The organism is Undibacterium sp. Di24W (assembly GCF_049340325.1).
Classification (GTDB): domain Bacteria; phylum Pseudomonadota; class Gammaproteobacteria; order Burkholderiales; family Burkholderiaceae_D; genus Undibacterium.
The window spans coordinates 57,672-173,014 of sequence record NZ_JBMPOP010000008.1 but is presented as its reverse complement, the minus strand read 5'-3'; the positions used below and the strand labels follow the sequence as shown (position 1 = coordinate 173,014).

Genomic DNA, 115,343 nt, shown 5'->3' with positions numbered 1-115,343 from the left:
CATCAACAAGGCAAGGCCGCGCCATTAGAAGAGTATTCGATCACTCGCATGGCGTCCAAAGCGAATAAATTTATGCCGGCGAATCATGAAGTGCCGAATTCGCCTTTGAATCAAATTGCTCACGCCTATCATTTTGATGCCAGTCTGTATTCTAAATTTTTACGCAAATTTGCGGAGAAAATGGGCGTGCTTCGTACCGAAGGCAAAATTACTCAAGTTAAACAAAGAGAGGTTGATGGGTTCATCGAGTCTGTCGTACTAGAAAATGGCGAGACCGTTACTGGTGATTTGTTTATTGATTGTTCTGGCTTCCGTGGCTTGTTAATTGAACAGACTTTGAAAACTGGCTATGAAGATTGGACACATTATTTACCGTGTGACCGCGCTCTGGCCGTACCTTGCGAATCTGCACCGGTATTGACGCCGTACACACGTTCCACTGCCCATAAAGCTGGATGGCAATGGCGCATTCCACTGCAACATCGCATCGGCAATGGCCATGTATTTTGCAGCCAGTTCACCAGCGAAGATGAAGCTGCCGCGACCCTACTAGCGAATCTCGATGGGAAACCGCTGGCCGATCCGCGACTGCTCAAATTTAATACTGGCATGCGTAAAAAATGCTGGAATAAAAACGTGGTGGCGATAGGTTTGTCTAGTGGTTTTTTAGAGCCGCTCGAATCAACCAGTATCCATTTAATCCAAACCGCAATTGCCCGTTTGATCAGTTTCTTTCCCACTCAAGCATTTAGTGAAGTCGAGATCGACGAATACAATCGTCAAAGCAAATTCGAATATGAACGCATCCGTGATTTTGTGATTTTGCACTACAAGTTAAATCAACGTGAAGATTCCTTGTTCTGGAAAAACTGCGCGCAGATGGCTGTGCCAGAATCCTTGACGCATAAAATGGACATGTATCGCGCCAGTGGTCGTTTGTTGCGTGTCGCCGATGAATTGTTTGCTGAGATCGGTTGGTTGCAAGTCTTGGAGGGACAAAATATGCCCGTCGAAAGCTACCATTCCTTAGTTGATTTACAGACAGAAGCGGACACTTTGGAATACCTGGAAAGCGTACGGGAAGTGATCGCTAAGTGTGTCAATGTCATGCCGGATCACGCGGCCTATATCGCCAAGCATTGCGCAGCGCCAAAGATGTAGTTGGCGATAAAAAAACGCAGTAACAGAAACTAATAGTAAGAAATTTTGAGGGGACACTATGCAACAACTAGCAAAACCAAAGCTGTCATTCTGGCAGATCTGGCACATGAGCTTCGGCTTCTTTGGTATTCAATTTGGTTTTGCGCTGCAAAACACCAATACCAGTCGCATCTTTGCCACCTTGGGCGCGGATATCGACAATTTGTCGATACTCTGGTTGGCCGCACCGATTACGGGTTTGCTGGTACAGCCCATCATTGGCTATCTCAGCGATAACACTTGGCACCCAGTATGGGGGCGTCGTCGCCCGTTCTTCTTCATCGGTTCTGTGCTAGCTTCAATCGCTATGTTCCTGATGCCTAACTCCAGCATGTTGTGGATGGCGGTCTTTGTGTTGTGGTTGATGGATGCTTCCATCAATGTGTCTATGGAACCTTTCCGTGCTTTTGTCGGTGACAAACTTGATGCTAGTCAACAAACAGGTGGGTTTGCCATGCAGACTTTCTTTATAGGTTGTGGTGGTGTCATTGCCTCTTTGTTGCCAACGATTTTTACTGATTATCTTGGTGTCAGCAATGTACCTGTGAATGGCGCGATCCCGGATACGGTACGTTACTCATTTTATGTGGGCGGCAGCGTCTATTTTTTAGCGGTATTGTGGACGGTATTGTTGAGTAAAGAAGATGCCCCAGCCGATATGGAAAAATTTCTGGCAGAGCGTGCTGCGAATAAAGGCATGGTCAATGCGGTCAAAGAAATTCTGGGTGGTTTTTTGAAGATGCCAAAGACCATGGTTCAACTCGCCATCGTGCAATTCTTTACCTGGGTCGCCTTGTTCGCAATGTGGGTCTACACCACGCCATCGGTTGCAGAAGTCGTCTTTCATTCTACTGATGCGCAGTCCAGTGCTTATCAAGAAGCTGGCAATTGGGTTGGGATCATGTTTGCGATGTACGGCGGTGTGTCCGCTATCGCGGCATTCCTGTTGCCTATGCTGGCAAAAATTACCAGTCGAAAAATGGTGCATTTGATTTGCCTGGCAATTGGCGGCGTAAGTCTGATCAGTATCTTTGCGATTAGTAGTAAAGAAATGTTATTGCTGCCTATGGTCGGTGTTGGCATTGCCTGGGCTAGCGTATTGACCATGCCCTATGCAATTTTGGCGGGCGCATTACCAGCAAGTAAAATGGGTTACTACATGGGGCTGTTTAACTTCTTCGTTGTGATTCCTCAGATAGTCGCGGGTGTGGTGCTTGGCGCGATATTGAAACATTTTTTTGCAAATCAATCGGTCAAAGTATTGATGCTGGGCGGCGCCTGTATGGTATTTGCGGGCGTGTTGACTTTGTTTGTACGGGATGAGTTTGAAGCTAAGAAAGCGAAGTGATTTTATCTATTTGAGACTTGGGTGAAATCTGAAGATAGAGCCCAAATCTCAATTGTTTCTGCATTCCCGAATTTAGCTATTGGTATCAATTAAAGGAATCACCGATGTTACGTAAGACTCTGATTTGCCTGTCCTTATTGAGTTTGAGTCTTGGTATCAGCTCAAGTGCTATGAGCAGCACCTCCGCGCAAGAGAAATCGAGCGCAAAACCCTTCTTGTGGAATAACGCGACCGTTTATTTCTTACTCACAGATCGCTTCAATAATGCAGATAAGAAGAATGATTTGGCCTACGGCCGGAAGGCCGATGCCGCGCCATTACGTGGCTTTTTGGGGGGAGACCTGAAAGGGGTGACGGCCAAAATTAAAGACGGTTACTTCGATCGCCTAGGGGTGAATGCGCTATGGATTACGCCACCTGTAGAGCAGATCCATGCGGGTACAGATGAAGGAACGGGTAAGTCGTACGGCTTTCATGGATACTGGGCAAAAGACTTCACCAAAGTCGATGCTAATCTCGGTACTGAGCAAGACTTTAGAACGCTAGTGGATACCGCACATCAACATGGCATACGCATTTTGCTTGATGTGGTGATGAACCATACAGGTCCAGTGACTGAGGCTGATCCTGTATGGCCGGCCGATTGGGTACGGACTGGCCCACCTTGCGACTACAAGAATGCTGATGGTGCGATCAAATGTACTTTGGTTAAAAATCTGCCTGACTTCTTGACCGAGAGTGATAAGCCAGTAGCACTGCCAGCGCAGTTAGTGAGTAAGTGGAAGCAAGAAGGACGTTACGAAAAAGAAGTTAAAGAGCTCGATGAATATTTTGCGCGAACCGGATTTCCGCGTGCGCCTCGATACTATTTGATGAAGTGGCACACAGATTGGATTCGACAATATGGGATAGACGGTTTCCGTGTCGATACCGTTAAGCACGTGGAAGAATCAGTTTGGAAAGAACTCAAGCAAGAAGCCAGCATTGCATTCGACGCGTGGAAGCAAGCGCATCCTAAGAAAAAACTCAGTGACGATGCCTTTTTTATGACGGCCGAGGCTTACAACTATCCTATCAGTGATGGATTACTGTTTCATATGGATGGTGGTAGCCGGATCAATTATTATGCCAACGGTTTCGATAGCATGATTAATTTCGGTTTTAAATCAGACGCGCATCAAAATTACGAAACAATGTTTAGCCGTTACGCTAATTACCTAGCGCAAGATCTTAAGGGATTTTCCGTGTTGAACTACATTAGTTCGCATGATGATGGCAGTCCATTTGATCCGGCGCGTTTGCAACCCTTTGAAGCGGCAACTAAATTGATGCTAAGCCCAGGATCAGCCCAGATTTATTACGGTGATGAAATCGCTAGATTGCTAAATGTGGCAGACGCGCAAGGTGATGCCAAATTACGATCCATGATGGATTGGACGCTGCTGAAAAAAAATAAAACTATCCCATCGATTTCGACCGGACAGACTTATCAGGATTTACTCGAACACTGGCAGAAATTAGGTCAATTCCGTCAGGCGCATATCGCAGTTGGTGCTGGGGAGCATCAACAGCTATCGGCGCTGCCTTATGTGTTTAAGCGTAGCTATGCAAAAGACGGATTGAACGATGTCGTTGTCGTTGCGTTGGACTTGCCAGTCGAAGTGAAACATAGCATCGCTGTCGGCACTGTGTTTAAAGACGGTGAGACAGTAAAAGATTACTACTCAGGCCAGACCGTGGTAGTCAAGGCTGGCAAAGTTGAATTGCTGGGTAAGTACACGATAGTGTTATTGGCGAAGTGATTCTTTCAATGATCTAGATTAGGTAAGCTATGAATAAGTATTTTCCTTTGTCTGTGCTCGCAAATGCTGTTGCGACAGTTTTTTTATTTGCAGCCGGTGAGCAGGCGCAGGCGCAAAATGCTCAGCGTCATATTGAGCAAATCAAGCATACTAAAACTTATTTAGACATACGCACGAATGATGGCCGATATCGCATCACGCCCTATTCAACCGAGGTGTTCGAGACCACTTTTATTCCTAAGGGGGAAGTCCTTAGCGAATTGGTTCAAGGCTCGCATGCGCTAGTAGCGAAGCCCATTGCAGTAAAGCTTCGTTACAGCGAAACGGCGGATAAACTGGAATATGCCAGCGCAGGATTGACGGTGACGGTTCAAAAGTCGCCATTTCAAATTAGCTATAGTTATCAAGGTAAATTACTTATCTCAGAAAAACTTGGTTACGAAAAAATAGAAACAACAAGCGGCACTAACGCAGAAAAAAATAAAGAACGTATCAGCTTTAATCTGGATGGACAGGAAGCACTGTATGGTGCGGGTGCTCGTGCACTAGGTATGAATCGTCGCGGCCATCGCTTGCCTTTGTACAACAAAGCGCATTATGGCTACGAAGAAAATTCTTCACAGATGAATTTCGGCATCCCGCTTGTGTATTCATCTAAGATGTACGGCATTCATTTTGATAATGCCGCTATCGGTACACTCGATCTCGACAGCAAGAAAGATAACTCGCTGGCCTATGAAACCATCAGCGGTCGCAAGACCTATCAAATTGTTGCTGGAAAAGATTGGGCTAGTATCGTTGGTAATTACACTCAACTAACAGGGCGCCAGCCATTGCCACCACGTTGGGCATTTGGTAATTTTGCCAGCCGCTTTGGTTATCATTCCGAAGCCGAAGCGCGCAAAGTGATCGCCCAATATCGCGCTGAAAATATTCCCGTCGATGCGATTATTTTTGACCTGTACTGGTTTGGCAAGGAAGTCAAAGGCACGATGGGTAATCTGGCGTTTGACAAAGATAATTTCGTCAATCCTAAGCAAATGATCGCCGATTTCAATCAACAAGGCGTTAAGACTGTGTTGATCACGGAGCCTTTTATTTTGACAACGTCGAACCGGTGGCAAGAAGCCGTGCGTGAAAATATTTTGGCGACTGATAAAGCAGGTAAGCCCTTCACGTATGATTTTTACTTTGGTAATACAGGTCTGATCGATTTGTTTCAACCAAAAGCACGTGACTGGTTTTGGACTATCTATAAAGACCTGGCAGATATGGGTGTGGCTGGGGTCTGGGGCGATTTGGGCGAGCCAGAAGTTCATCCATCCGATTTATTGCACGCAAAAGGCAAACTTGGTGCAGATCAGGTTCACAATATTTATGGACATGAGTGGGCAAAAATGGTGGCGCAAGGCTATCAGAAAGATTTTCCGAATCAACGTCCCTTTATTTTGATGCGTGCAGGCTACTCTGGCTCGCAACGCTTTGGTCTGATTCCGTGGTCTGGCGATGTTAACCGCACTTGGGGTGGTCTGCGTTCACAACCAGAAATCGCGTTGCAAATGGGCATGCAAGGTTTGGCTTATATGCACTCGGATTTAGGCGGTTTTGCGGGTGCGAATCTGGATGACGAGTTATACGCACGCTGGCTGCAATATGGCGTGTTTCAACCTATATTCCGGCCTCATGCGCAAGAAGACGTCCCCTCTGAAGCGATCTTTCGCGCCGAGAAAGCCAAGCAATTAGCCAGGGCGGCGATTGAATTACGCTATAGTCTGCTGCCTTATAACTACACTTTGGCGTTTGACAATCAACAGCAAGGTTTGCCTTTGATGCGACCTTTGTTTTTTGCCGATGCTAATAATACTAAATTGGCCGCGCATTCCGCTTCGTATTTATGGGGTAATGACTTTTTAGTACAACCGATTATGAACGCCGGCCAACAACAGGCAGATGTCATGTTCCCACATGGCGCTTGGTTTGATTTTTATACGGGCGAGGTCTATCAAGGTGGCACTAGTCACACTGTCAAAGTGAGCGAGCAACATATTCCTGTGTACGTCCGCGCTGGGGCATTTATTCCCATGGCTGCGGCTATGCAAAGCACGCAGTCTTATCAAGATCATCTGCTCGATCTGCACTACTACCACGACGCCAGCGTGCAAAAGGGCAGTGGCAAGATGTATGAAGATGACGGATTAACACGGGATGCGTATGCTAAAGCCGCTTATCGCTTGACACAATTTACGAGCGGCTATGATGCGAACAATGCGCAATTGCAGATCCAGATCACGCAGCTTCATGGTAAAAAAATGAAAGCACAGGACAAGCAAATTAGGTTGTTCATACACAATGTGATTAAAGCTCCGCAGCAAGTCAACCTACTAACCACAACCGGTAAAAATAGTGCGCCATTGAAATTTGAATGGGATGCAAGCAGTAAAGTATTGAAAACAGAGATGACTAATAAAGCAAATTCGTCGAACTTTATTCGAGTGAATTGGTAATCGATACCCTGTAATTTGGCACGTTGTTTTGGCTTTGGTTGAGCTTAGTTTAAACCTAAGGTGTAAGTCTGAAAACACTTGTACAGTCAGCAGCATAGCATTACACTTCATTTCTTTTTGGAATGGCATATCGCTACTTATGGCTAATAGCGACGCAAACTTGATCGGCACCATGAACCTTAAAAAACTGGCACAGAATCTCGGGATTTCAGAAACGACGGTCAGTCGTGCCCTAAACGGTTATCCTGAAGTGAGTGAACGCACGCGTCAACGCGTGTTGGCTGCGGCTGAGCAATTTGGTTATCGTCCTAATCCCATGGCGCGTAGCTTAGCGTCGGGGCGTACTAATGTAGTCGGCATTATTCATCCCTTGGTGGCGAATGATTTGGCCGATCCTATGTTCATGCAAATCATCGGTGGTATGGTGGAAGCGCTGGAAGAGCGCCAAATGGATCTGGTGATGGCGCCGGTGTCTCCCGCGAATGAATTGCGCTCTTACGAGCATATGGTCAAAGAGCGTCGCGTCGATGGCTTGATCGTTGGACGTACAAAACTCTACGACGAGCGTGTCGCTTATCTCGCCAAACAAGGCTTGCCGTTTGTCGCGCATGGACGTACTCGGGTTAATGAGCCACATGCCTGGTTTGATTACGACAATGAAAGCGGTATGCGGGTTGCGGTAGAACATCTGCTGGCGCATGGACATCAACGTATCGCATTGATGAGTGCACCATTGGAAATGAATTTCGCGCGTCAGCGTTATGATAGTTTTCAAAATGTGATGCACGCCGCTGGCCTTAGCCCCAATCCCGATTACCTCAAAGATAATTCCAATGACAGACGCGGTGGCTACGCCGCGATGCAACAACTACTTGCCAGCACTACACCACCTAGCGCGGTCATCGTTGATAACCACATGGCAGGCGTGGGTGCGATGCGTGCTTTGCTCGATGCTGGTGTCACTATTGGTAAGCAAATGTCGATTATCGTGTGGGGTAAAATGGAAGACTCGTTGGCTGGCTATCACGTCACAACCATAGAGCAGCCCAATCCTGATTTAGCGGGTAAGAAAATGGTTGAGATGCTGTTAGCCTTGCAAAACGGTGCAGCACCATCTGATTTGCAAGTTTTATGGCAACCAGTGTTGATGGCGGGTGAGACGGTTAGTTAATTGCTGCATAGGGATTGATTCGCTTTAACTTTGCAAAAATCTTGTTAAGTCCAAATTGATCTAGTGTTCAGATTCACTCGAAATCTGTAAGATTGATCTATTCAATAGAGCGATTAATCTATCTGATTGTTCGATTGGATAACTCGGCCTGATAATGTATCTTTTCGCATCCCTTAATGCAAAATAAAACTGGTATTCCACTGCACTATGGACAATACAATTTCATCCGGTATGACCGGATTCTACAAAAAAAATCCCTCTTATTTGGTTTGCCTTTTTGGCGATGATGGTCGTTATGAATCTTGCCGATGATGATTGGGATATCAAAATTTCACACCTACTTGGACTTATGATTGTGGCATGTTTTGGATTTTTTATGATGAGGTTGATGTATTGGGATCTGATGGATGAAGTGTCTGATTGTGGTAGTTATTTGTTGATAAAAAAGGGAGCGATTGAGGAAAAAGTATTTTTTTCTGATGTGATCAATGTACGCCCATCAACATTTTTTTCAAACCCACCTAGAATTACCCTAGAACTGAAAAAAGCGGGGAAACTAGGTTCTGAAATACCATTTTACCCTATGGGCACCTCTGTTTATGATTCCGTTAGTAAGAGCGACATCTTTAAAAAACTGGTTCAGCAAGTAGCTACATCTAGCAATTAAATGCTGCCATAAAATCAAACCAAGCCGTTCACCATAAACCACCTCCATGCGCGCATCTTTAAAACAAAAAATTATCACAGTTTGTGACAGCAAAATCGCTCAGAAAGGTAATGCAGTTGGACTATCGTTTTACGCATTTTTTGCGAATAAAAACGATGACCCTGAGCTCCTTATGGAAGCCGCGACTTGGTGGATCATGACGCATCGCTTAGATCATTTTGAGAAAGCATTAAAAATCAGACACTTGGTGGCAGCAGAAATGATATGAACTCGCAATGCGATACCCTGAACAAATCCCGGCTGGCAGCCCATGCCGTTCAGTTCAAATTGCAGAGCTCAATCGAACCCCAAGCTAACAGCGAAAAAACAAGCGAAACGTGGTTTGATTTTTTGTGTATTCAGATTATTATCCCGTCTACACTAGATCAGTCATTTTCGTCATGCTATGCAAAATTCCTCAAATATCTATTTAATCGTGGGTGCAGTATTCTCGACGATCGCCGCTCTATTGCATTTTGCTTGTATCTTGTTTGGCGCGCCTCTATATCGCTTATTAGGTGCAGGTGAAGTGATGGCTAGAATGGCGGAACACGGGCATCCTTATCCTCATGTGATGGCATTGATCGTCGGTACTGCATTATTAGTCTGTGCCGCCTATGCTTTGTCGGCAGCTGGTGTGATTATGCGCCTGCCTTTGTTGCCTTGGATTTTGTGCGGGATCATCGCGGTATTTGCTTTGCGTGGCGTTGCATTTCCATTGTTGATGCCATATTTCCCTGGTAATAGCACCGTATTTTGGATCATCAGCTCAGGTGTATGTTTGCTGATTGGTACTTTGCATTTTCTGGGCTTGCGTCAAGTATGGAGTCAACTGGTATGAAAAACGATCGTGTAGCCGCGTTATTGCAAGATTTGAGTTTGGTCAATGAAAATAGCCACGCGCTAGTGCAAGCCGTGCGTCATTTAGTTTTGAGTTTGGGGAAAGACGTGACCGAAGAAGTGAAGTATGGCGGAATACTTTTTTCCAGGTCGCAGGCATTTTGCGGCGTGTTTGCTTACACTAATCACATCTCTGTAGAATTCGGCGATGGCGCGAATTTGCCCGATGTTTACGATCTTTTGGAAGGAAAAGGTAAGCAACGCCGTCACATCAAGCTCACCAGCTTAGATGAAATAAAAGACCGGCAAATCTCACATTATGTGCAATTGGCTTATGCCGCAGTGGTTTAGCGAGTGATGCGTTGACTTAGCGCGGTTCACGGTTTTGTTTGTGTCAGCGCTTGTATCGCCACGAAAAATAGTTTGTACAATACGACCTAATTCATTACAGTCAAAATATGAATTGTAAAACGAGCGGACATATAGCAATTCCCGGGAAAAAAGAATGGGGAAACCCAGACGAAGGAGACCTCGAAGCACGCTATGCACATAGTAATTTTTTTGGAAAATCTTTATTAGAAGCTGTGCAAATGTTTCAAGAAAATGCGTTGCATTTTCAAGAGGATCTGGGCTCAATGCCTGCGATACCATTTAATTTTTATGTGATGGCTTTCGTTACTTATATCACTTCTGATCTCGCAGAAGGGGACGCAGATGGCGCGTTCGCCTTTTTACGAATGACCCATTGGCAGATAAGGCATCGCTCGGATTTAATCGATATGGAAGTTTTATCTGCAATGCAGTTAGCATGTGCTTCGGTAGCGCAGCGTCAAAAATTTTACGCTGCAGAAGACCCCGATAGTTATGGCGACTTTTCCGAACATTACAAAGCGATAATCTCGATGTCTTGAGAGGAGCTGCACATTAGTTAATTCTGACTACTAGATCACTTCAGGATTGGTTTAGAAAAATCAACAATATATGACCTAGCATAGTCAACACTCATTGCCGTCGAAAACTAAAGTATCGGCCGCAATGGCAGTAACTGCATCAACCATACTTTAAAACGTTTGCCACGTCCAACGAATTGATCAGGATCTTCGCTTAGCGCATTCCAGCTATTGCCCGCTTTCATATCATCACGAATTGCTTTTGCCAGTTGCGTGGCGAGTTGCTCGTTATGAATAACAACGCCAACTTCGGTATTCAAGTTCTCGGAGCGAGGGTCAAAGTTAAATGTGCCAATGTAAGCGATTTTGCCGTCGACCACCATAGATTTTGCGTGTAGGCCGAATACGGCTGGTTTGAACTTGTCTATCACAGGTGAAGTCAGCAGCTTGCCGCGAGTTTCGGCATCGGGGCGAAATTCAAAAATTTGTAAGCCCATCTTGAGTAGTTCTTCGCGCTGATTACGATAGCCACTGAAGGCTTGTAAATTATCTGTCGATGCCATGGAATTGGTATTGACGATAATTTTGACGCCGCGTTTGATGGTCTCTTGTAGTAAGGCTTTCGCTTTGTCGGATAAAATCAGATATGGCGATTGAATAATGATTTCTTTTTGAGCACCACGTACCAACTCGGCTAAGGCACGCGAGCTCTCACCGCTTCCATGCAGGCCTTCTTGACTATTTTTTCCCGGAATGTCGTGAATGAAATCGACTTTAGTCCACACCATTTCTTGTGCAATGCGTTCGAAAGATTGAGGAATATTGCGTATGGCTTGTTTTAACTGCGGATCAAAATTCTCATCTTGATTCGCGTAGACATGTAGTTGTTGGTAAATCGTTTGCACTTCTTGATCGCTGATATCGACCGTACTTTGCATGAAGCGATGATTGGCGAAAATGGTTTCGACGGGAACACTCAAATCATGTTTCCAAAAATTTTCAAAATTGTGACTTACCTTTTTCACCGCTGCGCCAAGGATTAGCGCATCGCGATCACGAAAATTGGATTCATGATGAAAGTTAAAATATTCACTCGCCATATTTCTACCACCCGTGATCGCAACCACACCGTCGACCACAAATACCTTGTCATGCATACGTTGATTGGCTGATTTGAAATCAGAGATGATGTTCCAAACGCGCTGTCCTATATGGCTACCCACTCTGTGCTTAGGGTTGTAAATCCGGATTTCAACGTTGGGATGTTTGGCCAGTGCCAGCAAAGTTTTGTCCGCCGCATCTATCAATAAATCATCGACAATGACGCGCACTTTTACCCCACGATTAGCAGCGCGGATTAAAGCTTCTGAGGCTAGCGTGCCGATATTGTCCGTGCTCCAAATGAAGTATTGCACTTCGATGCTAGTCGTCGCGTGGTCTGCTAACCAGGCACGCGCCAACAGCGCCTCTATACCATTTTCTAAAATATAGGCACCGGTTTGTTCTGGATGCGGTGCCGTGATGCCATGTAGGTAAGAGGGGAGTGACCAGCTTTTAGAATTTTCCGCTGAGGTTACAGGTAAATTGAATTCAGCACTCGCACCTGGTTGGTTGAGTAGTTTGACGCTCTCATAAATGGCTTTCGCTTCGGGTGTCGGTCTGTCTAAATACCAAAAAAGTCCTAGCAGGCTGAAAATGACGAGATTGAGTTTGAGTTTGTTGGTGGGCGTCATGGCAGCAATCAGTGTTGAGGGTATTGGTAGATTTTAATTATCCATTTTATATTAAATTGAACGTTTGGCGTAGCACTGTCTAGCTGCAGCATGATCGTACTTGAGTATCGCTTATAGATACTTTTAGGGGTATTTTTCGTCACTTTTAATGCGGAGGTTATATTTTGTAAGCACTGACCTTATGCTCAGTTCAGTTTTTGCGATAGAAGGCAGTTGGTCTTGGTGCCAACGCTATGTGTCAATCCGAAAACATCAACGAATTGATCAAACAAGGATGGGTGAACTTATGCAAACAGAGACTGTGCTTCAGAATTCAAGCTTAGCGACAGATTTTGTATTACAAGCGCCGGAGACGATTCGCGTCGTGGGTGAAGACGTCGCCAGAACAGCGCTTCCTTTGAGTGCTGATATGCAGAATGCGGTGGAAGAGCAGGTTGATCGTTTTATGCAAGGTTTATTGGGTGATGATGTGCAAAGCGATGCGTTTCGTCAACGCCTGGACAGCGCATTTGCCTTAGGCCGTGAGGAGATCTCGATCGCCTCTAGCTTGATGCAAGGGCGTTTGTTACAAGCCAATTTTATGGATATGGAAGACAGCTCAGCATTCAAGGCAATACAAGAAATGCGCGGCCATCTTGATGCACTTAATCCTGGTAAAGAAGGCGATTTGTTTCAGATGCAAAAATTCCTAGGATTCATCCCGTACGGGAATAAATTGCAAGCCTACTTTCGTAAGTATCAAGGTGCAGCGGGTCAGTTACAAAAAAGTATGCAGCAGTTATATACGGCGCGTGATGATATGCAGCGTGATGTGATCGATATTGAAGCGACACGTGTCAAGCTCTGGGATGCCATGCAAAAACTAAAGGCAGCAATTCATTTTGCTGAGAATCTGGATAGCCGTTTGCAACAGCGAGTCATTGCTTTAAAGAGTACGGATGCGCAACGCGCTAAAGCTTTGGAGCAAGAAGTACTTTTTTACGTGCGGCAAAATCTGCAAGATATGCTGACCCAACAATCCGTTTGTACTAATGGTTATCTGGCGTTGGATGTTTTGAAAAAGACTGGAAGAGAAATGATGAACGGTTGCAGTCGTGTTGCGACCACAGGTATGAGTGCCTTAGCGGTCGCGCAGACGGTAGCGCGAGCGACTGGCAATCAAATTAAAGTGATGGATGCTTTGACCGGTATTAATGGCACGATAGAAAATCTGATGACGGAAACGGGGCGGCAGTTGAATCAGCATACCGACAGAGTTGGGCAATTTGCGCAAAATCCAATGATAGGGATTGATAAATTGAAAGACATGTTTGATCAGACATTTAAGGCGATGGATGCGATGGATAGTTTTCGCAGCAAGGCGATTGAAGTAATGGGACAGAACAATCAAATCATTCAGCAGCAATGCGTGAAAGCTGAGCTCTATTTAGATCGGTATCGTCAACAGCAGGCGCGTGAAGCAAGTAGCTTGAATACTAGCGGTCCGGTACATTTGTGACGTTATAGTGAGAAGGTAATTTGTAATTGATAGCAATGACATTGATTGAATAATAGATTTATTCTTGGAGAAATTGAGATGGCAACAAAATACATTATGCAACGAGATACCAATGGATGGCGCTTACAAGTGTGGTTGTCGTTTGGACTGGCGATTGTTGCCTGTGGCGCGGGGGTGGTCCAATTGCCGGGGCAGGAGTTAGATCGCGCATTTTTAGCACTGGGCTTATTTTTTAGTTTGTTCGCCAGCTTTGCGGTGGCAAAAACAGTTCGCGATAACCGCGATGGTCAGATAGATACCGCGTCATGGGTGATGACCGTGTGGATCGCCTTTTGTGCGGCAGTACTATTAACTGCTTGGGGTCTGTGGCGCATGAATATTCCAGCTTGGGAAAAAAATTATATGTTGGTTAGTTGGCTGTTTCTGATCAGCGCCAGTTTTACACTAGCAAAAACTTTGCGTGATGCGCATGAGGTGGCATTGATGGAACGATCTAGTGTGCAGGTCCAAGAGCAAGAATTCAAAGTACAATAAACGTGCATGAATTTGTCTTCGTTCACACTATTTAGCCCTGATTTTTTCTTCTAAAAAACGCTGTTGTTGCACCAGTTGCTCAGCAGCGTTTTTTGTTAATTGTACTTCACGATTGCTCAACTCTGTTTGTAATAGCGAGAGCTGCTGCTTTAATAGGTCGCTGGCAGTGTGATCTGCTGTGACGCGTTGACTAGAGCGCATACCAGCAGGAACGCGCAAATAACTTTGTAAGCTATCGGGTAAGTAGCGACGCAGACTTTCCCTCAAATAGTGGCGGTCATCCATGCTACAATGCTCATCTATATTCAACTTGCTTGCGATCACTCCGATGTTGATAACCTGGCGTTTGAGTTGCAGCAGTTGTTGATAGATATCTTCGTCTACCTCCTCGTCTAGGCTCTCTAGTGCCAGATCGAAAGCCGAGAGGCTGGCATCATCAAACAAGGCTGTCGTCGATATACTTGCGCCTGACTTCCATTTTGCTTTTCTATTTGTATGCCACAATAGGCCCGCTCCACAAGCGAGTCCAATCCCTGCGACGCCAGCCATCAGCGATGATTTTTGTATCGCGGCCAGTAATCCGGTCAGCGTGGATAGGGTAAAAATGACGCCGATGAAGATGCTTACAAGCGTGAATTTTTTAGTGTCTTTGCCGTTTTGCGATAAGCGTATTTGTTCGGTTAAAGGAATGCCGAAGCGATGCTTGGTGCGCAATGCAGCCAGACGCTCTTCTACCACGGCGGGGACAGGCGTTTGCTCTTCTTGTAACTTTGCACTATTACGGCGATTGACTGGCCGGTCCGCAATAACATATTTGGGATCAAGTGAGGTCATGAGCTAAATGCCTGTGAAGTAATGGTCGTTTGAGTGCAATGAAATCAGATGCTCAAAATGATTCATCATCATAGCATTGATTGAAATTGCAAATTCATGAATTAGCCTGCATGTAAGTCGATTTAATCAATAGTGAAACGACGCTAGGTTCTATAAAAAATGCCGACACAGGTCGGCATTTTCTTAACACTACTTCTGTTCGTTTAGACAAAATTATTCAGCGATTCCCCATTGCGACAACATCCAGGCGAAATTGAAGCTGCCTTCTTTGATTGCGTCATATCGACCAGATGCACCGCCGTGGCCTGCTGCCATATTGGTTTTTAACAGCAGGGGATTGTTGTCTGTTTTATGCGCACGCAGTTTGGCGACATATTTCGCTGGCTCCCAGTACATCACTTGGCTGTCATTCAAACCTGTCGTTACCAACATCGCAGGGTAAGCTTTTTTCTCGATATTGTCGTAAGGAGAGTAGCTGCGCATATAGTCGTAAGCTGCCTTGTTATTAGGATCACCCCATTCCAGATATTCACCCGTCGTTAATGGCAAGCTGGCATCCATCATGGTGTTCATCACATCCACAAATGGTACGGCCGCGTGGACGGCTTTAAACAGGTCGGGGCGCATATTGACGACTGCACCCATCAATAAACCACCAGCACTACCACCTTGGATGATGAGCTTGTCTTTGCTCGTCCATTTTTCTTGAATCAAGAATTCAGCTGCGGCAATAAAGTCGGTGAAGGTGTTTTTCTTCTTCATCAACATACCATCCTCATGCCAACGTTCACCTAAGTCGGTGCCGCCACGGATATGTGCTTGCACATAGATCACGCCGCGGTCGAGTAAACTTAAACGTGCAAGAGAGAATGTCGCTTCGGTAGAAATACCATAGCTGCCATAAGAGTAAAGCAGGGTAGGTGCTGTACCGTCAAATTTCACGCCTTTTTTATACACAGCCCAGAGCGGTACTTTGACACCATCTTTAGCTGTAGCCCATAAACGGCGTGCTTCATATTTGCTGGCGTCAAAACCACCGACTACTTCTTGTTGTTTCAAAATAGTACGTTCGCCAGTCGCCATATTCACATCCATCACCATAGGCGGCGTGGTGGGTGATTGGTAGGACATGCGTAATTTTTGCGCGGTGTATTCAGGCGTGCCGCCGCTACCTGCTAAATACACTTCATTGTTGAACTGCACGTTCTTCCATTGCTTGGTTTTGAAATTGTAGATACGAGTGCGATTTAAAGCCTTGGTTTTTTCAGTCACCGCTAAGAAATCGTGGAACACTTCGTAATTACCGATCAAAACATCGTCACTGTGCTTAACGATCTCTTTCCAATTTTTCTCCGCGACTTTGCCAACTGGTGTCGTCACGATACGGAAATTTTTTGCGTTCTTATTGGTGCGAATGAATAAATTTCCATCACGATGATCGACGCTGTAGCGATGACCTTTGGTGCGACCAAGCACTGTTTTAAACTCATCAAGTGGACGGTCAGCAGGAATCAGCCAGATCTCGCTGGTATCAGTAGCGAAGGCCTGTAATTGTATGAATTTTCTATCGTGCGTGGTGCCTACGCCTATGCCAAATTGCTCAATTTTTTCATGATAGATCTCTTGTGCCTTGCCGCCTAGTTGAAAACGGAACAAGCGATCAGAGCGCTTTGTGGTGGCATCTTCTTGCACATAAAACATAGTCTTATTATCTGCCGCCCAAGCCATGCTGGTAACGCGTTCGGCCGTATCGCTTAAGAGTTCACCGGTTTTCAAATCTTTGATTTGTAATTTGAATTGACGGTAGCCCGTCGTATCCGTCAGGTAGGCGAGGTAGCGGTCATCAGGGCTGACTAGTGTTCCTGCCACCATAAAAAATTTTTGGCCTTTGGCCAATTCGTTTTGGTCAAGTAGAATTTCTTCAGCGGCTTTTTCATCGTAGTTCATTTGCGCGTCAGCCAGACGGCGGCAATTGATGCCATATTGCTTGCCAGCTTCGGTGCGAGAGTAGTAGAAGTATTTGCCACGACGAACTGGGACGGACAAATCAGTTTCTTTCATGCGACCTTTGGTTTCGGCGAATAACTTATCGGCCAAAGCTTGCACCCCAGAGGTCATTGCGCTGGTGTAAGTATTTTCTGCATTTAAATAGTCGATGACCTTAGGATCTTCTTTTTTCTGTAACCAGCGATAATCATCGGTGACGGTCTCTCCGTGACGAACTTCGGACCAAACAGATTTTGCCGCTATTGGTGGCACTGGCGCGCCGGTTGTAGGGGCGGCGGTTTGAGCAAGAGCCGATTGTTGTGTGGTGATTGCCACGATCATGGTGGCGCCTAAGGCCGACCAATTTTTTAGAGACATGAGATTCCTTGTAAAGAAAACAGTAAGGAACTCATATTATGAGAATTTCTTTTTAAACTCAATAAGAAAGAAATCAGATAACGCAGTCGTTTTTGGGACAACGTACCACGATGACAGTGACTTTTAGCTTTGCTTAGCTTATATATCGATGCGTTCGTCATGTGAACACCGCCTTAATGCGATCTTCACATGTACTAAGCTTAAGCTTACTAGGGTGGGTGCTGGTGTGTTCAAAACACTTATTCAGCACCGCGTCTCCTCAATTAGGTCGCACGTTCTGGAATACGTGCGAGTACCGCTAACAGTAAATCCCAATACTGACCCACGGTTTGAATATTCACCATTTCATCCGGACCATGTGGGAAGCGTATCGTCGGTCCTATCGATACCATGTCCAAGTGCGGATAGGGTTTTTTGAATAAACCGCATTCCAAACCCGCGTGTATCACCATGATTTCGGGTTCGCGTTGATAAATGCTCTCGTAAGTCGCTTTGACGATCGCCATCACAGGTGAGCTGTTGTCGGGCTTCCAGCCAGGATAGCGGCCTTCAAATTTCACTTCGGCTCCAGCCAAATCGGATAGCGATTGCAAGTGGCTTTCAATATTGGCACGGCCACTGTCGATTAGAGAACGCACCATGCAAATGAGGCTGATGCTGTCTTCTAAAGTGGTGATCACTCCCAGATTCAAGGAGCTCTCTACCACACCTGCGACTTCATCGCTCATGCGCATCACGCCATTTGGACAGCTATTAATTAGGTTGACTAGCTGCTGTTGTGCTTTGTTTTGCAAAACTTTAGTGGGGGCTACAGCATCAGAGAGACTCAACTTGAGTGCAGGTTCTGTAGCTGCGAGTTCTGCTTGCAGTATGCTTTGATATTGCGCCACGCGTTGCTGCAATAGTTCTAGCTTGTCGACAGGCAAAGTGAAATTACATGAAGCTTCACGCGGTATTGCATTGCGCAATGAGCCACCTTGCAGATGGCTGATACTTAGTCCAAGTTCGGTAGCGTGACCGGCTAAAAAGCACGCCAACAATTTATTCGCATTACCGCGACCAAGGTGAATGTTGACACCTGAATGTCCACCTTTTAAACCGGAAATACTCAAGCTGTATGCAACTTGTGCCGGGTCTGCCTCTTGCCATTCCACAGGTAAATTGATTTTCGCGTCAACGCCGCCAGCGCAACCCATGTAGATTTCGCCTTCTTGTTCTGAATCGGTGTTGATTAAAATGTCGGCGTTCAATATGCCAGCTTGCAGGCCGAAAGCACCTGACATGCCGGCTTCTTCATCGACGGTGAGTAGTACCTCCAAAGGGCCATGCGGAATATCGGTGGCACCTAAAATCGCCAATGCAGAAGACATGCCGATACCGTTATCGGAGCCCAAAGTTGTGCCACGCGCTTTAACCCATTCACCATCGACCCATGCTTCTATAGGATCCTTGGTGAAGTCATGAACTTTGTCTGCATTTTTTTGCGGCACCATATCGAGATGCGCCTGGATCACGACGGTTTTGCGACTTTCCATACCGGCAGTCGCGGGTTTGCGGATGATTAAATTGCCGACTTGATCAACGATCACCGCTAAGCCGCGCTGTTTTGCCCATTCTTGAATGTAGGCGCTCAATGCCGCCTCATGTTTTGACGGGTGGGGTATCGCGCAAATTTGTGCAAACCATTGCCATAAAGGCTGTGGATAGAGTTGCAGTAAGGGAGATTCGGTGATTTTGTTCAGAATTGCGTTAGTCATAGCGTAAAGAGACGCGTGGTGCGTATTTAGGAATGCAGAGGGCGTTAGTTTAACATAGCGCTCCTGAGCTGATACCAGCGAGTAAATCCTGATGGTATTAACGATAAGTTTGAAATGTTTTTATAAATAATACTAATAAGAAGAATTCCTTACTCACCCGTCGCCTTTTGCAAAGCTCTAAGTTTATCTTTTTTACTTGGGCGTTTCCCTTTGATGCCGCCATTTGGATCGAGTGGACGAGTCGTCTCTGCATCGGCCAGACTTTCTGCGCTCGGTTCAAAGCCTGCAATCTGTTCACGTGAAATTCTTAAACCGTGGCGTTGTTCGATCAAACGGAAATGTGCTTCGTTGGCGGCATCGACGCAGATAAAACTGACTGCTAAGCCAGCTTCCCCCGCGCGCCCGGTGCGACCTATCCTGTGCAGATAATCATCGCTGGAACGTGGCAGATCAAAATTCACGACCACAGGCAATTGACTAATATCGAGACCACGCGCTGCGACATCGGTAGCGACCACAATCTTCACACGCGACGCCTTAAAATCAGCGATGACTTGACTACGTTTGCCTTGTGTTTGTTCGCCGTGAAAAGCCTCGGCGCTGATATGGGCGCGTCGTAATTTGGTTGAGATCAAATCAGCGGCATATTTAGTCGCGACAAACACTAAGACGCGCGACCATTTTTCGCTTTGAAATAAGTGGCGCAACAGCTGCGTGCGTTGTTTGGCATCGACAATGATGGCTCGCTGTTGAATATCGGGTTTGCCTTCTTCGGTGCTGGGTATATTGATGCGGTGTGGATCGCGTAACAGCGCTTCGGCAAGAGTTGCCACATTTGGCGCGAAAGTCGCTGAGAAAAAACAATTTTGTCGTTGATCTGGCAACAGCTCGAGCACTTGCTGCAACTCATCAGCGAAACCCAGCGCCAGCATGCGGTCAGCTTCATCCAAAACCAGACAACTTACTTCATCCAATTTCAAGGCATTTTTGCTGACCAGATCGAGCAAGCGACCGGGTGTTGCAATCACGATATCAGCGCCACCACGCAAATGCAGCATTTGTGGGTTGATAGAAATCCCGCCAAACAAGACCGCGAGCTTAGGTGATTGTGGAAATGCCTGACCCAGAGTGCGCAATGTGTCACCGACTTGCACCGCTAACTCACGCGTAGGTACCAGGATTAAGGTTTGTACACTCCTTTGAGCTTGTTTCTTTTGCTGCAAATAGCGTTCCAGTATGGGTAGGCAGTAAGCTGCCGTTTTGCCCGACCCGGTTTGCGCCGTCGCCAATACATCCCGTCCGGCCAGCAAGCTAGGAATAACATCACTTTGTATTGGGGTTGGTTGTTGATAGGCGCGCGCTTGAACGGCGTTTAAGAGGGCGCTGGATAAACCTAGATTGGAAAATGGCATGGTGAATTTCGAAAGAGAGGAGCTGCGCTTAGGTGCACCGCTGGGTAGCAGAATAGCAGGATTTTAAACGATATTGGCGTGACCACGATATCTTCGGTAATCAGAGTGCGCAAGCACGGTAAAATAGATTTTTTTTGATGGTAATAGTGCATGAATCCCTATCAAACTCTTTCCTCATCGCTGTTGAACGATGCAGGTCTCAATTGTCAGGCGGTATTTGATATCGCTGACTTATCGATCGATGCACAGGCGATGCTGATAGAACGATGTCCACAGGCGCTTAACTATCGCCAGATGATTTTGATTGGGCACGGTGGCCAACAGTTTTGGCAATCGTTGCTGGCAGCTGGCACTGATATAAGTACGGAGGCAGGCAATCATCCGATCGATGATTTCGCGGTGTCGCTTGTGCGGCAATTTTTTGATCTTGAGCACGCCGGTACTGCCTATGAAATTATCTATCCAGGCGCTTATACCGTGAGCCTACAGGAGTTAGGGAAGCTAGCGGGTTGGCATCATGATTCGCCATTTATGGTGGGAATTAACACCACTTTTGGTTCTTGGTTTGCGTATCGCGCTATGATTTTAGCCAACACCCATTTGCCGCCGACGACACCAGTAGAGACGGCATCGCCTTGTCATGATTGCGGCACAAAAATCTGCATTCAAAGTTGTCCCGCACAAGCATTAGATGATGGCGAGTTTCATTTGCTCAAATGCGTTTACTATCGACAGCAAGAGGATTCACGCTGCAAAGATACTTGTGTGGCGCGCGTTAGTTGCCCTGTGGCGGGTGAGCATCGTTATAGCGAGCAGCAAATCAATTATCACTACAGTCGTTCTATGCGCGTAATTGCCGGTATGGTTAAGCTATAACAGCCTGAAGATAGTGCTGCGGATTTTATTAAGTTAAACACGCGACACAACTCTCACCGCGGTTTCGCAATAATCTTTGAAACCCATGCGCAGATAGAGTTCATGCGCAGCGGTATTGTGACTCATTACATGCAGGAATGGGATTTCGTCGGCTAGCAATTGACGTTGGATAATTCTATGCATCAAGCGTCGTGCCAATCCTTGTCCTTGAAAATCCGGATGGGTACAAACGCCGCTGACTTCACGATAAGGTGGCGCATAACTACGCTCGCCGGCCATGGCAATTAAACGCTCTCCGATGAAGTATCCGAGATATTCTCCCAGTTCTATTGTCCGTAATCCAAACGGCCCAGGATTAGTCAAGATCGCCAGTTCCAATGCCTGCTCAGCATCGGTTTGATTTAATGCACGCAATACAAAATGCTCACCTTTGTCATTGGACACATCTGCCGGCATTGCGCCATCCCAATGCATACGGAACATCGTTTTCTCAACGTGAATTTGCCACCCCTCAGGTTGCGGACCTTGCCAATCAGCGCAATAAAAATGTTCACCGCGATCACAGTAAGGGAGCAAGGCATTAAAGTCGGGATGCTCGGCATCTTCAAAACCGAGTATCGGCGAAAATCCTTGAGCATAACGTCGGGATTGGCCTTCACCAGCAGCGTAGCAAGCATGGGCGCCGCTTAAGCTGTGCCAGAAAATATTATCGAGTAGTTGGGGCATGGTGTTCTTTTTTTATAGAGAAAATGTTGGATTAACACTTTTCATATTTCCAATTTCGGCGTTTGCCTTCTGTCATCCATTCAATGGCTTGCGCTAAGCGCTTGTCACGCGTCGCTTCGGTTTTGGCTTCGGTGTACCACATGACATATTCTTTTTTCTGAGAATTAGGAAACGCATCAAAGGTCGCGAGAGCCAATTTGTTTTGCTTAACTGCCGCCAGAAATGCCGGTGGAATTTCTAGCTCTTTTTTCTCAGCGTCTGCTTTGCTACGCGCAGGGATTTTGACGCCTGCGTCGTGGAGTTTGATGGCTTCCTTTAATAACTTCACAAAGTCTTTATCATTGGGCATATCCTGCAAGGACGTGATGCGGCCAAAGTCACCCATGGCTTTTTCTAGTTTGCTGTCAATTTGCAGCATCGCTCCTAACCAAAATCCTAAAGCGCAATGCTGTTTAAACGCTGCAAAATGGCAAAAAATGCCGCCCTTATATTCAAAGTGCGGCATGCTCCATTTAATGGTTTCGCTCACGTCAGGACAATGCTCATGCACCATGGCGCGTATATGGCGCAGAATAGGTTGCGCAAATTCGGCTGATTTTTCGATATAGGCATCAATACGTGGATCTTGGATTCCCATGATATTTTCCTGCTTAGGCTGAGTTTTGGCGGAGTTTGTCACACAATATAGAGCGCCTTAATTATCACATAAGTGTAGCTACACCCTGATGGGATTGTCGTATTATGTCTCGCCTACGGTATTTCTCATGATGTATTTTTTTTTTGCTTTTGCAGCTTGCAACTAATTGGCCAATTCTGTGTCCAAGCTCCTCTAATTTGAAGGATGGTAAAAATGAAAATAAAGCATGCCTATGCATTTGCCCATCAAAGTCTGCGCAGGACAGGATTGGCAATTTTGATCGCGAGCTGTGGCGTTGTCATCACAGCAAACACGGCAACGACAGCATTTGCTGACACCACACAACGCGCTATAACGCCGCATGATTTGTGGGCGATTAAGCGTGTTGACAATCCAGCTGTTTCGCCTGATCAAAAGCTGATTGCCTTCACCGTGCAAAGCTGGTCGATAGAGAAGAATCGTCCACAATCGAATATCTGGCTGATGGATGTACAAGGTACTAATCAAAGGCGCTTAACCACCGCTGACGCCAATGATAGCGCACCAGTTTGGAGTCCTGACGGTACACGCATCGCTTTTACCTCACGTCGTGTCGATGATGATGCAGCAGCTTTGTATGTCTTGCGCTTAGATGGGGGCGAAGCGGAGAAAGTGTTGGAGCTACCTTATGGTGTTGCCAATCCGCAGTGGCTGCCAAATAGCAAAAGCCTCATCATCGGCAGCAACGCTATTCCCGCCTTAAAAGGTAAGTGGAGTGCGGATGATATGGCGGCGATGAAAAAAGAAATCAAACGTCGTCGCGATAGCAAAATGACGGCCAAAGTGACCGAAGACAGAACCTACCGCTTTTTCGATCACTGGTTGACGGATCAGCTTTCCAGTCATTTGTTGCAGCTCGACCTGGAAACTAAAGCGCTGAAAGACCTGACGCCGCAGTCGCAAGAGCTATTTAACGCTGCTGGTGCCTTTGACTTTCATATTTCGCCCGACGGACGCTTTGTTGCATTGAGCAAGAATACTATCCCTGCGCCGCATCAAGAGGCCGATAATGCCGACATCGTTTTGATCGCCTTAGGTGAGAATGGCCCACCTAAAAACATCACCATCGATAACCGTGGCCCTGATGCCTCGCCTGGTTTTTCATCTGATGGTAAAACCCTTTACTACACACGTACCGCGACGCCAATTTATGATGGCAGCTCCAGCAAATTGTGGCGCTATGATCTCGCCACCGGAAAGAATATGCCGGTGACCGAGGCCCGCGATTATGCAGTTGCTGAGTTTGTGGTCAGTAAAGACAATAGTAAGTTATGGAATGTGGTGGAAGATCAAGGTGAGGTGAGTGTTTTTGCGAGCAAGGCAGATGGCAGTCAATTTGAGCGCATGCTGCGTGATGCTGGTATCTCAAAACTCAAACAAGCTGGCAATCAATTAGTCCTATTGCGTAGCAGTTTTGATCGTCCAAATGAATTATTTAGTATGGACGTCAATGGCAAAGGTTTGCGTCAACTCACACATTTTAATGACGAGCTGATGGCGAAATTTAAATTGGGCAAAGTAGAAGCCTATACCTTCAAAGGTGCGAACGACGAACAGGTGCAAGGCTGGCTTATCTTGCCACCAGATTACGATAAAACAAAATCGTATCCACTACTACAATTGATGCACGGCGGTCCGCATACGATGGTGGGGAATGCTTTTAATTTTCGCTGGAATGCGCACGTGATGGCGGCACCTGGCTATGTCGTGAGTTGGGTGAATCGCCACGGTTCTACTGGCTTCGGTGAAAAATTCGCGCGTAGTATTAACCATCAATGGGGAGAAATGCCAACGCAAGACGTCTTGCGTTCCACAGATTATTTGATGCAGAAATTGGGTAATATCGACGCTAAACGTATCGCGGCAGCGGGCGCTAGTTATGGTGGTTATTTGGCTGCGTGGCTGGCGGGCCATACTGATAGATTTGCGACGATTATTGATCATGCTGGCGTCAATGATCTGGTCACACAGTATGGTTCGGATACGACCAATTATTCTTTCGAAATTACTTTGGGTGGCAATCCTTGGAGTAACACCGAGATCATGCAAAAGAATAATCCTATGACCTATGCTAAAAACTTTAAGACGCCGATGTTGCTGACCCATGGCGAAATTGATTATCGCGTTCCTTATGTCAATAGCACGGCGCTCTACGGCGTATTACAAGGTATGAAGATACCGTCGCGTTTGGTGATTTTCCCGAATGAAAATCACTGGATCTTGTCGCCACAAAATTCCATACATTGGAATTGGGAAGTGCAAAGTTGGTTGCAACGATATATCGGTGGTACACCGACTTTGACGCTGCCTAAGTTTTAAGTTGTTGTAGTAAATACAGTGCGAAACCAGACGCCATACTTTTTTGTGACGTCTGGTTTTTTTCTTGGTTTGATCTCTATTCGTCGCTGCCATCAATAAGCAGGGCATGCCTCAACGCATCGTAAATATCCCAAAGCCACTTATTTCTTCAAGCATTTAAGGATCGATAGTAGACCGCTTGCTACCTCTATTTGGGTAAGGATCCAGGGCAAGGCATATGGAAGTCTTGAATTGCGTTTCTCAAAACAAATACGACATCAAAACTTCATCGATATAACGGTCTTCGGTTTTTAGGTAAGTAAAGTGGCGCAAAATGCCTTCACGTTTAAATCCACACTTCTCATACAATGCCGCAGCACGCAGATTATGTACGCCAGTACTCAATTCCAAGCGCTTTACTCCTTTAGATTCTGCAAGCGCAATAATTTCTTGCATCATGTGAACTCCATAGCCTCTACCTGTGAAACTAGAATCAATCGCTACGCCGCCCAAGTAGGCGATATGGGAAGTGCGATGTTTGAGTTGGATTAACTTGAACATACCAGTCGGTGATGCGTTTTCTTCGTCTGATGCACGAAAGATATACAGCACGCCATCTCTCAGAAGCTCCTCAAAGATAGGTCTGAAACTATCTTCGTCCATCAATTCATACAATAGAAATGGATTGACTTCTGGGTGCATGTAAAGACGATAGACGAAATCAAAATCATCCTTGTTGGCAGATCGAATCATAAAGGGCCTTATTTTCTTAAAGAGCGGGAATCGATAAAATATTAGCATATGAAATTTGTGGCCGATACTGTCGTGCATCGATCTTACTTGGCAATGATTCGACGCAAAGAACATGTTCCCCAATGTCCTGAACTCTGATAAATTTGAAAATAAAAAAATACTTGATGCAACGGTATCAGTTGTGCTTGATAATGTGCTACCAGGTAAGAACTTTTTGCTGATCTAAATAAACTCTAGGACTTCTATGAAAAAACTTATTTTCTCTTTGATTGCATCTTCTTTTGCATTAGCGGCTCAGGCTGAGAACACTTATCTTGGTGCGGGTATTACTTCCAGCCGCTATGACGTCAATATTAATTTGGGCAATTTTGTTAATCACAAAAGCAGCACCAGTGTTAGCGCTAAGCTGTTTGCTGGCTATGAGCTGGATAAAACGTGGGCGCTCGAAACTGGTTACGCCGACTTAGGTAGTATCAGCACTGACTGGGCATTTTCTGGTAGAAAAGGGACGGCCAAGTTAGCAGTTCAAACTTTCTATGTCGCAGGAAAAGGCTCTGCATCTATCAATGACCAGTTCTCATTGTTTGGCAAGCTAGGTCTGGCTCATAGCAAATTCAAACAAAGCGGTTTTCCCTCTGGTGGTGATGAAACTAAGACGGGTTTGTACGGTTCTGTAGGGACGGAATTTGCTTTGAGCAAGCAAACCAGTCTATCGCTGGAATGGGAACGTTTTGGACAAAGCAATACTTATACAAAAAACGGCAGCCTGACCGCAGCAGCGAGGTATAGCTTTTAATTGAATCAATGTAGATTACTTGATTCTTAGTCCTTGCCAGCAAACGCCGCTACAAGGAAATCAGTATCGCGGCGCAATAGGCTTTCGTTAAACTGTAAGGTGAGCTTGCCATCGATAATTTTTCTGGCACGGATGCTGGCATCTTTAAGTCTCTGCTCTAGGCCAAGCTGTCGCTTTGCCGCTATCTCCAAGGTCGCGATATTGCTGCCTTGTTCGATGCGATGAACAATAAATCCGTCCAATTTTTCTAAGCGAGACAGCAAGTTTTCGCCAGCACGACGAACGGCCGCAAAGCGCTGTTCGACGCCATCAAGTGCTTCCAACGCGGGCAGCGCCGCATGCCACCCTGAGGCTTGCGTACCACCCAATATATGTCGCAGTTCGCGCGCCTTGTCCATTTGAATTTTTGTCCCAGAAAGTATGGCGCCATACGGAGCACCAAGGTACTTGTAAAGCGAGACATAAACCGTGTCGAAGGGAGCACAATAGTTTTTGAGCTCAAAACCTGGCATTCCACACATCAGCAGTAGGCGCGCGCCATCCAGATGCATAGGAACGTGTTTGCTGCGCGCCAGCTTGGCGATTTCATTGATCTGCTCCATGCTCAGTGTGCTGCCTTGAGTGCGTCGCACTGGGCTTTCTAATGAGATCGCGCCAACTTTGATGGGATAGGGGCCAATTTCCGCACGATTTATTGCATCGCTGATTTCGCTTAAGCTGGGTACTGTTTTGCCTGCTGCAAGTGGCACCATATTGATACCGCTGAGTGTTGTGACACAATTACTCTCATCTCGGTACACATGGCTTTCTTGTTGCACTAGTGCGTGTTTTGCTTCGCCACACAAAACACGAATAGCAATATGATTTGCCATCGTTCCTGTCGGCATAAATACGCTAGATTCTTTGCCCAGCAAGGAGGAGAATTTGTCTTCTAATGCGGCGACCGCACCACCGCCGAGGTAGGAGTCTGCAACTTTGGCGTGTTTGAGTAACAGCGCTTGCAATCTCGCAGATTCATTTTCAACTGGGTAAGGCAAGGAATCGCCTGCCAGCCATACTTGTGTATCGGCCTCGGCGGTTGCAGCATGGCTGGCGAACGTGCTTGCGCTCGCATTTGTGCTAGAGCCAAGCGCAACAAGCGACAGGGAAGATCCAAAAAATTTGCGGCGATTGAGTGTCATAGTGGGTTTGAATAGGTATGAGTAAGTGCGGCGTACTAAGGATTTTAGTTCAGTATCTTTGGTTCAGCCGCATCTCACACTTAAGTCTTGTTATTGCAGCATTTAGAATGTCCATTGTTGATATCTTGTATCTACATTACAAATTTGCTGCAGTCTCAAGGCGTTGAATTTGTAGCTTGGGTTGGTCGATTTGTGCGAAGTCTAGACTAAATCGATAAACCCCGGCTTGTTCGATCTTGATCGAATTCTTGCTCTCACTTAATTTTAATTCATTCGGCTTTTCTAACGCCAATTTCCCATTCTCTTGTGCGCTCACAAAAGCGAGTACGCCTTCGTCCGCTTCTAACTGGAAATTAAATGCGCCAAGTGCTAGAGGCATGTCGAGCTGATAGACGTTACCATTACGAATAAATTCAAATTTCTTTAGCGTTTTATCGCTGCCTGTTCGAACGATAAATTTTTGTTGATCTAATACCTCTTGCTTGCGTGCTGAACTGGCGCTAGACCATAGTTCAAATTCGTATAGAGTCTCGGGCGAAATCGTTTTATCCCAAAAATTGGGATAAAAAGTTTTACCCCGGAATTTGCTGGTGGTGTGTTGATCACCAACGATGGTCTTGAGCGATATTGCCCATTCTTTTGTCGAATAATTGAAAATCACAAAGCGTTTAGTTTCGCACCAATCTGTCTTTAAAAGTATTGTGGAGATCAGCGATTTAAGAATGAATCCCATTTCTTTTTTCGCCATGTCCACAGTCATCTCGCATTCAAGCCGGATATCACCACGTCGCAATACATTGTCAGCGATACCTGGTGTGCGGATATCTGGGCGAAAACTAAAGCTGGATTTTTTTTGGTTCAGTAATAGCTCAGCATTGTCTTCATAGGCCTTTGCATCGCGTGGCAGTTGAAAGCTACCTTCTTTTAGAAGTGGAATAGGGGTCGACGCGTCGTCACTCGCTAAACGCATTTTTACATTATCCCAATTCGTGTCTTGTAGTTTTGATTTGTCGCGCGGTATTAGCTTAAAAAGCAGCGGCGCTTTGGGTGCTAAATGTCGATTCTCATCATACGCATCCATGCCCGCCGACATAATGCGATAGGGTTTGAGATCTGGGTTTTTCATACTTGAGATAACGACTTCGGCTGTTTGTTCGTCAGTCGCTTTTGATTCTGTACTAACTTCCGTATTGACTTCTTTTTTTACTTCGGTCGTTGATTGTTGTGCCTGCGCAGAGGCGAAAGAAAAAAGCAGTCCTGTCAGGAGTAGCGTTTTTAAATTCATCGTGTGTATTCCATTTTTAAATGCATCATGTTTCCACCTAAGTTATCAGTCGATGTGAAGTAGAAACAAGAAAGTTGCCCCCCCGAGCGAGGGGAGCATACCGCAAAAATATCTATTTTGCATTGAAAACTTATTGTCTCAGCTGGGATTTATCTAAGCAGATGGCGTTTATTTGATTGTTGCTTAGGAACTGTGTTTTTTTGCCATCAAGCTCGTAGCAAGCTTCCAGCCAATAAACGCCATAGGAAGATAGGCGAAGCCGATGTCGACAACGATAAACCAGAATGGCGCAGGTAGCATGAATGCGCTGGCAACACCGCCTGCTAAAAACAATACTCCTATACCAAATGCAAATCGTAATTTGTGGCTAGCCGCAATCAGGGCAGCAAGTAGCGAGCCGACCAAAGTACCTGCGGCATGTGCTACAAACGGGAAGATAAAATGCTTGGTTTCAAACAAATGCATTGATTCCTTTAATCCCTCCGTAGTTGTGACAATCGCGCCTTCTGGTGGTGGAATGATGGTTCCACTGATCGTGATTAATGCCATATTCACCATGCTGCCGATGACAGCACCAACGATGATGGCCAAAATGTTTCTAAGAATTGGACGCATGGCGGACTCCTTGGTTTAGCGCGATATTGACATCGCATTGTAGAACGCCTGATTTCTCGATGCCAAGTGTTACAAAATTTCTTGATATTGATTTGCTCTGACCTGGCATTCCTGCGTGCTCTTGCGCCAAAGCGTCTGAGAATCAAAACCTCAAACTGGAAGCTATTTTGCCCTTTAATGTATCAATTGAACTTAATTTGTTCCGCTTAAAGTGTTGTTAAGACTATTTCCATGTTTATTAACAAGCTCATTTTTGCATTAGCTTTGCTGAGCCTCGCTTGTGTCGAAGAGTGAATAGCGATTGTTAGCAGCGATATCAAGGTTTTTAAGGCCTAAAAGGTTCGTAACATTCATAAGGATGCAAGGCATGTCGAATTTGATTACATTGGGCGCAGAAGAAGAATTGCAGATTGTTGATCAACACAGTCTAGAGTTAGTTGCGCATGATTTTGAACGAGGTCAGTCTGATTTTCCAGATCGTAACGGCAGTTCTTCTTGCGAATTACATAAAGCAGTCGTCGAATTGCAAACACCGATTTGCCGTACGCCCGATCAAATCGTCGCAAGTGTGAGTGACATGCGTGACATTATTCGTTTGCGAGCTCAGGCGCAAGGACAGCGAATATTGTCCGCTGGCGTACACCCATTCTCAAATTGGAAAGAGCAAGAGATCAATAAAGACTCGGACAAACATCAGCATTACATTCGTTTGGTGGACGAGTATGCTGACATTATGCGTAGCCTAGTGTCCTACGGTTTTCATGTACATTTGGGTTTGCCAAAAGGTATCCCACCTATGGCAATTTTCAATTCGCTGCGCAATAGCCTAGCTCCTGTGCTTGCTATTTCTCTTAGCTCTCCTTTTTATGAAGGTCGCGATACCGGCATGCAAAGTTGGCGTCACTCTATGCTCGATCGCCTGCCGCGCATGGGAACGCCCGACATTTGGCAATCGGAAGAAGCGTATTTTGATCACATTGAATTATTGCGCAAGGTCGGTACTTTGGAAGCACAGCATGGTATGTGGGAAGACTTGCGTTTGCATCATCGTTATCACACCTTGGAAGTCAGGATTTGTGACGCTACGCCGTCCTTAGAACACATTTGGTTGATCACGGCTTTACTGCAATGTGAAGTCGCAACCTTAGTGCAGGATTATCAGCGTGGACGTTTACCAAAGCCGCTGTCACGCGCCTGTCTCGAAGAGAATAAGTGGCGGGTGCGTCGACGTGGCCTGAGCGCTACTTTGATTGACTGGTATAGTGAAACACCTGTCAGCTTGCCCGAGTACTTTGAACTATGGCTGTTACGCTTGATGCCTGCGGCGAAGGAGCTGGGGTTGCTAAAAGGTCTGCATGAAAAAATTGCTGCACTGTTCCTACAAGGTGCTTCTGCTGATATCCAACGTGGCATTTTTAAACGCTCTGAGAACTACCAAAGCTTGGTGCAGCATCTGATCCATGAGACTGAGGAAGCGCAGTTTGCACCAGCGCGTTACATGCAATAAAGCGATGGCGACATATTCCCATCCTTTTCATGAGTTAACGTTTGAGCTTCAAAAGAACGCAGCACAATCTAAACAAACCATTCATCATTTGTGGGCGCAATTGGCAGGTACTCGTCACGTGCCAACAGAGCCGGTGTTGTTTTCAGAATGGCCATTGATCGCATCATATCGTCTGCAAGATAAGTTGACGCAGCGAGTTGTGGCTTTGTGCAACATCCTCAAGCCGAAATTACAAGCTGAACTTATGCAAGCCAAGGGTTGGCAACACGCTAGTGCTGCTGATGTGCTGACGGTCGATTACGCCATTATTGTCGATGAAGAAGGGGATGCTGATGCTTGGGATATTCGTTTAGTTGAATTCCAAGCCTTCACTTCTTTGTTGACCATGGGCTATCGACTGCATCAAGCGCATAGTCAGTTGTGGCCGCAATTGGCGGATTGTCCGCCATGGCAGAAAAGCAGTGGAAATTTAGATTGGTTGCAAACTTGCCGACCTTGGCTGGCAGGGGGAGACAATCCAGCACTGTTGGAATATCTGCCTTGGCAACGCGGCACTCTTTTTGATTTGCATGCGACCTCCGTGCTATGGAATTTACCCATCGTCGAACCACATCAAATCGAGATCAATGCCGATCGGCTTCTATTTTCAAAGCAGAACGGCAAACGCATTCAGCATGACAAAATCCTTAATCGTTTGATTCTGAGCGAACTGGATGACAATAATCCTTTTCTCCAGCTGGTACGGACTGCTAATGTCAATTGGCATAGCCATCCTGCCTGGTATTTTTTGGTACACAAAGGTTTGGCTTCAGAAATAAGAATCCCGTTTGAACCTGAGAATGTCAGAGGACATCATTGGCGTGACTTAAACTTGCCCGCGCACAAGCTGGTTGCGAAAAATATTTTCTCTTGCGGCGGCAAAGATTTATTTATAGGTCCTAACGAACAAGTCTTAGACCAACTAGATAAGGCGGAGAATTGGTTGGTACAACCACGCTATCGTCCTTATCCCATGATGACCAACAAAGCAGGTGAAAAAGTTTATGCCGAGGTGCGCCTGATCGTGAAGCTCGATCTAACCATGCAACCGTGGATTGCGATGCAGATCGTTCGCATGTACTGCGCAGAGCAGGCGTCAGCGAGTTTCTTTCAAGGCCGTGAAGGTGAGGGCGCGAATATCCTGCATAGGCCGCCGGGCGAATAGCGGAACTTGCCTGCTGCATGCAACGGCAGTTGTTTGATCTTCCTCCACCTTGTATCTCAGATATCTCAGAATTAAGCGCAGCTTAATGCAACTTAATTCTAGGATTACGTACTCTATCTATGGTCTCAGCCCAAGTCGATAACCAGGTATGAAACCAGCCATTGACTGCGACCTGATGATGTTTGTGTAGCGACCAATACATCCATTTCGCTAACGTGCCTTCAATGAACACAGAACCGCTGGCAATCGCGCCCATCAAGCTACCGACGGTGCTGTAGTTGCCAAGTGAAACCAGTGAACCGTGATCTTTGTAAACAAAGTCTTTGAGTGATTTTCCGACTAGCGAGCGACATAAAGAATCTGCCAGGCAGGACGCTTGCTGGTGGGCGGATTGTGCGCGTGGGGGCACATTGGGCAAACCTTCACCTTGTGGGCATGCGCAACAATCGCCTATGGCAAAGATCGCAGGATCAAGTGTCGTTTGTAAATTGCTTTGCACCACCAATTGATTCAGGCGATTCGTCTCTAAGCCATCGAGGTTCTTCAGAAAGTCGGGGGCCTTGATTCCCGCTGCCCACACTACAATGCCGCTAGGAATAAACTTTCCACTCGCCATTGCCACGCCCTCTTTGCTGACTTCGACTACTTTTTCATTGGTATGAATCTCGATCGCTATGCTGCGCAACTCTTTGGCAACGGCATCGGATAAACGCTCTGGCAGCATTTGTAGTAGGCGAGGTGAGGCATCGACGATGACGATTTTTAATTCCTTTTCTGGGTGAAAATTTACTAGTCCGTAGCTGGATAGAATTTTGGTGGTCATATGCAGCTCGGCTGCCAGCTCCACCCCAGTGGCACCACCACCGATAATGGTCACCGTAAAGCGGCCTTCACCCGCATTCTGGCTTTGTGATTGTGCACGCAGACAACAATTGATCAGCTTGTGATGGAAGCGCTCAGCAGCTTGAAGTGAGTCGAGCATGATACAGTTTTCTTTGGCGCCCTTAGTGCCAAAATCATTGGTTTGACTACCTAAAGCGATGACCAATTGATCGTAATGAATTGCCTGTTGCGGTAATAGCTCATTGCCCTCTTCATCTATTGTAGGGGCGAGGTAGATTTCTTTCTTCTCACGCGATAGACCTTGCATGCGACCGAGACGAAAATCGAAGTGCTTGCTGCGTGCCAGCGCAAAATATTCACGTTCATCCGCATGGCTGTCCAATGTGCCGGCAGCGACTTGATGTAATAAAGGTTTCCACAAATGAGTACGACTCGCGTCGACTAAGGTAATGCGCGCTTTGCGTTTTTTTCCAAGTCGCTTACCTAATCGTACGGCCAGCTCCAGACCTCCGGCTCCACCACCCACAATCACAATCTGATGCAGCGTTTCTCCTATCTGTCCGTTCATCTTATTTCCTTGAAGTTTGGCAATTAGCTAATTAGGTTCTCTTCTGCCATATTTTATTTTTGTAAGTGCCACGTTCGTGACGTAATTTTCTCGGATCAAACTGAAATCGTCCCACAAACGCGCTGGCAGCGTATTTTGAGCCATTTTTGCTGTTCATGCTTACTTTTGATTTTGGCTTGCTCGCGATTGACGCCTCATTCGCAATAGGGCTAAGTAAAAAAGGTGTATCTTTGACCATTTGATATTTGAATGAGAAAACTAGGTTTCGCTCGTTCGTAAAGCCACCACCAACGAGATAGCAAGCTATTCGTGGTGCAGTTATGGGGTGAGTCATTGACTGCAATTGATGGTGCCTTAAATTAAATAGGCTGAGCAGAGGAGTGTTGACGGCTGGGCTGCTTTTAAGCCTAGCTGATTTTACTTTGTTGGCGCACCTTAGTATCTGGTCCGCAAACGCATTGCCTCACCCATCATCACCAGCACCGGACCTTCGCTAGGCGTCAAGCCGTGTGCCAATTCAGTCAGCGTCAGGTGAAGATGTTTTTCCTCAGGGCGACTGCAGCTCTCTACGATCACGATAGGATGGTTGGCTGAAAATCCTTTTGCCAGCATGCGTTGCGCTGTTAGTATCGCTTCTTTTCCCCCCATATATTGAATCAGGGTGTCGCAATCAGGTATGCGGGTTTCGGCGGATTCTCCGGGCGCGGTACTTGAAGTGAAGAGGGCGACACTGCGCGCCACGCCTCGTTTGGTTAGTGGTAATTTTACGCTGGCTGCAGCAGCCATCGCGGTGGTAATGCCGGGCACAATTTCGAATCGTATGCCAGCTTGCTCCAACGCCGTCATTTCTTCATCGGCACGCCCGAATAGCATAGGGTCGCCCCCTTTTAGACGCACCACGATCGCGTGTTGTTGTGCCGCTTCGACTAATTGTTGATTGATGTGTTCTTGTGCAGCAGAGCGTTGTCCACTGCGTTTGCCTACCGAGACCTTAATTGCTTGCGGACAGAGCGCTAACATTTCAGGAGTGACCAAAGCGTCATGCAAAACGATATCCGCTTGCGCTAAGAGTTTTGCACCACGCACGGTAATTAAATCAACTGCACCCGGACCAGCACCGACTAAATAGACGATACCGGTTTTTATGTGAACGGAGTGTGTAGTTGATTCAGATGGATTAGCCAAGACGTATCATTCCCGCTGCAACAGTTTGATGGGTGACTTCGTCGATCAAAATAAATGCACCTGTTGTACGGGTGGTATAGTAAGCATCAGCTGCGAGAGCTTGCTGTACATTGATATTGACGCGAGCGATGTCGTTCAATTTAAGTGTATCAGTTGCACGGCGTTCTTGGGTATTGATATCTAATAAAGTGTCGACCGATGCAACACGTGCTGCGACCTGACGTGTCGTATGTTTCAACCAATACTTGCGACGTACATCTAAGGCGTCTTCCGATAACCAGCACAGATCGGCACTCAAGGATTTCAAAACAGTGGCAGGACGATCCGCACCCGCTAACATATCGCCACGTGAGATATCCACGTACTCATTGAGCAGAATCGTCACTGATTGACCAACCACTGCGGTCTGTAAAGAACCATCTAAAGTTTGAATATCTTTGACGGTTGCAGCTTGACCAGATGGTTGCACCACGATGCTGTCACCAACACTGATTTTACCTGCTTCGATACGCCCCATGTAACCACGGAAGTCATTCGCTTCGTGACCATTGTGGCGCGCCACTAATTGCACAGGAAAGCGGAATGGTTCGTCATGGCACTCATCGTAGACGCTTAAGGATTCCAATAATTCGATCAAAGTCGGACCTTGGTACCACGCCAGATTATCGCTGTTAGTGACGACGTTATCGCCTGCTAATGCAGATAAAGGAATTGGATGCACATCTTTCAATCCTAGTTGTGTCGCGAATTCTTGGTAAGCGCCGACGATACGGTCGTAGACGGTCTGGTCGTAATTCACCAAATCCATCTTGTTGACAGCCACAATCACGTGCTCGATTTGCAGCAGATGGGCAATGGTGGAATGACGTTTAGTTTGTGTGAGGAGTTCGACACTGCCATCATCACCGAGTTTGACTTTGGAAACGTCGATCAGAATGATCACCGCATCGGCAGTCGAAGCGCCTGTCACCATGTTGCGTGTGTATTGTTCATGGCCAGGCGTATCGGCAATAATGAACTTGCGTTTCGGTGTGGCGAAATAGCGGTAAGCGACATCGATCGTGATGCCTTGCTCGCGTTCTGCTTCTAAACCGTCAGTAAGCAAAGACAAATCAATGGTGTCACCGACTGTGCGTTTATGTTTCGCTTTGGAAATCGCGCTTAATTGATCAGCAAAAATACCTTTGCTATCGAATAGCAAGCGACCGATGAGCGTACTTTTACCATCGTCCACGGAGCCAGCCGTGATGAAGCGCAGCAAGCCGCGCTCACGGGCGACATCGATAGGTGTGGCGGTTTGTTGTACCTTGGTGCTCATTAGAAATATCCTTCTTTTTTACGTTTCTCCATCGATGATTCAGACGTCTGATCATCCATGCGTGTAGCGCCGCGTTCGGTAATTTGTGTCACTGCGGTTTCTTCGATAATTGCGTCTACAGTGGCTGCATCAGACGAGACTGGGCAAGTGCAAGAAATATCGCCAACGGTGCGGAAGCGCACTACTTGTTTTTCTACCGTTTCACCAGCACGTGGCGGCGTCAATTCTGTGACTGGTACTAGCAAACCATTGCGCGGTATGACTTCGCGTTCATGCGCAAAGTAAATTGGTGGTAATTCGAGTTTTTCGCGGGCGATGTACTGCCAGACGTCGAGCTCGGTCCAATTGGAAATCGGAAACACGCGCATGTTTTCACCAGGATGAACTTGAGTGTTATACAAGTCCCATAATTCAGGGCGTTGTGCTTTTGGATTCCATTGACCGAATTCATCGCGGAAAGAAAAGATGCGTTCTTTGGCACGGGCTTTTTCCTCATCTCGACGAGCGCCACCTATGCAGGCATCAAACTTATGTTCCGCAATGGTTTCTAATAAAGTGACAGCTTGTGCCGCGTTGCGTGAATCAGTTTTTGGATTGCGCAAACGCACAGTACCGCGATTGATAGAGTCTTCGACTGAACCTACGATCAGGCGTTCACCTAATTCCGCTACGCGTTTATCGCGAAAGGTGATCACTTCTGGGAAATTATGGCCAGTATCAACGTGCACCAAAGGGAAAGGGAATTTCCCCGGACGGAAAGCTTTTTCGGCGATACGTAATAACACCACAGAATCTTTACCGCCTGAAAACAGCAGTGCGGGATTAGTACATTCGGCCGCCACTTCACGCATGATGTGGATGGCTTCGGATTCCAGCCAATCGAGATGGCGATTACTCGCGGCATCAATGAAGTGATTCTCAACTACGGTGTTCATACTTTACCTTTTAATTCGGTTTTGATTTTCAATTTAGACTGATTTAATGCGGATTAACTTCCCATCAACCACATGCAAGCCACATTCTTTCGATTCAGGATTTTCCCACCACCAACGTCCGGCGCGTACATCTTCACCAGCTTGTATGGCGCGCGTGCAAGGTTCGCATCCTATTGACGGATAGCCTTTGTCATGCAAAGCATTGTACGGCACATTATTGCTACGAATATAGTGCCAAACATCATCTTCTGACCAATCCGTTAAAGGATTGATTTTTTGCATAGCATGGGCGACATCGTCTTCTTGTAAGGCCAATTCAGCACGAGTGGTTGACTGAGCACGACGTTGTCCTGTGATCCAAGCTTTGTTGCCAAATAGTGCGCGATTCAATGGTTCGACTTTACGGATTCTGCAGCATTCTTTACGCATCTCTACGCTATCGTAAAACGCATTCAAACCGTGCTGCTGAACATAGCTGTTAACGGCTTCTGCTTCTGGCTTGTAGAGTTTGACTTCGTAGGCATAGGTTTCTTTGATGCGATCCAACATGCTCAAAGTTTCTTTGTGCAAGCGACCTGTTTCCAAAGAAAAGATACCTATGTTCAGCTTGTGACGCAAAATTAAATCAGTCAACACCATGTCTTCCGCTGCCAGGCTAGACGCGAATACGGCAGGCGAAAAATCAGCCGCGATTTTTTCTAAGACATTAATCGTTGTCGCCAGGCGTGCTGCAAAATCACTCATTTAAATACCTGTTCTTTCCACACGACGGAACAGTGGATTTTTCTCATCGACAGAAGTCTGATATTTTTCACTGAAATCTGTCAGGCCTTTAATCGCATCATGAATATTCTTGTCGGCGCGTACTGCAAAGGAATTGAAACCAACACGCTGCATATAAAACAGTTGATCCCGTAACACATCGCCAATCGCGCGCAACTCGCCAGTGTAATTAAAGCGGGTACGTAAGTTGTAGGCGATGGAATAACCGCGACCATCGGCAAACTTCGGGAAATCAATTGCTAACAAAGTAAACAAGGAAAGATCATTGCTTAGTTCTTTGGCTTGCTCATTGCTACTAAACCAGACTGCGATATTGGCGTGATTTTTCACGCGAGCTAGTAGATTTTCTCTTTGTAACTGCCACACCTTCAAAGGCACAATGATTTTGCCTTCTGGTACTTCAATTGAGTCGGCGCTGTCATCTTCGGATAATTGCAAAATTTCCCAATCATCATCGACGACTGCCCGATCCTTAATTATTTTACTCATTCCATTCTCCCCTTAATACACAACTGCAGAACCGGCATCCTCTCCGTGATGCTCGATAGTTTTTATAGGTGTTGCATAAACATATTCTTTGAATGGCGCGATCCCCAAACGCTGTGCAGTATCGATAAACCGCTCGCCATTCACACGATCACGCAAATACACTTGCACGATGCGATCTATCACTTCTGGCATCTGTCCTGCTGAAAATGATGGTCCTATGATTTTACCGATGGCAGATTGATTACCTTGCGCACCGCCAATCGACACTTGATACCATTCGCTACCATCTTTATCTACTCCCAAAATACCGATATTGCCAACATGGTGATGACCACACGCGTTGATGCAGCCTGACATATTCAACTCTAAATCGCCGATGTCATGCAGGTAATCAAGATCGTGGAAGCGATCGGTAATGTCGAGTGCAATAGGAATCGATTTCGCATTTGCCAGTGAGCAGAAGTCACCACCTGGACAACAAATCATATCGGTCAATAAACCAATGTTTGGCGTTGCCAAGCCATGCGCTTTTACTTCTTTCCAAAGATCGAATAAGCGACTTTGTTCAACATCCGCTAATACTAAATTCTGTTCATGTGTCACACGAATTTCGCTAAAACTGTAGCGATCAGCCAAGTCCGCGACGAAATCCATTTGGTCGGCATTCGCATCACCTGGAGGCACCCCAGGTTTCTTAAGTGATAACACAACGGCATTGTAACCCGCTTGTTTGTGAGGTTTTACATTCCGCTTCACCCAATTGGAAAATGCCTTATTTTCTTGTTGTAATTGCACAAAAGTGCTGTCGGTTTCAGGCAAATTGGCATAGTCGGGCGCTGTGAAATAGGCGGCAACACGCTGCAACTCGGCTTCCGTGAGTGTGCCTGGGCCATCTTTGATGTCTCGCCATTCTTCTTCAACTTGACGCGCGAATTCTTCTGGACCTATGGCTTTAACCAAGATTTTGATGCGTGCTTTATAAATATTGTCACGACGTCCGAATTGGTTATAGATGCGCAGAATTGCTTCGAGGTAGGTCATCACGTGCTGCCATGGTAAGAACTCACGAATCACGCTACCCAAAATGGGGGTACGACCCATGCCACCGCCAACCATCACTTTAAAGCCAATTTCGCCAGCCTCGTTATGTACAACAGTTAAGCCGATATCATGAACCGCAATTGCCGCACGGTCTTCTTTCGCACCATTGATTGCGATCTTGAATTTACGCGGCAAGTAGGCGAACTCGGGATGGAAGGTGGTCCATTGACGCAAGATCTCCGCATAAGGGCGAGGATCAATGATTTCATCTGCAGCGACACCAGCAAATTCATCTGAGGTGATATTACGCATGCAGTTGCCTGAGGTTTGAATCGCATGCATTTCTACGCTTGCCAACTCCGCGAGAATATCGGGTGTGTCTTCCAGATTAATCCAGTTATATTGGATGTTTTGACGGGTTGTGAAGTGGCCATAACCTCGGTCATACTTACGCGCGATGAATGCGAATTTTCGCATTTGCGTCGATGACACTAAGCCATAAGGCACGGCAACGCGTAGCATGTAAGCATGACGCTGCATGTATAGACCGTTTTGCAAACGCAAGATACGGAATTCATCTTCCGTTAATTCGTTCGCGATGCGGCGGCTTACCTGATCGCGAAACTGCGCGACGCGTTCTTGAACGATCAAATGATCATGTTGGTCGTAACGATACATCTTCGAACTTCCTATATAAATGCACCTGAGCACCTGATTTGTAAATGTGTCATACAGACCGGGTAAAGAGGTTGTGAGCGTAATGGAATAAAAGTGTGCTGGTGGTATAGATTAATTGGCGACAAGTTTGCTTCTGCTAAATCGAGACACTACAGCACTAACTTGCAAGCGACCAAAGTTAAGGTAGTCGCCAGAATACCGCGCAATAATTTTTCAGGTACGGCTTTTGCCGCCATGGAGCCCAGAGTGATGCCAGGTATGGAGCCTAACAATAATGAGCCTAACAATTCCCAGTTAATTGATCCTAACCACCAGTGTCCTAGCGCTGCGATTGCTGTCAGTGGCACGGCATAGGCGATATCAGTACCCGCGACGTGGGCTGCCGGCATTTTGGGATATAACAACACCAAAATAGTGGCACCTATCGCACCAGCACCAATGGAGGAAATCGTCACCAATACGCCTAAGATAGCACCTGCAGTAATCGTGGCGATAGCGAGTTTTTGACCCTGTAATTGACGTTCTGGATGAGCATTGATCCAGGCGATCAATTTGCTGCGATATAAGATCGCGATCACAGTTAAGAAGACTGAACCAGCGATGGAGTAGCGAATGATCTGCCCTAATTCCTGACTTAAACCACCAAATTTTTTCAAGGCTAGCGTAGCAAATAAGGCGGCAGGCAGCGCGCCAAAACACAACAAGCGCACCACATGCCATTCGACTGTGCCACGCAAACGATGAGTGAGGGTGCCGGTTGCTTTCGTAATAGAAGCGAACGCCAGATCTGTACCCACCGCTACCGCAGGCGAAACGCCGAATAACAGTGTCAGTAAGGGCGTCATTAACGAGCCACCACCGACACCAGTCAAACCGACCAGAGTGCCAACTGCGAAACCGGAAATAATATAGGTAAGTGTCATAGCGCCTCGTACAAAGTAGCATGCATGATAAGTCTATGCCGCTTTATAACAAACTACTTAGTATTTATTTGCTTATATGTGGTTTGACTATATAGAAATGCGAAATTTTTTTGTTTTATCGGTTTTTGAGAGAAATTGGACGAAATGGAGCAAGTTTTCTGAAAATATGCCGGAAGCTAGTTGGAGTGGCATCATGCCCACCATCACGCACTGAATCGGCCAAACAGAAAAGACCTTACGTTGGTAAAGCGTTTAAATCCAGATGACATCGTCAGTGTTCAAGAAAATCAAGTCTTACATGAATCTTGGTTGACGATGCCTTAGCTCGCAAACTCAGATCTCTGGGATCAATGCATTTAAATCTGTTACGCCCACATCAACGTTTGCCTGGCTAAACATGGTCGTGATCTGACCACGATGATGGGTCTGGTGATTAAAGACATGCATGAGCAGGCCAAATAGCTGTTTTTTGTGAGAATTGCCTTTTATATCGATGTAAGGGATTGGCGCGAGCAGATCCTCGTCTTGAGCTTTTAGACTCAGTTGTAGCAACATGTTATCGAGTTTGATGCGATAGTTGTGTAGCTCCACAAAGTCTTCAAACAAGCTTAAATCTAACGCCTGAATTTGTTGTAATTGCTTTGCTTCTTCTAAACCCCACTCAGCCGGAAAACTCGCACTGAGGCGCCGAATCCAAATAGTATCCGCCACCGCCAGATGATTTAAGGTCGAGAAAATAGAACCAAAGAATGCGCCACGATTTTCTCTTAATGCGTCTGCCGAAAGGCTAGCTGCAGTGTCATATAATTTTTGATTCATCCATTGATTGTATTGCGCCATTAATTGTAGGTGTTGGTTCAGAGACATAGAAATTCCTTAATTGAGCCTTGTCATTTTCCATCATTTTGTTTAGCGAGTTTCAATCTAGAAGTCTACAATAGCTGAGTCCTTTGTTTCGTAATTCGTGGCGCTTCAGGTACGAACTTCTCCAGGAACATTAAGAATTTTTTAGAAAGTTTTTTTGTGGATTTTGACACTTTACGCTCATTAGCATTTCATCGTGAAATGGTCGCCAGTCGTCGCTTAATGCAGTGCGATGATTTGCCCTTGGATTCAGCTTTGAAACAAGTGTTGAGCGAAGTCGCCGGCAAGCAGGGACTAGATCAGATGTTAGAAGTACGTCGCCTTGAACAGGTTTTACTAATCGAAAACAAGGAAAAGAAGCGACATCAGTCACAACAAAGACATCATATAAAGCAAGCAAAAAAAGCGATTCCAGCGGCGAAGTGGTGTGCATGGTTCGACGGTTCGGCACGTCCCAATCCTGGCTCCTGCACGATCGGTGCGGTACTAAATGCGCCGGATGGTCGCTCGTGGCAATTGAGTTGTCCAATTGGTTATGGCAATAGCAGTGCGGCTGAGTATCACGCTTTGATCGCGTTATTGAAACTGGCGATAGAGCACGATGCAAGTGACATAGTGATTTATGGTGATAGTCGGGTTGTGATAGACGATCTCGACCCCAAGACCAAAAATCATGCACAAGCGTTGACAGACTTTCGCTGTGAGGCTAAGCGATTGCTACAACAAATTCATGGAGCAAGCTTGCAATGGATACCTCGGGTCAGAAATCAGAGGGCAGATATTTTGGCGCAACGTGCTTTTGAAAAAAATACATCAGCGCTAGGTGCAATTGTATAAAAATGAAATCAGGACATTCTGATAGCGGTTCAGCTTGTCCTGACCTTGTAAGTGATTCTGAGCTCTAAAAAATGCCCTGCAAAGAAATCGATAGTAATTTTGAGTCGCCAAAGAAGGGATAGGGATAATGTGACTTATCTTTCGAGATATCGTATTGGATCTTCAGCGCAGTATCTTTGTGGAAGTCCCATCGTAGAGACAGATATTGAGTTTTTCTACCTTCGGTTGGCTCATTAATGGTGGTGTATTGCGAGTAGGTATACATCGGTGTCCACTCACCAAATTGATAACCGAATCCAAACAAGGCATATTTGTACACATTGTTCAAACCTTTGCGAGCATCTACTTGCTGATAGCGATCAATCTCGGCTTTGACTAGCCAATTTTTATAATCCATATTGGCAGATATCCCCATAATCTGGGTGGATTGATCATTCACTAAATAGAGATTACCGCCACCGGGCTTGTCTTGCCATAATGTGTCTTTATAGCGCATATACATGGCGCGTACATCAACAATGCCATTATTCGCTGCGACTGAGACGCCAAGAATTTTTTTCCAAGATTCATTCGTAGGCGTCGTGTAGTAAATCAGGGTGTCATAGGCGTTGTTCTTCTGCGTGTAGCCGCCAGTCCATGCAGAGACCGTTGTAGCCCAATCTGACTTGCCTAATTGCGTACGATAGCTGACATTTGCCCCGTTATAGGCATAGATAGGCCAGCCATAGACATCGGGTGCGGGACGTACCCATGGATAGGCATACCCTATGTACAGATAATCACTGTAATAATACAAGGGAATTCGCATTTTTCCGGCTTGAAAAGTCCAAGCCGAATCTGTTTCCGGTGTCCATGTCGCATAAGCCCAGTCGATCGTAGGTCGAGAGCCCGCATTTGGATTGTTACTGCGGCTAATGATTTGCGTGGTTGCAGACAAAGTGGGAGTAAAATCCTTTTTGACTTGAATTCCTAGCAGGGATTCCTGATTAAACTGGAAGCCTTTGCTCTTTTCGTACACCCCCGCATATTCCCAAGCTTGCATAGAACAAGGGCATTGCCATTGCTGATAAGTCCAAGGCGAACTACTGTTTAATGCTGAGCCGCTGAGCACTTTAGCACCGGTAATATTATAAAAACCGGTGAGTTTGAATGTGCCATCGTCGCTTAGATCGATCGCCTGACTAACAGACGGATAGAGTAGACAGAGAGCGAGTGCAAGTAGTGATTTTTTCATTATTCAATCTCCAGAAAAAGGTATCGTCTGTTTGGATTACGGAATCAATGCCACTACTTTGACACTATCATCGACCGCAGATTTCTCTATATACCCTATGGCATTCACGTTTTCTCGAATGGCTTTTTTTACCTCGTCACTACTTTTATATTCCCTTGGCGGTTTTCCTTTTCCGGTAAAGACGATACGAGCCCAAATCGCTTGTACTTGCGGCGGTTCTTTTTCCAAGACTTTTTTATAAAATTCCAAGCGTATGGGGGAGCCACTGGCTTGCTCTAAGGGGGTAAATTGCACAGAGCCACCCAGAAAGAATTGGGCGGCTTGTGAGCTCGTCATGGTTTTCGTGTCATTTTGTGGATTGACGACGATGACGAGTTCAGCATAGACGGGGGAAGCAATGGTCATTAGCGCTGCGATCATTGCGATAGAGCGTATCATCTGTTTCATAGTTTTTCCTGTCCATAACACATGTCAGAATGAAAATCTAAGTCCACTTACACCGTCTTCAGTCTAGTATAGATTTGTGAAATGTCTATGACTCGTTGCTTTCCTTCCACATTATTTAGTTGGGCTCATTTTTGAAAAAAAGTCTTGATAAAAAAATGTGAATTAGCTATATGGATGACGCAAAATGAATGTTCAATATCGATTTAGATAGGCATCTGATGACCAAGGTACTGCGACGCTTTTTCCATTCGCTTATTGGGCAATTCGCCCGCATGGTTGTTTGTTCTTTTTCTTTTCTTATTTTGGCTGTCGTGTACGACGGTAATCGCATGGTAAATGCGGCTCTACTACACAATGTTAAGTCAAGTATCGACCAGACTTCACAACTCCTTAATTTGTTAGTTTCTACCTATGTCAGCGTGGATGATTTAAAGACAGTGCAGATTTTTTTGAGTTACTTAATGAAGACGACATGAATGGTTTGAGCGACGTCGTTATTTGTGATGAAGATGGAACGCCTGTCGTAAATACTCTAAGCGAGATCGTCAGCATACCCAAGCGCAGTAACCGAAGTTAACTTGAGTCTGCTATGGGGAGTGGAACGATACATGTGTGAAATTCCATACTCTTGAATAATCAATCGATAGGCTCCCTACAATTCGGTTTGTCAGTGAAAAATTTGTTAGACGCGACGGTGCAAGAGAAACAAAGTTCACTTGCGCGAATATTCTTAATTCTTGCATTTACTTTGCGCATATTTTTTATTTTTGGACGACGGTTCTCAAAGCTCGTGAGTGCTATGACGCATGCCAGTCAAAAAATCGCTTCGGGAAAATTTCAACAAGTCATTACGGTCGCTGGGCAAGATGAACTATCGGTATTGATGGAACATTTCAACTTGATGGCACTTCAAGTGAATGAAATGCGCCAGAGCTTTCAGGATGGCAGCATCAAGAAATCAAAGATTGATCAGTATGTCAAAACAATAGAAGATGCGGCGAGTTTAATACTTGTGAACGTTACTCGTGCCGCCAGCTTAATTCGCAGCTTTAAAACGATCGCAGTGAATCAAACCAGCGAAAGTCGAGCGCATTTTAAATTACTAGATTTATTGATGGCCTTGGAATCTACAGTTCGTTTGCAGGCGAAACACAAAACGATTCGATTTGATATTGACGTTGCTAAAAGTATTGAACTAGATAGTTTTCCGGGGGCTTTAACACAAGTATTTGTAAATCTCTTTGCTAACGCGGTCATTTATGGTTTTGAAGGGGGCGATGTAGAAAGTATACTACTGCATGCTGAAAGGCATAGAGGAGATTCAGACCCTCAAAATATCGATCTTTCTGCAGATGGTGTCGGCATTCGCCTGGAACATATTTTCAAGATTTTTGATCCACTTTTTACCAATCAACTAGGACAGTGTGGGGCTTGGCTTGCATGTCAGCTTTAATATCGTCAATAATCTTTTTTTGGTGTGAGTCTCAAAGTCAAAACTATTGAAAAAGGTACGACTTTTCTTGTTTCTATCCCGATATCTGTTCGCGAAAGCCAGACAAGTGACTCGGAGCAACACGCCGGGTACGTCACTTAGCCTAACTTCATCTCTTTCTATTTCAGTATTGCGGTGATCTATTGAAGTCGCTTAGGATTATGCTGGAGTCCGAATGATCAAATAAGAGAAATAGAGACTGGGAAAGTGATGGCGTCAAACAATTGCAAGTACAACGCTCAAATACAGTAAGCAAAATAGAAAAAAATAGAACAGGAGACAAAATGAGTGATCCAACTAGTGGGCGCGATGGAGATAGTGCAGCCCCAGATATTCGCATGGTGATAGATCAAAAGAGTGCATTTCCACCGGTAGCCCGGCTTGGTGCTTTTCGTGCATTCCGCTGGTTGTATTTAGGTTGGCAGGATTTTCGTGCTGAACCTATGGCGGGATTGCTTTATGGAATCTGTTTTGCTGCGATGGGCGCGATACTGAAATTGACACTGGCGAATGCACCACAGTACTTATCCGCCTTAACTTGTGGGTTTCTGTTAGTTGGACCACTGCTTGCTTTGGGTTTGTATGACGTTAGCCGCCGTATCGAGAATTTGCGATCTGGAATGTTAGGAAGTGCATTTTCTATGAGTGGTCGTTGGAGTAATATTGGCACGTTCGCCGTGGTTTTGGCCGTGATTATGATGGTTTGGGCGCGTGCTTCACTCATCATTTTTGCCTTGTTTTATAACAAGGGTATGCCAACTATGGAAGGTTTTTTGGCGAAGCTGTTTTCTCTTGAAAATGTCGAATTTTTATTCGTTTATGTTTGCGTAGGTTTTGTTTTTGCCAGTTTGGTGTTTGCGATTAGCTGGGTCTCAATTCCCTTGATGTTGGATAGGGATACCGATGCAATTACGGCCATGATTATCAGTATTGTGGCCTTATTCGTCAACGTACCTTTGACCATGGTGTGGGGTCTGACTATCGTCGCTTTTGTTGTTCTGGGCTTTATGACTTGGAATCTGGGATTCATTATTACGATGCCTATCATAGGACATGCCACTTGGCATGCTTATCGTGAGGTAGTTGGGCCGGCGGATCATCGCAGTTAAATGAAGTACTGATTTGGAATAAAAAATGGCGCAGAGTTTTTTTACTCTGCGCCATTTTTTTCAATTCAAATCTATTGTTATTAGATCTATTTCAGCGGTGGAATTGCCTGTGGCACCAAAGGTTTAATCGGTTGCTCTTTGAGTTTTTTCTGCAGATAATTCAACGCCGTTTCCAATTGTTTATCTTCGCCTTTGAACGTTGCGTTGGGCAGATTGTCGACTTCAATATCTGGTGCGACGCCAACACCTTCAACTAGCCATCGACCATCTTTGACGTCAAACTGTGCATTTTCGGCAGCGCGCACCATACCATTGTCGCTCAAGGTATTTCTATCCGATAACCAAACGCCAGCGCCTGCCGTGCGCTTGCCAACCAAGGGGCCGAGACTGAGTGCTTTTACCCCAGCCGCAAATGTTTCACCATCAGAGTAGGTCAATTCATCAATCAAAACCACCAAATGACCTCGGAAAGTTTGTTGCATATTGGCGTAGGGTTGATTGCCTGCCGATGACCAGAATGCCCATGCTTTGCGCAAGAGTTTTTCTATGATCCAGCTATCAATATTCCCGCCATTATTGCGGCGCACGTCGATAATCAGACCATCACGATCGAAGTTCGCGTAAAAGTCGCGGGCAAAGCTGGCGACATCAGCTGGTCCCATGGCACGCAAATGCAAGTAACCGATCTTGCCATTTGAACTGCTATCGACTTTGCTTGCCAGGCTTTGTTCCCAATCGCTATAGCGCAGGTTGGCCTGCTTCATCATATTGATAGGTGACACCAGAACAGTCTTGCTATTGGTGCCGCGTTTCACTTGCATCAATATTTGTTTGTCGGCCTGATTCAATAAGAGATCGGAAATGTCACGCGCGGCTAATACCTCTTTGCCATTGATGGCGGTGATGATGTCGCCATTTTTGATGTCGAGGTCAGGATTATCCAGGGGCGCGCGTTGTGATGGTAAGTCTGGTTCGCTGCGGTAGATGTGATCGATGCGGTAGCCATCTGCGACTCTGCTGAGCACAGCACCAAGGCCTGCCGCTTGTCCATCAGGTGCTGCACGACGTACATCGCCAGGGCGGACTTGTGAATGCAAAGAGCTGACTTCACTCACCATCAATCCCAGTACGTCATTCAGCTCAGCACGGTCGGTAATGCGATCAACTAAGGGCGCGTATTTGTCACGTACTTTTACCCAGTCCACACCACGCATATTGGTGTCGTACAAGAAATCACGGTGCATGCGCCAGGCATCCATGTACATCTGCTTCCACTCTTGGCGTGGGTTGGAACTGAAACTCCAATCCTCAATTTTCACCTTGGCTTTACTCAGATCGCCAGGGGCTTTTGCCGCCGCATCGACGACGTAAAATTCACCGTTGCCGCTGCCTGTGTGTACAAGTACTCGTTTTTTATCTAGTGACAAATCGAAGTTACGAATACCCGCTGCAAAGACTTCTGCTTGTGGAGCTGTTTTGCTGATCGCCAAGGTTTTTAAATTATTGCGGCTGCGATCATTGGCATCACGCTCCATGAAGTACAAGCGCTTATCATCAGCGATCAAGTGACGATAATTTCCAGCAGCGATTGGTACTTCATATAAACGTTCAGCCAATCCTTGGTACACGATAGCATTGCCAGTTTTTTTCACGGGCGAGGCGTCCGCTCTTTTTCCAGTATCTTTACTAGCTTCTGCGCCTTCTGGTTTTTCGCTTGATTTGTCTGCAGCCTTGTCAGTATTTTTATCACCGTTTTTATCATTATTCTTGCTCAATTCATCGTCAGGCTTAAATGGGAAACGATTGCCTGGTTGCAAAGCTAAAGCGAAGATCCCAGCACGTTTATCGAAATACGTGCCCATATTGCGGTCACCCCAAGGTGCGCCGATGCCGGGTTGAAAATTGCGGTTCGATAAAAAATATAACCATTTGCCGTCGCTGGAGAACGTAGGCGATTCAGATTCATAGCGGTCAGTCGTGACAAAATGGGTTTGCTTACTGTCGATGTCATACAAGCCAATTTGGTTGCGGCCTTGCGAACTATTGCCTCGAACCATCGCTAATGTTTTGCTATCAGGTGACCAGACGATTTCATCGTGTGTGCCATTCCCGCCTTTGGACGCATCATCAATCACCACATTCGATTTTGTCGCGAGATCTAGCAACCAGAGACGGCCGCGTTTATCGATATGCGCTAAATATTTACCATCCGGTGACGGACCCATCGCTAGTCTGTGAGTTTCACCGTCTTTGGTTAATTGCTCCGGCTTACCATTGCCATTTGTTGGGAAGCGCCAGATTTCATTTTCGCCCGTGCTATCAACGAAAGCATAGACATAACGATCATCATGCGAGAACACAGCTTCCCGTGCTCTGGCACCATCAGGTAAACTAATATCGACACGACGCTGTGTGCCAGTGCCCGCGATGCTCATTTGACCGCGTGCGGTGAAGACTAGTTTTTCATCTTTACCTGCGACTTGGACATTAGTCAAAAATTCTAAAGGGTTTTTGATATAGCGTTGGCGCGACTGATCAAAGTCGGAAACCAAGTCAACATTCAGTAATTTATCGCTCGATCCCGCCAAGTCTAGTACATGTAAATTGGCACCTAATTGATAGACGATCTTGCCATCACCTAATTGCGGGTTTCTGACTTCCCATTCCTTATGTTTGGTCACCGCACGCACATCGCTACCGTCTAAATTGGCTGCATAAACATTGTAAGCACCGTCACGGTCGCTTAAGAAATACAGACGGTTTTTCCACAACATAGGGCGGCGGTTATTTGATTTTTCTTTCGCGAAGATATTGACTGCTTCTGCCTTAGCGTTTAAGTCGAATTTCCATAACTGTGCTAAACCACCACCGCGATACATCTTGGCATTGTCGTTACGTGTATGCAGACCGAGGCGGGTGAAATACAAAGTCTTCCCAGATTCATCCAAAGCTGCTTCATTGGCATCGGTGACAGGAAACACCTGGCGTTGCAGATTCTGTGGATTGATTGCAGAGATTACGGTTTGCGCACTCGGTCCGACTTGATTTTGGCTAGTCACCAAGACCTCGCCTTGAGCACTCCAGCCTAACACCGTTACGGCGGTATTTTCAAAGCTGATACGTTTAGGCACACCACCTGCGAGCGGCATCACATACGCCTCTTGCGCACCCTCGTAGTTAGCGGAAAACGCGATCCATTTTCCATCTTGAGAGATCGCCGAGTTAGTTTCCGCGCCCAAATGAGTGGTCAGGCGTTGTGCTGCACCGCCAATGACGCCGACTTTCCATAAGTCGCCTTCTGAAGTGAAAACGATAGAATCAGCGCGGATAGATGGGAAACGGACATAAGCATGATCGTTGGGCGCGGCATAGGCTGAAGCAATCATGCCGCCTAAGGATAAGCTAAAAAGTAGAGAACGAATTTTCATGGTTTTAGGCGGATAGGGTTGAAAAAATGCAAAACGAAAGATTGAGTGATTGTAATAATATTTAATTAGTTCATATAGAGAATATAGTTCGACATCAAAATGTAAGGCTTACATATGTTTCTATTTCTGGCTTTGAACGTGGACTCATTGTTTTGTGATAACAAAACATGCTTGAAATTTTTGTTAATGCATTCAGACCATTTAGCATTGAAATAGTTCTCCAATTGAAAGCAGTGCTCATCAAATAGCTAATTTTTTTGGTGATTATTATTTGATCAGTGTGTATTGCCTGTTAGTTTTCGCTGATGCCTAGCGTAGGCGTGGGCTGGCTTTAGTAACTGCGCTAAAAAATCAAACTAGCGCAAATCACGCTCAAGCTAAGGGAGGAGCTAAATTGAGCATCTATCTAGAGAGTGGAATCAAAGGGGAAATGCGAGCTAAGACTATTTTGACTCAAGCGCATGCTTGAATAGCGGGGCAAGCCATGCGAAGTTGCGTAAAACAGTTTTTATTTTTTGTACTGCAAATAATCTGTGGTTAAATGTACATGTGACCAAAAAAATGACGCTGATGATAAATTTTCGATCTTCTATTATTCTACTTAAGTGTGTATCGACGCTGATTAGATTCATTTCCTCTCTCGTGATTTTGCTGGGATTGAGTTTCTCTGTCCAAGCCGATCAAGCTACGCCAACAATTGTCCTAGTTGGAGAAGACGAATGGTATCCCTACTCAGCCTATAAGGACGGTAAGCTTCAAGGTTTAGCTGTTGATCTGATTGAGGCGGCTTACGCTGCCGTGAACGTGAAAGTGCAATTCAAAACAGCATCTTATTCACGCTGTATGATGCTTGCTGAAAGTGGCCAAGAGTTGGGCTGCTTTGATAGCTTGAAAGATAGCAAACTAAGCAAAACACATTTATTTCATCAAGAGCCGCTATTCACTGCAGAAATTGGGATATATGCACGCGCAAGTTCAACAGAAAACAATATTAAACCTCGAGATTTGCGGGAGAAGCATGTCGGGGTTACCCACGGCTATACTTATTCAGACGAAATCGATGGTAGTCAATTCATTCAGCGGGAAGTGGCACCAACGGACGTATCGAATTTGCGTAAGTTGTTACTTAATCGTTCTGAGTATTCTTTGGTATACACCCGGGTAGTCGACTATCTTGTCAGTAAGTATCCTTCAGAATTCAAAGACAAAGTCCGTCAGGTAGGTAGTCTAAATCAAAGTGAGTTATATCTAAGCTTTTCTAAACATCGCCCAGAGGCAAAGAAATTTGCCAATTTACTCGACCTTGGTTTGCGCAAGATAAAAAAGAATGGAATGTATGCTCAGATAGAGCAGAAGTGGCGCACTCCCCCTCCCTGAACGTCCAGTTCTCAAATTCAAAACTTAGTAACCAATGGTCTGTGCCGCTTCATGCACCAATTGTTTAAATAAATCATGGCGCATGCCACTAATCTGACCACTTTTTACCGCGTCTAAAACCGTACACCCCGGTTCGGTATGGTGATGGCAATTGTAGAATTTGCAGTGTCCAAGATGAGGCAAAAATTCTGGGAATGCACGTTCAAGCATCCCTTCACTCAAATGGTGTAGGCCGAATTCCTGAAAACCGGGCGAATCAATGACATACGTCGGCTTACCCTCATATTCTTCCATCTGAAACAGGCGCGTGAAGGTGGTTGTATGTTTCCCAGTATCTAAAGCCGCTGAGATTTCTCGCGTAGCTATCTCCGCATCAGGAATCAAGAGATTAATCAGCGATGATTTTCCCATCCCGGATTGACCGATTAAGATCGTGCTTTGTCCTTTAATCAATGACAGCATTTTTTCACGGGTCGCTTCAGCTTGTGCTGTGACTGAGACCTCGTGCACCGGATAGCCAAGCGAGGCATATAGGCCGACACGCTCGCGCGCTTTCGGTAAGCTGGTAGTGACGTCAATTTTATTTAGAACGATATGGGCTTTGATGCCCGATGATTCTGATGCGACTAGGGCGCGTGAGATTAAATCATCAGAAAAACTAGGTTCGGTGGCTACTACCACGATCAATTGCGTCAAATTCGCCGCCAGCATTTTTGATTTGTACTGGTCAGAGCGATACAGCAGCGTAGTGCGCGGCACGATGGCTTCGATTACACCTTGATTGGCAGAGGTCATTTGATATTCAACGATATCACCCACTGCAACATCACTTTTTTTACCACGCGTCACGCAGTGTAATTTAATGCCATCAGCTTGAATCAGATAGTGACGACCATGCGCAGCTATCACCGTACCTTGTTCGGTCGGTCCCGATTTCTTTTGCGGAGAAAATTTCTTAGACATGCAGTTCGTTTAACCGAAAGTCTGCGTGAAGATGACGTCGAGCTTGGCAGCACAAATGAAATCATTTTCTGATATACCACCCTTGCCACCATTGACCGTATGCGTGTCAAATTTGACGACGCAACGATTATAAGTGACGACTAATTCTGGATGATGATCTTCCTCGTGTATGGTGTAAGCAATAGCATTCACGAAAGCCAAGGTCTCATAGTAATTTTTGAAGTTATAAGTCTTAACGATACGTGGCCCATCTTGTGCCCAACCGGGTGTTGCGGCGAAGAAGGCAGTCAATTCTTGGTCTTGCAAACCGATTTCAGTGTGGGCGGATTTTTTTGCTAAGAGATCAGATGTTTTCATAGAATTTTTTGGATAATGAGTTGTTTGTGACTACGACTTAAGCCAAGGCTTGCTGATGTAAATGTGCAATCCGGATTGATGCTGGCGGATGCGAGTCATAAAAGGCAGAATGTACAGGATCCGGCGTTAAAGTTGAGGCATTATCTTCATATAGTTTGACCAGAGCCGACACCAGGTCATTTGCGTTCGTATGTTTCACCGCAAAGGCATCGGCTTCGAATTCATGTTTGCGTGAACTGATGGACGTTATAGGCGAAAGTATGAAAGTAAAGACGGGCAAGGTTAGCATGAATAAAATCAAAGCCATTGCACTATTCGATGACGCAAAGGAAATAGGATCGACGCTTAAGCCAGTGTAAAACCAAATTTGTTGTTTCAAATAACCGAGCAAAGCCAAGAATCCCAGCGATACTGCGAACATCACCACCATACGTTTGACGATGTGCTTAAGTTTAAAATGGCCGAGCTCATGCGCCAAGACAGCTTCTACTTCTTGAGGTGCCAGACGTTCGATCAAGGTATCAAAAAACACGATGCGTTTGGTTTTTCCAAAGCCAGAAAAATAAGCATTACCATGCGCACTGCGTTTTGATCCATCCATGACAAATAAGCCGCTGGAGGCAAAACCTACGCGTTGCATTAATCCTTCTATGCGGGTGCGCAAAGCCTCATCGGCGAGTGGCGTGAATTTGTTAAATAAGGGCGCAATCCAAGTCGGGAAAATCAACATCATCAAGAGCTGAAATCCGCTAAAGACTAGCCAAGCGTACAGCCACCACAAATTGCCAGACTTATCCATTAGGCTTATGACGACCCAAACTAAAGGTAAGCCAATTGCTGCCCCGATTACGCTGCTTTTGATCATGTCTGTGAAAAATAGCTTCAAAGTCATTTTATTGAAGCCAAATTTTTCTTCCAAGACGAATTGGCGGTATAGCTCGAATGGCAAATCAATTGCACCGCTGATTAACGTAAATGCGACTAGCAAGCTGAGCTGGTAGCTCATGCCGTTACCTAACCATTGAAACAAAGTCGCCGCGAGCAATTGCAAGCCGCCGAATAGCGTAAAACCAAGCAAGACCAAAACGCTGACGAATAAAGAAATCAATCCAAAGTGAGTTTTAGCTATGGTGTAGTCAGCCGCTTTTTGATGTGCTTCTAAACTTATTTTCTCTGCGAACTCAGCAGGAACCGCTGAGCGATGCCTGGCCACGTGACGCAATTGGCGAGACGATAGCCAAAATTGCAAACTTACTGTAATGCCAAGAAAAACAACGAATAAAACCGAAAACGTATATGAATTCATGGGAAAATGCTGCTTTATCAGAAAAATGTTTAAGGCAATTATTTTTTAATCACTATTGATCGATTAGAAAATGAAGCCAAATAATATTAAATAATGCCAAGTTAAGGTTCTAGGAAGAATTATGTCACAAGAGAGCAATGTTCAAGTAAATGAAACCACGAGCGTGGTGCTGGCCAAACCAGCGAAACCCAATGAGATGAATTTGATTTGGGTTGATATGGAGATGACAGGCCTCGATCCCGATACCGATAAAATCATTGAAGTGGCGGTCGTCGTGACAGATATGCAATTAAATGTCTTGGCAGAAGGTCCGGTATTTGCAATTCATCAATCCGATGAAGTTTTAGACAAAATGGACGCCTGGAATAAAGGTACACACGGACGTTCCGGTCTGATCGACAAAGTCAAAGCGTCTGCCGTAACCGAAGCTGATGCGGAGAAGGCCCTGATAGAATTTTTGAGAGCCTATGTACCAGCGGGCAAATCACCGATGTGCGGCAATACGATTTGCCAGGATCGCCGCTTTATGTTTCGTGGTATGCCAAAACTGGAAGCCTTCTTCCATTATCGTAACTTGGATGTGTCAACCTTGAAAGAATTGTGCCGTCGTTGGAAACCGGCTCTATCTAGCGGCTTCAAGAAACATCAAAAACACACGGCGCTGGCCGATATCATTGAGTCCATCGAAGAGTTGAAATACTATCGCGAGCACTTTATTAAGGAGTAATTCTGGCATAAGCTTGCCGTCAACGTGAAAAGGCTGACGATGTCAGCCTTTTTTTATTGTGGCAGTAATTAACTTAAACGCCCAACAATTCCACCTCAAAAATCAAAGTTGCATTTGGTGGAATCACGCCACCAGCGCCGCGTGGGCCGTAGCCCAGGGCTGCTGGAATCGTGAGTACACGAGTGCCACCGATTTTCATACCTTGTACGCCTTCGTCCCAGCCTTTGATGACCTGACCCGCACCTAGCGCGAATTCGAAAGCATCGTTGCGATCTTTGCTTGAATCAAATTTCTTACCCGCGCTACCATCTGGATTTTGCAACCAGCCTGTGTAATGTACCAATACATTTTTTCCGGCGGTGGCTTCGGCGCCAGTGCCTTCTATTTTATCTTCATATTGCAAGCCGCTGACGGTAGTGATCGCTGACATAGTTTTTCCTTAAACGTAATGAGAGGGAAGAAAATTGCGTAATCAATCAATTTTCGCTAGCCGGTATTTTAGTCGAAAATAGTGGTAACCGCCTAAGTACTAACGAAGAGGTGCTTGCCGCATTTGCAAGGTAGAATAGCGTTTCGGTCTTTTACTTTGCTCGCTATCTCAAAGGTTGTTACGATGCATTTACAAGAAGTGATGCGCTCATGGACGCGCGCCTTGGCAGCACAATTTCGTTTCAAGATTCTTCTCTTAAGCCTGATTCCTCTGGTGATTTCACTGTGCTTGTGGGGAGGCTTGATGGCGTGGCGTTTGCAGGCGCTGTTTGATTTTATTCAAAGCTATTTCTCTGAGCATAATGGTTTTTCATCTGCTAGTAGCATATTAAATTCGCTGGGTTTGCTGGCTTTGAAAACTGTGATCGTCCCATTGCTGGCTATGTGGACACTATTACCCTTGATGATCATGAGTTGTTTGGTTTTTATCGGTATTTTGGTGATGCCCGGTATCGCGAAGCACGTTGGTGCCAGAGATTATCCTACGCTGGAAAAACGTCAAGGCGGTTCTTTCTTCGGTGGTTTTGTTTTCTCACTCGGATCGCTGTTCTTGTTCGTATTTGCCTGCGTTGCGACTTTACCCTTAATCTTCTTTCCACCTGTTTATGTATTGGTACAGCCATTGTTGTGGGGATGGTTGACATATCGCATTATGAGTTATGACGCGTTAGCGAGTTTTGCTGATTCTGAAGAGCGTAAGACTTTGGTAGCAACACATCGTCCTGCATTGCTAGTGATTGGTTTAGTGGCTGGCTGGGTTGGTAGCTTGCCTTCGATGTTGTGGATGGGCGGCGCGATGTCCATGGCTTATGTCGCGTTCTTTCCTTTTTTCGTAAGTATGGCGATTTGGATGTACTTGGTTATATTTATTTTTACTGGTCTGTGGTTTCAATATTACTGCTTGGCCGCATTACAAAAAATGCGTCAGGAAAAATTGGAGCAGGAAGTTTTTGTAGAGCGCATTGCTACCTAGCTACCTAATGTGACTGCGTTATATTGATCAAGAAATGTGGAGCAAATTATGGCAATAGGACTCATCATTATCGGCGATGAAATTTTATCCGGAAAACGTATCGATCAGCATTTACCGAAAGTCATAGAGCTGTTGAAAGAACGTGGTTTAAGTCTAGATTGGGCAGAGTACGTCGGGGATGATCGTGCTCGGATTACGGCAACTTTGCAGCGTAGTTTTGCGAGTGGTGACATTGTTTTTAGCACAGGCGGTATTGGTGCTACTCCCGATGATCATACTCGACAATGTGCGGCCGCTGCATTGGATCTGGATATTGTTTTGCATCCCGAAGCGAAAGCTTTGATTCATCAGCGTATTCTAGAAATGAATTTGACACTGGACATGCCAACGGCCTTGGATGGTCCCGATTATTGGCGTCGTTTGCAAATGGGTGAGTTCCCGCAAGGCGCTGCCATTATTCCGAATCCTTTCAATAAGATTCCCGGCTTTGCGATTCGCGAACATTATTTTGTGCCGGGTTTTCCTGTTATGGCTTGGCCTATGATTGCCTGGGTTTTAGATACCTATTACGCACATTTATTTCACCAGCAAGCGAAAGACGAAAAAGCGGTTGTAGTGTTCGAAGTTGCTGAGTCTTCGTTAACCCCAATGATGGAAGCTTTGGAGTTGAAATACCCCTTGATCAAAGTATTTAGCCTACCTAGTGTCGGAAGCGAAACGGTACGTCGTCACATAGAGTTAGGTGTTAAAGGTGAGCCAGCGCAAGTCGCGTCAGCCTTTGCTGAGATGCTCTTGGCCTTAGATCAGTTTCATGCGGAATATAGTCCCGCGTAAATGGGCATTGTCCTTGTCTGGCACGCAAATTCGAGTATCGCTTACGGCTTGTTGATCAATGCTGTTGAATTGGAATGACTATGTCGAAAATTAAATTTACGCTGTTTTCCATTAAGGATGCCCTATTTGCATTTGGCCCTATTGTACTTATGGTGATCGCCGTCATTGCTGCAGGGTTTTATCTGGTTGATCCAGCACCAGGACGTACTTTGGATTTTAGTGCAGGGCAGGACAATACCGCGTATCAGGAATTTGCGGCCAAATACGCAGAGGAATTAGCTAAAAATCAGATCAAGTTACGTATCCATAAATCACAAGGCTCTCAAGAAAATCTACATCAAATCAGTGATTCTGAATCTGTGATCGATATCGGTTTCGTGCAAAGCGGATCGACCAATCAAGCTGATGCCGAAGCACAGGGTTTGGTTTCGCTCGGCAGTTTATTTTATGAGCCTATCTGGATTTTCTATAAGAACAAAAAAGAGTTTACCAGCCTGGAAGAGTTAAAGGGGAAGCGCGTGAATGTCGGACCCGATGGCTATGGCGTGCGCCGTTTATTTAAACAAATCCTCTCAGTAAATAATTTGGAGGAAACAGACATACAAATGCAGCAACTAGAGAGTACACCCGCTACGGTTGCTTTTGTCGAAGGAAAGCTCGATGTCTTAGTAATGAGCTCTGCATCGGATTCATTGCTGGTGCAAATGCTGTTGCAGACACCAGGCGTCAAATTATTTGACTTTGTTCAGGCAGAGGCATACACGCGGCGTTTTCCTTTTTTATCGCACGTCGTTCTGCCGCGCGGTATTGTGGATTTGGGGCGTGATATCCCAGCGCGTGATTATCATTTGATTTCGCCGACTGCAACCTTAGTGGCGCACGAAAGCCTGCATCCTGCTTTGATTAGTTTGTTTTTGCAGGCAGCAAAAAAAATTCATGGTGGTGCGAATTGGTTTAGTAAGCAGGGAGAATTTCCCTCCGATCGATATACTGAAATTACTGTTGAAAAGCAGGCTGAAAAATTCTATAAAAATGGGCCACCATTTTTGCAACGCTACTTGAGTTTTTGGATGTCTAATTTTTTGGAGAGGATGTGGGTGGTGCTATTGACTTTGGGGGCGCTCGCATTACCCTTGTCCAAAATAATTCCACCATTGTATGTGTGGCGTATTCGTTCCCGCATCTATCGTTGGTACGGTCAGCTAAGGGCGGTTGAACACGCAATCGACGAAGCCACACCTAAGCAACGTAAACAAATAGCACAAGAACAGTTGCAACGATTAGATGAGATAGAACAAAAAGTGAATCATATTTCGATTCCACTCTCATATGCGGAAGAGCTGTATGGCTTGCGTAGCCATATACAGTTTGTACGTAAGCGAGTTATGGGGGGCGTTTAACCCCATCAGCACAGAGACACACGAAATTGTAAGACGGAGGGGAGTATCTTACTTTTTCACAGGTAGTGTGTGTCTCTGTACGTCAGTGGTCCTTGCGATTGGGCTTAAAGAAAGCACGAGTTTTTTCAAAACATCGGCATTCCTACTTTTTTCACTCCAACTAAATTTGCTATTCAGACTAGTCCCGTAATGATAAGTTCAAATCAAATTGTCTAGTATTTGTAAGCTACGCCTAGTGAATACATATTGTTAATTGTCTTGTTGCTGTTTGTGCTGCTGTATTTGCTTGGTAATCGATCCCAATCTGCAGTCAGGCTGATATTTTTGGTCAGGGAGTAGCGTAATCCTAAACCCAAAGCAGGTATAAACCATGCTTTCTCAGAACCACTACCGCCGCTGGCGAAATCGACTGAGCCGCGGGCATAGCTGGTGCCGATACGACTTACCACTCCAAACTCATCCGTACCTATATCGACTTTGTAAAAAATGCCAGCCCCGCTAGTTTTTCCTATACCGTTTTTCAATCCAGATGTAGTACTAAAGCTGCCTTTGGTATCGCCTATTTGATATAGCATGCCTTCAACACTTTGCGAGAGGCTGAATCCGTTATAAGGAGTGATAGCAAAGGTGTATCCACCGTAAATTTTTCCTGTGCTTTTACTGGCGCGCTCGCAAACTGCGCCGGCCGCGCAATTTAAGTTTGAATTCGTACGAACGCCCCAGGCAGTACCGAGATACGTGTCTGCAGCATGTGCGTTAGCGGTGAACGCCATCGCACCGAGAGACGCTGCAATTGCTAAGGTAGCGGAAATAGTGCGTTTGAATGTAGACATTGCATCCTTTTTGGCAGAACAAAAATGATTTGTTACTTTGAATTGAAGTGTCGTAAAAAACTATGTAGAGCTTGATGCGGATGGTTTTTTGTGTGCTTCAACTTGGAACGGAGTGTCCGCATTTGCGGGCTTGAATGCCAAATTTAGTTGGCGAGGCTCGTCAGGCGGGATGCTGGGTATTGTGAATTGCTACTTTGCCCAAGAAAGGAACTTTTTGGGATTGGTTTAAAGCTAGATTGAAGTGAAACTCATACATCTGGGTTTATGAGTAGCCGAAGTTAGCGACTTCGCAAAGGTGTGAGTAGCTCTCGCAAATCGTTATGATCAATCTCATACATGATTTCTAGCAGACGCCCGATGTCACCACGGGGGAAACCTTCGCGCGCAAACCAGCCTAAATAGGGTCCAGGCAAGTCGGCTAAGATACGCCCCTCATATTTGCCAAAAGGCATCGTTTTTGTAACTAGTAGGATTAAATCTTCTGTTTGCATAAAGCCTGTTTCGTTGAATGGGACTAAGCGTTTTGTTTAGTGCTATTTGTTCTGAGAGTTGCTTGGTATTTCGTCAAAAATTTTGAACTGTCGATGCTACAATCCTTGCCATCCTTTTTATTCTATAGAAACTCGGTCCACATGAACATGCCATCTACGCGCGCTTATCCGACTCCTTACGAACTCGGCAATCAAAATCAAACCACGATTTGGGAAGACTGCATTCTTTTCTATCAAAAACTGGCACTAGATTTCCCGAAGATTTTGCGCTTTCAACAAATTGGTTTGGCCGACGGTGGTATGCCTATGCACGCTGGCTTGATAACTGCCGATGGCGTGTTTGATAGAGCGGTTTTAAAGGCAGAGGGGCGGCCAGTATTTTTTAATAATAATGGTATCCATCCTGGCGAACCTGAAGGTATTGATGCTTGTATGGCATTAGTGCGTGATTTTTGCTTGCAGCCTGAGCGTTTAGCTGCCTTAGGAAAAACCGTTTTTTTGTTCATTCCTATCTATAACGTTGATGGTTGTTTGAATCGTCAAAATACCTCGCGCGTTAATCAGGACGGGCCTGAACTGTTTGGATTCCGTGCCAATAGTCGCAACCTGGATTTGAATCGTGATTTCATTAAGTGCGATAGTCTCGCTGCGCAAGTTTTTAATCAATTCTTTACGATGTGGGATCCCGACGTGATGGTTGATACGCACACTTCAAACGGTGCTGATTACAGTTACACCATGACTTTGATTCAAACGCAGGCAGACAAATTGGGAGATGGTTTAGGTCCCTTCTTGCGCAAGACGATGCTGCCAGAAATTTACCGTGAAATGGAGCAGCGTGGCTGGCCCACTTGCCCCTATGTGAATCCGGTGAAAGTGACACCGGATGACGGCATAGAGGACTTTCTAGAAGTGCCGCGCTTCTCGACTGGCTTTGCGGCCTTGCATCACACCATAGGATTTATGCCGGAAACGCATATGTTAAAGCCTTATGCAGATCGTTATGATTCTATGCGCGCCTTAGTGGAAGTGGTGCTTGATTTTACGATCACGCACGCGCTTGAAATTCAATCATTGCGTAGCCAAGCACGCGCAACGGCAGTAAAAAAAACGCAGTGGCCTGTGACGTGGAAAGCTGATCGTTCGACGCCATCAAGCTTCCGGTTTAAGGGGTATCAAGCCGTGTATAGTCCGAGCAAGATTGGCAACTACCAACGCTTGTCGTATGACCGCAATCAGCCTTGGGAAAAAGACATCGCTTACTACGATAATTTTGTAGAAGACGTCGTCGTGCAAGCCCCAAAAGCGTATTTGATTCCTCAGGCATGGCGCGAGGTGATCGCCCGCTTAACTTGGAATGGCTTGAACTTGCAAAGGTTAGACGTGAATCAGGAATTGCAGGTGCAAACCTATCATATTCAGACCGTGACATCGCGAGAGAATGCTTACGAAGGCCATATGTTTCATCATGATATGAAGTTGGTGCAGCAGACCGAAAGAGTACAAGCATATGTCGGCGATTACATATTGTATTTGAATCAGCCGAATGCGCGTTATGCGGTAGAAACTTTGGAACCACAGGCGCATGATAGCTTCTTCCGTTGGGGATTTTTTAACAGTGTTTTGGAAAAGAAAGAAGCGTTTTCAGATTACGTATTCGAAGACAGCGCCTATGACATGCTGCAGACCGAGCCGGAATTGGCGGAAAAGTTTAGCGTATGGAAAACGCAAAATCCTGAGTTGTTAAATAATCAGGACGCCGTGTTGAATTTTATTTTTGCTAATGGCAAACGTTTCCATGAGCCAGAATGGCGTCGTTACCCGATTTTTTCCATCGTATAGCTTAATTTGGGCAATTTTTTTGTGGATATCGTTTTTTTTGAATATATGCAGCAGCCACATTTCTGGATCGCGCGCGATGAAGATGGGTATTGGTTGGTGCCTGCCAAACACTATGGTTGGCAAGAACGCTCTCCCTTTGTCGGGCGGGTGAGTCATTTACAACCACTGCGTGATTTTGATGGAATAGATATCGGTCTTCCGGACTAGTTTATTTGCGTATTTTATGGATTGTTTGATATTAAATGAATCGCGATTGTTTTTATTGGTTGTCAAAAGCATTCGATTCTGTCGTAAAACTTAAACAGTCTATTTGTCGGAATTTTAACTTCTAAATAATTTTACTGATTTTTGTTATTTAGTGCTTTGCAGCTTAGGATAAACTCACTAAAATCAAGTCGTTAGACAAAATGGTTTGTCGAATTAGGAGACTCAAATGAAGAAAATTTTTATTAGTGCATGCGTAAGTTTGGCATTGATTGGCAGCGCTTCTGCAGTTGAAGCGGCAAAACCAGTTGATACTAGTGTAGATGGTATTTTTACTGCTTTGTCGACTAGCCGTAACTTGCAAAAAACAGTGGATCAACTAATTGCCAATGGTGCTAATCATCATTCTGTGATCTCTATAGCTGCAGCAGCGGGTATTCCACAATCGAAGATCATGAAACTGCAAGTTTGCGTGAATTCTGTTTCTGCTGATTCCACAACTTTGGGTGCAACTTGCATGCGCCCAAAAACTGTGATGACAGCCTATGAAAGTGGCTTGAACGATCCTTTGAGTTATTTGCCAGCGACAGCTGCAGGTAAAAAAGCGAAGAAGTAATCGCTCATATAATTAAAAAAGCAGCTTCGGCTGCTTTTTTTTCGCCTGCCAAAATTGCCGGAGCGTTATTCGGTGCGATTTGGATATCAACAGTAAATACAAATAGTAAGTACAAGATGCTTTCAGTTACAATCATTGACTTCCATTCTATGTATTTTTTACATGTTTAAATTCATCCGTATTTTTATTTTGCTGTGTATTTTGGCGGTAGTTAGCTTTTCCAGTTACCGCGCTCGGGTTGAGTCGGTGGAGTGGAAATACACTTTGTTGGTGAACATTTATCCAATTAATGGTGACGCTAGTCCCGCTGCAGAGGATTACATTCGAACTCTGAGGGTGGAAGAATTTAAGCCAATTGAAGACTTCATGCGAAAAGCTGCAGATCAATATGGTAAAGCTAGCAGTGCTGGTGTTGAGGTTCGTCTGCAGCCTCGCCTACAAGAAGCACCACCCGCTCCGCCAGAAGAGCTGAGTGGATTGAAGGTGATGTGGTGGAGTCTGAAGTTTCGTTGGTGGGCTTACCGTCATGCCAAGGTAATAGGGCCAGGGCCGCAGGTACGTTTGTTCGTGCAATATTTTGATCCACATAAGAACCGCTCTCATAGCTCGACCGCTTTGCAGCAAGGTCTCATAGGAAGTGTCAATGTTTTTGCCAGTAAAGAGATGAGCGCTAAGAATAATGTCATTATTACGCATGAGTTTTTGCATACCTTGGGTGCGACCGATAAATACGATAGAAGTAATGATATGCCTAGTTTTCCAGATGGTTACGGCGAACCGCAAAGGTCGCCTTTGTTTCCGCAGCGTTATGCCGAAATTATGGGTGGACGCATAGTGCTTTCGTCGTCCGATGCGGTGATGCCTATAGATTTTCGACAAGTGTTGATTGGTACCAAGACCGCCCAGGAAATTAATTTTTTGCCTAAGCCAAAATCGGATTAATTTCGATAGTCTAGAAATGATTTTCAAGATTGAATGAGGTTACAGATGAGTTCTCCAGAATTATTGCTTGACGTCTTAAGGACTGAATTGCGTCGTGTCGGAATGACGTATAAACAGTTAGCGCAATTAATCGATATGAGCGAGTCGAGCATAAAGCGTATGTTCGGGCAAAAGGATATGACCTTGTCGCGCATGGCGCAAATCTGTAAGGTCGCGCATATATCTTTAGAAGATGTGTTACGTCAAGCGGCTGATGTGACGCCGAAAGCCGATAGCTTAACTTTGGCGCAAGAGCGTGCTTTGATGGACAATCCCAAGTTGCTTCTGGTAGCGATCTCCTGTTTGGGACATTGGACTTTTGAGCAAATTATCGAGACCTATACTTTGACAGAGGCGGAATGCATTTTGTGCATGATAGAACTTGATAAGCATGCGTTGATAGAATTAAAGCCCATGAATCGCTATCGACTGCGTGTTTCTGCCGCCTTCAGTTGGCGCGCAGATGGACCAATTCAAGCTTTCTTTAAAGAAGTCGTCGTGTCTGATTACTTTAATGGGCGCTTTGATGGCTCGGGAGAGACTTTGATGTGTGTTCCAGCTCGTTTATCGCAAAATAGCGCAAGAGAAATTCAGCAAAAAATTCAGCAATTAGCTGCCGAAATTGCGCGGCTACAGCATGAAGACCGGCGCCTACCTGCCGAAGACAGGGATGGTTTTACCTTGATGCTGGGCTTCCGGTCTTGGGAATTTTCTGCCTTCACCGCACTACGGCGCCCGACCACTATGGCGAGCACCAAGAGTAGGGTGGTTCACCAGATCGGGCCTAAGAATAAATAGAAAGTAGAGCCGGTATTTTGGGTTGCACCTGCACCAAAATACAGCGGGCCAAAGCGAGTGTCAAAGGCGACAAAGGCGCTGCCACTACGTTTAATTTTACTGAATTTAACAGCTTCACCTTCACCAAAACCACCACCTATTTCTGCTGAGAATCCCAAACGCACAGCACCCCCTAAAGCCGCGGGCATACTTCCGATACGATGCGCCATCACGACGCGTCCAAGGGCGACGGTTTTGCTGGATAAGGAATCTGCTGGCGTGCCGGAAAGGCGAAGAAAACCGCCTAGCGAAAGTGGTGCGAAATCGCCTTGTGAACGTGCCCATTCTCCATACACATGACCCGCCCAGTCGCCTCGTTTGAATGCATGCATACCGATAATTGACGAGTTAAGAGTTGCCTTGCGACTATTGTCTTGCGCTAGCGCCCGCTCCCAATTCATCGTTAAAAAGTTACCCCGTGTTGGATAGGCTAGTGAATCTAAGGTATCAACTCTGAATTGCAAGAATTCGGTAGATTGAAAAACGCGTAAATCTGGGCCGATTTCTTCTGGCAATATTTTTTTAACTTCTGCGCGCTCACGGCGGAATCCTAATTGGATATCACCCCAATTTCCAATTTGTCTACCAATCGGAAATACTAAGCCGGTGCCTTTGTATCCGTAACGTGCGAGCTTTCGCCCCTCCCAGAATACATCGGAAGATACAGAGCTACTCTGAATTGATGGAGCGATAAACCATTCATTTCCAACCTCTAGGGGTTGGTAAAACTGTGCTCCAAAAATCCTGTCTGAACCGATTTTTCCAATCAGACGTATTTCCCCTCCCCAGTTATTGAGTGAGGACGCAACGTGCATAGCACCCAGTGAAAACTTGTGTGTATCTTTAAAGTCGCTCGACAATTCTAAGCCTACACGTAAACGATTTTTCCCCCACGATGCCTCATGGGCTTTAATGATCACATCGCGTTCATCTAGTCGATCGTCCATTTCGACTTCGACATGGTCAAGATCGCCACGACCGTATAATTTCCCGGTGACTTGTAAGATTTTTTCTTCACTAGTGACTTCATTAATTTTGAGGCCAGATTGTTTCAGTAAAATATCTGGATTGATGTTTTGTGTGCCTTGAATCTCTATACTGGCGATTCGCAGGCTGGTATCTGGCGCTCGACTCTCAGCTATCCGCAAACTTTCATAGCGTTGATATTCTTCTGGTGTGGCACTCAAGTATTGCAATTTGCTTTCCATTTGGCGTGTCGCAATGTCACCTGCCAACATGGCATTATGATGCTCATCGAAATCGAGAAAGTTAATACCGTTTAAATTTGGTGCAATCAAAATATCTTTCGGGCGCAACTCTTTCAATGAACGCTGTACATTTTGTTCTGTCAAAATTTGTAGCATTTGTTGAGCGACGCTGATAGCGCTGCCCAGTTCTTTTTCTGTTGCAAGTGGTGTACCGACGTTCACCGCAATCACGATATCGGCGCCCATTTTTTTCGCCATATCAATCGGCAAATTTCTTACTAAGCCACCGTCCACGACCAAGCGCTTATTGATATGGACTGGGGCGAACATTCCAGGAACCGCTAATGACGCGCGCAAGGTGATGAACAGTGGCGTGTCGGTGAGTTCTACCATGTCACCGGTGACTAAATCGGATGCTACAGAACGGAACGGTATGGGCAAATGATTGATGTGTTCGCTTTTCATGCCGTTCGGTAATAAGCGTGTCAAAGCTTGTTCCAAAGCTGAGTTACCAGCGGCTGAGGGCGGCAGGGTGATCCCTGATTTCGTTACGGCGAACTCAATGCGCGAAGGCAAGGCGACGTCTTCCTCGCGTCGTCTGAAATCGAGCGCATCGCGCGCAGGGCGATCGGCGAGTACATTTTCCCATGAGGTATTACGAACGATCTCTTCAATTTCTTCTACGGAACGACCTGCTGCATAGGCGCCGCCAATTACTGCACCCATACTGGTGCCGACCACAAAGTCCACAGGTATACGTAACTCTTTTAGAACTCGCAGTACGCCAACGTGGGCAAAACCACGTGCACCGCCACCGGACAACACCAAGGCAACTTTTGGTCTTTCTTTAATTGCGGGGACATTTTCTTCTAACTTATGCTCTTGTGCCTGCGCTGAATGAAACGCCGCACAGCTTATGCATAAAAGAGCCATTGTCGACACTTTTTTCAGATACTGATGAAATAACATGCTTACCTGTTCACGGAAAAAATGTAGTGAGAGTTTCGCTTGCTGGACTTAGCGATTATATTTTAAAAACACTCAATAAGAATCTAAAAACTGCCGGTGAATTGATAGCGATTACCCGGATGCCACATAGTAACGATGGTCGCAATTTGGTTCTGGGATCGGGTTTTTCTATGCAAGACTAAGCAGCTTTCTTTGTTTGATATCTGTAACATATCAGCGATGGATTTTGGGGGGATCACGGCTTCTATGCTGTAGTCCACGCCTTGTAAAGGAGCCACTGCCATTAAATATTCATTCGGTGTCTTAATGGAAAAGTCTTGTGCCAAATAGTCCTGTGCCAGAACCGAATTAACCCAGCGATCTTCTACTTGTATTGCGATACCATTTTCGAAATGTACGATCACAGAATGAAACAAAGGATGCCCTGGTTTGACTTGGAATTGCTGTGCTAGTAGTTCGCTTGCATCGACTTCAATTAACTCATGAAGTTCACTGTGATGGGTGTGGCTGCGTGAGCGGATTTCGTCCGCGATGCTCTTAATTGCAACTAAGGTCGCTTGATATTTTTGCTGTGCAACGTAGGTGCCAGAGCCTTGTATCCGATTTAAAATTTGTTCACTGGTTAACTCTCTTACCGCACGATTGACGGTCATTCGCGACACGCTGAATTGTTGCGCTAGTGCCGATTCGGAGGGAATTGCATCACCTTCCTTCCAGGTGCCAGCCTGAATCTCCTTGAGTAAGTAGTCCTTAATCGTTTGAAAAACAGGTGTAGCGGGGGATGGTGTTGTCATGTTGAAGGCAGACATGGGAGATAGATTTTATTGAGGAAATACAAATTTTTTATATTTTCTCACAGATTCAAAAAAAGTCGCTTGCAAAAGTTGTATATACAACTTAAACTGGGCAATACGTTACGCTTTTTGTCTTCATTAATCAATGCTAAGGTTGGGTTGGTGTGTTGAAGAATTCTTAAATTTGACTCTTTGGGAGATGACTATGAATAATGATCCACGCTGGGATGCAAGTCGTGAAATTCGCGCACCACGCGGTGCTGAAAAGGTTTGTAAAACCTGGGTAGCTGAAGCGGCTTATCGCATGATTCAAAATAATCTGGACAAAGAAGTCGCCGAAAATCCTAAGCATTTAGTTGTGTATGGCGGCATCGGTCGTGCCGCACGTAACTGGGAATGCTATGACCAGATTTTAGCCAGCCTAAGAGACTTGGGTGAGGATGAAACTTTGCTGATTCAATCAGGTAAACCAGTCGGTATTTTCAAAACCACCGAAGATTCCCCGCGCGTGTTGATTGCCAATTCCAATTTGGTCCCAAAGTGGGCGAATTGGGAGCATTTCAATGAACTCGACCGCAAAGGCTTGTTTATGTACGGCCAAATGACTGCGGGTAGCTGGATTTATATTGGCACCCAAGGCATCGTCCAAGGCACCTATGAAACTTTTGCTGAAGCTGGTCGTCAGCATTTCGGTGGTGATTGGGGCGGTCGTTGGATCTTGACAGCTGGCTTAGGCGGTATGGGCGGTGCACAGCCTTTGGCCGCCAGTTTTGCTGGTGCGGTGTCACTGAATATTGAATGCCAGCAATCGAGCATAGATTTCCGCTTGCGTACTCGTTACGTCGATAAACAAGCGAAAGACATCGACGATGCCATAGAACTGATTAAATTTCACACCGCACGCAAAGACGCCATTTCGATTGCTTTGCTCGGTAACGCCGCAGAGATTTTGCCAGAGTTGGTCAAACGTGCGAAAGCGGGTGGTATCAAACCTGATTTGGTCACGGATCAAACTTCCGCGCATGATTTGATTAACGGCTACCTGCCTATTGGTTGGACCGTTGAACAATGGAAGGCAGCGCAGCCCGATGTGAGCCAACACGCGAAGTTATCTGCCGACGCAGCGCAAGCTTGTGCGGTACATGTGCAGGCGATGTTGGATTTCCATGCGATGGGAATTCCTACCGTGGATTATGGTAATAATATTCGTCAGGTTGCCTTCGATACCGGCGTTAAAAATGCTTTCGACTTCCCTGGCTTTGTTCCCGCGTATATCCGCCCGTTGTTTTGTGACGGTAAAGGCCCATTCCGTTGGGTGGCATTGTCTGGTGATCCTGAAGATATTCGTAAGACCGATGCTAAGATTAAAGAATTATTCCCGGAGAATAAAGGCGTGCATAAATGGCTGGATATGGCGGGTGAACGGATTGCCTTCCAAGGCTTGCCAGCACGTATTTGCTGGTTAGGTTTGGGAGAGCGTCATATTGCAGGCTTGGCGTTTAATGAGATGGTGAAAAACGGTGAATTGAAAGCACCTATTGTGATTGGTCGTGACCATCTCGATACTGGTTCAGTCTCTAGCCCAAATCGCGAAACTGAAAGTATGAAAGACGGTACTGATGCGGTATCTGATTGGCCTTTGTTGAATGCTCTGTTGAACACCGCAGGTGGTGCAAGTTGGGTCTCCTTGCATCATGGCGGTGGCGTAGGGATGGGGTACTCACAGCATTCAGGCATGGTGATTGTGGCTGATGGCACTGACGCAGCAGCAAAACGTTTGGCACGTGTATTAGTTAACGATTGCGGCTCGGGCGTGATGCGTCATGCGGATGCAGGATACGATCAAGCCGTGGCATGCGCTAAGCGTAATGGCTTGCAATTGCCGATGATTAAATAAATTTTTTGAGTTGACTAGTTAAAACCCCTCAACGCCGAGACGCGGAGACGCAGAGGAGCGCAGAGAAAAGCGTGTGTATTTTTGCTTCTGCTTTTCCTCTCTTTTCGAATTTCTCTGCGACTCTGCGCCTCGGCGTTGAGGGGCTTTAAAAAAATAGAGGATTAGATATGAGCACAACTTTCACCATACAACCAGGTCAATTTAAACTCGCTGACTTACGCACTATATGGCAAAAACCTTTCAAGCTGGCGTTAGCGGAATCTGCCTACGCAGCCATCAACGAATCTTCTGCAACGATTGACCGTATCGTCGCAAAAGGTGATGCGGCTTACGGGATTAATACCGGTTTTGGCAAACTCGCGAAAACCCGTATTCCAGATGAAGACTTGGAATTGCTGCAAAAAAACCTGATTCTGTCACACTCAGTCGGTTCGGGTGAATTGATCGCTGATGAAGTCGTGCGCCTGATTATAGCGATGAAAATTGCGAGCTTGGCGCGTGGTTATTCTGGTATTCGCGCTTCCGTGATTGATACCATGATAGCGGCTTACAATGCGGGCATCATGCCGGCGATTCCTGTTAAAGGTTCAGTTGGTGCTTCCGGCGATTTGGCGCCTTTGTCACACATGACTTTAGCGATCATGGGCGAAGGTCAGGTACGTGTTGATGGTCAAATGGTCGATGCTAAAGCAGCGTTAGCTAAAGCTGGTATCACACCAGTCGTATTAGCAGCGAAAGAAGGTCTGGCACTGATCAACGGTACGCAAGTGTCAACGGCATTGGCATTGAACGGCTTATTCTTGGCCGAGCGTTTATTAGAAGCGGCGACCATCACGGGTGCTTTGTCAGTTGATGCGGCAAAAGGCAGCGATGCGCCATTTGATCCACGTATTCATGCAGTGCGTGGCCAGCCAGGTCAAATCGCGACGGCTAATATTTATCGCAACTTGTTGAATGGCAGTGAAATTCGTCAATCCCATTTGGTCAACGATGAACGTGTACAAGATCCTTATTGCTTGCGTTGTCAGCCACAGGTAATGGGTGCCTGCTTGGATATCATTAATAATGCCGCGCGTACTTTGCTGACAGAGGCGAATGCGGTAACAGATAACCCATTGGTGTTTGTTGATACGAATGAAGTGATTTCTGGCGGCAATTTCCACGCTGAACCGGTGGCTTTTGCGGCCGATACTTTGGCTTTGGCGATTGCCGAAATTGGCTCTATTTCAGAACGTCGTATTGCCTTGTTGATCGATGCGTCTATCTCCGGATTACCACCATTCTTGGTGCCATCATCTGGTTTGAATTCTGGCTTTATGATTGCGCACGTCACCGCCGCAGCTTTAGCATCTGAGAATAAATCCCACGCGCATCCAGCTAGCGTTGATACGATTCCAACTTCTGCCAATCAAGAAGATCACGTCAGTATGGCAACATTTGCTGGACGTCGATTGCATGAGATGGCACACAATACCGCTACGATCGTAGGTATAGAATTGTTGGCAGCAGCGCAAGGTGTGGATTTCCATCAGCCGTTGAAGACTTCGGATAGATTGACGACGGTGCATCAGTTATTACGTTCTAAAGTGGCGTTCTACGACAAGGATCGTTTCTTTGCACCTGACATTGAAGCGGCGAAATCTTTAGTGGTTGAAGGCGCTTTGAGTGCACAATGTGCGGATCTATATTCGCATTTGTATTTGGCTTAAGTTGTAGTGTCGTTTGCCGCAGAGGCACAGAGTACGCAGCGTCATTCGAAAAAACTCTGTCTGCTCTGCGCCTCCACGGCGTGCTCTTGAATTTGGTTTTGAGCTTAATTTTTTTGAGAATATAGCCATGCGTAAATGGACCGCAAAAGATTACCGAACTATGCCGTGGAAAAACGGTGGCGGCAGTACTACCGAATTGGCGATCTTTCCCGAAGGTGCGGGAATTGATCACTTTGTCTGGCGTCTGAGTACGGCGACTGTCGAACAGGATGGTTCGTTCTCGCATTTTGCTCAAATTGATCGTAGTTTGGCAATTTTGATTGGTGCAGGTTTGGTATTGAAAACTGATACTGGTACTGCTGTAGAAAAAATGATCAGCTTGACGCAAGAAAGTCTGCCACATCGTTTCTCTGGGGAAGATAATATTTTCGCTGAACTAATAGATGGCAAAGTCGTTGATCTGAATTTGATGACACGGCGCGATGTGTGCCAGCATTACATGCTACGCCTGAGCGCTGGTGAGCATATGATCAATGCGGAAGATGCACAACAAATTTTGCTTTTCTGCGAAAAAGGCCGTGCGCAATTGATCAAACAGACGCAATTAGAAGCGGGTGATCTGGTTTTGTTGGAAGAAGAACATGAAGCCGCTGGTATCCGCTGTCATATCGACGCGGAGGAGGGAAGTCTCTTGTATTTGATGCGAATTAGTTTTTTGAACCATCATGAACGGAAGGGAGGCATGCATGGCCTCGACTAATTGGGATAGTCTTTGGCTCAACGTCCATCTCGCCACAATGGCTTCTGATAATGATTACGGCATGGTTCAAAATGCTGCGATTGCTGTCAAAGATGGCAGAATTACGTGGTTAGGTGCAGCTAAAGACTTACCAAGTGACTATGCAGCGCAAATTACGCACGATGGACAAGGATGTTGGTTGACACCAGGTTTGATTGATTGCCATACGCACATGGTGTATGCAGGCAATCGCAGTAATGAATTTGAGGCACGATTAAATGGCGTCGCTTATGAAGAAATTGCACGTCAGGGCGGTGGCATTGTGTCGACTGTCAAAGCCACACGTGCCGCCAGCGAGCAAGAATTAATGCGTGAAAGTTTGCCACGTGTACACAGTAGCTTGCGCGAAGGTGTGACGACACTAGAGATCAAATCTGGTTATGGACTCGATACCGCAACAGAAGCAAAAATTTTGCGTGTCGCACGGCAAATTCAGCGAGATTTACCCGTCAGAATCACCACGACATTCTTAGGGGCGCATGCTTTGCCACCTGAGTTCGCTGGTCGTGCCGATGACTACATAGATGAAGTTTGCGAGCGCATGTTACCTGCGATTGTGGCTGAAGGCTTAGCTGATGCTGTCGATGTATTTTGCGAGAAGATAGGGTTTACCCCAGCACAAACTGAGCGTGTGTTTCAAGCCGCACAACGGCATGGCTTGCCAGTCAAATTGCATGCAGAACAGTTATCGGACCAGGGGGGGGCGGCGCTGACCGCTAAATATCTAGGTCTATCCGCTGACCACTTGGAATACCTGAGCGACGAAGGCATCGCGGCGATGAAAGAATATGGTACGGTTGCTGTCTTATTGCCTGGGGCATTTTACTTTCTACGTGAAACCAAGTATCCGCCTTTAGCCGCTTTGCGTGCTGCAGGTGTCTCTATCGCTTTGGCAACCGATTGCAATCCAGGTACCTCACCTATGACATCGCCATTGCTCATTATGAACATGGGGTGTACCTTGTTTCGGATGACACCATTAGAGGCACTGCAAGGGGTGACCATTCATGCAGCAAAAGCCTTGGGCTTGCAACAGAAAATTGGAAGTTTAATGGTCGGTAAGCAAGCAGACTTTGCGCTTTGGAAAATTGAACGTCCCGCTGACCTCGCTTATATGATAGGCGTGAATTCATGTGCCAGTAGTGTGTTTAGTGGTATGGTAAGGAAGTTCTAGAGTTGGTGTATTCCGAACTAGGATTGAATAGGAGTTTTTGTAATAAAATGTTTCTTGTTGGGAAATATCGACGACTTGGTGAATTTACTTTGACAACATTCTGGCTAGAGATATTATGCTAGAGCGAGGTTAAATAATAAACGTAGCTGTTATTACGCTCATCTTTCCGTGAATTTCGCCTATTAATTTGTCTATGTAACCTGAGGATTCTTTTATGTCAGAGAAAAAATTAGTCAACATTCTGTATGTAGAAGACGATCTTGATATTCAAGCCGTTGCGCAAATTGCCTTGGAAGTAGTGGGTGGCTTCTCATTAAGAACGTGTAGTTCGGGCAGTGAGGCGATTGCTGCGATAGAGCAGGGTTACACACCTGATTTATTGCTGCTTGATGTCATGATGCCAAATATGGATGGCCCAACAACTTTAACTGAGTTGCGAAAATTAGATTTAACTATGCACACACCCGTTGTTTTTATGACGGCGAAAGTACAATCTAGTGAGCAAGATTATTACTTTACGCTCGGTGCTACAGGTGTGATTGCAAAGCCTTTTGATCCTATGACGCTTTCTGGCCAGGTTCAGGCACTTTGGGACAAGGTGAATTAATTGACAAACAGGGATGATGAACTGAATGAGGCTATTCGTGCCTTAGGGCAATTGTTCCTCGCTAAATTACCAGCCAAACTTTCAGAAATCGAGTCCGCTACGCAGCGCTTTCAAAACGCACCGGATGATCGCGAGAATTTTGCGCTATTGCATCGCTCTTTGCATACCATGGCAGGATCTGCCGGTACTTTTGGGTTCCCAGAAATGGGAGCGCAAGCGCGTACTCTAGAAATGCAACTGAAGGCCTATGTCTCCGGTGAAGTGTGGAACGAAGACACCGTTAAAGCATTTTGCCAACAGGTAACTGACTATCTCAACTTTGCTGAAAGTCAAATGAGTGCAGCAAGCTCTGCAGTAAAGCTTGATTCCATCGTTTTGAATGAGCCAGTTGAGAGCAAAGAGAAAAAATTAATTTATTTAGTCAATTCGTCCGGCGAAGTCAGCGATGAAATTGTTCAGCAGTTAGAGCAATTTACTTTTCTTGTCCAGCATATAGAGCACCTGCAAGATTTAGAGCCTGCCTTGCAAACTCAGATTCCCAATGTGTTGATTATTGATACCGATTTCGATTCAGTTTATCTGGCCGGTAGCAATGAAGTGCAACGCTTATCAGAGGCTGGTTTTGCTTTACCACCTACTATTTTCATTTCTGATACGAACAGTTTCGCTAGTCGCCTGCATGCGGTGCGAGCTGGTGGCCAAGCCTTTCTCCTTAAACCAGTAGATTTCTTGGTGTTGACGGAGCGTATAGAAGAGATACTAGCTCGTGATTATCCGCGTTTATACCGGGTAATGATTATTGATGATGATGTCGAGTTGGCACAGTATTACAGTGAGATTTTGAAGGGTGTTGGTATGCTCACTGAGGTTTTGAATGATCCAGAACTTGTATTGGAGCAGATGGCAAGTTTTCGGCCGGAGCTCATCTTGATGGACGTTTATATGCCTAATTGTGATGGCGTCGAGCTATCTAAGGTGATACGGCAAGATCCTTCTTACCTCGATATCCCGATTATTTTTTTATCGAGCGAGAATGACCTGAGAAAACAAATTGCCGCAGTTAAAGTCGGTGCAGACGATTTTTTGAGCAAACCAATTTCACCTGAATTACTTATTTCTTCATTGTCTTCGCGGGCTGATCGTTATCGCGCCTTACGTTCTCTGGTCATGCGTGATGGTTTGACGGGGCTCTATAATCATACCGCTATCAAAGAAGATCTGATCGCGAAGGTGTCGAGTGCCACTCGTGATGTGACCAGCGTTTCAGTAGCAATGCTGGATTTGGATGATTTTAAGAAGGTCAACGACACTTATGGACACCAGATTGGGGATCAAGTATTGCGCACCTTGTCTCATCTGTTGCGTCAACGTTTACGTAAAAGCGACGTGGTCGGACGTTATGGTGGGGAAGAGTTCGTTGTGATTTTTCCCAATACGACTGCGGATATAGCTAGACAGGTTTTAGAGAAAATTCGTGTTGCTTTCAATAAAATTATGCATGTGTCCGGGCAGGGAGAGTTCTCGGTAGGATTTTCGGCTGGTGTTGCTGATTCAAGACAAACCATGAATCCAGACGATTTATTGTTGATCGCTGACGCCGCATTATATCGCGCTAAGCATAGTGGCAAAAATCAAGTCCTGGAGGGTAATTAAGGATTCACTTTTGTGAGTTAAATTTGCTTAGCTCAACTCAATTCTTCAAAGACTTAGTACCGTATCGAAAAAAGAAAATGCCAGTGCAGATTAATCTGTACTGGCATTTTCTTTCGTTACTTTTCTATGCACTAGGCTTGTTAACTAGGGAATTCAATTCTTTGTCAAATGTGTCGCTTTAATTTTAGACTCTAAAGCTTTGCCTTTACGTGCGCGTTTACCGATATGAATGGCGAGTCCACTAGCACTCAGGCTAACTTCTTGTGGTTTGGCAGCGCGACCTATACCACTGACTTTGACACCTTTTTGACTGATCGCCGTAGCGGCTATCAGTTTTTCTTTAGGCTCCAATTCTATCAATATCACTCCGCGACCACCGCTAGATAATTGCTTGATTTCAGTCAAGCCAAATACCAGTAAGCGGCCTTTCTCAGATAGGCAGGCAATCGCACTAGCATCGTCGGTGACTGCGGTTGGTGCTAATGGTTCATCGCCATCTTCTAGCGTCATAAAGGCTTTACCCGCTTTCATACGACCAACCATATCGCCGAGTTTTGCGGTGAACCCGTAACCTGCCGTGGACGCTAATAAGAGTGAAGTGTCGGCTTTGCCGGCGAAATAATGCAAGATGCGTGAACCACTCGCTAAGTCGATTAAAGTAGTGACAGGTACGCCGTCACCACGTGCACCTGGCAAGGCGGAAACTGGCACGGAATACACACGTCCGTTTGAGCCAAATACCAATAGTTGATCCACGGTACGGCATTCGAACGTTCCATACAAACTGTCACCTGCTTTGAACGTGAATTGGGCAGGATCGTGTTCATGTCCAGTCCGAGCGCGTACCCAGCCTTTTTCAGAAATGACGACAGTAACTGGCTCGTCGATAACTTTCTGTTCGATAGAAGCGCGTTGTGCTTCTTCGATGACGGTGCGGCGCGCATCACCAAATTGTTTTGCATCGGCTTCGATTTCTTTGATGATGCATTTCTTCATTGCTGAAGGATCATCTAAAAGGTTTTGCAAGCTGGTTTTTTCGTTACGTAACTCTGCCAATTCTTGCTGAATCTTGATGGCTTCCAAGCGTGCCAATTGGCGCAAGCGGATCTCCAAAATATCTTCGGCTTGACGATCGGATAAGCGGAAAGCCTCCATCAAAGCGGGCTTAGGCTCATCTGATTCGCGAATGATCTTGATGACCTTGTCGATATTCAACAGTACCGCTTCACGGCCTTCTAAAATGTGAATGCGGTCATTCACTTTCTTCAGCTTGAATTGGGTGCGACGCGTTACAGTCTCAAAGCGGAAAGTGATCCATTCCGTCAAAATATCGGAAAGAGGTTTTTGACGTGGACGGCCATCGCCGCCTATCATCACCAGATTCAGTGAAGCCGAAGTTTCAAGTGAAGTATGCGCTAACAACATTTGCATGAATTCAGCTTGATCTTGGTTTTTTGATTTTGGTTCTAAGACCAAGCGCACGGCGGCATCTTTGCCGGACTCATCGCGCACAGCATCGAGTACTGACAGCATGACTTGCTTTAAGCTGACTTGTTCTGGCGACAGAGATTTCTTGCCCATTTTAATTTTGGGGTTGGTAATCTCTTCGATTTCCTCCAGCACTTTTTGTGAGGAGGTGCCCGGTGGCAGTTCGGTAATCACCGCCTGCCATTGACCGCGTGCTAGTTCTTCAATCTTCCAACGTGCGCGCACTTTCAGACTGCCACGACCACTGGCGTAAATATCGCTGATCGCTGCTGCTGGCGTAATAATCTGCCCACCGCCCGGGAAGTCCGGGCCAGGGATGAACTCCATTAACTCGGCATGCGTGGTTTTAGGATTGCGAATCAAAGCGACCGCCGCCTTCGCCACTTCGGTCAAATTGTGAGAAGGAATTTCAGTTGCCATACCGACCGCAATACCGGATGCACCATTCAATAGAACGAAGGGCAAACGTCCTGGTAATAAAGTCGGCTCTTCATAGGAGCCATCGTAGTTAGGCTGAAAATCGACCGTGCCAAGTTCTATTTCATCAAGCAATAATTTGGAAATAGGTGTCAAACGTGCTTCGGTATATCGCATCGCCGCCGCACCATCGCCATCACGTGAACCGAAGTTACCTTGTCCATCAATTAGTGGGTAGCGCAAGGAGAAATCCTGCGCCATACGTACCATCGCGTCGTACACAGATTGATCACCATGGGGATGTAGCTTACCGAGGACATCACCAACGACAGTCGCAGACTTACGCGGCTTGGCGGTTGAGTTCAAACCTAATTCGTTCATCGAATACAGAATTCGCCGCTGTACGGGTTTTTGTCCATCGCTGACATCGGGCAGTGCGCGACCTTTGACTACAGAAATCGCGTAATCAAGATAAGCGCGCTCAGCGAAAGTCGCCAACGTCAAGGTCTCGCTATCACCACCATTGCCACCATTATTGTTTGGGGCTTCATCAAATAAATTTGCTTGTTCGCTCATAATCTTTGTTTGTATTTTTTGTGACTCTTAAATCCGCTCAACATAATCGTGTAGGGGGCTCAGAAATTCGATTCCGCGGATGCAGTACAAGGCGCAAACCAAAGCAATACGTCGGTATTGCGAGGATTTGCAACGCCGTAATGCGCCGCGCAATCGGATTTATGTGCCTCTCTAGATGTCGGCCTCTACTTCATTGCCATGTTCTTCCAACCACGCTTTACGCGCAGACGCTTCGCCTTTACCCATCAGCATATTGAAACGACCTTCGGAAAATTCTTGATCAAATTCACCGAGTGACACTGGTAGTAAGCGTCGCGTATCAGGGTTCATGGTGGTCTCCCATAGCTGGTTGGCATTCATCTCGCCCAAACCTTTGAAGCGGGAAATCGCCCAAGCACCATCTTTCACACCGTCTTTGCGCAATTTATCTTCTATTGCTGTTAATTCACCTTGATCGAGTGCGTAGATTTTTTGTGCTGGCTTTTTACCACGCGCTGGTGCATCGACTCGAAACAGTGGCGGGCGGGCAATACAGATATGGCCGCGTGCAATCAATTGTGGAAAGTGTTTGAAAAACAGCGTCAGCAACAAAACTTGAATATGGGAGCCATCGACGTCCGCATCAGAAAGAATACAGATTTTGCCGTAGCGCAGATTGGTTAAATCGATCGTGTCATTGACACTATGCGGATCAACACCAATGGCAACGGCGATATCGTGAATTTCATTGTTCGCGAACAGGCGATCACGCTCAGATTCCCAAGAATTCAAGACTTTACCGCGTAGTGGCAGAATCGCTTGAAACTCTTTGTCACGTCCCATTTTTGCGGAGCCGCCTGCGGAGTCACCTTCGACTAAGAATAATTCGTTACGCGTGATGTCGTTCGATTCGCAATCGGTTAATTTTCCAGGCAAAACCGCGACACCAGAGGATTTTTTCTTCTCGACTTTTTGCAGAGAACGCAAACGCGATTGCGCTTGTTTAATCACCAGTTCGGCGAGTTTTTTTCCAAGTTCCACATGCGAATTTAGCCAAAGTTCTAAAGGCGGTTTGGAGAAACTCGAAACTAAACGTACTGCATCGCGTGAATTTAAACGTTCCTTAATTTGGCCCTGAAATTGTGGGTCTAGCACTTTGGCAGACAGCACGAAAGAGGCACGGGCGAATACGTCTTCCGGTAAAAGTTTTACCCCTTTGGGCAACAAAGAATGCATTTCAGCGAAGCTTTTTACGGCGCCGAATAGACCTTCGCGCAAACCGGATTCGTGCGTCCCACCAGCTGGAGTCGGAATCAAATTCACGTACGATTCGCGCACGACGCCACCATCCTCGGTCCATGCTACGACCCAAGATGCGCCTTCGCCTTCGGCAAAACCATCTGCATCAGCATTGGCAAATTGTTCACCTTCAAACATTGGAATAACCAAGTCGCCATGTGAGGCTTGCGTTAAAGCTTCAGTCAAGTAACCACGCAAGCCTTGATCGTATTGCCAAGTCTGACTTTCGCCAGTTTTTGCATTGGTGAACGTGACTTTTACGCCGGGCAGCAAAACCGCTTTGGAGCGCAGCAATCGCTGCATTTCTGGGATTGAGATATTTGGTGAATCGAAATATTTTCCATCGGGCCAGACCGAAACGCGGGTCCCATTTTTTTTGTCACCACGACCTAGAGGCTGAGTGCTCAATGGTTCGATGACATCGCCATTGGCAAATACGAGATTATGTAACCCACCTTCACGCCAGACGGTAATCTCTAGACGTTTGGACAAGGCATTGGTGACGGATACACCAACTCCGTGCAAGCCACCAGAAAAGGCGTAAGCGCCGCCTGAACCTTTGTCGAATTTGCCGCCAGCATGCAGGCGAGTGAATACGATTTCTACCGTAGGCACGCCTTCTTCTGGATGCAAACCGACAGGAATGCCGCGACCATCATCTTCAACGCTGATACTGCCATCGGCATTCAACGTGACTTGGATATTTTTACAGTGACCACCCAAGGCTTCATCCGAGGCATTGTCGATGACTTCTTGAATAATATGCAGAGGGTTTTCGGTGCGGGTGTACATCCCTGGTCTTTGTTTGACCGGTTCCAGTCCTTTCAGAACGCGGATGGATGATTCGCTGTAGTCGGATGGGGTTGTGGTTTTTTTAGTTGCCATGCGATGAAATGGGTGAAAAATTAATTTATTGATTTGTTTATTTGCTGTCGCCAGAGTTTGGACGATGCGCTTCTTTTTTTATCCTACACGGAAAATTAAGGATTTGACGAATTATTGTAATTCGAAATACTGGTTTTATGTACAGTTAATTTGATTCTGTGTGACGCGAAGGTAAAAAAAGTTCAGCATAAATGTTCTTTGCGTAGGTGGGTGCTGAAAAAAGCGATGCCCAACATTGACCGATAACTGCACTCGTCTAATTTGGATCTAGATTGCGCCAGCAGCAAAAATAATCCAAATTAACAAAAAAACTTTCTTATCTACTTACTCAATAGGCGCATTCCCTGTTCCAGCCCAGATAAGGTAATCGGAAACATACGATTGCTTAGTAACTTGCGCATGATATCGATCGATTGTCGATATTGCCAAATGCCTTCAGGTTCTGGATTGAGCCACAAATATTTGGGGAAGTGCGCAGTAAAACGTTGTATCCAGGTTGCGCCAGCTTCTTCATTGTTGTATTCGACAGAGCCACCGGGTTGGAGGATCTCATACGGACTCATCGTAGCGTCGCCGACAAAAATTAACTTGGTATCGGGTGTGAATTTGCGTAGTACGTCCCAAGTTGGGAATTTTTCTGAATGACGCCGGTGATTATTTTTCCATAGATAGTCGTAGACGCAATTGTGGAAGTAATAGAACTCCATATTCTTGAATTCGGTTTTCGCTGCAGAAAACAACTCCTCAATCTGCGCGATGTGATCATCCATGGTGCCGCCGACATCGAACAGCATCAATACCTTGATATTGTTTTTGCGTTCGGGCTGCATTTTGATATCGAGGTAGCCCGCATTGTTCGCGGTGGCTTTGATCGTCGCATCGAGCGCTAATTCCTCTTCTGCTCCTTGCCGCGCAAACCGACGCAGGCGGCGCAGAGCAACTTTGATATTGCGCGTGCCGAGCTCACGTTCGGTGTCGTAGTCTTTAAACGCACGTGCTTCCCAGACTTTGACCGCTGAACGACGTTCGCTTTTGCCGCCGATGCGTATCCCTTCGGGATTATCGCCACCATTGCCGAAAGGCGAAGTGCCGCCGGTCCCGATCCAACGATTGCCGCCTTCGTGCCGCTCTTTTTGTTCTTCGAGTAATTGTTTGAGTCTGTCCATCAGCTTGTCGTAGCCAAATTTTTCCAATGCTGCCCGTTGTTCATCCGTCAGTTCACGCCCTAAGCGTTTCTTGAGCCAATCGAGCGGAATGTCAGGATGCTTCTCAAAAATCGTATTGATTCCTTTGAAATACAGACCGAAAGCGCGGTCAAACTTGTCGTAATTCGCTTCATCCTTCACCAAGATAGTGCGCGACAGAAAATAGAATTCGTCGACCGACGTGCCGACTACGCCTTGTTGCATGGCTTCTAGCAAAGTCAAAAATTCTTTAATCGACACCGGAAGTTTGGCATCTTTGAGTGTGAAGAAAAAGTCGATTAACACGATGTGATTCTCTTAAGTTGAAGTTGCTGTAGATGGGCGTTTGAACTTGAATGCCAGGTTCGCTTTGACGCCTGCCCATTCATGCTTAAGTATGCTGTAAACCACGGTGTCGCGCACCCGACCGTCTGGCAAAATCATATGACTTCGCAGTACGCCATCGCGTTTGGCGCCCAGTCGTTCTATGGCTTTCTGCGAGCGTTGATTAAACCAGTCTGTGCGAAATTCCACTGCATTGCACTCGAGTACTTCGAAGGCATGTGTTAACAATAAAAGTTTGCATTCTGTGTTGATGGCGCTACGTTGATATGATTGTGCGTACCATGTGTATCCAATTTCCAAGCGTTTGTTAGCACTGTCAATATTGCAGTAGCGTGTCGCACCGATCACTTTGTTTTGAACCTGATCAAATACTGTGAAAGGAAGGGCTAGGCCCTTTTCGTGTTGCTCGGTAGCGACCTTGAACCAAGTCATCAAGTTTTCTGGTGAAGGTACTGAAGTGAAGAATAGTTCCCACAGTCTTCCATCGCTAGCAGCGGCTTGCAAGTCGTTCAAGTGATCTTGCGAGAGCGGAGTAAGTCTGGCGTGCTGACCAGTAAGTGTGATGCTAGCTATGGACATGATGCCTCTCATTGTAAGCTTGGACGCGTTAGGTTTAAGTACTTATTGTAATGCTTCAGAGAGGGTGGTTTGCTGGTAGTACGCCTCGGTTTATTGTCTATTTTGCAGTGCTGTGTGACTTGCTAGCAATAAAAGCGAGAAGCGGCTTGCGCATGGTTTTAAAACCAGTTATACTGCGAAGCTGTACAGAATTTTGCGGCGCGGCCATGTGAGTAACTTTGCAAAAAGTAAGTTCGCATTTTGAAGCTGCCCACCCACTACGTTTAGGAAATCTCATGGCAAATACCGCACAAGCACGCAAACGTGCTCGTCAAGCAGTTAAACAAAATGCACACAACTCTAGTCAGCGTTCGACTTTGCGTACAGCGATCAAAGCTGTTCGTAAGGCAATCGAAGCTGGTGACAAAGCTGCTGCTGCAGTGATCTTTCAGAACTCTGTTTCTACGATCGATCGTATTGCTGACAAAAAAATCATTCACAAAAACAAAGCAGCTCGCCACAAGAGCCGTTTAGCTTCTGCATTGAAAGCATTGGCTTAATTGTTTTTGCCTTGTGCTGACATCGTTAGCGCAATTGTAGTAAATAAGCTGTCTACTTTGTAGTCAGACTACGACATAAAAACCGCAATTTTTATTGCGGTTTTTGTCTTTTTTGCAGCATTAGATTCTGTATGAGACGGCACGATTGCAGCGGTGGTTTTTTATTGTTGGTTATCTTTTAATGGTAATCCTTCCACTTGCTGTCCGGCCTTGATCTGACGTTGGCTATACCAGCCTGCATTCATTTCCAAAGCATATCGTGCTTTGTTCTTCGCACAAGTGGTTTGTTCACTATTTGCTTGCATTTCTTCAATATTGATAATCTTGCCTTGTTCATCGATAAAGGCAATCGATAGCGGTATTAAGGTATTTTTCATCCACATGCAGTAGTGATCCGCCTGGGAGAACTGAAACATCATGCCTTGGTTTTCAGCAAGTGATTCGCGAAACATCAAGCCTCGCTGACGTTCTTCTGCAGTGCGTGCCAATTCTGCATCTAATTTGTGTATGCCAAACTGGAATTGCTGGCGCTTTAAGGTGGATTCTGCTGCTGACACCGTCATGGTTTCAGCTTTAGTTGTCGCGGCATGGGTGCATAGGATTGAGCAAATCAATACAAGCAAATTTTTGTGAGTAGTTTTCAGCATGGATAATTTTGATATATGGCAAAAATAGCTTGTAGTCTGACTATCCTCATAAAAAATCGTTCAATTTAATTGTGATCAGGTTCTAAGCAACGATTTCCATTGCTTCGCCCGGCAATAATGGATGGCTGGCAAGACTATATTCGCCGATGCCGCTACGAATCAAACGCAAGGTTGGTAGGCCGACCGCGGCTGTCATGCGTCTGACTTGACGATTTTTCCCCTCTGACAAAATGATGCAAAGCCAGCTAGTTGGAATGTTTGTTCGCTCACGGATCGGTGGATTGCGCGGCCAGATCCATTCTGGTTCGGCGATTCGTACAGCCTTACAGGGTAGTGTTGTGAAATCACCCAAATCAAGCGGCTGAGCTAAGCGAACAAGTTGTCCGGGCGTCGCATCACCTTCCACTTGCACTAGATAGGTTTTAGCTTCTTTCCAATCGGGGTGACTGATCTTATGCTGTAATTTTCCGTCATCCGTCAGTAATACCAAACCTTCGCTGTCTGCATCAAGTCGACCCGCTGGATAAACATTCGGCGTTTTGATGTAATTTGCTAATGTGTCGCGAGTCGGATGTGATGAAAATTGACACATCACGTCGAAGGGCTTGTTAAATAAGATAAGTTTCATTGATCTAATCGGTAATTCGGTAAAAATGCGCGCTAAAAGCGCTTGAAAAGTGGAATCGCGAGTGTCGCAAAATTATGGCATCAAGTAAAATAGTAGTGCATAATACGAAATGGTGGTCTTCTGTCTTATATAAGAGTTTGCGTGATGGATGTTGTTATGGCGCGAATTCTATATCTGACATCGAGACATGTTAACAGTAAAGCGCGATTCTATAATTTACAGAATGCTAGTGTAGCGCTTGATCGCACGTATCCACGGAGAAAACGATGTATCAACATATTAAAGTGCCTGCAGAAGGTCAAAAAATTACCGTCAATGCAGACTTCTCATTGAATGTTCCTGAAAATCCAATTATCCCTTACATCGAGGGTGACGGTACTGGTGTTGATATCAGCCCGGTCATGATCAAGGTTGTTGATGCGGCGGTAGCAAAAGCGTACGGCGGCAAGCGCAAGATCAGTTGGATGGAAATCTACGCGGGTGAAAAATCCACGAAAGTATATGGCCCAGACGTCTGGTTGCCAGAAGAGACTTTAGGCGCGTTGAAAGATTACGTCGTTTCTATCAAAGGTCCTTTGACAACGCCAGTTGGTGGCGGCATCCGTTCTTTGAACGTGGCTTTGCGTCAAGAGTTGGATTTGTACGTTTGCTTGCGTCCAGTGCGTTATTTCAAAGGCGTGCCTTCACCAGTGCGTGAGCCAGAAAAAACCGACATGGTCATCTTCCGTGAAAACTCCGAAGATATCTATGCCGGTATCGAATTCGCACAAGGCTCTGATCAAGTCAAAAAACTGATCAAGTTCTTGCAAGACGAAATGGGCGTGAAAAAAATCCGTTTCCCAGAAACTTCTGGCATCGGCGTAAAACCAGTATCTATCGAAGGTACAGAGCGTTTGGTACGCAAGGCAATCCAATACGCAATCGACAATGACAAGCCATCTGTGACTATCGTTCACAAAGGTAATATCATGAAGTACACCGAAGGTGGCTTCCGTGATTGGGCATACGCATTGGCACAAAAAGAATTCGGCGCAGAATTGATCGACGGCGGCCCATGGTGCAAATTCAAGAATCCAAAAACTGGTAAAGACATCATTGTTAAAGATTCCATCGCTGATGCGTTCTTGCAGCAAATCTTGTTGCGTCCAGCAGAGTACAGTGTTATCGCGACATTGAACTTGAATGGCGATTACATCTCTGATGCATTGGCTGCGCAAGTTGGTGGTATCGGTATCGCTCCAGGTGCGAACTTGTCTAACTCTATCGCCATGTTTGAAGCGACTCACGGTACAGCGCCAAAATATGCTGGTAAAGATTATGTGAACCCAGGTTCTTTGATCTTGTCCGCAGAAATGATGTTGCGTCACATGGGTTGGTTGGAAGCGGCGGATCTGTTGATCTCTGCGACAGAACGTGCGATCACTGCCAAGAAAGTCACTTATGACTTCGCCCGCTTGATGGAAGGCGCTACACAAGTGTCTTGCTCTGGTTTTGGTGATGTAATGATCGAGAACATGTAAGGAAATCCAATTCTGGGGCGCATATCTTCGTTGCAAATGCTCGCAATACTTCAGTATTGCTGCGCTTTGCGCCTCGATTTGCATCCCCATAATTGAATTTCGCCAAGCTTGAAACGGCTTGGTGTTTTACAAAAAAGCCGACTTCGTGTCGGCTTTTTTTTCGTTCAAAATTGGTGGGTTATTACTTATCGCTCGATTAGATGCCACTAATGGAATTTGCCGGGAGAACGATTCTTATCAGTGGCGCGTATCGGTAAAAAATACTTTCTCTTGCATGTTCGATCGGGCAGTAACCGCACTTACCCGAAAGCGAAAAATTGGCTATTACTAGGCCGTTACAGTGTTTTTTAATAAGGCCTGCAAACGCACAACTCCGACCGGCTCTTGCTCTTGTATAGCAATCACGGCCCAGCGTGATGCATACTGTTCTGACACCGCCTGAATTTGTGCCAATTCGTTGTGCGCACGTTGTTGCAATAGTGGCGAACTTGGATGCGCTAAGGCTAAACTATTATTGATGACCCAAGCCCATGGCTCGATTCCTGCTCGACGCAAATCATTTTGTAAACCAGCAGCTTCAAGTACTGGCGTGGTTTCAGCCAGCGTGACGATGAGTATCTTGGTCTGTTTAGGATCTTGTAGTTGCATCATGGGCGTATTAAAACGCATCCCCGTGCTTTCCATCTGACGGGCGATTTCTCTGTGGTACGCACCCGTCGCATCTAGCAAAAGCAGCGTATGTCCGGTCGGTGCGGTATCCATCACGACAAATTTTTTGCCTGCCTCACGGATCACACGCGAGAATGCCTGAAACACGGCAATCTCTTCGGTGCAAGGAGAGCGCAAATCTTCTTCCAATAAAGCACGACCCGCATCATCCAAATGTTTGCCCTTGTTTGCCATTACTTGCGCTCGATAGGCTTCAGTCGCAGCTTGCGGATCGATACGACTGACGCTCAACTGCTCCACTTCGCCACCCAGCGCAGCTAAGACGTGTGCTGCTGGATCGGAGGTCGTTAAATGTACCGCATGACCTCGGCGTGCCAACTCGACTGCGAGTGCTGCTGCCACCGTGGTTTTGCCTACACCACCTTTGCCCATGGTCATAATCAAGCCATGCCCATCGGCAGCCAGGTCGTCGATTAGAGTCGATAAATCGGGGAGATCTGGGGTGGTAGTGATCTCGTTCGTCGGTATAACAGCTGGTAATTTGCTCAGCAGAGCACGCAGGGCGGGCAAACCGACTAAGTTAAAGCCTAGCAAGGGAATGTGGTCAGTTGGCGCATCCACCAACACCGCCGGCATCGCGCTTAAGCTTGTTTTCTCACGCTGCATAATAGCTGCGGCTAATTTGTCGTGCACCGCTTCCACTTCAGGCATGACGCCATTGATGACTAAGTACTGATGTTGAAAACCGATTGCCGCCAATTCTTCATGGGTGCGTGCTGCTTCGCGCAGAGCGGCTGTTTGTGCACGCGCGACCAAAACCATGCGGGTACGTTTTGGGTCAGCTAAGGCGTCGACCGCAGCATGATATTGCTCGCGTTGTTTTTCTAATCCAGCCAAAGGACCCAAGCACGAGGCATCGCCTTTGCCTTCTTCTAAAAAGTCGGACCAAGCACCGGGTAATTGCAACATGCGTATGGTGTGACCGGTCGGTGCCGTATCAAAAATGATGTGATCAAATTGGCTGATTAAGCTTTGATTCGTGAGCAGGCCCGTGAATTCGTCAAAGGCAGCTATCTCAGCCGTACAAGCGCCAGACAACTGTTCTTCTATGCTATTGACCACCGCATCCGGCAAGACCCCACGTACTGGGCCGACGATTTTGTCGCGGTAAATTTGTGCCGCTGCTTGTGGATCAATTTCTAAGGCAGAGAGATTCGCCACCGCACTGACCGGCGTGATGTGATTGCCTATCGTGATGCCAAATACTTGCCCAACATTTGACGCTGGATCGGTGCTGACCAAAAGCACACGCTTGCCAAGATCGGCGAGATAGATCGCTGTTGCACATGCGAGCGAAGTTTTACCGACGCCACCTTTACCTGTGAAAAATAGAAACGCAGGGGTTTGTTCAAGAAATTTCACAAGGTGCTCCAGTAGCAAAAGATGCATCAGGTCGGTAGGTCAAGAATCACAATCAGCAGCTCTGACCTTCACCACAACAAGGCGTAGAATTTGGCGCGCTCGCAGCAACTGGCAAAATGCTTAGGCCAAACCAGCGTGCTAACTCAGCACGGCGCGGATAGCGACTCGTGAGTGCGATTTCACCATCGAGCAGAATCAAAGGCAAACCTTCCGGACCTGAACGTTCTAAAAAAATTTTGACCACGGCGTTTTCAACAAAAGCCATAGGCTGCTGCGCCAGATTGTATCGTTCGATCTCGGCACCTTGCTTTTTCGCCCAATCGACATCGACCGCAAAACTGACCAACTGTTGATCCGCTTCGACACCACACACACCCGTATTGCAACACATGGCGGGGTCAAAAATTTGTAGGGTTTTCATATCGTACTTCCAATTTCTATCAATTGCTGCCGTCTGAACTGACATTACAACACATAAGGCGGGCAGCACTTTGCGCTAGCGCATAGCTGCTCAATTAAGTCGTGTTAAGCCATGATATTGGCGATCTTATCCATCTCTGCTTTCAAGGAAGTTTTATCCTCTTGCAAGGTTTCGAGTGGCAATGCAAAAAAGGCTTCGATCCGAGCGCGCAAAATGCGATAGGCCTGCATAAAACTCGCATCGATTTCGGCATCGGTACCCGTCGCATGCGCAGGATCTTCTACACCCCAATGTGTGCGTAACACAGGGCCTAAGTAAGCAGGACAAGTTTCTCCTGCCGCACTCGCACAAACGGTAATCACAATGTCGGGTGTCGCTGGCAAATTGTCCCAAGATTTGCTGAAATAGCCTTCAGTGTTGATGCCTTCGCGCGCCAATAGAGCCAGCGAACGTGGATGAACTTGTCCAGTTGGTTTGCTACCTGCGCTCATCGCGCGCCAACCCGCAGGTGCTAGATGATTGAATGTCGCTTCACCTAAAATTGAGCGGCAAGAATTGCCTGTGCAGAGAAATAAAACGTTCATGGTGAGTTAGTCTCGGTGAATGATTAATGAGAAGAAGATTTCGGATATAGCCAGTTGAATAGGACAGTCGCACAAGCAGCACCTACTAACTGCGCCAAAATAAATCCCGGCGCATCGATAGGACGTATGCCAGCAAAGGTGTCTGTCATCGCACGCGCCAAACTCACTGCGGGATTGGCAAATGAAGTTGACGATGTGAACCAATACGCCGCCGTGATATAGGCTGCTACTGCAAAAGGCGTGGTTGCTGGACGCGTGCGTGAAGTGCTGATGATGACGGCGATCAAACCAAAGGTCGCAATGAATTCACTCCACCATTGAGATACGCCAGTACGCACATGGGTGGACGCAAGAAAAACGGGCAAATCAAACATGCCATGCGCTGCAGCGACACCGGCAAAAGCACCGATTATCTGCGCGACGATATAAGGAAAAATGAGCTTTGCAGGTAGATTTTTTTGCCAAGCTTCAGACAAAGTAACCACAGGATTAAAATGCGCGCCTGATACATTTCCAAACATTAAAATCAAAGCGATCAAGCCCGCTCCTGTCGCTATCGCATTTGCTAACAAAGCAATGGCGATATTCCCACTAGCGAGGTTTTGCGCCATGATGCCTGAACCTACTACGATTGCTAGTAAAAATGCCGTGCCGAGAAATTCTGCGACGAGTTTCTTCAATATGGAGTCGCCAGCTTTCATACCTGAGACTCTCCGATTTTTTTCATCTCATGATGGATTGCATTTTTTTCCAGCATCGCTAATGGTAAGCTCACAAAAATGCTGATCCTCGCCATAATTTGGCGGAAGACTTTATGAAATAAAGCACGCTTTTCTTCATCGCTACCAGCCAGCGCTGCGGGGTCTTCAAAGCCCCAGTGTGCAGCCAATGGATGTCCGGGCCAGATCGGGCACACTTCTCCCGCAGCGTCATCGCACACGGTGATAATGAAATCCATTTGTGGCGCATCCGGTGCTGCAAATTCATCCCAGCTTTTGCTACGTAAACCATCAACTGGATAATCAGTATGTTGAATTTGCTCAATCGCAAAAGGATTCACTACGCCACCAGGAAAGCTGCCAGCAGAAAACCCCTTGAAGCGACCATGGCCCATAGTCGTAATGAGTGCTTCAGCCATAATGCTGCGCGCTGAGTTGCCAGTGCATAAAAAGAGTACGTTAAAAGTTTTATCAGTCATTGCGATCTCGCTTTAAGATGAAAGGAAAGTTTTTCTAGGGCTTTGTCTGTCTCAAATATGTTTTAATGCTTGCAAACAGTATTCCTTAACGAGCGACCTTACAATTAGACACCGTCGTCGATGAGCATGGATTTCCGCCACAGCAGCTCTCAGTGAGAAACGCTAGGAGGTCATTCATAACCGTAAAGTCGGCTGAGTAAATAACAAAACGCCCATCCTGCCGCGACATGATTAAGCCTGCGTGCGACAACTCTTTTAAATGAAATGACAGCGAAGAAGACGGGACTTCGAGTCGTTCAGCAATCTTGCTAGCAGCCAAACCCTCAGGGCCGACGGCAACCAACAAACGAAAGATCGCTAGACGGGATTCTTGAGCAAGGGCGGCGAGGGCGGTGATAGCAGATTTGGTTTCCATAAGCGATGATTTCTATTTTATTCTTAAATTTCCATTATTCTATATTCGTCGAAATATAGAATCAAGCGGTTTAGGATTTTATTTTTATCACACATTACTTTGTTATCTGCACATAGTTTCGTTCGGCATTCAAGCTCCTCAGTTCCCCTTCAGTGACTGTTGATTGAACGGTGCTTTTGCCTCAGTATAAGCAGGCTTATCATCAGCGTCCTGGGTAGCTAAGCGCAATTTTCACTGCTGATACTCAGATCGCAGTTGGGAGTCTGAGCGCGATAAGTCACGAAGCCTCAGATGTTCGCACCAGATGCGTGATCCAATCTTCATGCTATCCAGGTTTATAAGTAAGCCTTGGTCAGGAAATTTAATAAAGTAATCTCGTGTTGAATGCTATTTCTCGCCAAGTCGTATATTAGTCATAGACTTCGCATAAAGTCCTACCGCCGAGGTGCTGGTGATTTGTTCACTCTATATCAGGGGAGAGGCAAAGACCGACACAAATTCTTGCTTCGCTTCCTCGATTGTGAGGTGCTAGGCTGCCTTATAAACGTTAAGGACGAATATATACATAAGGGAACGTTGAAGACTTTAGAAATTGATTTCTTTATCTTTGGTTTCTGGCAATAAGTAAGTACCTATGATCAGGGACATTGCCGCTATAGCGATGGGATAATACAAGCCAGAATAAATGTCGCCGGTGCTGGTTGAAATCAAAGTAGAAAAATACAGCATGAAGCCACCGAAGTACCCAGTCCCGATGTGATAGGGCATGGAAATACTGGAGTAGCGGATTCTGGTTGGAAAAAGCTCGACTAGATAGGTCGCAATAGGACCGTAAGCCAAGCACACATAGAAGACAAGAATAAACAGTAGTAACACCACCATCGGTCGATTGATCGCATTACTGTCTGCTTTCTCTGGGTAGCTAGCAGTTCTTAGTGCGGTCTTGATTTGTTTAAGATCACCACCCTCAATATGAATGGCTCCAATTTGCACTGCTAATTTGTTATCAGGAACGATTTGTAGTGTGTGTGGGATACCCGAGGCATTAAAAAAATCTCGCAATTTTTCGCACGGGGTCAGTGGCGCGGAAAAAAGTGGAACGGCACATCGATCGGAAAAAATGGTCACAGGTGACTGCGTGATCGCTTGCTCTAAGCCGGGATTAGCATAATGCGTCAGTGCTTTGAATATTGGGATGTAAGTGAATATGGCCAATATAAAGGCGATCATCATGATGCGTTTTCGCCCGAAGCGATCAGAAAGTTTGCCGGCGAGCTGATAACATGGAATTGCCAAGGTAAGGGCGATGCCAATCAAGATGAAGGCTAGTGGAGGATCAACTTTTAAAGTCTTGGTCAGGAAAAACAAGGCGTAGAACTGGCCCGTGTACCAGATGATTCCAACCCCTGCGACAGCACCAAAAAGGGATGACAATACAATTTTTAGATTCGACCATTCTAAAAAACTCTCACGCATCGGTCTCGAGGTCAGTTTCCCCGCTGCTTTCATCTCAAGAAAAATCGGTGACTCACTTAAGCGGGATCGAACGTAGAGGGATACGCCGAATAAGACAATGGAAATCAAAAATGGAATGCGCCATCCCCAGATTTTAAATTCGGCTGGGCTGATAAAGGTCTGACAGAGCAAGACCACCATGAGCGACAATAAGAATCCAAGTGTGGCACAGATTTGTATCCAACTTGTCGCGTAGCCGCGGCTTCCGGTTTTTGCGTGCTCTGCGACATAGGTCGCGGCACCTCCATATTCGCCACCCAGAGCTAGACCTTGTAAACAACGCAGCGTGACCAACAAAATTGGGGCAGCAATTCCAATATCTGCATAGGTAGGAAGTAGACCAATCGCCGCGGTCGATAGACCCATTAGTCCCATGGTTAACATAAAGGTTTGTTTGCGACCTATCACGTCCCCCATACGGCCAAAGATCAGTGAACCAAATGGACGTAAAATTAATCCTGCACCATAGGTCGCAATACTCGCAAGAAAAGTGGCCGTTTCCCCCAATGCACTTGAAAAAAACAGCGGCCCCATGGTGGTGGCTAAGGTGGCAAATACAAAGAAGTCATACCATTCAAATGCGGTTCCTAAAGAGGAACCGAGGATGACTTTTCTTAGCTCCTTGCTGTCGGTTTTTACGTCATTCTCTGCGTTTGTTGAAGTCATAAAGAGATCTCACGATTCATTTTTTATCGATGATTGCGATTGGCAATTCCAAGGTGAATGTACATCCCTTACCTTCATGACTTTCGACAGCAATACTTCCCTTTAAAATGAAGGTTACTATGTTATAGCTGATATTTAAGCCTAAGCCGACATAGCCTTGCCCCAACTTGGTGGTGAAGAAGGGATCGAATATGCGTTTGAGATTTAACGCATTGATTCCTAGGCCGTTGTCACGAAATATGAGTGTGACAGTGTCATTTTTACCGCGTGTCGCCGTTAAGTTCATTTGCCCCGATGAGCCATCATCAAAAGCATGTGCCAGTGAATTCATGATCAAATTGATCAGCACTCTAGTCAAGGGTTCTGGATAACTGTGCATGTGGATGTCGTTTGGAACCTGGATGCTCAGCGTGTGCCCGGAATCTTGCAATTCTTTGCCAATCAGACTTGGGATTGTATGTAGCAACTCGTGCAGGGCAAAATGACTTCGTTGTTCACTCTCTTGATCTGCCGCTACTTGTTTAAAGCTGTTGACTAAGTTAGCTGCAGTGCTTAAACCTCGCATGACCATCTGCAGTGAACGTTTGTTTATGTCAATGAAGTGTTTTAGGTCGGAGCGGCGTAAGGTGTTTTTCGTATTTAAATCCTCGAAAGCTGCGGTCTCCATTTCCAGTGTGGATGCCGCCAATAAGCAATTGCCAATAGGCGTATTTAATTCGTGAGCGATACCCGCAACCATCGAGCCCAATGCCACCATTTTGCCATGGGCGACCAACTGAACATGGGCATCTTGGAGTTGTTGATACGCTTTGGCATTGACAAAGGCGGTTGCCCCATAGGCGCATAGCGCGCGAAAAATCAGTTTCTCGCGTTCGCTGTAAGCATGATGATTGCTTGAGCGAACTATCATGACGCCCATTACCTGCTCAGCGACCACCAGCGGTGCAATCATGAGGCTGTGCGTAGGTGCGTTACTTGGAAATAGCGCACTCAATTGGCTCGTCGCAGGGTCTACAATGAGTTCGCGACGTTCTGTAATGCAGCGTTTAAGGTAGTCATTTGAGTCATTTGTATCAGTGAGCGAAATCTCTTGTAAGACATGGTGCGACTCTGGTTCACCGTGAAAAATGGGGATAAGTACACTGGCATCGTCTGACATCAAAAAAATTGAGAAGGAATCCACCTCTAAAACACCGTGCACATGGGTATTCAAAGAGCGAGTAATTTCAGGGAAAGTCAGATGCGTGGTGATCTCTTGGCCAATTGCACCTAGTCGTTTGAGAACCGCATTGGTTTGTTGTAAGTTGAAGAGTTCGCGCGCAGCAACCGCACCAACCTTTTCTTTTTCTGTACGTAGCTCAGACTCAATCTTCTTCATCAGAGTCACGTCGGCGACATGAACGAAGAATCCCAGCACTTCGCCGTCCACAAAATGTGGTTTGTAGGTCATGAGACTATGGCGCACAGTACCATCAGGAATAATCACTTGGCGTTCAAAAACCTGTAATTCGCCGTTCAGCGCACCAGTGATGTAGGGCAGGTTCATTTCATAGATGGGGCCGATAACGTCTTTCATCGTTAGGTCCATCATTTCTTCACGAGTGCGGCCAAACCAATCCAAGTAAGCTTTATTGGCAAAACGATAGGTTTGCGCTTTGTCGATATACGCGACGATGGCCGGCGTTTCATCAACGACCAGTAGAGCGATATCCGTTTCAACAAATTGGGTGATTGAGCTCGCTACGTTCGGCATGGTCATTTGATATATCCCGAATACAGATTAGAAGTTAGGTCGAACGAGCTTTCAGATGTTTGTTGGAGACCTACCGTATTTTGTCTATGGTGGAATCTGGTTCTTGTTTAAGTATGAACACATGCAGATGCTGATAACACAAACTTATTGATGACTTTAATGGATTTTTGCTTAGCGATGTTGTTGATCTTTGAAAGCTAAGGAATTAATTCGCAAATATAAACAGCGTGGTAAGAATGTGTGGTGTTTTTTTGTATTGTTTGACAAGCTGTGGTCAGTATAGGGGTCTACACGAAGGTACTCAAACTGAAAATATCGCGAGTCAGCAATTGTTGTAAATGCGCATACACATTGTAAAGCTCTGCACTAATGATATATTTTTCCGAACATAGAGTGAAACTGTTGATCTGTATCGTTGATTTTTTGCGAGGGGTTGCTGATTAGAAAAGCTGATTAGAGAAGCTGATATTGTTGGCAGTTAGTTATATAGCATTCCTTGGTCAAGGCTTAGACATTTCTCGATGTAAATTCAACTCAAGTCCTGAGAACGACAGCTAGCCAAAGTTTGTAATGAGGCGGCCGCTTCATCGCGTATCCAATTGACAAACGCCATCAGCTGATGGCTCTGTGCATCTTGCTGACGGCAGATCATCCAATGCGAAAACGGATCGCGACAGCGGACAGCGACAGGACGAATTAACTGCTGCGCTAACAGATCTTCAATCACTAATACATCGAGCGCCAGACACACGCCATGCCCTGATTTTGCAGTATCGATCGCCAGGTGTTCGTGGCTATAAAACGGTCCCTTGCCCGCATGTTTTTGCAGCGTTTTTTGATCACTTTTGTTTATGGATTCATCAAGCGCTAATTGCTCAAACCAAGCCTGCCAACGCTCACCCACTTCGCCTGTTTGACGATCTGGCGGTAGAGGTAAGCGCAGTAGGGGGTGAGTAAGTAAGTCGATCGGTTTTTTCAAAGATGTTCTTTTGGGGCCAAGCATGTTCGGGCTACATACAGGAAATAAATAAGTTTCTTCCCACAGCTTTTCAACATGCAAACCCGTATTCGCATCGTAGCCGCCTTTGCCATAACGTAGCACCACATCAATGCTGGGATCTTTGATCAAATCATGGGTTTGGTTTTCTGAGGATAAGCGCAGATCGATATCGGGATGGCGCGCATGAAAACGAGGCAAGCGTGGCACCAACCACTTTGCCGCAATCGAAGGCGCGGCGCTGACGACTAAGACATTCTGATCCAGCGCAGTGGCGCTCGCCTTGATCAAAGCGTCTTGTAGTTGAGTAAAGGCTGCAGATACTTGCAGTGACAAGGCGCGCCCCGCCTCGCTCAATTGCACTAAGCGATTAGAGCGCACAAACAGTGCAACACCCAAATAGTCTTCTAGTGCGCTGATTTGATGGCTGATCGCGGCTGGCGTGACGGAAAGTTCATTTGCTGCCAGTTTAAAACTACCAAGGCGTGCGGAGGCTTCGAAAGCGCGGATAGCTCCCAGTGGCGCGGACCGGATATGGATAGATTTTGTCATGAGTTCAGTTTAGCAGAACTAATCCGAATCGTAAAAATCATCATTTGTCAGGGGCGGCAGCGACACCTACACTTCGACTCCATCGAGTTTTTAATACTGAATTATTTGGAGCAAGCTATGACAAACACACAGGCGCAATCTCACCCACGGCGTTTCCTATTTTTACTCGCTAGCAGCAGAGCACAAGGCAATACCGAACAATTAGCCCGCGTCGCAGCACAGTCTTTACCCGCCGAGGTCGAACAACAATGGATCAATCTGCATGACTACGATATGCCAGATTTTGTCGATCAACGCCATGCGGGCGATGGTCAATATCCGGTTCCTCAAGGTGCGATGCGTGAATTGCTCGACGCTACCTTAGCCGCAACGGATTTGGTTATCGTTACTCCGCTGTATTGGTACAGTTTGCCAGCCGCCGCCAAAAAATACCTCGATCACTGGTCAGGCTGGATGCGCGTACCTGGTTATGATTTCAAAGAAAAAATGCGCGGTCGTCGTATGTGGAATATCACAGTGACAGCGGATGAAGATCAAAGCTACGCGCAAGCTTTAGTCGATAGCCTGCGCTTGACGGCCGGATATATGGACATGCCATGGAATGGTAGTTTGATCGGTTATGGCAATCGCCCAGGGGAGGTTATGCAGGATGAGAGTGCGTTGGAACGAGCTACGAATTATTTTGTTGGAGTGTAGGGTGCAAAAGCCGAATGCGTATTGCACCGTCCGCCAGTCGTTTGAAAAACAGGGAAACTATTTATTTGGAAATCTGGCTCCTAAGTAAACAAAGCTTAGCCATTATCACGCTTCATACGGCGCAATATGCCTATGGCTATTGGCGCTCTACGAAAAGATTGCACCTTACTGAGTTCAATTTTTTAATAGATTTAATGTACCCCAAAAGCTCAGACTCAAAGCTAGGGAAATTAATACTGCAATAATTTCTCGCTTTTTTACGACAAAAAACCAAAAAAAGGTGATGGTCATTATGCTGTAAGAAAAGACATAAAAAAGCATCAGACAAAACCATTGCATAGATTTGGCAAAATTACTTCCAAGACTTAGGCTCAACACTAACAATAAAAACGTAGGAATAAAGCCGATCAAGATGCCGCGTTTTAGATAGGCACTAAATGAATAGACATCACTTTTACTCAAAGATAGGTGGATAGGAATCGCGATCGGAACAATGAACAGAGCTAACAATAAAATTATCCAAAGTAACTGACGTGTTTCCGGACTGTCGAAAATAAAAAGTGGAAGAGCGGGTATTGCTGGTGCTAATAGGAAACCTAGAGCGGTACGCATATTTTTGTACTGTAGTTTGGATTAATTCCGTATTGAACCAAGTTTGGGCACGGTCATACCATATCCTCATCGAATCTCGCTATCCATCAATAGAGTTTGATTTCAAGAACCAAATCGGTGATCCTGTGCTTTATTCCAAGCCTCATTAGTTCATCGGAAAGTTGTTGAATGTTTTGTTCTTTATAGCCGTATTCAAACCCTAGAGCAGTTCTCTCCCAGTAAAAAGTTTTTGGAATAATTAAATGAGCTAGGTCACTATATTTGATGGATTGCGCCCAAACTCCACCGTCTCTGGTGCAAGCATCCAAACAATCACCTAAATCAGGAAGGCCAAGATTGAAATAATGGACTCCATGATTCAAGCTACTATAAGTTGTGAAGGCACACCAAGATTCGCTTGAATATGGATGACACGAACCTACCCCCAAGATCTGACGTGAAGTTTGCAAAAAACAATTTCCAATCTTGATTGTTCATTTTTTCTTTAGTTTATGAGATATCAATCTGCTTTAATGTTGTTCAGCGGGAACTCCGGATGGAATAAGTGTACTCAGCAGCGAAGGCTATAGGGACGCCTTCAGGGATTTAAACCACTCTTCATCTTTGTCGGGATCTAATTCAGGAAATTCACGAATAATTGGCCGCATCAGATCACCGTAAACCCCGCCCATCAAATTACTGATCCCACGACGGAACTGAAGCTTCTCTTCTTCAACTTTGATTGCTTCTATTTGATGTGCAATTTTGTTTAAATGCTCGTTTAAACTAAGCAAGTCATTCATAAGCTTACTTGCTAAAATTTTGTCCATATTTCACCTCTGTACGATAACAAATTCAAGTTCAAATACTGACAAAGCGTTGATATGACATTTACTTTAACCATAACCAACGGTGAAACGGATTCGAATACGGATAGTCGCTCTGTAAATGCTATTTGTATTTATCCTATTGGGTTCAAATCATTTGGAAACTTATTCGCAACATTCCATTCATCTTCAGCGATATCTCGATGAAGATGACGTCGATACCATGCTCGGTTTAGATGTGCAAAGATGTGACCCAACTGAATTCTGAAGTCTGTTTCATCAAATGTTGGGTCATGCATCATATCCGTCATCAAATTAGCTAGATGTTCGTGAGCATCTTCGAGTTCATACATCAGGCCAGCCCATTCAACAGGATTATTTCCTTTGTCTATCAAAGCAAAATACCTCTAATCTATTCTTATGTTGCTAGTGCAGTCATTATTGACCAATGGCTTAAATGGGGTGTTGATCCTCATCGAAACATCACATCAAAATAATGTCATACTGCTCCTGATGAAACACATTCTCCACCTGCAGTGAAATCGGTTTACCAATGAAGTCCCCCAGCATCGCCAAATGCTGTGACTCTTCTTCCAAAAACATGTCGACCACCACTTGCGAGGCCATGATGCGGAATTCTCTTGGGTTGAATTGTTTGGCTTCGCGCAGCAGTTCGCGTAGGATTTCGTAGCAGATAGTGCGGGCGGTTTTGACTTGGCCTTTGCCGCTGCAGGCAGGGCAGGGTTCGCAGAGTACGTGTGATAGTGATTCGCGTGTGCGTTTGCGTGTGACTTCGACTAAGCCTAGTGCTGAGAAAGTGGAAACTGAAAGCTTGGTGCGGTCGCGTGCTAGGGCTTTGTTGAGTTCGGCTAATACGGCATCTTTGTGTTCCTGACTTTCCATGTCGATTAAGTCGAGGATGATGATGCCGCCTAAATTGCGCAGACGAAGTTGGCGCGCAATCGCGAGTGCCGCTTCTAGATTAGTTTTGAAAATCGTGTCGTCAAAATTGCGTCCTGCGACAAAGCTGCCGGTGTTGACGTCGATGGTGGTCATGGCTTCGGTTTGATCGATGATCAGGTAGCCGCCGGATTTGAGATTGACGCGACGACCTAGCGCGCGTTCGATTTCTTCTTCCACGCCATACAGATCAAATAAGGGACGCTCGCCTGTGTAGTGCTGTAATTTGGGGAGTACTGATGGCGTGTACGTGCGGCAAAAATCTTCCAGCATGTTGAAATTTTCGCGTGAGTCGATTTGTATGCTGCTGGTTTCTTCGTTGACGAAATCGCGTAACACACGTTGCGCTAAATTCAGATCTTGATGCAATAGGCTGCAGGGTGGTTTGGTCTTGGCCAGTTTGCTGATGGTAGACCAAGTGCGACGTAGGTACTCGATATCCGTACTCAGGTCTTCTTCGGAGGCGTCCTCTGCCATGGTGCGCACGATGAATCCACCTTTTTCTTCTTCATGTCTCAGGCTTTGCACTTTGCTGCGCAGTGCTTCGCGTTCTTCTTCATTCTCGATGCGCTGTGAAATGCCGATATGCGAGTCTTGCGGCAGATAAACCAACATGCGACCAGCAATTGAGATTTGCGTGGAGAGCCGCGCGCCCTTGGTACCGATCGGGTCTTTGACGACTTGCACCGTGATTGCTTGACCATCGTAGAGAAGTTTTTCGATGGGAGTGAGAGGCACATTATTGGAATTACTTTCGTGGCCTTGTGGGCGTGCATCCCAGATATCGGCGACGTGTAAGAACGCGGCGCGTTCTAACCCGATGTCGATAAATGCGGATTGCATACCGGGCAGAACGCGCACGACTTTACCCAAATAGATATTGCCGACCAGACCGCGCGATAGCGTGCGTTCTATGTGTAACTCTTGTACTGCTCCCTGAAAAATCAAAGCCACGCGGGTTTCTTGCGGCGTGACGTTGATTAAAAGATTTTCGCTCATGGCTAGATTTCTATCGGATTTTAAAATTTAATTTAGTTTGAAACGGTCGAGCAGTTCGGTAGTCTCGTACAAAGGGAGACCCATGATGCCGGAATAGCTGCCGCTGATATGGGTGATAAAACGCGCCGCCATGCCTTGTATGCCGTAGCCGCCAGCCTTGTCATAAGGCTCGGCGCTGTCGCAGTAGGCAGCGATTTGCGCGTCATTCAATGCCGCAAAAGTCACTTCAGAGGTTTGCGTACATTGTAAAAGTTGGTGTTGATATTTGATGGCGATGCTGGTGAGCACCCGATGTGTATTGCCAGCGAGTTTGTTAAGCATGACAATTGCGTCATCGCGATTGGCGGGTTTGCCTAATATTTCTTGATTGATGACCACTGTCGTGTCGGCGGCTAACACCGGGTAGGCGAACAAATGTCGGGCGACGACGGCATCCCAGGCGGCTTGCGCTTTTTCTTGGGTAACGCGGGCGACATAAACGTCAGGCAATTCGCCCGGCAGCACGATTTCGGTGACATCAGGGCCACGTGGTGGCGAATCGCGTAGTAGTAAGACTTCGAAATCAATGCCCACTTGACGCAGCAGTTCACGCCGGCGTGGGCTTTTAGAAGCGAGATAAATTTTTCGGTAGTGCGACATAGCCAAAATCCTGGTGCAGAGCTTGGCTGCGCACGTTATTTATACCCGATGTTAAGGGTGGTTTTGCGTGATCGTCCAAGCGCGATAGAGTTGTTCCCCTAATAATACACGCACCATGCCATGCGGCAAAGGAAAACGAGGGGCGGCTGTTACCATTTCAGCTGTTCCACAAAACTCGTCAGCTCCGTGGAAATACGTTGGCGGTCTGCTGGATTTTTAAAAACAAAGAAATGCCCACCTTGTTCAAAAGTGACGAGGCGATTGGGGATCTCCAGTGCGGTCAATTTGCTGGCGAGACTTTGTGCATCTTGGTAAGCACACATTTCATCATCTTTTGCGTGAAATAGGATTTGCGGTGGGCTGTTCCGATTAACCATGAGAAGCGGAGACAGTTGTTTGGTGTCGCGCAGAGGGCCTACTACACTGTTATACCAGGTATCTTTCGAGGGATCAAAGCCACCAGACATATAGGCGGCTGCGCTAACTTTAGTATGATTGAGAACCGCCATTTGCGATGCTAAGGCACCACCACTGGAAAAACCACCGACCATCAGTTTCTTAGGATTGATCTGTAACTCGCTACTATGTGCTATCGTCCAATCGATAGCGCGTTCGGCATCGGCGAGGGCATTGAGTGGCGTGCCGTCAAATCGTTGCGAAGTGCGATATTCGACTTGTACCACCACAAATCCGCGATTTTGTAAGGCGCGACATACTATGGGGCAGTAACTCCAGTGCCCCGTGCTCCATGAGCCGCCATGAAACCAAAGGAGGACTGGCGCGTCTTTCACATCCCCTTTTGCGGGGAACACATGAAGTTGTAGATCGACGCCATCGACTGTTTGGTAAGTGTGGGCGACATGGTCTTTCGGCGTTTGCATCTCTTGCTCATAGGCTGCACGGAATTTAGTGATTTGCTCTGGGGCTACGCCGTTTTTTTCTGCATCAAGAATTTGTGGTAACACATTTTTGGCTCCGTTCTCATCAATATGCTCCGCCAGCAGTTTGCTCATAAAGTGAGCTTTGACGTTGTGGCTGCTGATTGCTGTGTCGAGAGCGCTGAAGTTCGCACGTAACCAGCGGTTATCACCGCGCTGCAGCGCTGGATCTTGTTTCACCCGTTGTCCCGCGCTGTCGTGCAGCCAGGCTTGAATCAATAGTTGGTAGTTACTTTGCTCTATGCTAGCTTCATCATTGAATTGGATGGTCTTGATCGCTTCGCGCTTCGGTTGCCAATTGGCTGTGACCGAGCCACCAGTTTCTCGTTGGTGAAAGTAGGGGTAGTTGATCAAACCCGCCGCCCATTGCCACTGCACATTCTGTAACGCTGCGGCACGCCCACTGGTGCTCAATTTGGGAGAAATTGCCCGTTCTTGGCTGCGGCGTCGCTCTGTCCATAGCTTGTTGAATTGTGCTGGTTTTTCATGAACTAAGCGTATCATTCCACGCATGCTGAGATCATGCTCTTGATCGACTACAGCTTCTTGCGCACCAGGCTGAGAGGCTGGAAACACAGACAAGGAAAGCCCAAGAAATACCGGCAAACAGAAAGAGCGAAACAGATGCATAAGGACACCCCGCAAGCGAAGACTGTTAAAAGAAATCGTGCGTGGTAAAGGCGGTTGTTAAACCCGGTGATACGGATGATTCTGGGTAATTGACCAAGCGCGATAAAGTTGTTCCGCCAATAATACACGCACCATGCCATGCGGCAAAGTCAAACTCGAAATACGAATCAAACTATCGGCTTTAGCCTTGAATTCTGCATCTAAGCCGTCCGCGCCACCAATCACGAACACCACATCACGACCTTCTTGCTGCCAATCGGTCAGCTGTTTAGCGAGACCGACTGAAGTCAAATCCTTGCCGCGCTCATCGAGTGCAATGATTTTGGCATTCTTGGGGATCACCGCCTCAATTTTCTCTCTTTCCAATGCCATCACGGTTTCGGCGGTTTTGCTGCCTGATCTTTCGATTGGTTTGATTTCTTTCAAGTGAATCCTAGCTTCGGGCGGCATACGTTTGGCGTATTCCTGAAAACCGTTTTCTATCCAAGACGGCATTTTGTGGCCAACGGCGGCGATGATGAGTTGCATGGTGGTGGACGTTATTTATTCGATTGTGCAATTATACGGCGCTCACCTTGTCTTTATTCAATTCAGGGTCAATGCACAAAGAAACCTAAGAAAATCTAATTTCAAGACGACTGGTCTAATATGCGTTACAATGCGCCTCATGAAACCAATACGCTTAAATATCCGGCAACACATTCTCGACACGGCCAAACCTATTATTTTGGGGAAAGGCTTTGTCGCGGTTGGCTTGAATGAAGTTTTGCAGGCGGCGGATGTGCCTAAAGGGTCGTTCTATCATTACTTCAAATCCAAGGAATTATTTGGTGAAGCCTTGATCGCCAGCTACTTTGAAGATTATTTGGTGGAAGTTGAGCTTTTACTCAAGGCAAATAGTGAGAGCGCAGCGACCCGTTTTATGCAGTACTGGAATGGTTGGCTGATTTCGTTGGCGGATAAGGACATGCAGTGTCAATGTCTGGCAGTGAAGCTAGCGGGTGAAGTTTCCGATTTGTCGGAAGCCATGCGGCTAGCTTTGCATCAGGGCACTGATCGTGTGATTGGTCGCCTTGCCCAATGTGTAGAAGAGGGCAGAGCCGACGGCTCATTGTCGACTTCGCTGGATGCTGCAGTATGTGCCGAAACGCTCTACGAAATGTGGTTCGGTGCCAGTTTGCTCACCAAGCTTCGACGCGATCCTAGTGCATTGAAATCCGCCATGCGATCAACCAAACACCTGTTAGGTCTTTCACCTTAGGGCAATGGTTCTTAGTTTATCTATTCTCAGTTTTACCTTACGCATTGCGCGTTTTTTTATTAAAGGATACTCCATGTTATTTACTTCACTTAAAGCTGGCATTTTAGAACTCAACAATCGTATGTTGATGGCACCGTTGACTCGCACCCGCGCGGGTGCCGAGCATTTACCCAATGCCTTAATGGCCGAATATTATGCACAGCGTGCGAGCGCAGGTTTGATCATTACGGAATGCACCATGGTGACGCCGAATACGTCCGCTTTTGCAGCTGAGCCTGGCATTTACAGTGCAGAGCAAATCGAAGCCTGGAAATTAGTCACCGATGCGGTACACGCCAAAGGTGGCAAGATCGTAATGCAAATCTGGCACGCCGGCCGTGCCGCACATCCGGCGTATAACAATGGTGCGCCCACTTTCGCTCCAAGTGCCATTGCTATCGAAGGCGAAGTGCATACGGTGGATGGCAAGGTTGCGCACGTGCTACCACAAGAATTGACGATCGATCAGATTCAAAGCATCGTGCAAGACTTTGCCCAGGGCGCGAAGAATGCGATTGCTGCGGGCTTTGATGGCGTTGAAATACATGGCGCGAACGGTTATTTGATCGATCAATTCCTACGTGACGGTGCTAACAAACGTACCGATATCTATGGCGGCAGTTTAGAGAACCGCGCACGCTTTTTATGTGAAGTGATTACTGCAGTTAGCGCAGCCATTGGTTCGGATAAAGTGGGTTTGCGTCTGTCGCCATTGAATAGTTATAACAGCATGATCGATAGCGATCCAATCGCGTGGATCACGTATTTGAGCCAACGCATGAACGACTTCAACCTCGCTTATTTACATGTGATGCGCGCCGATTTTTTCCAAGCGCAAAAAGCGGATGTCATGCCTGTTGCTCGTGCAAATTACAAAGGTGTTTTGATCGGTAATATGGGTTATAGCGGTGAAGAAGCCGAGGCAGCGATCAAGGATAATTTGTTAGATGCAGTTGCCTTTGGTACGGGCTTCTTGGCAAATCCAGATTTACCAGCGCGCATTAAAGCAGGTGCTGTGTGGAATGCACCTGATTCGTCTACGTTCTATACGCCTGGCGCGGTCGGCTATACCGATTATCCGACGTTGGCATAAATGGTTCGTGCAGTAATGTAGTGACACGTCACATACCTGCAGCGCGAATTGTAAAACATTGACTAATGCAGCTGCAATGAAAAAAGGGGAAAGTCTCAATGACTTTCTCCCTTTTTTATACCGAACAAACTTGTGTTTTACTCAGCAGTTTTACGACGCGTAGTTGCTTTCTTCGCTGCAGCTTCTTTAGAAGACGCGGTTGCTGTCTTAGTAGACGCCACTTTGACACGAGCACCAGTAGGGATCTTCGCTGCACGTGGTTTCTTCACTGCGGCATCGCTAGTCGCAGAGGCGCGTGGTTTGCGTGCTGGTTTTTCACCTGCTAACTCAGCAGCCACTTTGCTCACGCGTGGTTTGCGTTTTGGTTTCTCATCATCCACAGTCGTTTGAGTCGCCATCATGTCCGGCGTGACTTCAATTGGTGCTGCTTTTGAACGTGAACGTTTTGGTTTTTCTTCATCCAATGGACCTGCCGTCATTTTGGATGTACGCTTAGCCGCTCCCATTTTGACTTCTTTGCCGCCCCAGAGTTCTTCTAAACGGTAGTAAGCGCGAATCGCTGGTTGCATGATATGAACAACCATATCGCCCAAATCGACCAGCACCCATTCACCCGTACCTTCACCTTCCATACCGACGATATTGCCGCCGTTTTCTTTGACCTTATCGCGTACTGCTGCAGCGAGCGCTTTGGTTTGACGGTTCGAGGTACCGGAGACCACGCAAACGCGGTCAAACAAGCTGGTAATTTCGGTCGTGTCAAAGACCTGAATGTCTTGACCTTTCACGTCTTCCAATGCGTCGAAGACTAAAGTTTGTAGTTTTTTGATATCCATAATGCCCTATCTATCTAAATTTTGAATTCTTGGTGCCTGCTTCATCGTGAGTTTGAAGCCGATCCTACTGTAATTCGTGCTGTTGATTCACTGAGGTTAACGCTAATTGTAAATCCGCTCGTTTTGAAGGTAGTCTAACACCTTGCGCGGAATTAGCGAGGTGGTTTCCATGGTTTGCCCTTGTTGCTGCAATTCGTCGCGAATTCGTGTTGCAGAAATATCCCAAGCTAGATTAGTTTCTAGCCAAGTTTTGCCAAAAGAGCATTGCTTAAGATCTTCAATAGCGCCATTTGCTTGCTGCCAGAGCGCGGCAAATTCGCTGGGTAATGTGTCGATTTGCAAGCTGTAGCCTGGTCTTGCGGCAACGACGATATGTGCTAATTTAAAAATTTGTTGCCAGTTTTTCCACGTTGCGAAATTGTGAAATTGGTCGGCACCAATTAGCAAAATAAGCGCGATCTCCTCATTTGACTGAGCATTACCCCATTGAGATCGCATGTTAGTTAGAGTTTCAACCGTGTAGCTGGGAATCTGCGCAGCGGCACGTTCTATCTCTTGTCGGTCGATGCTGTAGGGCACGGATAATTGCTCATCAAATGCCAATTCCAACATCTCAATTCTTTGTTCGGCGCTTGCCTTTAAACCTGCTTTTTGCCAAGGTTGGCCCGCCGGGACCAAGCGCACTTCATCGACCTTGAGCAGCTTTGCAAAATGCTGCACCAGTGCGACATGTCCGTTATGGACGGGATCAAAACTACCGCCAAATACCAGCACTGAGCGCTGGATAGCTGTTAGTGCGGCAGAATGGGAAGGAGTGGATTTTACACCCATTCCTTGTGTACCAAGAAATCAGTCGCCAATTTAGCTTCTGCACTACCTGCTTCAGGCTTCCAATCGTAGCGCCATTTCACGATCGGTGGCATCGACATCAAGATCGATTCAGTACGGCCACCCGATTGCAGGCCAAATAAAGTGCCGCGATCAAATACCAAATTAAATTCCACATAACGGCCTCGACGATACGCCTGGAAGTCACGTTCGGTTTCGCCGAAAGCGAGATCTTTGCGGCGTTCGAGAATAGGGCGATACGCTTTGACAAATCCATCGCCAACACTCTTGGTCATCGCGAAACTTTGCTCAAACGATTGCTCATTAAAATCATCAAAGAAAATGCCGCCGACGCCGCGCGCTTCTTTGCGATGTTTGAGATAAAAATACTCGTCACACCATTTTTTAAAGCGAGGATGTAAATCCGTACCAAATGGCGTCAAGGCATCTTTGCAAGTTTGATGAAAATGTTTCGCATCTTCTTCAAAACCATAATAGGGCGTCAGATCCATGCCGCCACCAAACCACCACACCGGATCTTTACCTTCCGCATACGTGGTGAAAAAACGCACATTCATGTGGACGGTCGGCGCATACGGATTGCGCGGATGCAGTACCAAAGAGACGCCCATCGCTTCCCATTGACGACCCGCTAATTCTGGACGACTTGCAGCCGCTGATGGCGGTAAGTTTTTGCCCATCACATGAGAAAAATTCACGCCACCACGTTCAAATACATTACCTTCTTCAATGACCCGTGAAATTCCGCCACCACCTTCAGGGCGTTCCCAACTATCGGTGATAAAACGGCAGCCATCGACTTCTTCCATAGCTGCGACGATGGAAGCTTGTAAGTCTAGTAAATACTCTTTAACGGAATTAGCGTCGGTCATAATTTTATTTGTTGATTCTCAATTTCGAGTCTCTGTGGACGCTTCAGAAATTCAATGTTGGGGATGTAGTGCAAGGCGTCAAGCACAGCAATATGTCGATATTGCGAGCATTGACAACGCCGCAATGCACCCCAAGATTGGATTTATGTAGCGATCCACTAATGTTTTCGATTTAGGGCACGCCATCCAATATCTTTACGATACTGCGCACCTTTGAATTGAATTTTTTCAATGACATCGTAAGCATGTTTTTGTGCTGTCTTTACCGAGTCACCCAGTCCAACTACGCATAACACACGACCGCCCGTCACGCTAAGTTTATTACCCGCTAATGCAGTACCTGCGTGGAAAGTAATGCAATCGGCTGTTTCTGCCGGGATACCCGTGATGTCCGCGCCTTTTTCAGGTGTGTCAGGATAGCCAGCTGCAGCCATCACCACGCCCATCGCTGTGCGTCTGTCCCACTCCAATTCTATAGTGTCGAGCGTGCCATTGACTGCGTGTTCCATGACAGTGAGTAAGTCTGTTTTCAGACGTGACATAATCGGCTGCGTTTCTGGATCGCCCATACGGCAATTAAACTCCAGCGTTTTAGGGTTGCCTTGATCATCAATCATCAAACCCGCATACAAGAAACCGGTGAACACGATGCCATCTTTTGCCATACCTTGTACCGTAGGCTGAATGATTTCGCGCATGACGCGTGCATGCAATTGTGGTGTGACGATAGGCGCAGGGGAATATGCACCCATGCCTCCCGTGTTGGGACCTTGATCATCGTCGAGTAAACGTTTGTGATCCTGACTAGTCGCCAAAGGCAAAATGTTTTTGCCATCGACCATCACGATGAAGCTAGCTTCTTCGCCCGCTAAAAATTCTTCGATAACAACGCGAGCGCCGGCATCGCCTAACTTATTATCAGACAACATCATATCCACTGCGGCATGCGCCTCTTCTGCAGTCATCGCAACGACGACACCTTTACCAGCTGCCAGTCCATCGGCCTTGATGACGATAGGCGCGCCTTTTTGATTTAGGTAGTCATGAGCAGTTTGTAAATCAGAAAAAGTCTGATATTCCGCAGTCGGAATATGATGACGGTGCATGAAAGCTTTGGCGAAATCTTTAGAGCTCTCTAACTGTGCTGCTTCTTTAGTTGGACCAAAAATTTTCAAGCCTTTGTCGCGGAACAGATTGACAATACCCGCAGCAAGAGGGACTTCTGGACCAACAACGGTGATGCCTATGTGCTCTTGCATCGCGAATTCGGCTAATGCTTGAGGATCGCTGATATTGATATTTTTGAGATTCTTATCTAATTCCGTGCCACCATTGCCAGGCGCGACAAACACGGTTTGTACACGTTCTGATTGCGCTAATTTCCATGCCAGTGCATGTTCACGACCACCGGAGCCGACTACGAGAATTTTCATTTTTTTACTCTTGAACTAAAGTGTCAATTGATCTAGATCTGCTGCGCCATTTTCAGGCAATACTTAATGTGCAAAGTCTTGGTCTTAGTCTTCTATGATTGCATTCGTGAAAACCTCTTGTACGTCATCCAGGTTTTCTAATGCATCAATAATCTTTTGCATCTTGATCGCGTCATCGCCAGTGAATACCGTTTCGGTTTGTGGTTTCATGACGACTTCTGCGACTTCTGGCTTAAAACCCGCTTTTTCTAAAGCATCTTTAATCGCCGATAAATCATGCGGTGGGCAAGTGACTTCGATACCGCCTTCGTCATCAGTGACCACATCGTCAGCACCAGCTTCTAAAGCCGCTTCCATCAAAGCATCTTCATTGGTGCCAGGCGCAAAAAACATTTGACCACAGTGGGTGAACAAGAACGCTACAGAACCCTCTGTTCCCATATTGCCGCCAAATTTATTGAATGCGTGACGTACTTCAGCGACCGTGCGAACACGATTGTCGGTCATGCAATCAACGATAATCGCTGCGCCGCCTATACCATAGCCTTCGTAACGAATTTCTTCATAGTTGGCGCCTTCCAAAGTACCCGCACCGCGTTGAATCGCGCGCGTGACGTTTTCTTTTGGCATATTCGCATCGAATGATTTATCGACCGCTAGGCGTAAGCGCGGGTTGGAGTTGACATCTTCGCCACCCATACGCGCTGCAACCGTGATTTCTTTGATCAAGCGCGTCCAAATCTTGCCGCGCTTTGCGTCGGTGGCTGCTTTTTTATGCTTGATGTTGGCCCATTTACTATGTCCTGCCATGATTGCTCTTTCTAAAATTGGCAACTCTTTGCATGTATTTATACTTACTTGCGATAATTTTTATCATTCGCTAACAATTCAGACATGTCGCGATGGAAACTTTGCAAAGGATTGGTTTTATAATGAAGACCGCTATTCTAACATAGAGCACTTATGCAAAACCGTCTCTGACTTTGTCAGGCACCAAGGATTGCCTAAGTTCTCGGTGCAGATCGGATTAATTCACTCTTTTTAAGCATTTTTAACCCAGGCAAAACATGTCAAAACCTCTCTTAGTCGCCAAATCAATTGCGAAAAATAAAACTTTTGAACTCAATTTGCTCTCCGATTGGGCGAACCGCCACGGTTGCATTACAGGCGCAACTGGTACAGGTAAGACCGTTACTTTGCAAGTCTTGGCGCAATCCTTCTCAGATATCGGCGTGCCTGTGTTTATGGCCGACGTTAAAGGTGATTTATCTGGTATGTCGCAGGTTGGGCAATTGTCACCCAAGATGCAGCAACGTTTGGACATGTTGGGGGTAGAGGCACCTGCTTGGGAAGCTTGCCCAGTGACTTTTTGGGATGTCTTTGGCAAGCAAGGTCATCCAGTCCGGGCGACGATTTCTGATCTTGGTCCCTTGTTGTTAGGCCGCATGTTGAATTTGAATGAAACGCAGGAAGGTGTCTTGCAACTCGCGTTCAAGATCGCGGATGACAATGGATTGCTTTTATTAGACGTCAAAGATCTGCGCGCAATGTTGCAGTATTTGGGCGATAACGCGTCGGAATTTCAAACCGAATACGGAAATATTTCCGCCGCCAGCATAGGTGCCATTCAGCGTGCCTTATTGGCGATGGGTGAACAAGGCGGGGAAGAATTTTTTGGCGAGCCTATGCTCAACCTTGACGACATGATGCAAACCGATACGAGCGGTAAAGGTTTTATCAATATACTGGCGGCCGATCAGCTCTTGCAATCACCGCGTCTGTATTCAACATTCTTGTTGTGGATGCTGTCTGAGCTCTATGAACATCTGCCTGAAGTTGGCGACGTCGAGCAGCCAAAGATGGTATTTTTCTTCGACGAAGCACATCTCTTATTTGATGAAGCGCCGAAAGTTTTGCTGCAAAAAATTGAGCAAGTAGTGCGCCTGATTCGTTCCAAGGGCGTAGGCGTATATTTCGTTACGCAGAACCCTCTCGATATCCCCGATACAGTGTTGGGACAATTGGGCAATCGTGTACAGCATGCCTTACGGGCTTACACACCGCGCGATCAAAAAGCAGTGCAGGCTGCGGCTGAGACTTTTCGCCCAAATCCAGAGCTAGATACCGCTGCGGTCATCGGCGAATTGGGGGTAGGCGAGGCTTTGATTTCTTTCTTAGATGAGAAGGGCCGTCCAAATATCGTGCAACGTGGATTTATTGTGCCACCAGCGTCGCAGATAGGTGCGATTACACCAGAACAAAGAAAATCTGTCATCGCTAATTCTATCGTCGCAGGGGTATATGAAAAAGCGATTGACCGTGAGTCCGCTTACGAGAAAATCAAGGGGCGCGTGCCTCCGAAAGCCGAATCTGTAGGTCAATCCGCAGAACCGGTAGCGAATGATAGTGAGACTTGGGGTCGGTCTGCGGGTTCACAATCAACACAGCAGTCACAACCGCGCTCGCAATCGCAACAGCCAACAGCGGCGCAACAAGAATCCGAAGGTGGAGGAATATCCGGTGCTTTAGGTGGAATGTTTGGAAATTTGTTTGGCGGATCGGGTATACGGCGTCGTGATAATGTCGCCGAAACGATGGTGAAATCAGCAGTACGGACGATAGGATCTCAAGTTGGGCGTGAGATTATTCGGGGTGTCTTGGGATCGATTATGAAGAAGCGGTAATCGAAGATATCGGTAGAGCAAGCATCCTCTCCCGTTTTTGGGAGAGGAGGAATTGACCGATGAAAAGTTAAAAAATATTACTGATTGCGCCGTGTGTAGCTACATGCCCAGCGACGCTAACAAATAATTGTATTCAATTGCCGCCATCAAGTAGGCTAATATTTAGCAAGCAAGAATGACGGCGATGAGACACATAGACTAATCTTAAAACTCCACCACTGAGCGTATTGATTCTCCGCTCTTCATCAAATCAAAGCCTTCATTAACTCTTTCCAACGGTAATTTATGGGTAATTAAATCATCGATATTTAATTTGCCCTCCATGTACCAGTCAACAATTTTCGGTACATCGGTACGCCCGCGAGCACCACCGAAAGCCGAGCCTTTCCAGACCCGACCCGTAACTAATTGAAATGGACGAGTGCTGATTTCTTGACCCGCAGCAGCCACACCAATAATGATCGATTGCCCCCAGCCTTTATGGCAGCACTCTAAAGATTGACGCATGGTTGTGGTATTGCCTATGCATTCAAAGCTGTAATCGGCGCCGCCATCTGTGAGGCCGATGATCGCATCGACTACATTGCCGACTTCTTTAGGATTGACGAAATGCGTCATACCGAATTTGCGCGCCATGCTTTCGCGCGCAGGATTGATATCAACACCAATGATTTTGTTCGCACCAACCATCCGTGCCGCTTGAATCACATTGAGGCCAATCCCGCCCAAGCCAAAGACGACCACATTGGCACCAGCTTCGACTTTGGCCGTGAACAAGACAGCGCCAACACCCGTCGTTACACCACAACCGATATAGCAAACTTTGTCGAAGGGAGCGTCTTCGCGGATTTTTGCTAAGGCAATTTCAGGCACCACGATGTAGTTGGAAAAAGTTGACGTTCCCATGTAATGGAAAATCGGTTTGCCATCTATAGAAAAACGACTGGTCGCATCGGGCATTAAGCCTCGGCCTTGCGTGCTGCGTATTGCTTGGCATAGATTGGTTTTATGTGAGAGGCAGAATTTGCATTCACGGCATTCTGGTGTATAGAGCGGAATGACATGATCATCTTTTTTCAAGCTCTTCACCCCAGGGCCAACATCAACCACGACACCTGCACCCTCATGCCCCAGAATTGCAGGGAAAATACCTTCTGGATCAGCGCCGGATAAAGTGTAGTAATCTGTGTGGCAAATGCCAGTCGCTTTGAGTTCGACCAAGACTTCACCTGCTTGTGGGCCTTGTAAATCTACTTCTTCTATTGTCAGAGGTTTTCCAGCTTCCCAGGCGATGGCGGCTTTTGTTTTCATGAGTTTTTAGTATTATTTAAATTGTGATAGCGAGATGGGTGAACGTATTTGTATGACATTTTAGCCTAAAGGTGGTTTGCGACATTGCCAACTGCAAAATACCGGATTCTGGAAAGTTTATTTGGAAATCAGTTAGAATTCCGTGTTGATTTTTGCAAGACTCTGAGACTTTGTATTCCCGGCTTAAAATCGCGAAGCATCGTCAGCAAATCTTCTATAAACTAGTTTGTATTGATGTAAATGAGTGGATACAGCCTGTTGATGGCGTGGCAGGCATTTATCCAAATGTTGTTATTTCTCAGGAGTTACTATGGCTTTTTCACCCTTCCGAGCGATCGGGCAAGGTATCAAATGGATCTGGAATGCGGTTGATGTTAGCCGTCGTTTCGTCATCAATTTATTTTTCCTGATCATTGTTCTGTTTATTCTTATTAGCCTTTTCTCTTCCAATAAGGTCAAAGTCGAAGATAAAACGGCATTGATATTGAACTTTAAAGGTGACTTGGTTGAACAGCATGCGGGTAGCGCCAGTGATGCCTTTCTTGCTGAAGTACAAGGTGAGAATAAGCGTTCGACGCAATTGCGCGACATCTTGAACGTGCTCGATACCGCCAGCAAAGATCCTAAAATCAATAATGCGGTCTTGTTATTAGACGGCATGCAAGGTGCGGGTTTGCCTATGTTGCGCGAAGTCGCAGCAGCTTTAGATCGCTTCAAAGCCAGCGGAAAAAAAGTTATCGCCTGGGGTTCGAGTTTCGATCAGCGCCAATATTATCTGGCGTCTCATGCCAATCAAGTCTACATGCATCCTATGGGTAATGTGATGCTCACAGGTTTTGGCCGCTACCGCAATTACTATAAAGATGCTTTAGACAAAATCGGTATTACCGTGAATGTTTTAAAAGTGGGTACATTTAAAAGTTTTGCTGAGCCATACATCGCAAACGGTCCTTCCTCTGCTGCTGCCGAAGCCGATGCATTTTTGTATAACGCGATGTGGAAGTTTTATACGGATGGTGTAGAAGCGGCGCGTAAATTACCGGCTGGTACGATTATGAAAAGTATCGATAATTTGCCTGAGATGTTGAAAGCGGCCAATGGTAGCGTGGGGCAATTCGCCGTCGATGCCAAACTGATAGATGGCTTGAAAACCCGTGATGACCTCCGTCAAATGATGTTAGGTATGGGCGCGAAAGATGAACACACTAAGAGCTTTAAACAAATTTCGTTTGAGGACTATTTAGACAATCACCGTTCATTTGCCTTTGGTCCTGCAGTTGCTGTGATTGTTGCCGAGGGCGAGATTAGTGAAGGTAATGCGCCACCGGGTGCGATTGGCGGGATGTCTACTGCGAACTTGGTGCGCAAGGCGCGTGAAGATGATCAGGTGAAGGCAGTCGTGCTGCGGGTTGACTCGCCTGGCGGTAGTGCATTCGGCTCCGAATTGATACGTCAGGAATTAGAGTTGACACGTAAGGCTGGTAAGCCGGTTGTGATCTCTATGGGCAATGTTGCAGCCTCCGGCGGTTATTGGGTTTCCATGTCTTCTGATGAAGTTATCGCTGATGCTGCGACCATTACCGGTTCCATCGGTGTGTTTGCGATTTTCCCAACGGCAGAGAAGGTGATGGACAAGATAGGCGTGCACACCGCTGGTACAACGACCACTTGGATGGCTGATTCGTTTAATCCTTTGCGCCCTATGAATCCGAAATTTGGTGAAGTGATACAGCAAGGCATTAATAATATTTACCACGAGTTCACAACGAAGGCGGCAGTGGCGCGTAAGACTACGCCCGAAAAAATTGACGCGGTGGCGCAAGGCCGGGTCTGGACTGGCGAACAAGCAAAAGAGCGCGGACTGGTGGATAAGCTCGGTAGTTTTAACGATGCATTGAAATCAGCTGCGACTCGCGCTAAATTGGGCGAAGGCTATCGTATCACTTACATCGAACGTGAACCTTCAAAGTTTGATCGTATTTTTAGTATGTTTGGTGACAATGCGGCGCAAGCCATGTCAAAAGCCTTCAATGAAAAATTCAAAGTAGCTGTTGCGCCAACTGGTATTCCACCAGCTGCCGCGACTGAGATGGTGAAAGACTTAAATTGGCTGGCAGATCTTCGCAAAGAAAACAGATCTTATATGGTGATGGCACACTGCATGTGCACATTGCCTTAGTTTTGCGCCGCCCGGTTTGATATCAAATCGGGCGAGATAAAACTGAGTCTAGTAAATGGGGGAGGCTATTTAGCCTCCCTTTCTTATTGAAGATTTAGATTTCTATTTTGTTTGAGCGAATCGTATCTTCAATTAAGTCATATTTTATTTAAATAGAGGTAAATTTATGTTTTGCGAAGTTATTTGAAGGCATCGCTGTAGCGGTCATTCGATTGATACAGCGACTCTTGCTTGTACTGTTCTTGTGCCTTGTGTGTGTTGGTGTGCGATCTTAGACTGGCATGACTTCTTCAACGACGAATGCCGAATATGCTTCCACTGCACTGGACTCTTGTGACCGAGTTAACGCCTATGGTGACTTACTGTTTCGTTATGTCCGTCACGCCCGGGCCGAATAACGTCATGCTGGCGACTTCGGGTGCCAATTTTGGCTATCGGGGTGCATTGCCTGCGATATTGGGAATACAGTTTGGTGTATTCTCGCAAACGATATTGACTTGTATT

General features: G+C 46.2%; 103 protein-coding genes and 1 pseudogene (2 of these 104 cut by a window edge). 44 read left to right on the top strand and 60 right to left on the bottom strand.

Translation table 11 applies throughout. The features are described from left to right. The 10 genes from ACO0KZ_RS17360 to ACO0KZ_RS17315 all read left to right on the top strand — a co-directional run. A protein-coding gene (locus tag ACO0KZ_RS17360) for a tryptophan halogenase family protein (RefSeq protein ID WP_422997519.1) crosses the window boundary here: on the top strand, positions 1–1,161 show its 3' portion. Its footprint begins 351 nt before the window's first position; 1,161 of the gene's 1,512 nt are visible here — the last part of the coding sequence; its start codon lies beyond the left edge, outside the window; its stop codon occupies positions 1,159–1,161. A gap of 58 nt (positions 1,162–1,219) precedes the next feature. Then, entirely contained in the window at positions 1,220–2,548 is a 1,329-nt protein-coding gene (locus ACO0KZ_RS17355; protein WP_422997517.1) for an MFS transporter, read from the top strand. Between the two features lie 104 nt (positions 2,549–2,652). Beyond that, complete coding sequence (locus tag ACO0KZ_RS17350; protein ID WP_422997515.1) at positions 2,653–4,350, top strand: alpha-amylase family glycosyl hydrolase; 1,698 nt, start codon at positions 2,653–2,655, stop codon at positions 4,348–4,350. 29 nt (positions 4,351–4,379) lie between these two features. Continuing rightward, positions 4,380–6,854, top strand: a complete 2,475-nt coding sequence (locus tag ACO0KZ_RS17345; RefSeq protein WP_422997513.1) for a TIM-barrel domain-containing protein — start codon at positions 4,380–4,382, stop codon at positions 6,852–6,854. 172 nt (positions 6,855–7,026) lie between these two features. Continuing rightward, on the top strand, positions 7,027–8,025 hold the full coding sequence (locus ACO0KZ_RS17340; protein ID WP_422997572.1) for a substrate-binding domain-containing protein: 999 nt from the start codon (positions 7,027–7,029) through the stop codon (positions 8,023–8,025). Between the two features lie 295 nt (positions 8,026–8,320). Next, positions 8,321–8,692: a hypothetical protein gene (locus ACO0KZ_RS17335; RefSeq protein ID WP_422997511.1), complete on the top strand. Its 372-nt coding sequence runs from the start codon at positions 8,321–8,323 to the stop codon at positions 8,690–8,692. A gap of 46 nt (positions 8,693–8,738) precedes the next feature. Beyond that, positions 8,739–8,960, top strand: a complete 222-nt coding sequence (locus ACO0KZ_RS17330; RefSeq protein WP_422997509.1) for a DUF6500 family protein — start codon at positions 8,739–8,741, stop codon at positions 8,958–8,960. 177 nt (positions 8,961–9,137) lie between these two features. Further along, the gene (locus ACO0KZ_RS17325) at positions 9,138–9,572 is read left to right on the top strand and encodes a hypothetical protein (protein WP_422997507.1); all 435 of its coding nucleotides are present in this window, start codon (positions 9,138–9,140) and stop codon (positions 9,570–9,572) included. After that, a complete protein-coding gene (locus ACO0KZ_RS17320) occupies positions 9,569–9,922 on the top strand; it encodes a DUF1801 domain-containing protein (RefSeq protein WP_422997506.1) in 354 nt (117 codons plus the stop codon). The genes ACO0KZ_RS17325 and ACO0KZ_RS17320 overlap by 4 nt, the downstream gene beginning before the upstream one ends. 107 nt (positions 9,923–10,029) lie before the next feature. Then, on the top strand, positions 10,030–10,482 hold the full coding sequence (locus tag ACO0KZ_RS17315) for a hypothetical protein (RefSeq protein WP_422997504.1): 453 nt from the start codon (positions 10,030–10,032) through the stop codon (positions 10,480–10,482). A gap of 107 nt (positions 10,483–10,589) precedes the next feature. On the opposite strand, the gene ACO0KZ_RS17310 is transcribed toward ACO0KZ_RS17315, so the two are convergent. Further along, on the bottom strand, positions 10,590–12,194 hold the full coding sequence (locus ACO0KZ_RS17310; protein WP_422997502.1) for a phospholipase D family protein: 1,605 nt from the start codon (positions 12,192–12,194) through the stop codon (positions 10,590–10,592). 286 nt (positions 12,195–12,480) lie between these two features. On the opposite strand from ACO0KZ_RS17310, the gene ACO0KZ_RS17305 reads away from it, so the two are divergent. Then, complete coding sequence (locus ACO0KZ_RS17305; RefSeq protein ID WP_422997500.1) at positions 12,481–13,692, top strand: toxic anion resistance protein; 1,212 nt, start codon at positions 12,481–12,483, stop codon at positions 13,690–13,692. Between the two features lie 78 nt (positions 13,693–13,770). Beyond that, on the top strand, positions 13,771–14,226 hold the full coding sequence (locus ACO0KZ_RS17300) for a YiaA/YiaB family inner membrane protein (protein ID WP_422997498.1): 456 nt from the start codon (positions 13,771–13,773) through the stop codon (positions 14,224–14,226). A gap of 27 nt (positions 14,227–14,253) precedes the next feature. Here ACO0KZ_RS17300 and ACO0KZ_RS17295 read toward each other — a convergent pair whose 3' ends face one another. The 4 genes from ACO0KZ_RS17295 to ACO0KZ_RS17280 all read right to left on the bottom strand — a co-directional run bounded on the left by ACO0KZ_RS17295 (position 14,254) and on the right by ACO0KZ_RS17280 (position 20,593). Further along, entirely contained in the window at positions 14,254–15,060 is an 807-nt protein-coding gene (locus ACO0KZ_RS17295) for a hypothetical protein (protein ID WP_422997496.1), read from the bottom strand. 213 nt (positions 15,061–15,273) lie between these two features. Further along, entirely contained in the window at positions 15,274–17,424 is a 2,151-nt protein-coding gene (locus ACO0KZ_RS17290) for a S9 family peptidase (protein ID WP_422997494.1), read from the bottom strand. 263 nt (positions 17,425–17,687) lie between these two features. Further along, the gene (locus ACO0KZ_RS17285) at positions 17,688–19,181 is read right to left on the bottom strand and encodes an aminoacyl-histidine dipeptidase (RefSeq protein WP_422997492.1); all 1,494 of its coding nucleotides are present in this window, start codon (positions 19,179–19,181) and stop codon (positions 17,688–17,690) included. A 149-nt stretch (positions 19,182–19,330) separates the two neighbouring features. After that, positions 19,331–20,593, bottom strand: coding sequence for a DEAD/DEAH box helicase (locus tag ACO0KZ_RS17280; RefSeq protein WP_422997490.1), 1,263 nt, complete (start codon positions 20,591–20,593; stop codon positions 19,331–19,333). A 150-nt stretch (positions 20,594–20,743) separates the two neighbouring features. On the opposite strand from ACO0KZ_RS17280, the gene ACO0KZ_RS17275 reads away from it, so the two are divergent. Continuing rightward, positions 20,744–21,469 (top strand): hypothetical protein, encoded by a 726-nt coding sequence (locus tag ACO0KZ_RS17275; protein WP_422997488.1) that lies wholly within the window; start codon positions 20,744–20,746, stop codon positions 21,467–21,469. A gap of 33 nt (positions 21,470–21,502) precedes the next feature. Here the strand turns inward: ACO0KZ_RS17275 and ACO0KZ_RS17270 are convergent, their stop codons facing one another. Both ACO0KZ_RS17270 and ACO0KZ_RS17265 read right to left on the bottom strand, forming a co-directional pair. After that, positions 21,503–22,195 (bottom strand): GNAT family N-acetyltransferase, encoded by a 693-nt coding sequence (locus tag ACO0KZ_RS17270; protein WP_422997486.1) that lies wholly within the window; start codon positions 22,193–22,195, stop codon positions 21,503–21,505. A 31-nt stretch (positions 22,196–22,226) separates the two neighbouring features. Then, positions 22,227–22,832: a YdeI/OmpD-associated family protein gene (locus ACO0KZ_RS17265; RefSeq protein WP_422997484.1), complete on the bottom strand. Its 606-nt coding sequence runs from the start codon at positions 22,830–22,832 to the stop codon at positions 22,227–22,229. Positions 22,833–23,045: 213 nt separating this feature from the next. Between ACO0KZ_RS17265 and ACO0KZ_RS17260 the strand changes: the two genes are divergently transcribed. After that, the gene (locus tag ACO0KZ_RS17260) at positions 23,046–25,190 is read left to right on the top strand and encodes a S9 family peptidase (RefSeq protein ID WP_422997482.1); all 2,145 of its coding nucleotides are present in this window, start codon (positions 23,046–23,048) and stop codon (positions 25,188–25,190) included. Positions 25,191–25,430: 240 nt separating this feature from the next. On the opposite strand, the gene ACO0KZ_RS17255 is transcribed toward ACO0KZ_RS17260, so the two are convergent. Beyond that, the gene (locus ACO0KZ_RS17255; protein WP_422997480.1) at positions 25,431–25,922 is read right to left on the bottom strand and encodes a GNAT family N-acetyltransferase; all 492 of its coding nucleotides are present in this window, start codon (positions 25,920–25,922) and stop codon (positions 25,431–25,433) included. A 244-nt stretch (positions 25,923–26,166) separates the two neighbouring features. On the opposite strand from ACO0KZ_RS17255, the gene ACO0KZ_RS17250 reads away from it, so the two are divergent. Further along, on the top strand, positions 26,167–26,718 hold the full coding sequence (locus ACO0KZ_RS17250) for a porin family protein (RefSeq protein WP_422997478.1): 552 nt from the start codon (positions 26,167–26,169) through the stop codon (positions 26,716–26,718). 26 nt (positions 26,719–26,744) lie between these two features. On the opposite strand, the gene ACO0KZ_RS17245 is transcribed toward ACO0KZ_RS17250, so the two are convergent. The 3 genes from ACO0KZ_RS17245 to ACO0KZ_RS17235 all read right to left on the bottom strand — a co-directional run bounded on the left by ACO0KZ_RS17245 (position 26,745) and on the right by ACO0KZ_RS17235 (position 29,799). Then, positions 26,745–27,899 carry a threonine aldolase family protein gene (locus ACO0KZ_RS17245; protein WP_422997476.1) on the bottom strand — a complete coding sequence of 385 codons (1,155 nt, stop codon included), beginning with the start codon at positions 27,897–27,899 and terminating at the stop codon, positions 26,745–26,747. 136 nt (positions 27,900–28,035) lie between these two features. Then, positions 28,036–29,184 carry a hypothetical protein gene (locus tag ACO0KZ_RS17240; RefSeq protein WP_422997474.1) on the bottom strand — a complete coding sequence of 383 codons (1,149 nt, stop codon included), beginning with the start codon at positions 29,182–29,184 and terminating at the stop codon, positions 28,036–28,038. Positions 29,185–29,367: 183 nt separating this feature from the next. Next, positions 29,368–29,799, bottom strand: coding sequence for a hypothetical protein (locus ACO0KZ_RS17235; RefSeq protein ID WP_422997472.1), 432 nt, complete (start codon positions 29,797–29,799; stop codon positions 29,368–29,370). A 367-nt stretch (positions 29,800–30,166) separates the two neighbouring features. Here ACO0KZ_RS17235 and ACO0KZ_RS17230 point away from each other — a divergent pair, with 367 nt between their 5' ends. Both ACO0KZ_RS17230 and ACO0KZ_RS17225 read left to right on the top strand, forming a co-directional pair. Further along, complete coding sequence (locus tag ACO0KZ_RS17230; RefSeq protein WP_422997470.1) at positions 30,167–31,306, top strand: carboxylate-amine ligase; 1,140 nt, start codon at positions 30,167–30,169, stop codon at positions 31,304–31,306. Positions 31,307–31,310: 4 nt separating this feature from the next. Beyond that, positions 31,311–32,510, top strand: coding sequence for a hypothetical protein (locus tag ACO0KZ_RS17225; protein WP_422997469.1), 1,200 nt, complete (start codon positions 31,311–31,313; stop codon positions 32,508–32,510). Between the two features lie 82 nt (positions 32,511–32,592). Here ACO0KZ_RS17225 and ACO0KZ_RS17220 read toward each other — a convergent pair whose 3' ends face one another. From ACO0KZ_RS17220 to ACO0KZ_RS17180, 9 genes are all read right to left on the bottom strand, one after another. Beyond that, positions 32,593–33,921: an NAD(P)/FAD-dependent oxidoreductase gene (locus ACO0KZ_RS17220; RefSeq protein WP_422997467.1), complete on the bottom strand. Its 1,329-nt coding sequence runs from the start codon at positions 33,919–33,921 to the stop codon at positions 32,593–32,595. Between the two features lie 435 nt (positions 33,922–34,356). Further along, positions 34,357–35,106, bottom strand: coding sequence for a uroporphyrinogen-III C-methyltransferase (gene cobA / locus ACO0KZ_RS17215; protein ID WP_422997465.1), 750 nt, complete (start codon positions 35,104–35,106; stop codon positions 34,357–34,359). Next, positions 35,099–36,424 (bottom strand): sulfate adenylyltransferase subunit 1, encoded by a 1,326-nt coding sequence (locus ACO0KZ_RS17210; protein ID WP_422997463.1) that lies wholly within the window; start codon positions 36,422–36,424, stop codon positions 35,099–35,101. The genes cobA and ACO0KZ_RS17210 overlap by 8 nt, the downstream gene beginning before the upstream one ends. Beyond that, positions 36,424–37,359: a sulfate adenylyltransferase subunit CysD gene (gene cysD, locus ACO0KZ_RS17205; RefSeq protein WP_422997461.1), complete on the bottom strand. Its 936-nt coding sequence runs from the start codon at positions 37,357–37,359 to the stop codon at positions 36,424–36,426. Before cysD ends, ACO0KZ_RS17210 begins: the two co-directional genes overlap by 1 nt. 33 nt (positions 37,360–37,392) lie before the next feature. Further along, positions 37,393–38,103 carry a phosphoadenylyl-sulfate reductase gene (locus ACO0KZ_RS17200; protein ID WP_422997459.1) on the bottom strand — a complete coding sequence of 237 codons (711 nt, stop codon included), beginning with the start codon at positions 38,101–38,103 and terminating at the stop codon, positions 37,393–37,395. Then, the gene (locus ACO0KZ_RS17195; RefSeq protein ID WP_422997457.1) at positions 38,104–38,631 is read right to left on the bottom strand and encodes a DUF934 domain-containing protein; all 528 of its coding nucleotides are present in this window, start codon (positions 38,629–38,631) and stop codon (positions 38,104–38,106) included. It abuts the gene before it with no gap. 12 nt (positions 38,632–38,643) lie between these two features. After that, positions 38,644–40,350, bottom strand: a complete 1,707-nt coding sequence (locus tag ACO0KZ_RS17190; protein ID WP_422997455.1) for a nitrite/sulfite reductase — start codon at positions 40,348–40,350, stop codon at positions 38,644–38,646. Between the two features lie 149 nt (positions 40,351–40,499). Next, complete coding sequence (locus ACO0KZ_RS17185; RefSeq protein WP_422997453.1) at positions 40,500–41,273, bottom strand: sulfite exporter TauE/SafE family protein; 774 nt, start codon at positions 41,271–41,273, stop codon at positions 40,500–40,502. A gap of 333 nt (positions 41,274–41,606) precedes the next feature. Further along, complete coding sequence (locus tag ACO0KZ_RS17180; RefSeq protein ID WP_422997451.1) at positions 41,607–42,140, bottom strand: DinB family protein; 534 nt, start codon at positions 42,138–42,140, stop codon at positions 41,607–41,609. 156 nt (positions 42,141–42,296) lie between these two features. Here ACO0KZ_RS17180 and ACO0KZ_RS17175 point away from each other — a divergent pair, with 156 nt between their 5' ends. Next, positions 42,297–42,974, top strand: coding sequence for a ribonuclease HI family protein (locus ACO0KZ_RS17175; RefSeq protein WP_422997449.1), 678 nt, complete (start codon positions 42,297–42,299; stop codon positions 42,972–42,974). 64 nt (positions 42,975–43,038) lie between these two features. Here ACO0KZ_RS17175 and ACO0KZ_RS17170 read toward each other — a convergent pair whose 3' ends face one another. Both ACO0KZ_RS17170 and ACO0KZ_RS17165 read right to left on the bottom strand, forming a co-directional pair. Next, positions 43,039–44,208: a hypothetical protein gene (locus ACO0KZ_RS17170; RefSeq protein WP_422997447.1), complete on the bottom strand. Its 1,170-nt coding sequence runs from the start codon at positions 44,206–44,208 to the stop codon at positions 43,039–43,041. A 36-nt stretch (positions 44,209–44,244) separates the two neighbouring features. Continuing rightward, positions 44,245–44,655: a hypothetical protein gene (locus ACO0KZ_RS17165; RefSeq protein ID WP_422997445.1), complete on the bottom strand. Its 411-nt coding sequence runs from the start codon at positions 44,653–44,655 to the stop codon at positions 44,245–44,247. Positions 44,656–45,325: 670 nt separating this feature from the next. On the opposite strand from ACO0KZ_RS17165, the gene ACO0KZ_RS17160 reads away from it, so the two are divergent. Next, complete coding sequence (locus ACO0KZ_RS17160) at positions 45,326–46,108, top strand: HAMP domain-containing protein (protein ID WP_422997444.1); 783 nt, start codon at positions 45,326–45,328, stop codon at positions 46,106–46,108. A 323-nt stretch (positions 46,109–46,431) separates the two neighbouring features. Next, entirely contained in the window at positions 46,432–47,256 is an 825-nt protein-coding gene (locus tag ACO0KZ_RS17155) for a DUF2189 domain-containing protein (protein ID WP_422997442.1), read from the top strand. Positions 47,257–47,342: 86 nt separating this feature from the next. Here the strand turns inward: ACO0KZ_RS17155 and ACO0KZ_RS17150 are convergent, their stop codons facing one another. Continuing rightward, a complete protein-coding gene (locus ACO0KZ_RS17150) occupies positions 47,343–50,684 on the bottom strand; it encodes a S41 family peptidase (RefSeq protein WP_422997440.1) in 3,342 nt (1,113 codons plus the stop codon). 465 nt (positions 50,685–51,149) lie between these two features. Here ACO0KZ_RS17150 and ACO0KZ_RS17145 point away from each other — a divergent pair, with 465 nt between their 5' ends. Then, positions 51,150–52,061, top strand: a complete 912-nt coding sequence (locus ACO0KZ_RS17145) for a substrate-binding periplasmic protein (protein WP_422997438.1) — start codon at positions 51,150–51,152, stop codon at positions 52,059–52,061. A 24-nt stretch (positions 52,062–52,085) separates the two neighbouring features. Here ACO0KZ_RS17145 and rsgA read toward each other — a convergent pair whose 3' ends face one another. The 3 genes from rsgA to ACO0KZ_RS17130 are packed head-to-tail and all read right to left on the bottom strand — an operon-like array spanning position 52,086 to position 54,687. After that, the gene (rsgA, locus tag ACO0KZ_RS17140) at positions 52,086–53,024 is read right to left on the bottom strand and encodes a ribosome small subunit-dependent GTPase A (RefSeq protein ID WP_422997436.1); all 939 of its coding nucleotides are present in this window, start codon (positions 53,022–53,024) and stop codon (positions 52,086–52,088) included. A 9-nt stretch (positions 53,025–53,033) separates the two neighbouring features. After that, positions 53,034–53,381 (bottom strand): 4a-hydroxytetrahydrobiopterin dehydratase, encoded by a 348-nt coding sequence (locus tag ACO0KZ_RS17135; protein ID WP_422997434.1) that lies wholly within the window; start codon positions 53,379–53,381, stop codon positions 53,034–53,036. 37 nt (positions 53,382–53,418) lie between these two features. Then, the gene (locus ACO0KZ_RS17130; protein ID WP_422997432.1) at positions 53,419–54,687 is read right to left on the bottom strand and encodes a M48 family metallopeptidase; all 1,269 of its coding nucleotides are present in this window, start codon (positions 54,685–54,687) and stop codon (positions 53,419–53,421) included. Positions 54,688–54,808: 121 nt separating this feature from the next. On the opposite strand from ACO0KZ_RS17130, the gene orn reads away from it, so the two are divergent. Next, on the top strand, positions 54,809–55,414 hold the full coding sequence (orn, locus tag ACO0KZ_RS17125; RefSeq protein WP_422997430.1) for an oligoribonuclease: 606 nt from the start codon (positions 54,809–54,811) through the stop codon (positions 55,412–55,414). 73 nt (positions 55,415–55,487) lie between these two features. Here the strand turns inward: orn and ACO0KZ_RS17120 are convergent, their stop codons facing one another. Beyond that, complete coding sequence (locus ACO0KZ_RS17120; protein ID WP_422997428.1) at positions 55,488–55,844, bottom strand: FKBP-type peptidyl-prolyl cis-trans isomerase; 357 nt, start codon at positions 55,842–55,844, stop codon at positions 55,488–55,490. 183 nt (positions 55,845–56,027) lie between these two features. On the opposite strand from ACO0KZ_RS17120, the gene ACO0KZ_RS17115 reads away from it, so the two are divergent. The 3 genes from ACO0KZ_RS17115 (at position 56,028) to ACO0KZ_RS17105 (ending at position 59,110) form a co-directional block, all read left to right on the top strand. Continuing rightward, positions 56,028–56,876 (top strand): EI24 domain-containing protein, encoded by an 849-nt coding sequence (locus ACO0KZ_RS17115; RefSeq protein ID WP_422997426.1) that lies wholly within the window; start codon positions 56,028–56,030, stop codon positions 56,874–56,876. A 48-nt stretch (positions 56,877–56,924) separates the two neighbouring features. After that, a complete protein-coding gene (locus tag ACO0KZ_RS17110) occupies positions 56,925–57,710 on the top strand; it encodes a competence/damage-inducible protein A (RefSeq protein WP_422997424.1) in 786 nt (261 codons plus the stop codon). Positions 57,711–57,790: 80 nt separating this feature from the next. Then, positions 57,791–59,110, top strand: coding sequence for a TAXI family TRAP transporter solute-binding subunit (locus tag ACO0KZ_RS17105; protein ID WP_422997422.1), 1,320 nt, complete (start codon positions 57,791–57,793; stop codon positions 59,108–59,110). Positions 59,111–59,322: 212 nt separating this feature from the next. On the opposite strand, the gene ACO0KZ_RS17100 is transcribed toward ACO0KZ_RS17105, so the two are convergent. Both ACO0KZ_RS17100 and ACO0KZ_RS17095 read right to left on the bottom strand, forming a co-directional pair. Beyond that, positions 59,323–59,943 (bottom strand): outer membrane beta-barrel protein, encoded by a 621-nt coding sequence (locus tag ACO0KZ_RS17100; RefSeq protein WP_422997420.1) that lies wholly within the window; start codon positions 59,941–59,943, stop codon positions 59,323–59,325. A 278-nt stretch (positions 59,944–60,221) separates the two neighbouring features. Then, positions 60,222–60,434 (bottom strand): DUF3820 family protein, encoded by a 213-nt coding sequence (locus ACO0KZ_RS17095; protein WP_422997418.1) that lies wholly within the window; start codon positions 60,432–60,434, stop codon positions 60,222–60,224. Between the two features lie 147 nt (positions 60,435–60,581). Between ACO0KZ_RS17095 and ACO0KZ_RS17090 the strand changes: the two genes are divergently transcribed. The 5 genes from ACO0KZ_RS17090 (at position 60,582) to ACO0KZ_RS17070 (ending at position 64,875) form a co-directional block, all read left to right on the top strand. Continuing rightward, positions 60,582–62,276 carry a M14 family zinc carboxypeptidase gene (locus ACO0KZ_RS17090; RefSeq protein WP_422997570.1) on the top strand — a complete coding sequence of 565 codons (1,695 nt, stop codon included), beginning with the start codon at positions 60,582–60,584 and terminating at the stop codon, positions 62,274–62,276. Between the two features lie 45 nt (positions 62,277–62,321). After that, a complete protein-coding gene (locus tag ACO0KZ_RS17085) occupies positions 62,322–62,483 on the top strand; it encodes a hypothetical protein (protein ID WP_422997417.1) in 162 nt (53 codons plus the stop codon). A 226-nt stretch (positions 62,484–62,709) separates the two neighbouring features. Further along, on the top strand, positions 62,710–63,096 hold the full coding sequence (locus ACO0KZ_RS17080) for a hypothetical protein (protein WP_422997415.1): 387 nt from the start codon (positions 62,710–62,712) through the stop codon (positions 63,094–63,096). Between the two features lie 162 nt (positions 63,097–63,258). Continuing rightward, positions 63,259–64,038: a hypothetical protein gene (locus ACO0KZ_RS17075; protein WP_422997413.1), complete on the top strand. Its 780-nt coding sequence runs from the start codon at positions 63,259–63,261 to the stop codon at positions 64,036–64,038. Between the two features lie 45 nt (positions 64,039–64,083). Then, positions 64,084–64,875, top strand: coding sequence for a helix-turn-helix domain-containing protein (locus tag ACO0KZ_RS17070; RefSeq protein ID WP_422997411.1), 792 nt, complete (start codon positions 64,084–64,086; stop codon positions 64,873–64,875). Here ACO0KZ_RS17070 and ACO0KZ_RS17065 read toward each other — a convergent pair. Both ACO0KZ_RS17065 and hutC read right to left on the bottom strand, forming a co-directional pair. Continuing rightward, positions 64,848–67,055, bottom strand: a complete 2,208-nt coding sequence (locus tag ACO0KZ_RS17065; RefSeq protein ID WP_422997409.1) for a patatin-like phospholipase family protein — start codon at positions 67,053–67,055, stop codon at positions 64,848–64,850. The two genes, ACO0KZ_RS17070 and ACO0KZ_RS17065, sit on opposite strands and share 28 nt — an antisense overlap. A gap of 119 nt (positions 67,056–67,174) precedes the next feature. Further along, positions 67,175–67,885 carry a histidine utilization repressor gene (hutC, locus tag ACO0KZ_RS17060; protein ID WP_422997407.1) on the bottom strand — a complete coding sequence of 237 codons (711 nt, stop codon included), beginning with the start codon at positions 67,883–67,885 and terminating at the stop codon, positions 67,175–67,177. 199 nt (positions 67,886–68,084) lie between these two features. Between hutC and hutU the strand changes: the two genes are divergently transcribed. From hutU to ACO0KZ_RS17030, 6 genes are all read left to right on the top strand, one after another. After that, complete coding sequence (gene hutU, locus ACO0KZ_RS17055) at positions 68,085–69,782, top strand: urocanate hydratase (protein ID WP_422997405.1); 1,698 nt, start codon at positions 68,085–68,087, stop codon at positions 69,780–69,782. 167 nt (positions 69,783–69,949) lie between these two features. After that, positions 69,950–71,491, top strand: coding sequence for a histidine ammonia-lyase (hutH, locus tag ACO0KZ_RS17050; RefSeq protein WP_422997403.1), 1,542 nt, complete (start codon positions 69,950–69,952; stop codon positions 71,489–71,491). Positions 71,492–71,618: 127 nt separating this feature from the next. Continuing rightward, positions 71,619–72,251 carry a HutD family protein gene (locus ACO0KZ_RS17045; RefSeq protein WP_422997401.1) on the top strand — a complete coding sequence of 211 codons (633 nt, stop codon included), beginning with the start codon at positions 71,619–71,621 and terminating at the stop codon, positions 72,249–72,251. After that, positions 72,238–73,464, top strand: a complete 1,227-nt coding sequence (hutI, locus tag ACO0KZ_RS17040; protein ID WP_422997399.1) for an imidazolonepropionase — start codon at positions 72,238–72,240, stop codon at positions 73,462–73,464. Before ACO0KZ_RS17045 ends, hutI begins: the two co-directional genes overlap by 14 nt. A gap of 214 nt (positions 73,465–73,678) precedes the next feature. After that, the gene (locus ACO0KZ_RS17035; RefSeq protein WP_422997397.1) at positions 73,679–74,071 is read left to right on the top strand and encodes a response regulator; all 393 of its coding nucleotides are present in this window, start codon (positions 73,679–73,681) and stop codon (positions 74,069–74,071) included. Next, positions 74,072–75,724: a diguanylate cyclase gene (locus ACO0KZ_RS17030; RefSeq protein WP_422997395.1), complete on the top strand. Its 1,653-nt coding sequence runs from the start codon at positions 74,072–74,074 to the stop codon at positions 75,722–75,724. It begins immediately after the preceding gene. A gap of 153 nt (positions 75,725–75,877) precedes the next feature. On the opposite strand, the gene parC is transcribed toward ACO0KZ_RS17030, so the two are convergent. The 4 genes from parC to ACO0KZ_RS17010 all read right to left on the bottom strand — a co-directional run bounded on the left by parC (position 75,878) and on the right by ACO0KZ_RS17010 (position 82,476). Continuing rightward, entirely contained in the window at positions 75,878–78,205 is a 2,328-nt protein-coding gene (gene parC, locus ACO0KZ_RS17025; RefSeq protein WP_422997393.1) for a DNA topoisomerase IV subunit A, read from the bottom strand. Positions 78,206–78,376: 171 nt separating this feature from the next. Next, positions 78,377–80,368 carry a DNA topoisomerase IV subunit B gene (locus tag ACO0KZ_RS17020; RefSeq protein ID WP_422997391.1) on the bottom strand — a complete coding sequence of 664 codons (1,992 nt, stop codon included), beginning with the start codon at positions 80,366–80,368 and terminating at the stop codon, positions 78,377–78,379. Positions 80,369–80,688: 320 nt separating this feature from the next. Next, a complete protein-coding gene (locus ACO0KZ_RS17015) occupies positions 80,689–81,858 on the bottom strand; it encodes a vWA domain-containing protein (RefSeq protein ID WP_422997389.1) in 1,170 nt (389 codons plus the stop codon). Positions 81,859–81,870: 12 nt separating this feature from the next. Then, on the bottom strand, positions 81,871–82,476 hold the full coding sequence (locus ACO0KZ_RS17010; protein ID WP_422997387.1) for a GNAT family N-acetyltransferase: 606 nt from the start codon (positions 82,474–82,476) through the stop codon (positions 81,871–81,873). A 275-nt stretch (positions 82,477–82,751) separates the two neighbouring features. Between ACO0KZ_RS17010 and rpsT the strand changes: the two genes are divergently transcribed. Continuing rightward, entirely contained in the window at positions 82,752–83,015 is a 264-nt protein-coding gene (rpsT, locus tag ACO0KZ_RS17005; protein WP_186890178.1) for a 30S ribosomal protein S20, read from the top strand. A gap of 161 nt (positions 83,016–83,176) precedes the next feature. Here the strand turns inward: rpsT and ACO0KZ_RS17000 are convergent, their stop codons facing one another. Together ACO0KZ_RS17000 and ACO0KZ_RS16995 are read right to left on the bottom strand one after the other, a co-directional pair. Then, entirely contained in the window at positions 83,177–83,662 is a 486-nt protein-coding gene (locus ACO0KZ_RS17000) for a DUF192 domain-containing protein (protein ID WP_422997385.1), read from the bottom strand. An 82-nt stretch (positions 83,663–83,744) separates the two neighbouring features. After that, positions 83,745–84,290 carry a pseudouridine synthase gene (locus ACO0KZ_RS16995; RefSeq protein WP_422997383.1) on the bottom strand — a complete coding sequence of 182 codons (546 nt, stop codon included), beginning with the start codon at positions 84,288–84,290 and terminating at the stop codon, positions 83,745–83,747. Between the two features lie 266 nt (positions 84,291–84,556). Between ACO0KZ_RS16995 and icd the strand changes: the two genes are divergently transcribed. Then, on the top strand, positions 84,557–85,810 hold the full coding sequence (icd, locus tag ACO0KZ_RS16990) for an NADP-dependent isocitrate dehydrogenase (protein WP_186924168.1): 1,254 nt from the start codon (positions 84,557–84,559) through the stop codon (positions 85,808–85,810). 327 nt (positions 85,811–86,137) lie between these two features. Here the strand turns inward: icd and arsA are convergent, their stop codons facing one another. The 9 genes from arsA to ACO0KZ_RS16945 form a co-directional block, all read right to left on the bottom strand. Next, positions 86,138–87,901 (bottom strand): arsenical pump-driving ATPase, encoded by a 1,764-nt coding sequence (gene arsA / locus ACO0KZ_RS16985; RefSeq protein WP_422997380.1) that lies wholly within the window; start codon positions 87,899–87,901, stop codon positions 86,138–86,140. A gap of 52 nt (positions 87,902–87,953) precedes the next feature. After that, positions 87,954–88,322: an arsenite efflux transporter metallochaperone ArsD gene (arsD, locus tag ACO0KZ_RS16980; RefSeq protein WP_422997378.1), complete on the bottom strand. Its 369-nt coding sequence runs from the start codon at positions 88,320–88,322 to the stop codon at positions 87,954–87,956. A 104-nt stretch (positions 88,323–88,426) separates the two neighbouring features. Next, complete coding sequence (locus ACO0KZ_RS16975) at positions 88,427–88,906, bottom strand: arsenate reductase ArsC (RefSeq protein WP_422997376.1); 480 nt, start codon at positions 88,904–88,906, stop codon at positions 88,427–88,429. 23 nt (positions 88,907–88,929) lie between these two features. Then, on the bottom strand, positions 88,930–89,607 hold the full coding sequence (locus ACO0KZ_RS16970; protein ID WP_422997374.1) for an MIP/aquaporin family protein: 678 nt from the start codon (positions 89,605–89,607) through the stop codon (positions 88,930–88,932). Next, on the bottom strand, positions 89,604–90,104 hold the full coding sequence (locus tag ACO0KZ_RS16965) for an arsenate reductase ArsC (protein ID WP_422997372.1): 501 nt from the start codon (positions 90,102–90,104) through the stop codon (positions 89,604–89,606). The genes ACO0KZ_RS16970 and ACO0KZ_RS16965 overlap by 4 nt, the downstream gene beginning before the upstream one ends. Before the next feature lie 85 nt (positions 90,105–90,189). Next, a complete protein-coding gene (locus tag ACO0KZ_RS16960) occupies positions 90,190–90,519 on the bottom strand; it encodes an ArsR/SmtB family transcription factor (protein ID WP_422997370.1) in 330 nt (109 codons plus the stop codon). A gap of 585 nt (positions 90,520–91,104) precedes the next feature. Then, a complete protein-coding gene (locus ACO0KZ_RS16955) occupies positions 91,105–92,700 on the bottom strand; it encodes an MFS transporter (RefSeq protein ID WP_422997368.1) in 1,596 nt (531 codons plus the stop codon). Between the two features lie 16 nt (positions 92,701–92,716). Then, positions 92,717–94,459, bottom strand: coding sequence for an ATP-binding protein (locus ACO0KZ_RS16950; RefSeq protein WP_422997366.1), 1,743 nt, complete (start codon positions 94,457–94,459; stop codon positions 92,717–92,719). A gap of 523 nt (positions 94,460–94,982) precedes the next feature. Next, the gene (locus tag ACO0KZ_RS16945) at positions 94,983–96,002 is read right to left on the bottom strand and encodes a LysR substrate-binding domain-containing protein (protein ID WP_422997364.1); all 1,020 of its coding nucleotides are present in this window, start codon (positions 96,000–96,002) and stop codon (positions 94,983–94,985) included. 117 nt (positions 96,003–96,119) lie between these two features. On the opposite strand from ACO0KZ_RS16945, the gene ACO0KZ_RS16940 reads away from it, so the two are divergent. Continuing rightward, the gene (locus tag ACO0KZ_RS16940; protein ID WP_422997362.1) at positions 96,120–96,698 is read left to right on the top strand and encodes a flavodoxin family protein; all 579 of its coding nucleotides are present in this window, start codon (positions 96,120–96,122) and stop codon (positions 96,696–96,698) included. A 698-nt stretch (positions 96,699–97,396) separates the two neighbouring features. Here the strand turns inward: ACO0KZ_RS16940 and ACO0KZ_RS16935 are convergent. The 8 genes and pseudogenes from ACO0KZ_RS16935 to rlmH all read right to left on the bottom strand — a co-directional run bounded on the left by ACO0KZ_RS16935 (position 97,397) and on the right by rlmH (position 102,810). Further along, positions 97,397–97,759, bottom strand: coding sequence for a hypothetical protein (locus ACO0KZ_RS16935; RefSeq protein ID WP_422997360.1), 363 nt, complete (start codon positions 97,757–97,759; stop codon positions 97,397–97,399). A 114-nt stretch (positions 97,760–97,873) separates the two neighbouring features. Further along, positions 97,874–98,119, bottom strand: a complete 246-nt coding sequence (locus ACO0KZ_RS16930; RefSeq protein ID WP_422997358.1) for a hypothetical protein — start codon at positions 98,117–98,119, stop codon at positions 97,874–97,876. Positions 98,120–98,250: 131 nt separating this feature from the next. Then, positions 98,251–98,511, bottom strand: coding sequence for a hypothetical protein (locus ACO0KZ_RS16925; protein ID WP_422997356.1), 261 nt, complete (start codon positions 98,509–98,511; stop codon positions 98,251–98,253). An 88-nt stretch (positions 98,512–98,599) separates the two neighbouring features. Beyond that, positions 98,600–100,075, bottom strand: a complete 1,476-nt coding sequence (gene rng, locus ACO0KZ_RS16920; protein WP_422997354.1) for a ribonuclease G — start codon at positions 100,073–100,075, stop codon at positions 98,600–98,602. Between the two features lie 27 nt (positions 100,076–100,102). Continuing rightward, complete coding sequence (locus tag ACO0KZ_RS16915) at positions 100,103–100,714, bottom strand: Maf family protein (RefSeq protein WP_422997352.1); 612 nt, start codon at positions 100,712–100,714, stop codon at positions 100,103–100,105. A 51-nt stretch (positions 100,715–100,765) separates the two neighbouring features. Continuing rightward, positions 100,766–100,846: pseudogene (locus ACO0KZ_RS16910) on the bottom strand (23S rRNA (pseudouridine(1915)-N(3))-methyltransferase RlmH); the annotation flags it as partial. A 17-nt stretch (positions 100,847–100,863) separates the two neighbouring features. Next, on the bottom strand, positions 100,864–102,282 hold the full coding sequence (locus tag ACO0KZ_RS16905) for an alpha/beta hydrolase (protein WP_422997350.1): 1,419 nt from the start codon (positions 102,280–102,282) through the stop codon (positions 100,864–100,866). Between the two features lie 57 nt (positions 102,283–102,339). Beyond that, positions 102,340–102,810 (bottom strand): 23S rRNA (pseudouridine(1915)-N(3))-methyltransferase RlmH, encoded by a 471-nt coding sequence (rlmH, locus tag ACO0KZ_RS16900; RefSeq protein ID WP_422997348.1) that lies wholly within the window; start codon positions 102,808–102,810, stop codon positions 102,340–102,342. A 139-nt stretch (positions 102,811–102,949) separates the two neighbouring features. Here rlmH and ACO0KZ_RS16895 point away from each other — a divergent pair, with 139 nt between their 5' ends. Together ACO0KZ_RS16895 and ACO0KZ_RS16890 are read left to right on the top strand one after the other, a co-directional pair. Next, positions 102,950–103,543, top strand: coding sequence for a TetR/AcrR family transcriptional regulator (locus tag ACO0KZ_RS16895; RefSeq protein ID WP_422997346.1), 594 nt, complete (start codon positions 102,950–102,952; stop codon positions 103,541–103,543). 73 nt (positions 103,544–103,616) lie between these two features. Beyond that, positions 103,617–104,675: an alkene reductase gene (locus tag ACO0KZ_RS16890; RefSeq protein ID WP_422997344.1), complete on the top strand. Its 1,059-nt coding sequence runs from the start codon at positions 103,617–103,619 to the stop codon at positions 104,673–104,675. A gap of 137 nt (positions 104,676–104,812) precedes the next feature. On the opposite strand, the gene rsfS is transcribed toward ACO0KZ_RS16890, so the two are convergent. The 5 genes from rsfS to ACO0KZ_RS16865 form a co-directional block, all read right to left on the bottom strand. Beyond that, positions 104,813–105,511, bottom strand: coding sequence for a ribosome silencing factor (rsfS, locus tag ACO0KZ_RS16885; RefSeq protein WP_422997342.1), 699 nt, complete (start codon positions 105,509–105,511; stop codon positions 104,813–104,815). A 102-nt stretch (positions 105,512–105,613) separates the two neighbouring features. Then, entirely contained in the window at positions 105,614–106,342 is a 729-nt protein-coding gene (gene nadD, locus ACO0KZ_RS16880) for a nicotinate (nicotinamide) nucleotide adenylyltransferase (RefSeq protein WP_422997340.1), read from the bottom strand. Then, a complete protein-coding gene (hemF, locus tag ACO0KZ_RS16875) occupies positions 106,333–107,232 on the bottom strand; it encodes an oxygen-dependent coproporphyrinogen oxidase (protein WP_422997338.1) in 900 nt (299 codons plus the stop codon). The genes nadD and hemF overlap by 10 nt, the downstream gene beginning before the upstream one ends. A gap of 158 nt (positions 107,233–107,390) precedes the next feature. After that, a complete protein-coding gene (gene purD, locus ACO0KZ_RS16870; protein WP_422997336.1) occupies positions 107,391–108,665 on the bottom strand; it encodes a phosphoribosylamine--glycine ligase in 1,275 nt (424 codons plus the stop codon). Between the two features lie 84 nt (positions 108,666–108,749). Next, complete coding sequence (locus ACO0KZ_RS16865; protein ID WP_422997334.1) at positions 108,750–109,475, bottom strand: YebC/PmpR family DNA-binding transcriptional regulator; 726 nt, start codon at positions 109,473–109,475, stop codon at positions 108,750–108,752. Between the two features lie 257 nt (positions 109,476–109,732). On the opposite strand from ACO0KZ_RS16865, the gene ACO0KZ_RS16860 reads away from it, so the two are divergent. Next, a complete protein-coding gene (locus tag ACO0KZ_RS16860; RefSeq protein WP_422997332.1) occupies positions 109,733–111,349 on the top strand; it encodes a helicase HerA-like C-terminal domain-containing protein in 1,617 nt (538 codons plus the stop codon). Positions 111,350–111,553: 204 nt separating this feature from the next. On the opposite strand, the gene ACO0KZ_RS16855 is transcribed toward ACO0KZ_RS16860, so the two are convergent. Continuing rightward, the gene (locus ACO0KZ_RS16855) at positions 111,554–112,660 is read right to left on the bottom strand and encodes an S-(hydroxymethyl)glutathione dehydrogenase/class III alcohol dehydrogenase (protein WP_422997330.1); all 1,107 of its coding nucleotides are present in this window, start codon (positions 112,658–112,660) and stop codon (positions 111,554–111,556) included. Between the two features lie 310 nt (positions 112,661–112,970). Here ACO0KZ_RS16855 and sppA point away from each other — a divergent pair, with 310 nt between their 5' ends. Further along, positions 112,971–114,839: a signal peptide peptidase SppA gene (gene sppA, locus ACO0KZ_RS16850; protein ID WP_422997328.1), complete on the top strand. Its 1,869-nt coding sequence runs from the start codon at positions 112,971–112,973 to the stop codon at positions 114,837–114,839. Positions 114,840–115,148: 309 nt separating this feature from the next. Then, positions 115,149–115,343: the 5' end (the start) of a LysE family translocator gene (locus ACO0KZ_RS16845; protein ID WP_422997326.1), read on the top strand. 414 nt of this gene lie beyond the right edge of the window; the window shows 195 of its 609 coding nt (coding positions 1–195); it begins with the start codon at positions 115,149–115,151; the stop codon falls past the right edge of the window.

Bases quoted from the DNA above. Each gene is read 5' to 3' on its own strand.
- ACO0KZ_RS17355 (WP_422997517.1), top strand. From the start codon at position 1,220: ATGCAACAACTAGCAAAACCAAAGCTGTCATTCTGGCAGATCTGGCAC.
- ACO0KZ_RS17350 (WP_422997515.1), top strand. From the start codon at position 2,653: ATGTTACGTAAGACTCTGATTTGCCTGTCCTTATTGAGTTTGAGTCTT.
- ACO0KZ_RS17345 (WP_422997513.1), top strand. From the start codon at position 4,380: ATGAATAAGTATTTTCCTTTGTCTGTGCTCGCAAATGCTGTTGCGACA.
- ACO0KZ_RS17340 (WP_422997572.1), top strand. From the start codon at position 7,027: ATGAACCTTAAAAAACTGGCACAGAATCTCGGGATTTCAGAAACGACG.
- ACO0KZ_RS17335 (WP_422997511.1), top strand. From the start codon at position 8,321: ATGAATCTTGCCGATGATGATTGGGATATCAAAATTTCACACCTACTT.
- ACO0KZ_RS17330 (WP_422997509.1), top strand. From the start codon at position 8,739: ATGCGCGCATCTTTAAAACAAAAAATTATCACAGTTTGTGACAGCAAA.
- ACO0KZ_RS17325 (WP_422997507.1), top strand. From the start codon at position 9,138: ATGCAAAATTCCTCAAATATCTATTTAATCGTGGGTGCAGTATTCTCG.
- ACO0KZ_RS17320 (WP_422997506.1), top strand. From the start codon at position 9,569: ATGAAAAACGATCGTGTAGCCGCGTTATTGCAAGATTTGAGTTTGGTC.
- ACO0KZ_RS17315 (WP_422997504.1), top strand. From the start codon at position 10,030: ATGAATTGTAAAACGAGCGGACATATAGCAATTCCCGGGAAAAAAGAA.
- ACO0KZ_RS17310 (WP_422997502.1), bottom strand. From the start codon at position 12,194: ATGACGCCCACCAACAAACTCAAACTCAATCTCGTCATTTTCAGCCTG.
- ACO0KZ_RS17305 (WP_422997500.1), top strand. From the start codon at position 12,481: ATGCAAACAGAGACTGTGCTTCAGAATTCAAGCTTAGCGACAGATTTT.
- ACO0KZ_RS17300 (WP_422997498.1), top strand. From the start codon at position 13,771: ATGGCAACAAAATACATTATGCAACGAGATACCAATGGATGGCGCTTA.
- ACO0KZ_RS17295 (WP_422997496.1), bottom strand. From the start codon at position 15,060: ATGACCTCACTTGATCCCAAATATGTTATTGCGGACCGGCCAGTCAAT.
- ACO0KZ_RS17290 (WP_422997494.1), bottom strand. From the start codon at position 17,424: ATGTCTCTAAAAAATTGGTCGGCCTTAGGCGCCACCATGATCGTGGCA.
- ACO0KZ_RS17285 (WP_422997492.1), bottom strand. From the start codon at position 19,181: ATGACTAACGCAATTCTGAACAAAATCACCGAATCTCCCTTACTGCAA.
- ACO0KZ_RS17280 (WP_422997490.1), bottom strand. From the start codon at position 20,593: ATGCCATTTTCCAATCTAGGTTTATCCAGCGCCCTCTTAAACGCCGTT.
- ACO0KZ_RS17275 (WP_422997488.1), top strand. From the start codon at position 20,744: ATGAATCCCTATCAAACTCTTTCCTCATCGCTGTTGAACGATGCAGGT.
- ACO0KZ_RS17270 (WP_422997486.1), bottom strand. From the start codon at position 22,195: ATGCCCCAACTACTCGATAATATTTTCTGGCACAGCTTAAGCGGCGCC.
- ACO0KZ_RS17265 (WP_422997484.1), bottom strand. From the start codon at position 22,832: ATGGGAATCCAAGATCCACGTATTGATGCCTATATCGAAAAATCAGCC.
- ACO0KZ_RS17260 (WP_422997482.1), top strand. From the start codon at position 23,046: ATGAAAATAAAGCATGCCTATGCATTTGCCCATCAAAGTCTGCGCAGG.
- ACO0KZ_RS17255 (WP_422997480.1), bottom strand. From the start codon at position 25,922: ATGATTCGATCTGCCAACAAGGATGATTTTGATTTCGTCTATCGTCTT.
- ACO0KZ_RS17250 (WP_422997478.1), top strand. From the start codon at position 26,167: ATGAAAAAACTTATTTTCTCTTTGATTGCATCTTCTTTTGCATTAGCG.
- ACO0KZ_RS17245 (WP_422997476.1), bottom strand. From the start codon at position 27,899: ATGACACTCAATCGCCGCAAATTTTTTGGATCTTCCCTGTCGCTTGTT.
- ACO0KZ_RS17240 (WP_422997474.1), bottom strand. From the start codon at position 29,184: ATGAATTTAAAAACGCTACTCCTGACAGGACTGCTTTTTTCTTTCGCC.
- ACO0KZ_RS17235 (WP_422997472.1), bottom strand. From the start codon at position 29,799: ATGCGTCCAATTCTTAGAAACATTTTGGCCATCATCGTTGGTGCTGTC.
- ACO0KZ_RS17230 (WP_422997470.1), top strand. From the start codon at position 30,167: ATGTCGAATTTGATTACATTGGGCGCAGAAGAAGAATTGCAGATTGTT.
- ACO0KZ_RS17225 (WP_422997469.1), top strand. From the start codon at position 31,311: ATGGCGACATATTCCCATCCTTTTCATGAGTTAACGTTTGAGCTTCAA.
- ACO0KZ_RS17220 (WP_422997467.1), bottom strand. From the start codon at position 33,921: ATGAACGGACAGATAGGAGAAACGCTGCATCAGATTGTGATTGTGGGT.
- ACO0KZ_RS17210 (WP_422997463.1), bottom strand. From the start codon at position 36,424: ATGAGCACCAAGGTACAACAAACCGCCACACCTATCGATGTCGCCCGT.
- cysD (WP_422997461.1), bottom strand. From the start codon at position 37,359: ATGAACACCGTAGTTGAGAATCACTTCATTGATGCCGCGAGTAATCGC.
- ACO0KZ_RS17200 (WP_422997459.1), bottom strand. From the start codon at position 38,103: ATGAGTGATTTTGCAGCACGCCTGGCGACAACGATTAATGTCTTAGAA.
- ACO0KZ_RS17195 (WP_422997457.1), bottom strand. From the start codon at position 38,631: ATGAGTAAAATAATTAAGGATCGGGCAGTCGTCGATGATGATTGGGAA.
- ACO0KZ_RS17190 (WP_422997455.1), bottom strand. From the start codon at position 40,350: ATGTATCGTTACGACCAACATGATCATTTGATCGTTCAAGAACGCGTC.
- ACO0KZ_RS17185 (WP_422997453.1), bottom strand. From the start codon at position 41,273: ATGACACTTACCTATATTATTTCCGGTTTCGCAGTTGGCACTCTGGTC.
- ACO0KZ_RS17180 (WP_422997451.1), bottom strand. From the start codon at position 42,140: ATGTCTCTGAACCAACACCTACAATTAATGGCGCAATACAATCAATGG.
- ACO0KZ_RS17170 (WP_422997447.1), bottom strand. From the start codon at position 44,208: ATGAAAAAATCACTACTTGCACTCGCTCTCTGTCTACTCTATCCGTCT.
- ACO0KZ_RS17165 (WP_422997445.1), bottom strand. From the start codon at position 44,655: ATGAAACAGATGATACGCTCTATCGCAATGATCGCAGCGCTAATGACC.
- ACO0KZ_RS17155 (WP_422997442.1), top strand. From the start codon at position 46,432: ATGAGTGATCCAACTAGTGGGCGCGATGGAGATAGTGCAGCCCCAGAT.
- ACO0KZ_RS17150 (WP_422997440.1), bottom strand. From the start codon at position 50,684: ATGAAAATTCGTTCTCTACTTTTTAGCTTATCCTTAGGCGGCATGATT.
- rsgA (WP_422997436.1), bottom strand. From the start codon at position 53,024: ATGTCTAAGAAATTTTCTCCGCAAAAGAAATCGGGACCGACCGAACAA.
- ACO0KZ_RS17135 (WP_422997434.1), bottom strand. From the start codon at position 53,381: ATGAAAACATCTGATCTCTTAGCAAAAAAATCCGCCCACACTGAAATC.
- ACO0KZ_RS17130 (WP_422997432.1), bottom strand. From the start codon at position 54,687: ATGAATTCATATACGTTTTCGGTTTTATTCGTTGTTTTTCTTGGCATT.
- orn (WP_422997430.1), top strand. From the start codon at position 54,809: ATGTCACAAGAGAGCAATGTTCAAGTAAATGAAACCACGAGCGTGGTG.
- ACO0KZ_RS17120 (WP_422997428.1), bottom strand. From the start codon at position 55,844: ATGTCAGCGATCACTACCGTCAGCGGCTTGCAATATGAAGATAAAATA.
- ACO0KZ_RS17115 (WP_422997426.1), top strand. From the start codon at position 56,028: ATGCATTTACAAGAAGTGATGCGCTCATGGACGCGCGCCTTGGCAGCA.
- ACO0KZ_RS17110 (WP_422997424.1), top strand. From the start codon at position 56,925: ATGGCAATAGGACTCATCATTATCGGCGATGAAATTTTATCCGGAAAA.
- ACO0KZ_RS17105 (WP_422997422.1), top strand. From the start codon at position 57,791: ATGTCGAAAATTAAATTTACGCTGTTTTCCATTAAGGATGCCCTATTT.
- ACO0KZ_RS17100 (WP_422997420.1), bottom strand. From the start codon at position 59,943: ATGTCTACATTCAAACGCACTATTTCCGCTACCTTAGCAATTGCAGCG.
- ACO0KZ_RS17095 (WP_422997418.1), bottom strand. From the start codon at position 60,434: ATGCAAACAGAAGATTTAATCCTACTAGTTACAAAAACGATGCCTTTT.
- ACO0KZ_RS17090 (WP_422997570.1), top strand. From the start codon at position 60,582: ATGCCATCTACGCGCGCTTATCCGACTCCTTACGAACTCGGCAATCAA.
- ACO0KZ_RS17085 (WP_422997417.1), top strand. From the start codon at position 62,322: ATGCAGCAGCCACATTTCTGGATCGCGCGCGATGAAGATGGGTATTGG.
- ACO0KZ_RS17080 (WP_422997415.1), top strand. From the start codon at position 62,710: ATGAAGAAAATTTTTATTAGTGCATGCGTAAGTTTGGCATTGATTGGC.
- ACO0KZ_RS17075 (WP_422997413.1), top strand. From the start codon at position 63,259: ATGTTTAAATTCATCCGTATTTTTATTTTGCTGTGTATTTTGGCGGTA.
- ACO0KZ_RS17070 (WP_422997411.1), top strand. From the start codon at position 64,084: ATGAGTTCTCCAGAATTATTGCTTGACGTCTTAAGGACTGAATTGCGT.
- ACO0KZ_RS17065 (WP_422997409.1), bottom strand. From the start codon at position 67,055: ATGGCTCTTTTATGCATAAGCTGTGCGGCGTTTCATTCAGCGCAGGCA.
- hutC (WP_422997407.1), bottom strand. From the start codon at position 67,885: ATGACAACACCATCCCCCGCTACACCTGTTTTTCAAACGATTAAGGAC.
- hutU (WP_422997405.1), top strand. From the start codon at position 68,085: ATGACTATGAATAATGATCCACGCTGGGATGCAAGTCGTGAAATTCGC.
- hutH (WP_422997403.1), top strand. From the start codon at position 69,950: ATGAGCACAACTTTCACCATACAACCAGGTCAATTTAAACTCGCTGAC.
- ACO0KZ_RS17045 (WP_422997401.1), top strand. From the start codon at position 71,619: ATGCGTAAATGGACCGCAAAAGATTACCGAACTATGCCGTGGAAAAAC.
- hutI (WP_422997399.1), top strand. From the start codon at position 72,238: ATGGCCTCGACTAATTGGGATAGTCTTTGGCTCAACGTCCATCTCGCC.
- ACO0KZ_RS17035 (WP_422997397.1), top strand. From the start codon at position 73,679: ATGTCAGAGAAAAAATTAGTCAACATTCTGTATGTAGAAGACGATCTT.
- parC (WP_422997393.1), bottom strand. From the start codon at position 78,205: ATGAGCGAACAAGCAAATTTATTTGATGAAGCCCCAAACAATAATGGT.
- ACO0KZ_RS17020 (WP_422997391.1), bottom strand. From the start codon at position 80,368: ATGGCAACTAAAAAAACCACAACCCCATCCGACTACAGCGAATCATCC.
- ACO0KZ_RS17010 (WP_422997387.1), bottom strand. From the start codon at position 82,476: ATGTCCATAGCTAGCATCACACTTACTGGTCAGCACGCCAGACTTACT.
- rpsT (WP_186890178.1), top strand. From the start codon at position 82,752: ATGGCAAATACCGCACAAGCACGCAAACGTGCTCGTCAAGCAGTTAAA.
- ACO0KZ_RS17000 (WP_422997385.1), bottom strand. From the start codon at position 83,662: ATGCTGAAAACTACTCACAAAAATTTGCTTGTATTGATTTGCTCAATC.
- ACO0KZ_RS16995 (WP_422997383.1), bottom strand. From the start codon at position 84,290: ATGAAACTTATCTTATTTAACAAGCCCTTCGACGTGATGTGTCAATTT.
- icd (WP_186924168.1), top strand. From the start codon at position 84,557: ATGTATCAACATATTAAAGTGCCTGCAGAAGGTCAAAAAATTACCGTC.
- arsD (WP_422997378.1), bottom strand. From the start codon at position 88,322: ATGAAAACCCTACAAATTTTTGACCCCGCCATGTGTTGCAATACGGGT.
- ACO0KZ_RS16975 (WP_422997376.1), bottom strand. From the start codon at position 88,906: ATGAACGTTTTATTTCTCTGCACAGGCAATTCTTGCCGCTCAATTTTA.
- ACO0KZ_RS16970 (WP_422997374.1), bottom strand. From the start codon at position 89,607: ATGAAAGCTGGCGACTCCATATTGAAGAAACTCGTCGCAGAATTTCTC.
- ACO0KZ_RS16965 (WP_422997372.1), bottom strand. From the start codon at position 90,104: ATGACTGATAAAACTTTTAACGTACTCTTTTTATGCACTGGCAACTCA.
- ACO0KZ_RS16960 (WP_422997370.1), bottom strand. From the start codon at position 90,519: ATGGAAACCAAATCTGCTATCACCGCCCTCGCCGCCCTTGCTCAAGAA.
- ACO0KZ_RS16955 (WP_422997368.1), bottom strand. From the start codon at position 92,700: ATGACTTCAACAAACGCAGAGAATGACGTAAAAACCGACAGCAAGGAG.
- ACO0KZ_RS16950 (WP_422997366.1), bottom strand. From the start codon at position 94,459: ATGACCATGCCGAACGTAGCGAGCTCAATCACCCAATTTGTTGAAACG.
- ACO0KZ_RS16945 (WP_422997364.1), bottom strand. From the start codon at position 96,002: ATGACAAAATCTATCCATATCCGGTCCGCGCCACTGGGAGCTATCCGC.
- ACO0KZ_RS16940 (WP_422997362.1), top strand. From the start codon at position 96,120: ATGACAAACACACAGGCGCAATCTCACCCACGGCGTTTCCTATTTTTA.
- ACO0KZ_RS16930 (WP_422997358.1), bottom strand. From the start codon at position 98,119: ATGGACAAAATTTTAGCAAGTAAGCTTATGAATGACTTGCTTAGTTTA.
- rng (WP_422997354.1), bottom strand. From the start codon at position 100,075: ATGAGCGAAAATCTTTTAATCAACGTCACGCCGCAAGAAACCCGCGTG.
- ACO0KZ_RS16915 (WP_422997352.1), bottom strand. From the start codon at position 100,714: ATGTCGCACTACCGAAAAATTTATCTCGCTTCTAAAAGCCCACGCCGG.
- ACO0KZ_RS16905 (WP_422997350.1), bottom strand. From the start codon at position 102,282: ATGCATCTGTTTCGCTCTTTCTGTTTGCCGGTATTTCTTGGGCTTTCC.
- rlmH (WP_422997348.1), bottom strand. From the start codon at position 102,810: ATGCAACTCATCATCGCCGCCGTTGGCCACAAAATGCCGTCTTGGATA.
- ACO0KZ_RS16895 (WP_422997346.1), top strand. From the start codon at position 102,950: ATGAAACCAATACGCTTAAATATCCGGCAACACATTCTCGACACGGCC.
- ACO0KZ_RS16890 (WP_422997344.1), top strand. From the start codon at position 103,617: ATGTTATTTACTTCACTTAAAGCTGGCATTTTAGAACTCAACAATCGT.
- rsfS (WP_422997342.1), bottom strand. From the start codon at position 105,511: ATGGATATCAAAAAACTACAAACTTTAGTCTTCGACGCATTGGAAGAC.
- nadD (WP_422997340.1), bottom strand. From the start codon at position 106,342: ATGGGTGTAAAATCCACTCCTTCCCATTCTGCCGCACTAACAGCTATC.
- hemF (WP_422997338.1), bottom strand. From the start codon at position 107,232: ATGACCGACGCTAATTCCGTTAAAGAGTATTTACTAGACTTACAAGCT.
- purD (WP_422997336.1), bottom strand. From the start codon at position 108,665: ATGAAAATTCTCGTAGTCGGCTCCGGTGGTCGTGAACATGCACTGGCA.
- ACO0KZ_RS16865 (WP_422997334.1), bottom strand. From the start codon at position 109,475: ATGGCAGGACATAGTAAATGGGCCAACATCAAGCATAAAAAAGCAGCC.
- ACO0KZ_RS16860 (WP_422997332.1), top strand. From the start codon at position 109,733: ATGTCAAAACCTCTCTTAGTCGCCAAATCAATTGCGAAAAATAAAACT.
- ACO0KZ_RS16855 (WP_422997330.1), bottom strand. From the start codon at position 112,660: ATGAAAACAAAAGCCGCCATCGCCTGGGAAGCTGGAAAACCTCTGACA.
- sppA (WP_422997328.1), top strand. From the start codon at position 112,971: ATGGCTTTTTCACCCTTCCGAGCGATCGGGCAAGGTATCAAATGGATC.